Source organism: Alteromonas sp. G4i13 (assembly GCF_054960505.1).
Genome location: NZ_JBHNYX010000019.1, coordinates 1 through 86,083 on the forward strand (window position 1 = coordinate 1; position 86,083 = coordinate 86,083).

Annotated in this window: 84 protein-coding genes and 3 pseudogenes; 41 read left to right on the forward strand and 46 right to left on the reverse strand. The window is 43.1% G+C overall.

Going from position 1 to position 86,083, the window contains the following annotated elements; all coding sequences use genetic code 11:
- The first annotated feature begins 802 nt into the window (after positions 1-802).
- Genes ACFI6J_RS10935 through ACFI6J_RS10950 form a run of 4 tightly spaced genes read left to right on the forward strand, consistent with a single transcriptional unit; the run spans position 803 to position 3,332 of the window.
- Complete coding sequence (locus tag ACFI6J_RS10935; protein ID WP_015068650.1) at positions 803-1,555, forward strand: Phenylacetic acid catabolic protein; 753 nt, start codon at positions 803-805, stop codon at positions 1,553-1,555.
- A gap of 23 nt (positions 1,556-1,578) precedes the next feature.
- A complete protein-coding gene (locus ACFI6J_RS10940) occupies positions 1,579-2,712 on the forward strand; it encodes a radical SAM protein (protein WP_015068649.1) in 1,134 nt (377 codons plus the stop codon).
- Positions 2,712-3,158: a MaoC family dehydratase gene (locus ACFI6J_RS10945; protein ID WP_015068648.1), complete on the forward strand. Its 447-nt coding sequence runs from the start codon at positions 2,712-2,714 to the stop codon at positions 3,156-3,158. Before ACFI6J_RS10940 ends, ACFI6J_RS10945 begins: the two co-directional genes overlap by 1 nt.
- Positions 3,159-3,179: 21 nt before the next feature.
- Positions 3,180-3,332 carry a hypothetical protein gene (locus tag ACFI6J_RS10950; RefSeq protein WP_020742482.1) on the forward strand — a complete coding sequence of 51 codons (153 nt, stop codon included), beginning with the start codon at positions 3,180-3,182 and terminating at the stop codon, positions 3,330-3,332.
- Positions 3,333-3,418: 86 nt separating this feature from the next.
- Here ACFI6J_RS10950 and ACFI6J_RS10955 read toward each other — a convergent pair whose 3' ends face one another.
- Positions 3,419-3,688: a response regulator gene (locus ACFI6J_RS10955; RefSeq protein WP_015068647.1), complete on the reverse strand. Its 270-nt coding sequence runs from the start codon at positions 3,686-3,688 to the stop codon at positions 3,419-3,421.
- A gap of 349 nt (positions 3,689-4,037) precedes the next feature.
- Here ACFI6J_RS10955 and ACFI6J_RS10960 point away from each other — a divergent pair, with 349 nt between their 5' ends.
- Positions 4,038-4,469 (forward strand): hypothetical protein, encoded by a 432-nt coding sequence (locus ACFI6J_RS10960; RefSeq protein ID WP_458726257.1) that lies wholly within the window; start codon positions 4,038-4,040, stop codon positions 4,467-4,469.
- A gap of 58 nt (positions 4,470-4,527) precedes the next feature.
- On the opposite strand, the gene ACFI6J_RS10965 is transcribed toward ACFI6J_RS10960, so the two are convergent.
- Positions 4,528-5,481 carry a DNA replication terminus site-binding protein gene (locus ACFI6J_RS10965; RefSeq protein ID WP_156087389.1) on the reverse strand — a complete coding sequence of 318 codons (954 nt, stop codon included), beginning with the start codon at positions 5,479-5,481 and terminating at the stop codon, positions 4,528-4,530.
- A gap of 509 nt (positions 5,482-5,990) precedes the next feature.
- Here ACFI6J_RS10965 and ACFI6J_RS10970 point away from each other — a divergent pair.
- On the forward strand, positions 5,991-6,458 hold the full coding sequence (locus tag ACFI6J_RS10970; RefSeq protein WP_061487042.1) for a hypothetical protein: 468 nt from the start codon (positions 5,991-5,993) through the stop codon (positions 6,456-6,458).
- A 170-nt stretch (positions 6,459-6,628) separates the two neighbouring features.
- Here ACFI6J_RS10970 and ACFI6J_RS10975 read toward each other — a convergent pair whose 3' ends face one another.
- Entirely contained in the window at positions 6,629-6,937 is a 309-nt protein-coding gene (locus ACFI6J_RS10975; RefSeq protein ID WP_458726258.1) for a PEP-CTERM sorting domain-containing protein, read from the reverse strand.
- Between the two features lie 316 nt (positions 6,938-7,253).
- Positions 7,254-8,303 (reverse strand): DNA-binding protein, encoded by a 1,050-nt coding sequence (locus ACFI6J_RS10980; RefSeq protein ID WP_049589052.1) that lies wholly within the window; start codon positions 8,301-8,303, stop codon positions 7,254-7,256.
- Between the two features lie 207 nt (positions 8,304-8,510).
- On the opposite strand from ACFI6J_RS10980, the gene ACFI6J_RS10985 reads away from it, so the two are divergent.
- Positions 8,511-9,518, forward strand: coding sequence for a tyrosine-type recombinase/integrase (locus tag ACFI6J_RS10985; protein ID WP_049589050.1), 1,008 nt, complete (start codon positions 8,511-8,513; stop codon positions 9,516-9,518).
- A gap of 29 nt (positions 9,519-9,547) precedes the next feature.
- Here the strand turns inward: ACFI6J_RS10985 and ACFI6J_RS10990 are convergent, their stop codons facing one another.
- From ACFI6J_RS10990 to ACFI6J_RS11000, 3 genes are all read right to left on the reverse strand, one after another.
- Positions 9,548-10,390: a DUF1259 domain-containing protein gene (locus tag ACFI6J_RS10990; RefSeq protein ID WP_197044410.1), complete on the reverse strand. Its 843-nt coding sequence runs from the start codon at positions 10,388-10,390 to the stop codon at positions 9,548-9,550.
- Positions 10,391-10,508: 118 nt separating this feature from the next.
- Positions 10,509-11,966, reverse strand: coding sequence for a chromate efflux transporter (chrA, locus tag ACFI6J_RS10995; protein WP_049589048.1), 1,458 nt, complete (start codon positions 11,964-11,966; stop codon positions 10,509-10,511).
- A gap of 2 nt (positions 11,967-11,968) precedes the next feature.
- Positions 11,969-12,898 (reverse strand): chromate resistance protein ChrB domain-containing protein, encoded by a 930-nt coding sequence (locus tag ACFI6J_RS11000; RefSeq protein ID WP_049589047.1) that lies wholly within the window; start codon positions 12,896-12,898, stop codon positions 11,969-11,971.
- A gap of 169 nt (positions 12,899-13,067) precedes the next feature.
- Between ACFI6J_RS11000 and ACFI6J_RS11005 the strand changes: the two genes are divergently transcribed.
- The gene (locus tag ACFI6J_RS11005) at positions 13,068-16,001 is read left to right on the forward strand and encodes a Tn3 family transposase (RefSeq protein WP_049589046.1); all 2,934 of its coding nucleotides are present in this window, start codon (positions 13,068-13,070) and stop codon (positions 15,999-16,001) included.
- Positions 16,002-16,059: 58 nt separating this feature from the next.
- Here the strand turns inward: ACFI6J_RS11005 and ACFI6J_RS11010 are convergent, their stop codons facing one another.
- Positions 16,060-16,299: a hypothetical protein gene (locus tag ACFI6J_RS11010; RefSeq protein ID WP_458726259.1), complete on the reverse strand. Its 240-nt coding sequence runs from the start codon at positions 16,297-16,299 to the stop codon at positions 16,060-16,062.
- A 331-nt stretch (positions 16,300-16,630) separates the two neighbouring features.
- On the opposite strand from ACFI6J_RS11010, the gene ACFI6J_RS11015 reads away from it, so the two are divergent.
- The 3 genes from ACFI6J_RS11015 to ACFI6J_RS11025 all read left to right on the forward strand — a co-directional run bounded on the left by ACFI6J_RS11015 (position 16,631) and on the right by ACFI6J_RS11025 (position 19,310).
- Entirely contained in the window at positions 16,631-16,981 is a 351-nt protein-coding gene (locus ACFI6J_RS11015) for a hypothetical protein (RefSeq protein ID WP_156079156.1), read from the forward strand.
- Positions 16,982-17,090: 109 nt separating this feature from the next.
- A complete protein-coding gene (locus ACFI6J_RS11020; RefSeq protein ID WP_061487045.1) occupies positions 17,091-17,750 on the forward strand; it encodes a hypothetical protein in 660 nt (219 codons plus the stop codon).
- A gap of 843 nt (positions 17,751-18,593) precedes the next feature.
- Entirely contained in the window at positions 18,594-19,310 is a 717-nt protein-coding gene (locus tag ACFI6J_RS11025; RefSeq protein ID WP_156079155.1) for a hypothetical protein, read from the forward strand.
- 337 nt (positions 19,311-19,647) lie between these two features.
- On the opposite strand, the gene ACFI6J_RS11030 is transcribed toward ACFI6J_RS11025, so the two are convergent.
- On the reverse strand, positions 19,648-20,775 hold the full coding sequence (locus ACFI6J_RS11030; RefSeq protein ID WP_061487048.1) for a ParB/RepB/Spo0J family partition protein: 1,128 nt from the start codon (positions 20,773-20,775) through the stop codon (positions 19,648-19,650).
- On the reverse strand, positions 20,775-21,698 hold the full coding sequence (locus ACFI6J_RS11035; protein ID WP_156079154.1) for a ParA family protein: 924 nt from the start codon (positions 21,696-21,698) through the stop codon (positions 20,775-20,777). The genes ACFI6J_RS11030 and ACFI6J_RS11035 overlap by 1 nt, the downstream gene beginning before the upstream one ends.
- A 535-nt stretch (positions 21,699-22,233) precedes the next feature.
- Between ACFI6J_RS11035 and ACFI6J_RS11040 the strand changes: the two genes are divergently transcribed.
- Both ACFI6J_RS11040 and ACFI6J_RS11045 read left to right on the forward strand, forming a co-directional pair.
- On the forward strand, positions 22,234-23,700 hold the full coding sequence (locus ACFI6J_RS11040; RefSeq protein WP_156079194.1) for a helix-turn-helix domain-containing protein: 1,467 nt from the start codon (positions 22,234-22,236) through the stop codon (positions 23,698-23,700).
- A gap of 385 nt (positions 23,701-24,085) precedes the next feature.
- Entirely contained in the window at positions 24,086-24,967 is an 882-nt protein-coding gene (locus ACFI6J_RS11045; RefSeq protein WP_145912157.1) for a hypothetical protein, read from the forward strand.
- 370 nt (positions 24,968-25,337) lie between these two features.
- Here ACFI6J_RS11045 and ACFI6J_RS11050 read toward each other — a convergent pair.
- A pseudogene (locus ACFI6J_RS11050) lies at positions 25,338-25,639 on the reverse strand (integrase core domain-containing protein); the annotation flags it as partial.
- Positions 25,640-25,695: 56 nt separating this feature from the next.
- On the opposite strand from ACFI6J_RS11050, the pseudogene ACFI6J_RS11055 reads away from it, so the two are divergent.
- Positions 25,696-26,853: pseudogene (locus ACFI6J_RS11055) on the forward strand (IS3 family transposase).
- A 9-nt stretch (positions 26,854-26,862) separates the two neighbouring features.
- Positions 26,863-27,252 (forward strand): hypothetical protein, encoded by a 390-nt coding sequence (locus tag ACFI6J_RS11060; protein ID WP_061487056.1) that lies wholly within the window; start codon positions 26,863-26,865, stop codon positions 27,250-27,252.
- Positions 27,253-27,351: 99 nt separating this feature from the next.
- Here the strand turns inward: ACFI6J_RS11060 and ACFI6J_RS11065 are convergent, their stop codons facing one another.
- The 3 genes from ACFI6J_RS11065 to ACFI6J_RS11075 all read right to left on the reverse strand — a co-directional run bounded on the left by ACFI6J_RS11065 (position 27,352) and on the right by ACFI6J_RS11075 (position 28,282).
- Positions 27,352-27,603: a hypothetical protein gene (locus ACFI6J_RS11065; protein WP_061487057.1), complete on the reverse strand. Its 252-nt coding sequence runs from the start codon at positions 27,601-27,603 to the stop codon at positions 27,352-27,354.
- On the reverse strand, positions 27,578-27,880 hold the full coding sequence (locus tag ACFI6J_RS11070; protein WP_081106152.1) for a hypothetical protein: 303 nt from the start codon (positions 27,878-27,880) through the stop codon (positions 27,578-27,580). Before ACFI6J_RS11070 ends, ACFI6J_RS11065 begins: the two co-directional genes overlap by 26 nt.
- Before the next feature lie 129 nt (positions 27,881-28,009).
- Entirely contained in the window at positions 28,010-28,282 is a 273-nt protein-coding gene (locus ACFI6J_RS11075; protein ID WP_231506616.1) for a hypothetical protein, read from the reverse strand.
- An 823-nt stretch (positions 28,283-29,105) separates the two neighbouring features.
- Between ACFI6J_RS11075 and ACFI6J_RS11080 the strand changes: the two genes are divergently transcribed.
- A complete protein-coding gene (locus ACFI6J_RS11080) occupies positions 29,106-29,237 on the forward strand; it encodes a hypothetical protein (RefSeq protein ID WP_262385800.1) in 132 nt (43 codons plus the stop codon).
- A 39-nt stretch (positions 29,238-29,276) separates the two neighbouring features.
- Here ACFI6J_RS11080 and ACFI6J_RS11085 read toward each other — a convergent pair whose 3' ends face one another.
- From ACFI6J_RS11085 to ACFI6J_RS11100, 4 genes are all read right to left on the reverse strand, one after another.
- Positions 29,277-29,942, reverse strand: a complete 666-nt coding sequence (locus tag ACFI6J_RS11085) for a HipA domain-containing protein (RefSeq protein ID WP_348667281.1) — start codon at positions 29,940-29,942, stop codon at positions 29,277-29,279.
- Positions 29,943-29,951: 9 nt separating this feature from the next.
- Entirely contained in the window at positions 29,952-30,560 is a 609-nt protein-coding gene (locus ACFI6J_RS11090; RefSeq protein WP_348667234.1) for a HipA N-terminal domain-containing protein, read from the reverse strand.
- A gap of 2 nt (positions 30,561-30,562) precedes the next feature.
- On the reverse strand, positions 30,563-30,937 hold the full coding sequence (locus ACFI6J_RS11095; protein WP_081106153.1) for a helix-turn-helix domain-containing protein: 375 nt from the start codon (positions 30,935-30,937) through the stop codon (positions 30,563-30,565).
- A 253-nt stretch (positions 30,938-31,190) separates the two neighbouring features.
- Entirely contained in the window at positions 31,191-31,427 is a 237-nt protein-coding gene (locus tag ACFI6J_RS11100; RefSeq protein WP_156079192.1) for a hypothetical protein, read from the reverse strand.
- Positions 31,428-33,665: 2,238 nt separating this feature from the next.
- On the opposite strand from ACFI6J_RS11100, the gene ACFI6J_RS11105 reads away from it, so the two are divergent.
- Positions 33,666-33,794: a hypothetical protein gene (locus tag ACFI6J_RS11105; protein WP_263615099.1), complete on the forward strand. Its 129-nt coding sequence runs from the start codon at positions 33,666-33,668 to the stop codon at positions 33,792-33,794.
- Here ACFI6J_RS11105 and ACFI6J_RS11110 read toward each other — a convergent pair.
- Positions 33,737-34,499, reverse strand: a protein-coding gene (locus tag ACFI6J_RS11110) for an IS5 family transposase (protein ID WP_156079191.1) whose coding sequence is annotated in 2 segments (ribosomal slippage) — positions 33,737-33,859 and positions 33,861-34,499 — 762 coding nt in all. Because the reading frame shifts where the segments join, the coding sequence is not laid out codon by codon here. The genes ACFI6J_RS11105 and ACFI6J_RS11110 overlap by 58 nt on opposite strands.
- A 514-nt stretch (positions 34,500-35,013) precedes the next feature.
- Between ACFI6J_RS11110 and ACFI6J_RS11115 the strand changes: the two genes are divergently transcribed.
- Positions 35,014-35,751: a DNA replication terminus site-binding protein gene (locus tag ACFI6J_RS11115; RefSeq protein WP_416022954.1), complete on the forward strand. Its 738-nt coding sequence runs from the start codon at positions 35,014-35,016 to the stop codon at positions 35,749-35,751.
- Positions 35,752-36,143: 392 nt separating this feature from the next.
- Here the strand turns inward: ACFI6J_RS11115 and ACFI6J_RS11120 are convergent, their stop codons facing one another.
- Complete coding sequence (locus ACFI6J_RS11120; protein ID WP_061487076.1) at positions 36,144-37,184, reverse strand: IS630 family transposase; 1,041 nt, start codon at positions 37,182-37,184, stop codon at positions 36,144-36,146.
- A gap of 801 nt (positions 37,185-37,985) precedes the next feature.
- On the opposite strand from ACFI6J_RS11120, the gene ACFI6J_RS11125 reads away from it, so the two are divergent.
- The gene (locus ACFI6J_RS11125; RefSeq protein ID WP_156079189.1) at positions 37,986-38,900 is read left to right on the forward strand and encodes a hypothetical protein; all 915 of its coding nucleotides are present in this window, start codon (positions 37,986-37,988) and stop codon (positions 38,898-38,900) included.
- Between the two features lie 260 nt (positions 38,901-39,160).
- Here ACFI6J_RS11125 and ACFI6J_RS11130 read toward each other — a convergent pair whose 3' ends face one another.
- Entirely contained in the window at positions 39,161-39,562 is a 402-nt protein-coding gene (locus tag ACFI6J_RS11130) for a hypothetical protein (RefSeq protein WP_061487078.1), read from the reverse strand.
- Positions 39,563-40,390: 828 nt separating this feature from the next.
- Here ACFI6J_RS11130 and ACFI6J_RS11135 point away from each other — a divergent pair.
- Positions 40,391-40,813 carry a hypothetical protein gene (locus ACFI6J_RS11135; protein ID WP_061487080.1) on the forward strand — a complete coding sequence of 141 codons (423 nt, stop codon included), beginning with the start codon at positions 40,391-40,393 and terminating at the stop codon, positions 40,811-40,813.
- A gap of 184 nt (positions 40,814-40,997) precedes the next feature.
- Here the strand turns inward: ACFI6J_RS11135 and ACFI6J_RS11140 are convergent, their stop codons facing one another.
- Positions 40,998-41,891 carry a LysR family transcriptional regulator gene (locus ACFI6J_RS11140; protein ID WP_014976573.1) on the reverse strand — a complete coding sequence of 298 codons (894 nt, stop codon included), beginning with the start codon at positions 41,889-41,891 and terminating at the stop codon, positions 40,998-41,000.
- 159 nt (positions 41,892-42,050) lie between these two features.
- Between ACFI6J_RS11140 and ACFI6J_RS11145 the strand changes: the two genes are divergently transcribed.
- The 4 genes from ACFI6J_RS11145 to ACFI6J_RS11160 all read left to right on the forward strand — a co-directional run bounded on the left by ACFI6J_RS11145 (position 42,051) and on the right by ACFI6J_RS11160 (position 45,660).
- Positions 42,051-42,809, forward strand: a complete 759-nt coding sequence (locus tag ACFI6J_RS11145; protein ID WP_014976572.1) for an SDR family oxidoreductase — start codon at positions 42,051-42,053, stop codon at positions 42,807-42,809.
- 74 nt (positions 42,810-42,883) lie between these two features.
- Positions 42,884-43,891, forward strand: coding sequence for a zinc-dependent alcohol dehydrogenase family protein (locus tag ACFI6J_RS11150; RefSeq protein WP_014976571.1), 1,008 nt, complete (start codon positions 42,884-42,886; stop codon positions 43,889-43,891).
- A gap of 22 nt (positions 43,892-43,913) precedes the next feature.
- Entirely contained in the window at positions 43,914-44,921 is a 1,008-nt protein-coding gene (locus ACFI6J_RS11155; RefSeq protein WP_014976570.1) for a zinc-dependent alcohol dehydrogenase family protein, read from the forward strand.
- Between the two features lie 283 nt (positions 44,922-45,204).
- Complete coding sequence (locus ACFI6J_RS11160; protein ID WP_014976569.1) at positions 45,205-45,660, forward strand: PaaI family thioesterase; 456 nt, start codon at positions 45,205-45,207, stop codon at positions 45,658-45,660.
- Between the two features lie 398 nt (positions 45,661-46,058).
- Here ACFI6J_RS11160 and ACFI6J_RS11165 read toward each other — a convergent pair whose 3' ends face one another.
- A complete protein-coding gene (locus tag ACFI6J_RS11165; protein WP_202285656.1) occupies positions 46,059-47,225 on the reverse strand; it encodes a hypothetical protein in 1,167 nt (388 codons plus the stop codon).
- Between the two features lie 216 nt (positions 47,226-47,441).
- On the opposite strand from ACFI6J_RS11165, the gene ACFI6J_RS11170 reads away from it, so the two are divergent.
- Positions 47,442-47,600, forward strand: a complete 159-nt coding sequence (locus tag ACFI6J_RS11170) for a hypothetical protein (protein ID WP_156079180.1) — start codon at positions 47,442-47,444, stop codon at positions 47,598-47,600.
- Between the two features lie 566 nt (positions 47,601-48,166).
- Positions 48,167-48,373 carry a hypothetical protein gene (locus tag ACFI6J_RS11175; protein ID WP_262404710.1) on the forward strand — a complete coding sequence of 69 codons (207 nt, stop codon included), beginning with the start codon at positions 48,167-48,169 and terminating at the stop codon, positions 48,371-48,373.
- Between the two features lie 305 nt (positions 48,374-48,678).
- On the opposite strand, the gene ACFI6J_RS11180 is transcribed toward ACFI6J_RS11175, so the two are convergent.
- On the reverse strand, positions 48,679-49,536 hold the full coding sequence (locus ACFI6J_RS11180; protein ID WP_061487032.1) for a hypothetical protein: 858 nt from the start codon (positions 49,534-49,536) through the stop codon (positions 48,679-48,681).
- Positions 49,537-49,796: 260 nt separating this feature from the next.
- On the opposite strand from ACFI6J_RS11180, the gene ACFI6J_RS11185 reads away from it, so the two are divergent.
- Together ACFI6J_RS11185 and ACFI6J_RS11190 are read left to right on the forward strand one after the other, a co-directional pair.
- Positions 49,797-50,735: a tyrosine-type recombinase/integrase gene (locus tag ACFI6J_RS11185; protein WP_230962107.1), complete on the forward strand. Its 939-nt coding sequence runs from the start codon at positions 49,797-49,799 to the stop codon at positions 50,733-50,735.
- A gap of 442 nt (positions 50,736-51,177) precedes the next feature.
- A complete protein-coding gene (locus ACFI6J_RS11190) occupies positions 51,178-52,140 on the forward strand; it encodes a hypothetical protein (protein ID WP_462586133.1) in 963 nt (320 codons plus the stop codon).
- 329 nt (positions 52,141-52,469) lie between these two features.
- Here the strand turns inward: ACFI6J_RS11190 and ACFI6J_RS11195 are convergent, their stop codons facing one another.
- The 5 genes from ACFI6J_RS11195 to ACFI6J_RS11215 are packed head-to-tail and all read right to left on the reverse strand — an operon-like array spanning position 52,470 to position 57,648.
- Positions 52,470-54,038 carry an SAVED domain-containing protein gene (locus ACFI6J_RS11195; protein ID WP_462586135.1) on the reverse strand — a complete coding sequence of 523 codons (1,569 nt, stop codon included), beginning with the start codon at positions 54,036-54,038 and terminating at the stop codon, positions 52,470-52,472.
- Complete coding sequence (locus ACFI6J_RS11200) at positions 54,035-54,514, reverse strand: Mov34/MPN/PAD-1 family protein (RefSeq protein WP_427270015.1); 480 nt, start codon at positions 54,512-54,514, stop codon at positions 54,035-54,037. Before ACFI6J_RS11200 ends, ACFI6J_RS11195 begins: the two co-directional genes overlap by 4 nt.
- Positions 54,498-56,222, reverse strand: a complete 1,725-nt coding sequence (locus tag ACFI6J_RS11205) for a ThiF family adenylyltransferase (RefSeq protein WP_462586138.1) — start codon at positions 56,220-56,222, stop codon at positions 54,498-54,500. Before ACFI6J_RS11205 ends, ACFI6J_RS11200 begins: the two co-directional genes overlap by 17 nt.
- Positions 56,223-56,224: 2 nt before the next feature.
- Complete coding sequence (locus tag ACFI6J_RS11210) at positions 56,225-57,262, reverse strand: cyclic GMP-AMP synthase DncV-like nucleotidyltransferase (RefSeq protein WP_462586140.1); 1,038 nt, start codon at positions 57,260-57,262, stop codon at positions 56,225-56,227.
- A 20-nt stretch (positions 57,263-57,282) separates the two neighbouring features.
- Positions 57,283-57,648, reverse strand: a complete 366-nt coding sequence (locus ACFI6J_RS11215; protein WP_462586142.1) for a metal-dependent hydrolase — start codon at positions 57,646-57,648, stop codon at positions 57,283-57,285.
- A 125-nt stretch (positions 57,649-57,773) separates the two neighbouring features.
- Between ACFI6J_RS11215 and ACFI6J_RS11220 the strand changes: the two genes are divergently transcribed.
- The 4 genes from ACFI6J_RS11220 (at position 57,774) to ACFI6J_RS11235 (ending at position 61,454) form a co-directional block, all read left to right on the forward strand.
- Entirely contained in the window at positions 57,774-58,319 is a 546-nt protein-coding gene (locus ACFI6J_RS11220) for a hypothetical protein (RefSeq protein WP_462586143.1), read from the forward strand.
- The gene (locus ACFI6J_RS11225; protein ID WP_265607729.1) at positions 58,319-58,747 is read left to right on the forward strand and encodes a hypothetical protein; all 429 of its coding nucleotides are present in this window, start codon (positions 58,319-58,321) and stop codon (positions 58,745-58,747) included. The genes ACFI6J_RS11220 and ACFI6J_RS11225 overlap by 1 nt, the downstream gene beginning before the upstream one ends.
- Complete coding sequence (locus ACFI6J_RS11230) at positions 58,728-59,534, forward strand: ImmA/IrrE family metallo-endopeptidase (protein ID WP_462586145.1); 807 nt, start codon at positions 58,728-58,730, stop codon at positions 59,532-59,534. The genes ACFI6J_RS11225 and ACFI6J_RS11230 overlap by 20 nt, the downstream gene beginning before the upstream one ends.
- 543 nt (positions 59,535-60,077) lie before the next feature.
- The gene (locus ACFI6J_RS11235; RefSeq protein WP_013785790.1) at positions 60,078-61,454 is read left to right on the forward strand and encodes an MBL fold metallo-hydrolase; all 1,377 of its coding nucleotides are present in this window, start codon (positions 60,078-60,080) and stop codon (positions 61,452-61,454) included.
- 299 nt (positions 61,455-61,753) lie between these two features.
- Here the strand turns inward: ACFI6J_RS11235 and ACFI6J_RS11240 are convergent.
- The 10 genes and pseudogenes from ACFI6J_RS11240 to ACFI6J_RS11285 form a co-directional block, all read right to left on the reverse strand.
- Positions 61,754-63,254, reverse strand: a pseudogene (locus tag ACFI6J_RS11240) (transposase).
- 235 nt (positions 63,255-63,489) lie between these two features.
- A complete protein-coding gene (locus ACFI6J_RS11245; protein ID WP_462586147.1) occupies positions 63,490-64,086 on the reverse strand; it encodes a hypothetical protein in 597 nt (198 codons plus the stop codon).
- A gap of 38 nt (positions 64,087-64,124) precedes the next feature.
- Complete coding sequence (locus ACFI6J_RS11250) at positions 64,125-64,352, reverse strand: hypothetical protein (protein WP_462586149.1); 228 nt, start codon at positions 64,350-64,352, stop codon at positions 64,125-64,127.
- A 307-nt stretch (positions 64,353-64,659) separates the two neighbouring features.
- On the reverse strand, positions 64,660-65,271 hold the full coding sequence (locus tag ACFI6J_RS11255; RefSeq protein WP_044447345.1) for a hypothetical protein: 612 nt from the start codon (positions 65,269-65,271) through the stop codon (positions 64,660-64,662).
- Between the two features lie 313 nt (positions 65,272-65,584).
- Positions 65,585-67,225, reverse strand: coding sequence for a mercury(II) reductase (gene merA / locus ACFI6J_RS11260; RefSeq protein WP_020743016.1), 1,641 nt, complete (start codon positions 67,223-67,225; stop codon positions 65,585-65,587).
- Complete coding sequence (gene merC, locus ACFI6J_RS11265; RefSeq protein WP_020743017.1) at positions 67,222-67,668, reverse strand: organomercurial transporter MerC; 447 nt, start codon at positions 67,666-67,668, stop codon at positions 67,222-67,224. Before merC ends, merA begins: the two co-directional genes overlap by 4 nt.
- Before the next feature lie 4 nt (positions 67,669-67,672).
- Positions 67,673-67,948, reverse strand: a complete 276-nt coding sequence (gene merP / locus ACFI6J_RS11270; protein WP_020743018.1) for a mercury resistance system periplasmic binding protein MerP — start codon at positions 67,946-67,948, stop codon at positions 67,673-67,675.
- Positions 67,949-67,983: 35 nt separating this feature from the next.
- A complete protein-coding gene (locus ACFI6J_RS11275) occupies positions 67,984-68,328 on the reverse strand; it encodes a mercuric transporter MerT family protein (RefSeq protein ID WP_020743019.1) in 345 nt (114 codons plus the stop codon).
- Between the two features lie 74 nt (positions 68,329-68,402).
- Positions 68,403-68,801 carry an Hg(II)-responsive transcriptional regulator gene (gene merR, locus ACFI6J_RS11280; RefSeq protein ID WP_061095336.1) on the reverse strand — a complete coding sequence of 133 codons (399 nt, stop codon included), beginning with the start codon at positions 68,799-68,801 and terminating at the stop codon, positions 68,403-68,405.
- A gap of 662 nt (positions 68,802-69,463) precedes the next feature.
- A complete protein-coding gene (locus ACFI6J_RS11285) occupies positions 69,464-69,718 on the reverse strand; it encodes a hypothetical protein (protein WP_232380342.1) in 255 nt (84 codons plus the stop codon).
- Positions 69,719-69,875: 157 nt separating this feature from the next.
- Here ACFI6J_RS11285 and ACFI6J_RS11290 point away from each other — a divergent pair, with 157 nt between their 5' ends.
- From ACFI6J_RS11290 to ACFI6J_RS11300, 3 genes are all read left to right on the forward strand, one after another.
- Positions 69,876-70,634 carry an IS5 family transposase gene (locus ACFI6J_RS11290; RefSeq protein ID WP_239302198.1) on the forward strand — a complete coding sequence of 253 codons (759 nt, stop codon included), beginning with the start codon at positions 69,876-69,878 and terminating at the stop codon, positions 70,632-70,634.
- Positions 70,635-71,534: 900 nt separating this feature from the next.
- Positions 71,535-71,852: a hypothetical protein gene (locus ACFI6J_RS11295; protein ID WP_069945574.1), complete on the forward strand. Its 318-nt coding sequence runs from the start codon at positions 71,535-71,537 to the stop codon at positions 71,850-71,852.
- Positions 71,853-71,854: 2 nt separating this feature from the next.
- Positions 71,855-72,070: a hypothetical protein gene (locus ACFI6J_RS11300; RefSeq protein ID WP_061093927.1), complete on the forward strand. Its 216-nt coding sequence runs from the start codon at positions 71,855-71,857 to the stop codon at positions 72,068-72,070.
- A gap of 211 nt (positions 72,071-72,281) precedes the next feature.
- Here the strand turns inward: ACFI6J_RS11300 and ACFI6J_RS11305 are convergent, their stop codons facing one another.
- The 5 genes from ACFI6J_RS11305 to ACFI6J_RS11325 all read right to left on the reverse strand — a co-directional run bounded on the left by ACFI6J_RS11305 (position 72,282) and on the right by ACFI6J_RS11325 (position 78,794).
- On the reverse strand, positions 72,282-75,392 hold the full coding sequence (locus ACFI6J_RS11305; protein ID WP_462586153.1) for an efflux RND transporter permease subunit: 3,111 nt from the start codon (positions 75,390-75,392) through the stop codon (positions 72,282-72,284).
- Between the two features lie 60 nt (positions 75,393-75,452).
- Positions 75,453-76,388, reverse strand: a complete 936-nt coding sequence (locus tag ACFI6J_RS11310; RefSeq protein WP_044447487.1) for an efflux RND transporter periplasmic adaptor subunit — start codon at positions 76,386-76,388, stop codon at positions 75,453-75,455.
- On the reverse strand, positions 76,388-77,722 hold the full coding sequence (locus ACFI6J_RS11315; protein ID WP_123326248.1) for a TolC family protein: 1,335 nt from the start codon (positions 77,720-77,722) through the stop codon (positions 76,388-76,390). Before ACFI6J_RS11315 ends, ACFI6J_RS11310 begins: the two co-directional genes overlap by 1 nt.
- Before the next feature lie 72 nt (positions 77,723-77,794).
- Positions 77,795-78,211: a hypothetical protein gene (locus ACFI6J_RS11320; RefSeq protein WP_462586156.1), complete on the reverse strand. Its 417-nt coding sequence runs from the start codon at positions 78,209-78,211 to the stop codon at positions 77,795-77,797.
- Complete coding sequence (locus ACFI6J_RS11325) at positions 78,177-78,794, reverse strand: cation efflux transmembrane domain-containing protein (protein WP_278346604.1); 618 nt, start codon at positions 78,792-78,794, stop codon at positions 78,177-78,179. The genes ACFI6J_RS11320 and ACFI6J_RS11325 overlap by 35 nt, the downstream gene beginning before the upstream one ends.
- 79 nt (positions 78,795-78,873) lie before the next feature.
- Between ACFI6J_RS11325 and cadR the strand changes: the two genes are divergently transcribed.
- The gene (gene cadR, locus ACFI6J_RS11330) at positions 78,874-79,263 is read left to right on the forward strand and encodes a Cd(II)/Pb(II)-responsive transcriptional regulator (RefSeq protein WP_015065929.1); all 390 of its coding nucleotides are present in this window, start codon (positions 78,874-78,876) and stop codon (positions 79,261-79,263) included.
- Between the two features lie 323 nt (positions 79,264-79,586).
- Here cadR and ACFI6J_RS11335 read toward each other — a convergent pair whose 3' ends face one another.
- Together ACFI6J_RS11335 and ACFI6J_RS11340 are read right to left on the reverse strand one after the other, a co-directional pair.
- Positions 79,587-79,760 carry an S-4TM family putative pore-forming effector gene (locus tag ACFI6J_RS11335; protein WP_422389437.1) on the reverse strand — a complete coding sequence of 58 codons (174 nt, stop codon included), beginning with the start codon at positions 79,758-79,760 and terminating at the stop codon, positions 79,587-79,589.
- A 127-nt stretch (positions 79,761-79,887) separates the two neighbouring features.
- On the reverse strand, positions 79,888-80,283 hold the full coding sequence (locus ACFI6J_RS11340) for an ion channel (RefSeq protein ID WP_015066041.1): 396 nt from the start codon (positions 80,281-80,283) through the stop codon (positions 79,888-79,890).
- Positions 80,284-80,404: 121 nt separating this feature from the next.
- On the opposite strand from ACFI6J_RS11340, the gene ACFI6J_RS11345 reads away from it, so the two are divergent.
- The 5 genes from ACFI6J_RS11345 to ACFI6J_RS11365 all read left to right on the forward strand — a co-directional run.
- Entirely contained in the window at positions 80,405-80,935 is a 531-nt protein-coding gene (locus ACFI6J_RS11345; protein ID WP_012516919.1) for a DUF305 domain-containing protein, read from the forward strand.
- Positions 80,928-81,659: a MauE/DoxX family redox-associated membrane protein gene (locus tag ACFI6J_RS11350; protein WP_012516918.1), complete on the forward strand. Its 732-nt coding sequence runs from the start codon at positions 80,928-80,930 to the stop codon at positions 81,657-81,659. Before ACFI6J_RS11345 ends, ACFI6J_RS11350 begins: the two co-directional genes overlap by 8 nt.
- A 665-nt stretch (positions 81,660-82,324) precedes the next feature.
- Positions 82,325-84,139, forward strand: coding sequence for a copper resistance system multicopper oxidase (locus ACFI6J_RS11355; RefSeq protein WP_012516917.1), 1,815 nt, complete (start codon positions 82,325-82,327; stop codon positions 84,137-84,139).
- Between the two features lie 9 nt (positions 84,140-84,148).
- The gene (locus tag ACFI6J_RS11360) at positions 84,149-84,895 is read left to right on the forward strand and encodes a copper resistance protein B (RefSeq protein ID WP_012516916.1); all 747 of its coding nucleotides are present in this window, start codon (positions 84,149-84,151) and stop codon (positions 84,893-84,895) included.
- 157 nt (positions 84,896-85,052) lie between these two features.
- The coding region (locus tag ACFI6J_RS11365) for an APC family permease (RefSeq protein ID WP_462586158.1) at positions 85,053-86,083 on the forward strand (1,031 nt) is incomplete at its 3' end.

Sequence of the window (86,083 nt, forward strand, 5' to 3'; positions counted from 1 at the left end):
CCAAAACGGTCGTTTTTTAATACTTTCTTGTTTGATGAATTTATTGATTTAGTATTAATTTAATTAGTTTCTTCATTGAGATACTGACGCTATCATTAACACAGCAGTAGGTGTAAATAGAGGAAGTTCAAACGTCGGCGTTGAACTAAAAGGTATTACCATTGCATAGACTTGAGAAAGAGTTGCTCGACTTAGTTCAATCCGATACGCGCATATTCAGGTTTATTGAACACTCGTCATTGGACGGTATGTGGCATTGGGACTTGGAGAACGCTGAACACTTTTTGGTCCATATTTTTCTTGGTCGAAAGATCGGATCTTGGAACAGGCAATTAGTTCAATTTCTTAAACCGAGTTCAGGTTAGTTAGACCGTCAAGTTCCTTTAGTAATCACGCGACTATACTTTAGGTATGGTCGTAGCTCGTGATATCAATTCCCAGCGTTAAGAACTTAGTTAATAACTTTATTACTTTCTGGCAAATTTTTTAAACAACGTCTTTACAAATTTGCAGATCATTTCTATGGTTATTTTGTGGTATGGACTTTCCAATTGGAAAGCCGTATGACGTTGTGTGGAACTCGCCTTGATTTTTTTGAGTTATTTTGTAGGTTCAAGTAAAACATGTGTTTGCTTTAAAGGTCCAGTTATCTGTTAGGCATTGATGTAACTCATTTTCTGCTGTCATGAACATTAGTAGCAATTTGAATTTCTGAAAAAGGTGGGCATCCTATAGACAGGACCTTACCAAGATTAACTTCGCATTTGTTCTTGGTAACTACTTTTCCAAAAAGGACTGTGAAATGCTACAAGAATCTATTGCTGTAAAAGATGTAAGCCCATTCCATATATCAACTCCATCAGAACTACTTGAAACACCTAAAGAATATCAAGATCTCGTTAAGAGGCAATTGACTGCCCATGCTGAAGGGGAACTTTCTGGAGCTGATGACTATGTAAAATTGTTTTACTTTTTGACAAATGACCCCTACGAGAAAGCAGTGTGCTGCGAATTAGCCAAGGATGAACTTGACCACTATCAAAGAGCTGCGGACATTTTATTAGATATTGGTATAGATACGTCATTTATGCTATCGCAAAACTTGAACGATAGAGCGTTCTACGCGACCGAAGCCGTAAAAAGTTGTCGAAATTGGGCTGAAAGAGCATTGATTTCGACTCTTGTAGAAGACGCTGTAATTGATGTCCTAGAGGAAATGGCTCAAAGTTCCTACAGGCCTATTGCTGACATGTGCCCTCATGTTTTAAAGGATGAAAAACTGCACGTTGGGCATGGATTCAGGATTACGAGGAGCATGTGTAAGACGAAAAATGGATTCAAGCAAATTCAAGAAGCTCTTATAAGAATGTGGCCAGTAACACTTGATACCTTTGGCAGAAGTGATTCCCCAAGGTCAGAATTGTACGTGAAATACGGGTTGAGGCAAAAGTCATATTCCGTTGCACGCAACGAATTTGCGGAAAAGGCCAGAAGAAAATTAGAAGCTCTTGGACTTCATGTACCAGACGATACTGCAAACAGAAAGTTTCTCTAATCTTATGCTAGAAGGATTTGCTTATGAAAGATGTTACCAAAAATGCAATATTTAAAAGGCTTAACGGTGACTTTGAATATTATGCTCGTTATCAACGGATTAAACAAATTAGTTCAAGAGTTAGAGTGTCAGAGTATTTAATCACTACAGCGTGCAATATAAGGTGTAAAGGTTGTTGGTTTTTTGAATATGACTTTGACAAAAGAACAAAAGATTTGTCCAAAAAGGATGAAATTAAAAAGTTTCTTATCTCTGAGAGGAATAGAGGTATCAATACTAGTCTGATTATAGGAGGCGAGCCTACGCTCCATCCCAAAAGACTCGAATTATTTGCTGAGATTATGGAGTTTAATAGCATATCAACCAATGGTCTTAAAGCTTTGCCCAAAGAAGGCTTTAAGGATTTTTCGGTTTTAATCTCTTTGTTTGGTGGTGGCTCTCTAGACGATGACCTGCGAGCGATCAAACCTAACGGAAACTCCTTTTCGGGTCTATTTGAGACTGCTCTTAAGAACTATAAATATGATCCGAGAGCCCATTTCATTTTTGCAGTGACTGAAGATGGAATTGCTCATATCGAAGAGACAGTGAGAAAAATATCGGAAAATGGAAATACAGTCTCAGTTAATTTTTATAGTAAGTATGGTACGAGCGATCCACTCCGGACCAAGTACGAAAAAAGATTACTTGATGAAATTTTGCGAGTCAGGGAGTTGTTTCCAGAGACACTCGCTAGCCACCCTTACTACATTGAAGCTATGGTAACAGGGAAAAGTCACTGGGGAGATTTTGGATATGATGTTTGCCCCAGTGTGAGTGTAGACCATCCACAAAATGCTGAAAGAATTAAGAACGGTAATGCTGTACTTCCAGGATTTAATGCCTACGCCTCAGACTGCAAAACGGTAAACTTTTGCTGCACTTCAGGACATTGCGAGGATTGTAGAGACAGCCAAGCTGTAATGAGTTGGATAATGATAAATCAAAAGAGATTCGTCAAAGATGAAAATCTACTCAAAATATGGATTGAGATTGCAGAGAGCTATTGGCATCAATTTGTATGGGCTCATGATTTCCGCTATTCCGCGCCATCATTGCAAACTAGCGAAAATCTTAATCTGAGAAATCAGCACCATCTTCTAAAGGAGGTTGGCTAATGCAATCTATGCAAAGCGTTCAGGAGCAGAAAGAATATTTGCCAGACGTAGGCTACATCATTGAGTCCCAATTACTCTTAAGTGAGAAGGAAGTAGTAGATGGAGCCAAGTTCATTGGCGATTTAAATCCTGTACATAATGACCCAGATAACGAACAAACAATTCGTCTTGGAGGGATTATTGCAAGTGGCAGCCATATCACTGCAGTATTTTCCGCTCTTCTTCCTACTCACTTCATGAAATTTGGTCCTATGCTTGGAGCTCACATGGATGTAAAGTTCACAGCACCGATAAAACCCAATACAATCTACACTATGAATTGGGTTGTACAGTCAAAGGAGTATAAAAAGAGTCTCGGCGGTACAATTTACGCCAATGCGGGTACTATTATCGATCCAGCTGGCAATGTGACAGTTAGAGCAAACGCAAGCATCATCCTCTACTAGAACTATTTAGAGGGGTGTTGATTGCTAACCCGAAAACGCCCCTCAAGTTTACTTGTTATTATTCGTTCTGAAAATTCAGATGCCGTTGAAGCAGCGATGACAAAGCATATCTGCGGCTCAACTACTGTCCATGCTGATGAAAATGCCGCTTATGATGTATTGAGTGCATACTAAAATAGTACCGACTAAACACACCAGTCAATTGATCTACATGTATCAACTCTCGATATGTTTCTAATTGTTTTGAAGTATTCAAGTGTTTAACAAGTCATTGTTGAAGAGTTGAGAGAGATAGTGGCTTCTTTAGGAAGTCGGTAGCGCTCAATACCATTGATGTCTGGTAAGTAAACATCTAGCACAATGATATCTGGTTTATACAATTGGCAAAACTTAACTGCACTTTTACCGTTTGCAACAATACGGATTTTCTTTAATGCTGTGAGGTTGTTTGATATAAGTTCAGAAGTAATGGCGTCATCTTCAACAATCAGAAGTTGACCTGCGAGTAGCTTATTTACATCTTTAGACATGTGGACACCTCACAACTTTGTCTACTAGTAGTAATAGTCTTGGCGATGTCTACCATTAGTCAAAAGACTATTTCACTGTACGCGCAGTTATTGCTTGAACAAGCATGAGGGTCATTCTCACAGCAGAAGCTTTTATCATTTTAGTTATCTATGCCTATTTTTAATTATTTGGCAGTTTTTCGAAGAATTCACAAAAAGCGCGTTCATTTGGCCGTCATCATTCTGATGCCGATTTCGAGGGGATGGGCGCAAAACCCCAGTAAGTTATAAGCCGAACAAGTACAGCTGGGTAAAAAAGGGGGATGTCATTGCAGAAGTGTATATTAGCCGTCCAAAGACAAAGTTTCGATTGATTAATGATATCTTCTTTAACGATATCATCTCGAAAGTACCCATTAAGAGTCCTGCAAGTGGTTTGGCGCTTCATAGCGAATACAGTGATAACTTTACAGTAGAATTGAAAGATGATGTGCCTCCCATCGCTAATTTTTCATTGCTCCTTCCTAGTGATGAAGTGCGTGAAGTATCTGGTGCTTCACTTTTTAGGGCGGCGGTGAACTTGATCAAAGAGAACAGTGACCTCTTGTATAAAGAATCGAGACGCTGGACGATGAAGGGGAAAACGCCTCAGGAGTTAGAAAGCTTATTAGCACAGCAATTGGCTGCAAATTGTCGGCGATACCCGGCTACACCGTATTATGACGATTATTTAGATGAGGCCAGGACGGAATTTCCCGAACTGAGGCAGCACCTTAAACACCTCGTCAACAAAGCGGAGTGAGAAGTACAAACACAGCAGTAAGACAACAACATTCGCCCATCGCGTTACCCTAACAAGGTTAGATTTTCGCTAAATGAGCTTCACGTTTATTGTCTGCCTCGCTAATCGGCCTCGTATAGAGGTTGATGGCTTCATTCAAGCACTCCCACGCATGCCCTTGCCTATTTGCTTTACGTTTTTGCGGCACATGGGCGCTTAATGGACGAATAGTGGGCACATCCTCGTAATTACACAAAATAACGGGCTGTGCGGCGTTGATAGTATTTACCACCGGCTTACCCTGTGCTGCCCCGTAATACAGCGACAAATTCACCGACGCATTGCGAGTTTTGCGTATATAAAAGCGGTTGGTGTGCTGTGTGCCCATGATACGCGCTTTTATCTCGTTTAGTTGTGTATCATTGAGACCAGACTTGCTGTTATACAGATACAACACAGCGCGCTCAGGCGTTAGCCTTTGGTCAGCATTCTTGTAAGCCCAATAGAAATTCACACTTTTAAGCGCGGTATCCGTATCAGGGCGACAGTTAATGACATCGATATGCCGATACAGCTGATAGGAGATAATTTCGGCGCCACGGTGTTGATGTAAGAACTCGTGCTTCTGCAAATGATTGCGCCCGTGTGAGCCATCAGGCTTTCTATCCTGCACGCAATGCTTGATAGCGGTTTTGGTACTGTTAATGGCAGCGATAGTATCAATGACGTCGTCATGGTTCTCAAGCAAAAGGATGCCAGGGTACTTGCCCGCCACCCGGCCTGAAATATCATGAGAAGGACGATGGAAGCACTTTAAGGCATTAAGACAACGCATCTGCGCCTGAACATTGAACATATCGCGGTGGCCAAGCATTAGCTCACCGGCAGAGAACGCTTTAAAGTCCTCTTTAGTGATGTCATCAATATTGGCAAAATAAGCAGTAGGTGCTAACCGCATGGCACTATAAAGCGACTCATACAACTCATCCAAAGTCGTGAGCAAACCGTTAAAGCGCGCAAAATCATTCACCATCACCACATCCTCTTATCAATTAACATTACCTCTATTGTATTAGATTTACAGACCACCTTCACATAAAAACACCATTAAAACCCATCCGCGGACACCACAAAGTGGCATCTACCCTGCAACCCCGCCCTAACAAACCAGCCGAAGGCGCGCGCGAGTTGAGCAAGAGGGGCACCTCGGTGGTGGATGAGGGACGCCTTCTTTGGAATACCTGTTTGAAGGTGGTCTGTAATTAATGATTGGTATCGTTGTTTTCGGTGTTGTGCGTTTGTGTTGGTGAGCAGGCATAGCCCCAGAATTTGTTGAGATAGTAGATGTTTCTACGTGAAATTTCCGGAAGTCAGGAGTATTAATTCAGTGATTTTTTTCTAATTTATCGATTTCATAGTCGCCGGTGGTATCGTACCTTCAGCCTTATGAAATTATCTTCATCAACGATTTACACATATTGAAAATATCAAAAAATTTAAAAATAATATCACCGCTGTAACATTAAAATTGTGGTATTGGTTATGGATTACAACGAACAAAATGCGCTAGAAATCGCTAAAAATCGAGCATTTAAACTATCTTCTCTGTTATTCGCATCACTGTTCGGTGCACTTACTTTTTTACTTTATCAAATTGGGCTAGAGACCTTTTCTTCCTCAAGCGCCAAACAGTTGCGTGATGAATATGGGGATTCAAGCATCACTTATACGGGTCTCTACATCGGACACTTGTGCTACTTTTTTGCTAACCGTTTCTACAACCATCTGCTTAAAGATGTTAAAGGCTTTAAGGTTTGCCCATATGATGAATTTGTAAAATTAAAATGGATTATCGGTACCACTATTTTCATTATTGTTCGGACGTTAGTGGTCTCATTCACCGACATGGACCTCTTAGCTCGCGCAGCCATTATTGTGGCCACTTTGGTATTATTGATCTATTGGTTGAAAAACTGGGATTATCACGTCGAAAAACCTGGAACCGAATAGACGCTTTAGATTGATGTTCGCTTTTTTGCTTTTCGTATAGTGACTTGATAACTATTGAAGGCGTGCTGCATTAATTGAACCCAGATAGGCGCTCGTACGTGAAATCTGATGACGTTTGCTGGGCGTTGCCCTCATTGGTAAACAGAGAAACGCCCTAGTGAATATATTTATTAGCGGCGGCGCCGTAATAACAACAGCATTACACCCATTGCCAGGATTATACCCGTTTGTGGCTCAGGAACAGATACATCGGATTGTGATGGCGTAACGGTTCTTGAGACTAGACTGCTTTCAAAATCAACAGCCAGTTGCGAGCTTTCATTCAGATAAAATACAACGCGACTCGCTTGTTGGCTAGTACTGTCTTCTAATGAAAATGAATAATAATCCCTTTCTATTGTAAATAAATCGACACTAGGATTTGTCAATGTGTAAGCACTAGAACCGCTTAAATAATTCGTGGTCGTTATCTCCGGCATTCTAACAATCAGACCTTCCAGTAGTGAATGCACTCGAGAAATATTAAATGCTGTAAAGTCAAAATAATTATCTCCCCTTGAAGGTCCTGAACGAGACCATAAGGTATCATCTCCACCTCCGAACTGCCCTACTCTATTTTCACCATCGAGCCAATATGGACCAGCGGGGGCATTTGAACGAAAACCTACGGTTTTGAATCCTGTGGCACCCTCGAAACCGTAGGTTTCCGTCAGATAGCCGCTAACCCGGCATTTGCCCTTAAAACTTGGTCATCTTTGGAACATTACCGAATATTCAATGCTGTGACAGCCTTTTTCATAGCGAACCCTGGAGTTGTTTGAATTGTCCTAGGATCATCGCCTTTTCCTGAAGAATTACCTTGTTCTCATCGGTCAGATACGTCACTTTATCCTGGATGGTTTTCAACTCGGTTTTGGTGGCCTTCAAAGCTTGGGATAACACGGCCAATTCCTTATCGACATCTGCTTTCTGAGCAGTGAGAGCTGCTATTTTTTCTGCCAATTGCTCATTTTTATGCTGGTATTCCTGGTTCTTCGTCATGGCGTCTTCAAGGTTGCGCTTCAGGTTCTGGGTCTCATCTACCTTTCCGTTCAAATCCCTGTTTAGCGTCGCATTGGTCTGTTCAAGTTTATCGGCATTGCTTTGTAACTGCGCATTGGCATCAAATAACTCGGACGCTCTTGACTCAGCCTGGTCGAACCGGTGTTGCAGTTCCTGCATCTGGTCTTTCAACCCCTGGGTATCGATCCGGAACTGTTCGCGTTCTTGCTGACGGTCTTCGGCAGTGCGCTGCTGATAATGTTCAAAATGATCGCGGATGTCCTTATTTTCCTGCTTAAGTTCCGCAATACTTTCCTTTAATTCAGCGGTTCGCACAATGGCTTCGTCTCGTTGGGCCTCGGCTTTGACCAGGCTGATACGCACATCTTCCAGAGACTTGTCTAACGCGCTTTTTTCTTTGTTCTGCCGTTCAATCTGGCTCTCAAGATCCTGTTGTCGGGCAGTAAGTTGCGCGATGGTGTTTTTGGAATCGGCCAATTCTTTGCGGAGTTCTTTATTTGACGCCTCAAATTCCTGACGGGTCTCCTCAATACGGTGGTCGGCCATCTGCTGTACCCGCTCGTGGAGTGATTTCACTACCTCCACCAGGTCGTTCGGGAGTCCACCGATATCGGCTGCCTCTCCGTTGTCTGATCGCCAACGCTTGAGCAGCGGCGCGATGGTGCTTTTGCTGCCGGTGCCCATATGTTCCCGCACTCGATCCACCGTAGGCTCCTGGCCTTGGGTTTTGATGGCTTCGGCGGCTTTGGCGACATCGTGGAAAGTGACTCCGGCGCGTGCCATAGGGAGATTTCCTCTCAAACTATTTAGTAACGTATTATGTAACACGTAATATAACATTATATTTATGCTTATCAAAGTTTCTTGAGTTTCAATTTTTAACCTTCGATAATCAAGGTTATCGTTGGCTATGGTATTAAGCTGAAAATCTTCTGCTTGTAACGCCGGTACATAGCCGCCTTTCTGGTGACACCGATAGGAATCCAATTCATGAACACCAAACCACCCAAAATGGCCACCGACTTAGCATTACGTAATGAGGAATCGAACCAGATTGCTCATCGGGAATCCGAGTCACTGCGGCACTACCTCCAGGCGGCCACCTCCGATAACACCCGCAAGGCCTACCGATCCGCCATTCGCCAATTTGAGAAATGGGGTGGCCGGTTGCCGACTGACCGAGATACGGTGGTGCGCTATCTGCTCGCCAGGGCCGAATCGCTCAACGCCCGGACGTTAGATCTCCACCTCACCGCCATTAGCCAGTGGCACCATTACCAAGGCGTCACTGATCCGGTGCGCGATCCCCTGGTGCGGAAAACCATGGAAGGCATTCGTCGCACTCATGGCCAACCCAAACGCAAGGCCAAGGCCCTACGCCTGGAACACATCGCACAAATGGTGGATTACCTGCGGTGTTTGCCGGATAGCAAAAAGAAGCATAGGGATATCGCCCTGGTGTTGACCGGCTTTTTCGGCGCTTTTCGTCGCAGCGAACTGGTGGCCATTCAAATCAGTGATCTGAATTGGGAGCCGGAAGGCCTGATCATCCGGTTGCCGCGCTCCAAAACGGATCAACAGGCGACAGGGCTGGCCCGCGCCTTACCTTTCGGTACACCAGGTTGTTGTCCGGCTACAGCAATCAAGGCCTGGATGGATAGCGCTGAGATTGATAGCGGCCCGCTCTTTAGGCCGGTTAACCGCTGGGATCAGGTGACGCCCAGGCCTCTGAACCCAGGGGCAATTAATGACTTGCTCAAAACCCTGGGCAAGGCCTGTCAGTTCGACTTCGTGCCCGAGTTGAGCAGTCACAGTTTTCGCCGCGGCCTCTCCACTTCGGCGGCTCGAGAACGGGTAGACTTCGAGCTGATCAAGAAACAAGGCGGCTGGAAAAGCGATGCAACGGTCTGGGAGTACATCGAAGAAGGCCAGCAACTTTCGAATAATGCCTCGCTGATATTGATGGAAAAGTTGGTCACGCTGATCGACCCCGTATAACCCGTCAAATCACGAATCCCACTCTCAATTCATCTTTGCGTCTCCAGCGCTGCCCGTATCGCTTTCGCCAGATCCTCGGGCTTGCCCTTGCCCCAATAATGCAGGAAATAGTAGGAAGGCGTTTCACCGGTCATATGGTTGTGCAGCGCCACGATGTGGATGCCCGCCTGACGCAGCGTCCGCATCACCGGCTGGATCTCGTCCGCGGTCATGGCAAAATCCCCATCGACGACCGCCTGCTTCTCATTCCCGGAGAAGGCGGCCCAGGTGGACAGGCCCATGGATGCGCCAAATTCCACACCGTGCATTCTGGCGCTGCGCCCGAACGTGAATTTCAGCACCTGCCCGTTAAGGCTGCCCTCGGCATCCAGAATCTTTTCCAACGTCTTGGTGTTGTATTTGCCGGTGATATCGGGCACATCACCCGGAAATCGTTCTTGCGGTACGGGATGCTTTTTACGCACTTGTTTAATGGCATCCCACATGGCCTTGACGCCTTCGGCGAGTGACTCGGCGTTTCGTCCATGGCCGCCGATGTGCATAAAGTAAACCGGCGGACGGTCGAACACGAAATGGTTGTGCAGCGCGGTGATGTCCAGGCCGTGGGCAAAGGCGGCGTCCATGGCCGGGGTGATTTCATCCTCAAACACCACCGTATCCCCCATCACCATAACACCACCCTCCGGCAAGGCCTTGAACGCGGCCCAACTCCCGAGGCCCGCCGGCGGCGGGAACTTCATACCGTCAACGGTGACGGGCACGTCGTCGCGCTTCCAGCCGATACGCACCACGCCATCAGGTTTGGCCGTTGCCTGGGTGCCAGCCGCCTGGCCAATGGCCTTATCATCGAGGCGGCCGGAATCGTCGGCCATTGTTATGGATGCTTGAATGAATAAAGCGCACATTAGAATGAATGCTCGAAGCGGAGACATTGTCATGGCTATTCCTCTTTTTTTGTTGCTGTGAAACATTTTTGGCTGTATTGGGGGGTTACGCCGCCGGGACGCCTGCAAATAACAGATGGTACACAATACCCAGCAGTGCGCTGACTAAAATCATCGGCAACATGCCCACCTTAAAGCGCAACATAGCGATAAAGGCGCCCGCGGCCAGCGCGACGCTGACAATGTGGATGCTGCCCCAGGCGGGTATCAGCAGTAGCATACCATAGGCCCGTACAGTTTCAACCTCGTTAAAGGCGACGTGCACCGCGAACCAGATGGCGAGATTCAGCATCACGCCCACCACGGCCGCCGTGACCGCCGACAGCGCCGCGCTCACCGCCTGGTTGCCGCGCAGTGTTTCCACATACGGCGCGCCCAGGAAGATCCACAAAAAGCAGGGAACGAAGGTGACCCAGGTGGCTAAAACCGATGCCAAGATGCCTGCTGTGAAGGGGTCGAGCGTTCCCGGAGCCCGGAAGGCCCCCATAAAGCCCACGAATTGCACCACTTGGATCAGCGGGCCGGGTGTAGTTTCCGCCATACCCAGACCATCCAGCATTTCCCCCGGTGCCAGCCATCCATAGTTTTGTACCGCCTCCTGGGCCATGTAGGCCAGCACCGAATAGGCGCCACCGAAGGTGACAACCGCCAGTTTGCTGAAGAAAAGCCCAATCTGGGTGAACACATCCTCATAGCCCAAGGTCACAAGCAGGGCGACAAGTGGCGCAAACCACAGCGGCAGCCAGACGGCGAGCACCTTGAGTGCCCGCCCCCGTGACGCCCGGGTATGGCTTGCCGCGCCGCCCTCCATCATGGCATCAATCGCACGCCCGGCGTCCTCGGGGGTATCGTGCCCCTTGATGACCACAAAGCGTTCCGGATCGACATGCCGACCCAGCAGACCGATCAATCCGGCGGTAACGATTACGATCGGGAAAGGCACGGCAAAGAAGAAGATCGCCACGAAAGCGGCGACCGCCAATGCGTACATGTAGGCGTTCTTGAGGACGCGCTTGCCGATGCGGATCACCGCCTGGATCACGATCGCCAGCACGGCCGCCTTGATACCGAAAAACAGGGCCTGCACCAGTGACGCTTCCTGAAATCCAGCGTAGAGCAGACTGAGCACCAGAATGCTGAGAAAGCCCGGCAGCACGAACAGGGCGCCCGCAACCAGTCCACCCTTGATGCCATGCAGCAGCCAGCCGATATAGGTGGCCAGTTGCTGGGCTTCAGGTCCGGGCAGCACCATGCAGTAATTCAGCGCGTGCAGGAAGCGGCTCTCACTGACCCATTGCTTTTCATCCACCAGAATACGGTGCATCACCGCGATCTGGCCGGCGGGACCGCCAAAGCTCAGGATGGCGACCCGCAACCAGACACGCACGGCCTCCCCGAAGGTGATGTGATGGCCGAATGCATTGAGGTTACCAGCGGTCGCATCCCTGGTGATTTGATTGGACCCGCTGCTTGGCGGTACAGATGAAGTTGACGGTTCGTGCATGGTTATTGTTCCTTACCGTAAGTGACCAACAGGCTGTCGAAAACCTGATTGGCAGCTTGTAATAATTGATCATCATCGCTATGGGTTTCGCGCAGCCCTATCAATACACACTCGACCCCGGCGGCCTCCGGCGGCTGATGTCCCCCCACATCGAGGTAGTGCACGAGTTTTCCAAGCCGGAGTAGCGCGGGTGAATCCAGGTCGAAGCTCGCCAGCAGCGTTTCGAAAGTGACTTTTTCTTCCACGTGAGTAAAGGTCGCCCCATCGAAATCGAACCCCAGCGCCTCATCCGGGCAGTCGTCCGGCGAGGCCAGCCATAAAAAGCGTGCGGATGGATCGATGAAGCGGCCAATCAGCCAGGCACTGGCCAAACGGTCCACCCACGGCCGACGCCGCGTCGCCCAGAGCCTGCCTTGATAATCGGCTCGATCAAGACGGCGGATTGTGCGAGGTTCGGGCTGCGGCTCATCGGGAGACAAGACCCGGTTGGCATCGCTTTCCAGCTGTTTCAGAGCCGTATCGATTCGATCCCGCGCGGCACCGGGGAAAAAATCGATGGCTGACAGTCGCGTGAAGCTTTTGCGCAGTTTGCGTGTTTCCTTCATGACCTCCATGGCGGTTTCCGGCAAGAGCTTTGCCCGCAGGTCCGCCATCGCCGAGTCCAGCGACTCATAGTCTTCCGAGCGATCGAATAGCGGGGGGAACGCTTCGGTTTCAGGATCATTAGCGTGCAGTACATGGGCGGTCCCGCCACTATCACGGACATCCTGGGCAATTGCCTCTAGCTTTTCGGCATGATCAGAGATGGCTGGCAGTAGATAGACGCCATCACGCAGCGAAACGGCCCCCAGGGCTTTGATGGCGCGCCATGCCCGCATGCGCACGGTGGCGTTTTCAGTGGGGAGTGAAAGTATCAGCAGTATCCAGGACATGCGTAGATCTTAGTACATATATGTTATAAACTCTACACATTTTTAAACCGAATAACCCCTGGGCAAGAGCGATTGCCTTTAAAGGCGGTGATGCACCTTTAAATACCGCATCCATCAATAAAAACAGCGCTATAGCGCAGTTGGCGTGACCGGAGCCAAGTGAGGTCCTATGACAGCCAAAGAGCAGTTCTTAACCGATCAGCAGCGGTACCAACCGTTAATATTGCCGCAACGATTCTCCGATGAGGAAATGGTTCGCGATTGGACGCTAAGCCGTCGTGATTGCGAGGTCGTCAACAAGTATCGCAAGCAATATCGCCTGGGATTTGCCATCCAACTGTGTGCCATGCGCCTCTATGGCCGGTTTCTAAACCAGCTCCATGATCTTTCGCCACGAGTGATCAGCTACCTGAGTAGTCAACTCGATCTTCCTCCTACGCTAACGGTGGAAGTGCCCGAAAGAGAAGCCACGGTGTTGGAACACCGGAACAATATCCTCAAGTACCTGGGCTTTCATCGGTTTGACGACAAAGTGGAAGCAGATCTGGACCGCTGGATTGAAGAACATGCCCAACAGGGACTGCTTCCGGATGAACTTTTTCACCGGGCAGAACGCCACCTTCTGTTGAAACGTATTGTTTTACCTGGCCCCACGACGATCGAAAGACAGATCATCCGCATATGTAACCAGGTACACGCTCAGCTTTTTGAGCAAGTGTTTGATCAGATGTCGCCGGAATTACGCGATGCCATTGACGATTTGTTGCAAGCCACCGACGGCAATCAACGAACCTACTTCAACCAACTCAAAGAGTACCCGCCGGGTGCGAAAATATCATCACTGAAACGCTATTTGGAACGCTATGACAATCTGGTGTCCACCGGCATTAATGAGTTCGAAGAAAAGGTCATTGATACCGCTTTTCTTAACTACCTGTACCGACTGACCAAGCGTTACAGCGCTAAGGACATGAAGCGCTTCAAGGACCATAAGCGCTATGCATTGATGATTTGCTTCCTGTTGGAATCCCGCAAGATCCTGTTGGATCATCTGGTCAAAATGCATGATCAGTACATGACAGAGCTATGCCGGCAAACCAAAAACAGCCACGACAAAAAACACAAGGAGTTTCGCAAGCGCCAAAAGAAAGCCATCGATGCTGTGCTTGAAACCACGCATGTTTTGCTGGAATGGCCGGATGAACAGCCATTGTACAAGAAGGACTTGTGGCAACGCATTGACGAGAAACATCTGCTGGCATCCATTGACGACCTGCACATTTTTAAACGCCTGGAGGAACGCGGCTACTGCGATTTGTTGCTGGCCCGTTATCCCAGTTTACGAAAATATTTTGCCGACTTTATCCGGTTACCATTTGAAGTGGCTAAAGGTTCCGGGCCGCTGATAAAAGCTATTGAGTTCGTCCGGAAATTGGATGATGGCGACCTGAAAAAGCTACCCGAGAACACACCGACAGCATTCATTCCCCGCGAACTACGCCGCACCCTTAAAGATCAAGCCGGTAACATCAATCGCAACGTTTGGGAAATGGGATTGGCTCTCGCTATGAAAGACGCCTTGCGTTCCGGCGATTTGTACTTGCCGCAGAGTAAGCAGCATGTTTCGTTCTGGGATCTCACCTTAAATGAACCCAGTTGGGATGAAACCAGACAGGCTGTCTATACCGAACTTCAACAGCCTCCACCGCACGAAGTTCGAGCCGCCATTTCAACGCAGTTCCACGAATCAGTCTCTGAAGCGAAAAAGCTGTTCGGCCTGGACAACTTCGCGGAAATTCAAAACGGCCGATTGAAACTCAAACGTGATGACAAGCTCGAGGTCCCGGATAAAGTCAACCAACTGCAAAAAGTGATCGATGCACATATGCCCAGCATACGTATCGAACAGCTTCTGATGGAAGTAGATCAAATGACACATTACAGCCGTCATTTTGTCCCTATCCAGCACCATCAATCGCGCCCCAAAGCCTTTTACAAAAGCCTGATGGCCGCCATTATTTCGCAGGCCACCAACCTGGGTGTCGTATCCATGAGCAATAGCGTTAAAGGTGTGACCGTCGATATGCTCCGGCATATCCTGCAATACTATATTCGAGAGGAAACCCTGATCAACGCCAGTGCTGAAATTGTGAATCAACACCATGAGCTGCCGTTGAGTGCGGTGCACGGCACCGGTACATTGTCCTCATCGGATGCGCAACGCTTTAAAATCCGCGCCGACAGCCTGTTGGCTTCTTACTATCCCCGCTACTACGGTTATTATGAAAAAGCCATCGGGATCTACACCCACGTTTCCGATCAATATTCAGTGTTCAGCACCAAGATTATTTCCTGTAGCCCGCGTGAAGCGCTGTATGTTTTGGACGGCCTGCTGGAAAACAACACGATTCTGAAAATCCGGGAGCACACCACCGATACACATGGCTATACCGAAATCGTCTTCGCACTCTGTCATTTGCTCGGATTCTACTTTATGCCGCGCATTCGGGATCTCAAAGATCAGCAGCTTTACCGTATTGACAAAACCGTCGATTACGGCGACCTCAACCATTTACTCACCAAAACAGCCGATCTGGCCATCATTGAGGAACAGTGGGAATATATGATGCGAGTGGCGATTTCACTGAAGCAGAAAACTGCGCCAGCACACGTCATCGTCCAACGATTAACCAATAGTTCACCTTCGGATCGCCTCACCAAAGCCTTTACGAACTTGGGGCGGATTATCAAGACCGAATACATTCTGCGGTACCTGACTGACAAAGAACTCCGTCAAACCGTCCAACGGCAACTGAATAAAGGGGAATACCGACATAAACTGCCGCGCTGGATATTCTTTGCGGATCAGGGTGAATTCACCACAGGCGACTATGAAGAAATCATGAACAAGGCCAGTAGTCTCAGCTTTGTGTCCAATGCCATTCTGTACTGGAACACCATCAAGATAAGCGACATTGTGGAGCTGCTTCGGCAGCAAGGGGAGGAAATCGACGACGAGACCTTATCTCATATCTCGTTGTTGCCCTATAAGCATGTGTTACCCAACGGTACATACTTTATTGAAGATGAGGAGAAGGGATGATTCGACGGAAACCTACGGTTTCGACGTGGTCACTGGGTTCAAAACCGTAGGTTCTCGTTCAAATGCCCCCGCGGGTCCAATATGAGTAATACATGAGTGTATCATCATAGGTAAATGAGACTTCAATCGGATTGGTGTTCAGATCATCGAGTTCAGAGGCAATCTGTAACTCATCGAGATAACTTACACCGTAGTATTCATAGCCAGTATAGTTGAGTGAATACTCATATTTTATAATGTCGGCGAATGCTGCCTTACTGATTGATAGCAATAGTATGGTGGTAAGAATATGCTTCATGCTGTTTTCCTTTTCCAGAGCAGTGAAACATTAGCAAAATATGTGCCTTGCCTTATGTATTGTGAGCTACAACGAATTGGACTTAATTGATATGAAACGAATGTAAAATAAATAGACAGTATTCATGGTCGACAGCTATTTTTCTGCACATAGAGAAATCAGTGTTTCAATCTTCCATTGTGAACTTACGAAGAGAATGAGTACTGTTAAAATCCTCTTTTACGATCACGCGCTAGAGTTTCCCTGAGATTTACCAATGTACAATATTTATTCCGTACGATATGGTACTAAAACTGTTTATTATTTATACGCACAAATGAAGGCTAATCTCATGGAAGACAAGATAAAGTCAGCTAGGCAGACTGCTATTCTTCTCATATTGTTGCTTGTCTTTACGTTCAATCTAAACAGCACCTTTAAAGCAAATATAGAAAAGTACAATGTACTATGGAGTTTTTGGATTTTCGAGGCGTTAAAGGAAGATTCCAAGGTCATACCAAAAGTTGAGCCGGACGATAGTATTTATTCCTACCAAGACGTAAAAAAAAACCTCAGCAATCTTCAGCAAAACCCGACAGCATCTGAAATCCTACAAACAGTTGGATGGACTGTTGATACGCTGAAGAAAGACAGTCTGTTAGAGGTCACATTAGACTGGAGTTACATCGATTTCAGGTTGTAAACCCCTCAGATTTCGTCAAAGGTAACTCAGGTAATAACCACACTTCGCAATTCTTTTTTTTTCTGATCCCGAAATTGACAGAGTTGTTTTTATTGAATCAAAAAGTGAAGTGTTAGTAAGCTATGACACAATACCGATTGACGAAAAAGAGTTTTCTGCGTTTTTCGTTGAATTGCGTCGCACGATCAGTGATTTTCAAATCATTTCTCCCCGAGACAACTGGAAACGAGCAGAGTTTGTAGAAGGAAAAGCCAATAGTTTTCACGTCAATTATGGCTTAGACATTCAAGATTTAAGGCTAATTACTTTAGATACGGTCCGCCAGCTTTTTAAAGGCGAAGTCTCTTTACCGGTTTTCAACGTCTCCATGGAAATAGAAAAAGCGTACCTGTATATATTAGCCCTGGTCGCTATTCTTTTAACGTACTTAAACATTCAATTACGATTAATAAATGCCTCTATCCAGCGAGCGGATTTTGAACGCTTTTCGTTGACCAGTTGGAAAGTCTTTTCCCCAAATAATAGCCTCGCCAGTAAAGCCAGCCGTATGATCGAGGCGGCATGTGCTATTGTGGGCTATGTATCTGCAACATTAACTCCATTAGTCGTACTTTTTTTCTTATGGCACTTCAACAACATTGTCGGAGAATATGAGTTTCATTACATTCCAGCCACATTGTCTGTTCTATTCTTGGTGCTCATCACGTTCCTGGCCCTTACTAATGTATTGCAGTTAGTTCGAAAGCCGTTCGCCAAGGGAGAACCATGACAATTATTGTCTATTTCTCACTAATAGAAGAAGGAAACGCGCCTAAGACAAAGTTAACCACACTTTTATTTAATAGGGCCGGTTGGAGGCGGCAAATCATCTAAAGTTAAACTCTGTGATGAAATTAACCATGCTATAAAACTTCTTTAATTAACAGTCTAAAAAACACTTTGTATCAATCACATAGAACAGATTCTCTATTTTTTATTAGTGATAATTAGCGTAGTAAAGTGATTATCTCTGAAACGTAAAAATTCCTACTTCATTGTTTTTAAATGCATTTTTAGCACTTCATTGAATCCATCGATTCGCACTAAAAAAAGCAATTTGATTTCAATCTTACTTGCATTAGTCTACGCTTTTAATGACCACCTTATGATTTTTTTCGCACATATTGCGCCTGAAGATAAGGGGTTATCATGAAACTTAATTCAACTCACAAATTAACCGTGGTCGGTAAAGTTTCTGCCAAAGAAGCTGGTAAAGTAGCCCTGATAATGGTCTATACGAAACTTTTTTTGGCTATAGTGTTCGGAGTTTGCCTAATAATAACCACTCTAAATATTACCAGAAGCAGTTCATCTCTTAGTTGGTTGTCACCCTCCCCCCCTGAACAAACAAAACCGTTGTGCACCTTTGATACAACACTTTACGAACTGAGTGATAACTAATATTCCTTTTTTCAACCGGAGTTCGAGCGGTACTCGCTTTTGAACTATTGAGCATCAGTCCACCTGCTGCTCTTCAACCTTACTCATTTATCGTTAATGTACCAATTATCAAAACGTGTTTTTCATACTTAATACATTAACGATATTGTTTTCAAGCGGTGAATAAAAAGTAGTGATAAAAGCCTATACAAATGATGAAACGCTGATTGTCCGAGACGAATATTCGCTCAAGTGTCATAAACCGTTACCAGTGCCTGCAGATAACATCGACATTGATGATTTTTTCAATCGATGGGACACATTAACTGCCACGGCGTTCGAGGGACTGCCTAGCTTTATTCGAGATTCATTTGAAGTAAGAGCACTTTCTAAGCTTATTACAAATCAGCAGTTTAAAAATAGTGCGAAAAGTGCTGTCCAATTCCATAACAGCGTAAGAGAAGGCCTCCTTTCGATGATGGAGTCTGGTTTCATCAATATTATGCCCACTACTGCAAAGCAAGAGTTCTTTGCTTTTATGCAGTATGCCATTTCTCCCTATTCTCACCTTTATACCGAATGCGATGCGATCCTGATTAAAAACGGTAACCTCATGGACATGTTACTTATAGGTCATCATCAGTTTGATGTTCTTATTTTCGATAGGGGCTTAGTCGACTCTCACGCAATTAGCTTTGCGCTTAAATTAGGTCTGCCTGTGGTAGTGACAACTGAGGAATTAACGTTTTCTGCTAAAAAAAGACGAATTCGACTTACGCAAGATCACAATGCGAATGCCTCGTTAGACAAAGCTTTACCCTTTAAGGTCAACATAGATATTATTTCCCATCCGAGGCAATTGAAAATTATAGAGAAGCTTTTGGTCAGCACAAAGTTTGTGAGCGTATAGCAAGCAATATTGTTGTAATCATTAGAACTTATTATAGATAGAAGAACATAGACGCGAGAAAGGTGTTGGATAGATTTAGCGCTAATACTCGCGTATCTAGACGCCTGAATAAATCCCCTTGTAATCCACTTTTCAACCATCATTTGCTGCCATTGTTTTAATTGAATACCAAAGTTAGGTAAAAATGGAGATAAAAAGTGTCGGATCGAATCTGGGGCTCATATAAAATCTTTAATTTCTCCCCCAATTTAATTTTAAATTAAAAAATGCTGCAAGCCTCGTAAATATTAGCCTGCAGCGCCAGAAAATTACTAAAGTTCACTTGAACCGAAATGCGTCATTTTGACAGTGATACAAGTAAAGACTTTAATACCTTTTCTAATGCCGCAGCATCGTCAAAGTTAACATTTTCCCAATCAATACCTATATCGAGCTTTGTAACATCCTCTGTTAATAACCGACGAATTGCTGAAGTTTGAGTAACTTTCACTTTTGGCATTGTAATGTACTGCTTCGCCCTACCAGGTTTTTTGGATATGTTAGAAGGTATATATTTTTTAAATTTTCCGACATCTGCCAATCTATTTAGGTATCGCTCGACATCGTTATATTTTTCCGCTTTCTTAATCTCTTCATATAGCGCTATAAGACTTGTTACAACTTTGTTTTCAAGTAGTTTATAAACAATTTCAAAATGCTCATAAAGCTTATCGTATCGATAATAGGAAGGACGACTAATGCCTAAATATGACGTTACCAAAGAAGTTCGTTCGGTCTGCATCTTTGCTCCTTCTAAACTTTCAAGTTCGCGAACTGCTTTTGCATAACTGTTTAGCGCGTCAGGTGGAGTCAGATCAGAGCGGGAGAAATTCTCAATGTGACGGAGCACATTAAGGTTTCGTGGTTTTTCAGCATAGATTTTGACTTTAACCTTTATCAAACCACCATAAAGAAAACGAATTGCATAGAAACGTCTATGACCAGCTACAATAGGATAGTCAGTCATATTTTTTCTCCACACAGAAATTGGATGAACTAGTTCACTGTGCTTTAAGGTCTCAGCTAAATTTTTTATTTCTTCTATTTCTAAACTGACGGCGTCATAACGAGGGTTATCTTTTGATAATCGGTTCTCAAGCACCCCCTTTTCACAGACAACACAATTGCTCAAAGCTGCGATGGACTCATCATCTGATTTTTGTGCAAACGTAACAGGTAAGTATCGGGAATTATCTGACTGCGGTTGTATATAATCCACCAGCACTCTATCTAATTCAGAGGACGTCTTGAAGATAGGATCGTCATGTACTTCGCTTTCCTTGGATTTGTCCCTTGCTTTGAGGTCATCCAACATCTGTTGAGATTTTTTAGATACGCCTTCACCTGACTCAAATTGGCTTATTAAATCTTCTTGAGAATTAACTTTTCCGACTGTTCTACGTCTTGCCTTTTTAGGACTGTTCATTATTCATTCCCCCATAAACTGCCTTCAATCAGTTCATAAAGCTTCTGCATTTCTTTTTGCGCGTGGTGATTATGTACATAATTAAAATGTGACTCATCAACAGATGGACGTTCCATAACGCGATAGCAATTACGTTGCTGAAGCCAAAAGCGCGTCATATATTTTCCAGTAGGACCATTTTTGTCATAAAGTTTAGCAAGTGCCACTTCATCTTTCTGAGTAAGACGTGATTTGCTTGGAACTTTATTTGGAACAACACCGACAATCTTCAGTGGTGCTCTTTGTCGGTCTTCATTAATTCGGTCTACGCGATTAAGCAACATAGGTACACCATCTATAGAGTCGTATTCAGGCTCAGTTGGAATTATCACATGAGTAGCAGCACCCAACATACCAGCACTAACAGGTGACTTACTTGGCGGGTTATCAACAATAACAATGTCGTAATCTTCGGCCAATTCTGGAATTGAAAACCAATCGTGCATATGTGTCGAAATTTTTGAAACCAGTCTGTCCGCTTGCGGTGTCAGAGCTAGCACACGATCAACATTACCTTCGGATGGTAACACTTTGATGTTCTCAAAAGCTGTCGGGTATTCATATACTGGTGAGTCAAACAAAATATCAGTAGAAGTATTTCGACCACTCCATTCTGGATCATCAATCTCTTCTAATTCTGGGTGTAGGGGAGCAGCGTATTCATCATCACCTGGAATAGCATCCATTTTTAAGAATGCTTTAGACGAATCTTGCTGTGAATCATAATCCAGTACCAAAACACGACGCTTTATCCCATTTCCATCTGGGCCGCCGGTTGCTAACAGATATGCTATTGTTGATGCAAGAAACGTTTTTCCAACGCCTCCTTTTCTATGGTAACTAGAAAGCACGCGCAGCCCATTGTACATTTCGTCTGTATTCATCGTCTTTACCTTGTATCAGCACATAACTTTAGTCTGACATCCTAATCTTTTAATGTCTCGGATCGAATCTTTAAAAATCTATTTAAAAAGGATGTTTAGGTTATTTCGTTCAATAATTAATACCTAACTGAAAGCCTTTAATGGTCGGGGGTTGAGAGGTGTTTATACCTATCAGGTTCACATGAACCCAATATAAAAGATTTTAAGTAAAAAAACGTATTCGATAGATAAATAGAGGATAAAAAGTTTGTAATTATTCTTGACGCATCATCACAGAAAATCAGTATTTTAATGACAAAAAATCTACTAAATTCAGTATTTAATTTGTTAATTGAAAACTTCTTGAAAGCCTTTACTGGCAAGCTCTTGCGAGATAAAAATTCATATCAGGTTCACCTGAACCTATTGAAGATTTTACTTCCTTTGAACATACATTTGAATACAACCTTAAAAATGGACTTGATTAAGATAGTTGGGTAATCTCAGGATCGAATCAACGAAATAACTGCAATCTATAATAACGGGGAAAATTATTGTGCGAGAGCTTTTTGACTTGTCAGAAAAATATGGATTTAAAGCGCCTCTGGTTGACGCCCCTGAATCTCTCGATTTAAAACTTTACCTCCGCTTATGTGGTGCATTATCTATTTCACCAATCACAGTAGCAGTGATTTCTGACATCTTTATTGCAATACAAGATATCGAAGAACGCATTGCAAGTTTCCAATATATCGCTGAACGTATAAATCGAAAAGTATCAAATATTCGACATCATCTGGTAATCCTTGAAAAAGCAAACCTTATAAAAAGTGAGTTCATTACGACTGATCCAATACGACGTCGTAGAGGAAAAATTTTTACATTAGTGATACCTAAAGGGCAGACCGTAGCAGCGGCAGACTATTCATCAGTACCGGACGGAGATAGTTATCAGTTGGTGTCATCTAATACCGTTGAAACTATAGATATTGACCGATATGACGATAAAACGCGTTTCCTTGAGCTACAAATTGTTAGATATCTAGTCAAAGCCATGCGAACTAATCGTAAAGATAAGGCAGGTACGATCAACGTTAAACTAAAAGTAGATGGAAGAGTAAAACCAATTTCCATTACCTCACGCGCAGAAGAGGGGAGGCTTATCTATCTCCCTGATATGAGCTACTACGCAGGCGCTATTACCTGGCTTATAAATCATATTTCTGAACGAGTTGAACAGGCCGATACCATTGGAGAAACATTTACACTACCACTGGAGCCTCTTATATCAATGGCGAAGGATATTTCGCTTTCAGATGCATCAGCTGGTGGTTATATGAATAATGCTATTCAATCTTTGCAGCGAATATCAGCAACCACGTTTGATATGCGCGATTTATATGGACAAGACCACAGTACAATTAAAGACATTGAGATGTACTACAAGCTTTTCAGGCTTGAGGCCCTTGTTACCTATGAAGATGAAAAAAAGATAGAAAAGAAAGCTGCAGTTGTTCAGTTTCCGCGATCGACAGTAAAAAATATTATAGCAGCCGTGAGAGCTGAAAAATCTCTTAACGAAATGTTGTTAATAGACAGTGATATTTTCGCAACAAAAAATGAGATTGAAATTCTGTTTGGTCTATGGGCGAGGGAACATCTCATTACCGGACGTCAGGCACAGCAGATGTATACATGGAACGAGCTTCGTGAGTCAGTAGCTCCTTCGACTAGTCTTAGTGAATTTAAGCGCAAGTTTTCAAACATGGTACTCACGAATGCAGATCCCGAATATAAAGCTAAAATACACAACGTTGTCAAAAATAAAATTGTTAGAATCATTGAGACGTGCCACTTGTCTGAGCCAAGAAAAGGTGAATTGGTAGTCGAATACGGTCGGGCCACAGTTCAAGGTTACCTGATCAATATTGGTTATTCACCAGAACATGGCTCGTCAGTTATAGCTTTTAGACGAGATATGTCCGCGTTACATATTTTGAGCCACTTCAAAAGTCAGGGCTAGCTTATAATTTAATGATAAAAACTTTCCGGATCGAATCTATAGTAATGAAAATCAATAGATTAGGATTCGGATCGAATCTATAAAAGATCCAAAATAGATCACGATCCAACTTGATCTCTAAAACCATTCGTATAAAGATTACATCTGTTAAAGACATTCTCTTACTTATATTGAATCTTTAACTTGCTCACTGAAGAGCAACATAAATTATTTGGGAAGATAAGAAGCGCTGAAAAGACAAAACCCGTGAAGTGTTGGCGCACTGCACGGGTCTTAGGATGTAACTTTTTGGAACTAGTTACACATCCAATTCTAGCGGATTGATCGATCACGTCAACTGTTAGGGCGTTTTTTATCAACAATAACTCGATTTGTTGGTAAAAACATGAGAACAAACACAGAATTTGTGTTCATGAGCACGGGACTTTTTGAACACCTCAACGAAACAGAATCATATGTTTTCTCTTTTGTTACTTATTTTGCTTGTGATAAACAAAAGGGACAAGTATTTAAACGTAGCACAGCAAGTCTTTGTAACAATCTTGGATACTCCGCGAACACAATAAGGTCAACAATAGATAAGCTTGTCGAGAAGAACTTTTTAGCACGTGCTGAAAAACCTGACGACAAAAATAAGGCTCTTCGTTATAACTACTTTGACGACATATCACATTATTTAGTACTTGGTACTCATAAGTATGCTCAGGAATTCTCATCTGAATTGTCAGAAATCTTAAATTTTCTAAGAAAAAGTAGTAAACATAAAAAGCCAAATTTGAAAAATGTATTTTTCAAAGTTTATGTTAACGCGCTGCAAGCCTCTAAAAAAGGGGAAAAGTGGAAGCGCAATCAATCTCGGCACCTTCATAAAACGCTAGTTTTGCATGGGTACCTTCACAATAAGATCAAATTCAGAGACAAATTTGATAAATCGACCTTGTCACTAAGCGTACCTTACTTATCAGCAATGATGCAGTGGTCAAGGAATACCGTAAGGCGGGTAGTGAATACACTTGTCGAACTCGGGCTAGTAACACTCAAGCTTGAGGGCAAACGAATCGCTTTTTTACAAGTTAGATTAGCTGAGCGGGTCAGGGAAGGGTACAAGCAGCTAAAATCTCGACTTTTTGACGTGAGACAAAAAACTGTTGGCGTTACTCTCAATTCAATAAATAAGCCAATGGGACTAAATAGGCCGGGTAAGCATGCTACGCCAGCGGAACACGCGTCCTACCTTGCAGCAATGAAAAAAGCACAAAACCACTGACAAAAAAACAACTGTTTGGAATCCAGACACTGTTCTGGAGTTTTCTCGTGCCTAAAATTCAGATTAGTCTGCAATTTATACAATTCAACAAAGCGAACGCTCAAGTTTTTAACCATACACGATAAAATAATAAAAATAAGAGACAAGCGAAAGCTATGGAGCCCGCGCTAAACACAAGTGGTGCCATCCATACGCAGATGGATAAAACTAGCTCCATCCACAATCGAAATTCTCCATAGATATGCTTAAAATTCCAACCACGTTCGGAACGTGCCAAAAGTAACCACATTAGAATAAGATAGAAAAAGAAAGAAGAGGATAGGGGGGATTAACCCACTCACAAATTTTTTTAATCGAACTATGATTATAGTTAGATTATATCAACATGAAATTCATGTGTTTTTTCTTCGTCATAATTCAGTCGCCAGAACAAACCATTTCTCTTACCTGATTAAGATTTTCAAACAAGTAAGCATCAAGAAACTATCTGCGGAATAAACCACTAAAGCGCTCTACGAAACCATTTTACTGCGGTTTACCTAGCTGTATATATACCAGTTCAATATTATTGGATTCACACCAATCCGTCAGCGTCGCCGAAATTAGCTCTGGTCCATTATCCATTGGTAACCCTCACTCAGACTTAAGCTGTTCTAACACGCGTACGTGACGTTCTCGAATAGATTCACACAATCAGTTAAAAGATAATAATCTCAACTGGAGTGTATATGAAATCGCGAAAAAGCTACTCAAAAGAATTCAAACTGGATGCCGTAAGTCTGGTTACAGAACAAAATTACAAGATCGCTGAGGCAGCTCGTAGCCTTGGCATTAGCGCCAATATGCTAGGCCGCTGGCTTAAAGAGCAGGAGTCGGAAGGTGCTCATGCATTTCGTGGCAACGGTAAGTTGACGCCGAAACAGGAAGAAATTCGGCGGTTGCGAGAAGAAAATAAGCGCCTAAAAATGGAGAAAGAGATCCTAAAAAAGGCGACGATCTTCTTTGCCAAAGAAACCAAGTGAAATACGGTTTCGTAACCCAACATAAGAAGATCTGGCCGATTAGTCTGATGTGTCAGGTTCTGGGGGTCAGTCGCCATAACTATTACAGTGCCGTGCGACGAAATGAACAACTTGAACCCGAACCACAACATGATGAGCTAATTGAGTGGGTTGAAATAATAGCAGATTCCAGTGACTTTACCTATGGCGTAAGGCGAATGAAACGTGCACTGGATTCGCTCGGTTACCCGGTTGTAAAACAGCGTACGAGAGCCTTGATGACGGAAGCCGGCGTGAGCGTAATACGGCGTAGAAAATACAAAGTAACGACTAACAGTGACCATCAACAACCTGTCTTCAATAACGTGCTGTCACGTGACTTTGATGCGCAAAAACTAGATCAGGCATATGTCTCTGACATTACTTATATCTAGACGCAGGAAGGCTGGCTGTATCTGGCCGTTGTCATTGATCTGTTCTCACGCAAAGTCGTGGGCTGGAGTGATGAATGCTCAGCTTGTGTGTAATGCGTTAACAATGGCTGTATGGCAACGTAAACCCAAGGCAGGTCTGATACATCATTCAGATCGTGGTTCACAATACACCAGACGCCAATTTAGAAGACTTCTGACGCGGTACAAGGTAACAGGCAGCGTGAGCAGGAAAGGTGATTGTTGGGACAATGCCGTTGTGGAGAGCTTCTTCGGTACAGTAAAACAAGAGCGAGTGCAATGGCGTCACTACCAAAGCCGCCATGCTGCTCAGCAGGATATCCTGCAATACATTACTATGTTTTATAACAGTCAAAGAATGCACTCATATCTGGATTGCAAAAGTCTAAACCAATATGAGGCTGATATGGCTAATTTAGGAAAAGCGGCTTAACTGAGTTGTGTGAATTTGGTTGACCACGTCACTCTTACAAGTGTGAATAATGGTGTGATTTCGCTGCATTTTAATATAGCTAATAATGGAATTGGGCTGGCCTTTATCAGTTCATTGACGGTTCTCCATAACGGGAAGAAAGTAGATAAGGATACCGATGTCCCTCAACTAGTAGCGCGACGCTCTAAAGTGAACATTGTTCATAGTTCGACGCACTGGCTTGCTAAAGGAGCATCTTTGGTTGTAAACGAAAAGCTTACTCTATTTTCTCTGGATGTAGGGCAGGGAAGAGAATATCTCAAACAGGATATTGAGGCGACATTTGATGAATATGATTTAGTGATTGAATATTCAAACGCCTATAAAGAACGCTTTGTTTTTGATACTAGAGAAGATTAAAACAGCAGTGAAACGGGTTAAATAAGCTTTAGAAGGCTCGAAGGAGATGGCCATACTATATCCATTTTGTTCGAGGCCTTACTTCTTAATGTTACTAGCTTACTCTGACCAATACTTTTTCTTGAGGTGTAACTTAAGAAGAAAAAATATTAATTGGCGACAGGCAAAACCGGCTACTACAAATAAGGCAACGCCTATCATCGCCTTGCCTTTAAATAACAGGCCAAACAACGCTGCTCCCAAGACCCCAATAAAAATTATGTTAGCTAGCATGCCTAGAGGGTGGGCATTGCTAGCATGGCCTACGATTAACTCAAGTTCCTGCTTATTGGGTTTCATCTTGCTTTTCATACTCCCAGATTCTTTCTAAAATAACTGCTCTTAGAGCATCCGCAGCGCCAGGTGAACTCAGTACGTAGATTCTTTTAGTAGTACAGATGGTCGATACCGTTCGCAGGGTGCTTTTGTCCACGCCGTCGTGCGTGTACTGTTTATCTTGGCCAAAGGCAAAAGGTGGTACTCCAGAAAGCTCTTCAATTATCCGCTCTGGCTCTTTATCTCGACGCTTTTGTGCTTCTTTCAACATTTGCTCATTGAGCGCTCTCAGCCTATCAAGTCCTTTTTTCAAAACAACTCCTACGTTTTCCACTTTCTAATGCTGTTACTGCATAATAGACATTTCTAACTACTCTGCCAGTGATGTCTTATCGACTTTATAAAAGTGGGCATGCTGCAAAACAAAATCTCGGCTATGACTTTACGCCTCAAAAAGCGTCTCAAATGATGCTACGCCGTTCTTACGTAAAAACCTAGCCAAGTTGTCGAGTCGCCATGTTCTAGGTTCGTCTGAGCGCCCATGGCGCATTACATAAGCTATTTCTGTATTGGCATTGATGGCCACGACAAAAAACTTCTGAGGTTCGGTTGGGCTTTCTTGAGCTATAACCTTTGTGATGGATTGAGTTTCCAGCTGTCTAACAAACTCACCTTCTTTTATTCTATTGAGTTTCCAGCTGTCTAACAAACTCACCTTCTTTTATTCTATAGAACGCGTTGGGTATAACTTACATCTTGGGATATTGTTATCGACATTATGGTGTATTGTTGATTCTTGTAAAGCCCATCCACCCACTAAGCCGGTTACTTTTACACTTATGAACTCAACGTGATTTCATCAGCTTTAACACTACATGTGCTGTTTTACTTAAATTTTGAACACCATATGTCGTGTTTTTATAAAAACGCTTTTTTAAGAATAAATTTATTTTTATGTCCTAGAAATAACTATAAGTGCTTGCATTCCGGGCATTTTACGCTTGTATAACGCTAATAAGTTAGTTGTTACTAACATAAATTTCATGCCAGTTTGAGTGCTCAAAATACCACCAGGTATTGGGTTGCATTAAGACAAAAACCTCACTATCTTGTTTTTGACGCTGGAAATTCGTACAGGGTGTAAGCGCTGTGGCTTTCTAGGGTTGGGAACCGAAAGGCCAGCGGCAACTGGCCTCTCTGAATCGGGACTCATTGTTTAGTAAATGGACCCATGAAGATTATCAATCGGCATTGGACATCTTCATGCTCAAAGTATCGTAAATGGCTATAAAAAATCAAGAGAGTTAACAAGTAAATTTGTACTTCAACATTACATATTTATAGAACCTTTTGCAGGCCCTGGCGGCTTTAATAAGGATTTCAATGAGTTCCTAATTACTTTAAGTTAGGAGCTAAATAATGGCTTTATTAAGATTTAAGGACACGCCATGTCCTCATAAATATGGCAACATCTGTACACATTCTGAGTTTGAACCTTTGGTGTGTGACAAACCCACCGTTACTGGAGGGTTCGAGCTATGAGTGGTAATTACATTGAAGGTAACTACGTGTTTTGTCGCTTTAGACGCAAGAAAAACAGTACAGAGATGTTAGATGCTCATGATTATGGGTATAAAGCGTGGCGTATCCCTATAAAGCGTAAGAGCTAGTAGGATACTGCATTAGTGGGGGCCGGATAGCCCCCATTTTTATATTCTCACTTTGGACAACACGCCTTCAGCTATCAGATCCCCAGTCTTTTTGTCGAAGTCTTCAGAAGCATCAGCAAAGGTTTTACTCAAAGCAACATCAACATCCGCGTTAAGTGCTTCAATGTAACCCATAGCCAACTCATCATTTAAGAACGTCTTAGCTGCATGTGACTTCCAATGTCTCATTTGAATGTCTGCCCAGATGTAATGATTATTTTTAGACATTACCTTCATGGCCATCCGCAGTTCCTTGCGTCTGAATTGATTTCTGAATGGATGCGCTGAAATCACGTCGTAAAGCGGGGTGAGCCAATGGCCAGTATGGTCAAGGTAAACACTGAAGTTCTTTGCGTGGCCATCAATACCCATTAACAGCCAAAATACATATTGCGCAAGAAAGAACTGATACATGTCATTTTCGCTATCAGTACTAAAGCGAAGCAGATTGGCTATCTCACTCGCACCCGGACCTCCATTTGCTTCATACTTTGACTGGCCAGCCCTACCAAGCGCTTGGCACATGTCTTCTTGAGTAAGTCGGTATATTAGGCCGTCCTCACCTTGCTGCCTATCAAACCGTTCAACCACCAGCGCTTTTTGGTCACCGAAAGTGCGTATATCCGCTTGTGCAACGTTGAATCCCAAGTAACGCATAAATCTCAGGCAGAACCATTAATTATCTACACTGTTTGTTAGCTTTAGCCCGTTTTCTAAATCATGGATTGGCAGTTTGAATATATGGGTTGTTGGAGTGGTACCTAGAGGGCGATGCCATTTTCCTTCATGAAGTGTCAGCGCGGTTTTCTCTTGTGCACCTGCAAGGGATATTCTGAATACGTCATCATCATCCATACCTAGTGTTTTACGTCTTACTGTATTCCTAAGGTGCGCTTCGATATCGGCATGACTCATTGCCTCAAGCTTCAATTCGTCGATCCCATCGACGGGTTCCGCTGTTAAAGAAAGAGAGCCAACGCAATCACGGCCAATCTCACTCAACAAATCCATTGTGTCTGTAGAGTAGGCGCCAACACGGTCAACAATTAACTTACGAATCTCAATGTCGTCCGGCAGTAGGTTGTCGAAGTAAAAGCGCACCAGGTCACCGGTGTGTCTCTTTTTGGTAAGCGGCATCGATAAACTAATTGGGTGTGCGTATTCTGCGGATAGCCACTCATCGTCGTAAGTAAATGCATGCGTGGCACCAGAGCGCTCGAATGTACCTACGTGCCGGCCATTGATGGCCACTGAGAGATTGTTAGTTTTTCTCCTCTTAGCCATAACTATTCCTTAGCTTTATTCTTACTAACAACCACCGGCGTTCTCGTTGGCTTACTGACAAACTTACCTGATTTCACTCTTCTTAATGGGCTTTTAACGTCTTTTGGGGCGTTCTGGGGAATACGCTGTCCACCAGCTACTGCTGCTGTCCCATCTGTTTTATGAGTGTTTTGGTTTGTCATATCGATATCGATATTGAGAACGTTTAGAACCATCAGCACAGTACCAAATGACACGCTGGTGGGGTCATTCTCTAATCTCGATACAAAGCGCTGGTCTTTACCAATTTTAGTGGCCAAGTCTGTTTGAGACCACCCTAGCGCCTTGCGTGTAGATGCTATGTAGTGACCTACGTCTTTTGGGGTCTTAATTCTCATTGTTAACTCAATATATTCCATAAGAAGTATATTTATAAATATACCTTATATTGCATATTTTTCAATATTCTCTAAAAGGAATATTATTTTTTATTCTATATAAAGAATATTTGAGAACGCGGCAAGAAAGAAAGGGCGTTACCTCCACACCGTTATTCGGCGGTTCTGGAGGTAAACAAAGCGAAACGTTGTGATACAACTGAGAGGCAGGGGGGACTAAAGCACCTGTTATCGGAGGTGCTTAATGCCGGGTTTAGGAATTTGATGCTGCTATTAGTTCATTTCTAATCGCGATAAGCAGCTCTTCAGCCTGAATGTTGTGACCTGCGATAATACCCACCAGCGTTAACAAATCATTATTGGGTTCGCTACTGCGTACCGAATCGATTACTGCTCTAGCGGCCGCTAGTGGGATTGATGAAATATTTCGAAAAGACCAAAGCGATAAAGAGAACAGAATTTTGCTTAGTTTCCAAAATGATCGAGGCAAGTCAATACTTCGTCCTGCTGGAGATTACAAAGAGTCATTGAGTTTTAGGCTGTATATTGTTGGCCAAGGTAATCATGAGCTTAAACTTCCTTTGGACGGGAAATCTGGTAGGCCAACACTTAAAGGTGGTAAGCCTCACAACATAGCGGAAACTTACAATGTGAAGACTGGTCTTGAAGCTATTTTTATAGATGGGGAAATGTTAGTGACCTATCAATATCCGGCGGGTTCAAAAGTTTTAAGTGCGGCACTGGCGGAGCGAATAAATAGAGGGCTCTCCAAATTTCAGAAGCAGATGCTGAGATGATTGACGAAGCGGTATTTTACAATTTCACCTTAACATCTTATACAATCAGAAATCACTTTGAAAACACAAAAAGTTATCTTCTTTATACCTTTAATTGCCTTCGTTGCAATGGATAGAAATTGACATGGCCGCTGGCCAGCCAATTTCTGAACCAAGTACCCAATAATGTTTTTGCAGTTCTTATTTTATATCTCTCAGTCATTTTATGCATCCAAAAAGACCGTGAAAAATTTTCCTTAAGAACGATGAGTAAATGGATAAAGGTATAGTCGCCGACTTCTTTTAAAAAGGCTTAGGTACAAAGGCTTTTTCAGTGGTAAATATAGACAGGTCTTTGCCTCAGTTATTGTGAATAAAATTATCATTTTGCAAAGTTTAGATTCTATAGCGCGGTCGTACAAAAATTAAGCATAACTACATTTTTGGACTTTTTTAAGAGCGTTCTCTGTACCGTTCTCTGTACCCCAAAAAAAAGCGTTCCTTTTTATTTTATTTTTAAGAAGTAACGTGGGGGGTACGATCAAAAAGTATGTCTGAATGGAACAAGAAGTAACGCTCTAGACATTGTTTTAATCAGGAAGTTGCTTTCCTTATTCATCTCGGTACGAGCAAAATGTTGAAAGAGTAATATTTATTCAAAAAATGCGAAAATTTAAGTGTTTTCTGATGTATATAAGACTACGTATTATATAACGGAATTGAGTGTGAGATGTTAATCTAAAAATATCATTTTCTAACCTTTCCGTATTGCTCTCCACAGCCTTTTTTACGATATTTTTTTCAAAAAACGACGTAAAAATATTGATTTTGGCACTGTTCTCCTTGGTACAAATTTATAATTTTTTTAAGGCCGTTTAGTGATACATCGCCGATAAAACTTACGTAACAATTTGGCTTATATTTGATGCGGGAATTCGTTTCCTAGGTGCTCCGCCCGTTAAGTTAACCTGCTTTTTTGTAATTCACTGTACACTACAATGAGCTGCTTAAAGCCGAAGCACTTTCCTGTTTTATCATTAAACCTTTGACGTTTTCATTTAGTCCTCGCTCCCATGATGAGTAAAAATTCGCGAAGTAAACGCCCGTTTTGTAATTTTCTGCCACTATTTCATGATCGGAAAACTCACTACCATTATCCACTATGAATGTGTGAACATGGCTGGGGCTTTTCTATAATATGCGCTTTTCATTGGTTCTTTTATTATCAAAAACAGCTTACTTGTCCGTTCGACAAGACTGACTAATATGCTTGCTCCTTGCTTACCTAAAAGCGTACCGACTTAGCAATCGCCGAACAGTTTCTTCTTGTTCACTGTAGCGGGGCGACGCTTGATGTTAATGCGATTAGGGATAATCAGACGCTTCGTGTAGCTGCCTTAAGGGTACTTAAGAATACCGCGAGCCAGTTTTATTTTGGCCTCCATTTTTCATTCACGACAGACTTAGCGAAGGCAATGGTGAGTGCTGATATACAATATTATGCAGCATCTATTCTAAGCTTGGTCGCTTTGTAGTACGCAAACATCCGGCAGGTATTGCGTACTATAGATTTTTTTCGTCAAACCTATCGGCGAATCGTATTGTGACTATATTTCAAACGACTTCTAATTCCTCAGCAACTTAAATCCTCTCTTAAGTAGACATCTTTATTAAATCGTTGTCCCTCGTTTAAGTGCTTATATTTCTTAGTAACAACTCCTGTTTTTCGCCACTACAAAGTTCAACCAACAGGCAGTCGCTCTCTTCTACCTGTTCAATTAAGTGTTGTGTACTTATTACCTTGATTCGAGATTAATAGCCACTCGAAACTTGTGTTTAGTAAAACAATTGTTAGGCTCTTATGTGTGTTTTAAGCCAATAATCAATATGAGACACTGCGCAAAATAGCGTATTTTGCCTCGATGGTGAGAATAGAGTAGGGCAGTCCGGCGATGGCAACGACACATTTGAGCCTCGATACGGACTCTCTAGGGGCTGTTGATCTTTGCTGTACATATTTCACTCAGCAGTACATCGGTAGCCACATCATTGAAAATGCCAGTGACACCATACTGGCATAATTCCTCGCCAATTTTTCATACCTAGTTGATATTGAACGATAATGTTTAATTCGTGCGAATGCATTTTTCAACTAAGTGCCTATATTTATAAAGGCACCAATCGACACTGTTTTTGTCTATATCTTGGCCATAATTGCGTTTCGGTATGACAGAAGTGCCTCCCTTGGCTTCAATATATTCCCGCAAAGAATCACTATCGTACCCTTTGTCGCTGACGAAAATATTTATTTCTTGCAAATGGTCAACCAAACTTTGAGCACGAGTAATGTCGTTTCTTTGGCCTTCCGATAGCTCAAAATATATAGGAAGTCCGCCACTATCCACAGCCAAATGGATTTTCGTAGAATTACCACCTCGGCTCTTACCTATGCATTCATTATCTGATGTCGCAGCACCTGTACTATGCTGATGGGCTTTAACAATTGAACCGTCCGCAAAGACCCACTCATAATCAGCAAGTTTTGCTAACTCATTGAATAACATATTTAATAGACCTTTCTTTGACCACAAATTGAAGCGTCGATAAATGGCACTCCAGCCACCAAACTCTGTGGGTAAATCTCGCCAAGGGATACCAGTTCTCAGGCGGTAAAGTATTCCTTCAAAGGTCATTCTGTGTTCTGGTTTATTGTAAATGCGGCCAGTGCTCTTCATTACTTGAAGTAGCTTTTGCCACCGCTTATCAGTTAGCATTAGTCTTGGCATGGTATTGAGTTGTTAATTTATTTTTGGCGAAACGAATTATAGCGCTTTACCATGCCGGTCAAAAACTAATCACGAAAGATCAACAGGCCTTAGGGGTGATAATTATTTTGATTTAACGGCGTTTAATATCTCTCCAGCGCTTATACATTGACAACCCCTAATGTCGATTTATTTACAATAGAGAGGGATTATTACTTATTTTTATTTGAAGACAGTACTAGCCAACAAACAAGTTGCGTTATTTTTTACCTCAATGAAAGTTCGCAACTGACTGTTAATTTTGAAAGCCCCATAGTCTCTAGAACCGTCACGCCAGAACAATCCAATGTTTCAGTTCCAGAGCCCCAAAAGGGTATTATTCTGGCTGTGGGTGTAATGCTGTTACTATTACGGCGCCGGCACCAATAAGTACATTCATCAGGGCGTTTATCTGTATACCAAAGAGGATTTTAGAGCCTTCCCTGCCGGTGAATTGATGTTAGGTCACCGCGATATGTTCAACGTCTAAGCGCAACTGCGTTGCCTTAATGCCTTAAAGTGCTTCCATCGTCCTTCTCATAATATTTCAGGCCGGGTGGCGGGCAAGTACCCTGGCATTTTGTTGCTTGAGAACCATAACGACGTCATTAATACCATTATCGCCGTTAACAGTACGAAGACGGCTATCAAACACCGCGTGCAGGATAGAAAGCCGGATGGTTCACACGGACGCAATCATTTGCAGAAGCACGAGTTCTTACATCAACACCGTTACGCCGAAATTATCTCCTATCAGCTGTATCGTCATATCGATGTCATTAACTGTCGCCCTGATACGGACACCGCGCTTAAAAGCGTGAACTTTTATTGGGCTTACAAGAACGCTGACCAACGTTTTTTGCCTGATAGAGCCAAACACTACCTTTACAACTGTAACTCTAGCCTCAACCTTAAGCAGCTTAAGGCGCTCTCAACGCGCATCGATGAGACGCAACATAGTCACCGGTTTTATGTCCGTAAAACTCGCAATGCATCGGTGAATTTGTCGCTGTATTACGAGGCAGCACGGGGTAAGCCGCTGGTAAATACCATCAATGCCGCACAGCCCGTTATTTTGTGTAATTACGAGGATGTCCCCACAATGTTAAGCGAGCATGTGCCGCAAAAACGCAAAGCAAATAGACAAGGGCATGCGTGGGAGTGTTTGAGTGAGACTATAAACCTCTACATGAGATCTATAACAGAAGAAGATAAACAACGGGAGAATAGCTAGTCAAATCCTCACTACTAACCCAAGCATACAAGCTCAACGACTTAGTTGACCGCTTCAATTTTAAATTTTTCTATTCTTCTATACTGCTATCAAGCTAGCATTTTTTATGAAGAGATAGCTTTTTGCTTTGCCCTTACGTGACGGCCCCAGTTTTCGGTAGGATATGTGAGCAGAAACTTTCACGCAGGCGACAACAAACAATTATATGAAGGTAATAATGTAAAGAGTTTCCATACAGCCTTAACTTCAGTACTTATAACTATCTATTATTTTTTTTCGAAGGTTTGCTATGGCCAGAGACCCATGAAAAACCTATGTATATAATTAACAATGCCACAGCTGTACCTGCAAGAACAAATAATTGTATTACGTCCATACCTAAATAACTGATCCTAAGTCTGCTTCATCTTTGCGATCCCATGCTGGTTGCCTGGAAATGGCGATGCAGCTTCCATAAAGCGCCGTACTCGTTGTAGCAATTCCCACATTTCAGTGCACCTGTGATTGCGGGTTACAGTTTCATGCAACGCATGCCACAACTTTTCAATTTTATTGACCCAAGGGCTGTAGACTGGCTGGAACAGCAAGGTAAATTTGGGATTCTGCTTCAGCCATGCCTGCGTCTTTTTGCTTTTACGAATAATGTAATTGTCCACAATCAGCGTGATGGTTTTTGCTTTCCGGTACGTTTTTCTTAAATGCTCCATTAGCCGGATAAATATCTCAGAGCATTTTGAGTGTCGCCCCACGTAAAGCACTTTGCCTGTGCCGGCATTTAACGCGCCGGCCAGATAGTATTTTTCATTTTGTCCTGGCGTTGGAACTAACCGCTGCTTTCCTCTGAACCCCCAATCCGCACCTATTTTGGGATTCAGATGAATATCCACCTCATCCTCGTAAAACACCGGATGTTCGGCACAACACTTCTCAAGCGCGGCTTTAATCGCTGCCAGTTTCTCTTCCTTGTGTGGATCTCTTATCCGCAAAGTAGGGGCTGCTCTACGCCAAACAATACCGAGTTCTGGCATCCACCGCCGTAAAGTCGAGCTGTGTACACGGATCCCAGTATTCTCCTGAATGACCTTCGCCAGTAATTCCGAACTCCATCGGCTACGCTGATAACCGAGATCTTGTGGTGTCCATGGAATCAGCAAGAAGAGTAACTGCACTATGATGTCACCCGGCAAATAAGCCGGTTTGCCATGCTCAGCATCTTTTAAACCGTCTATTCCTGATTCTTCATACCACTTGCACCAGCGACTGACCGATGAACGTGCTGCACTCAGCAATAACGCAACGTGCTTACGGGACTGGCCCTTGTGAACCAAAAGCACAGCATTTGCCCGACGACTAAAGCGTTTATCCTTACTGCGTTGAACGATTTTTTCTAAACGGCGTCGCTCAGCCCGGTCAATCAATGCTATTCTGTTCATGCTCAGTGTGGTTCTCGGTAATTTCTTTTTGGCGATTGATCTGATCGCAGAAATCACACTGACTTCCCTCTATGGGGTGATCTACACTTAGGAACAGCTATTTAGCCTCTTTTACTAACTCTCATTTTTCTTATTCCAACTGCTTTAAAAAACTTCGTTGCAATAGTAATTGCACTACCTTTTTGAAAGACGAAGCGTTGAAGCTGTTTTGTATATTGAAAATGGTCAAAAGCTACTAGAACGATTCTGTGTGAGAAAACTGACCTGACGTTAAACAGAACTTTCCGATATAGCCTGTTGCTCTTTTCTTAAGGTTTAATACTGGAAGTCAGCTGCTGGAGAAGACTAGGTTACCAGAAGAGTTAACATTTCACTCCCCCTAGGGCTAATGATTTTGGGTTGCTAGTATATAAAGCGAAAGAAGTAAGCTCTGACTTTTGTTTCAATTGTGCGCTTATGCTCCTTGCAGCTCTCAACAGCCATGTTGAAATTAATACTCCCCCTAATTTCAAAGTCGATTCTAATAGTTTTTTATTATCTGGCGCCTTAAGACAATTACAGGGTCTACGGAAAATGGGAAACATAGAGGGGGCGAATGCGAACACATAATAGAAACAGTAGTATGTAGGTAAAAGTAAGTGTCTATGCAAGTAAACTATTACTGTGGCGCTATAAAGAATATAAAGCAGGAGTTTGATTTGTAGGCTATTACAACTACACATGTCTGTATATACTTAAACTTTTTTATTAGGCTAAGTGCACACTAAGTTTGCTTGCTAATTGTAAATTTAAATAGGGTTTATGATGACTAGAACCGACTGGATTTTTAGTGATGAGGGCTATAGCTTACATCAAGAGTTTCCTAGTGGAGACAGTGTCTCTAATCCAAGTGACAATACAAACCCAGCAGAGCTAGTAGTCGACTTCCCTGTTTCATTCAATGTAACCCAAGGACATACCGGTGATGACGCCTTTTCTCAATTGTCTGTTGATATTCCGGCAGACATAATGGATAGGATGGCCATCGCTTGGTGCAAAAAAAGAAGACTGCACGGAACGCTCGGAGGTTCAGTTGGCCGTGAGTTTGGGTCCGTAGATTGTGATTACGACGAGCAAGCTTCCGAAAGCCTTGAAGAAGATGCTGAGTTGCAAGAACTGGTAAAAGACAGCGAAGAACAGCCTGAAATACAAGCAAAACTCGAGTTTGATAATATTTTTGAAGTTGTTGCAAGGACCAAAGAGGAAGCTAAGCGGCTAAAAGAAGAGTCTGATGATTTGATTCAAAATAGGAACATCAAAGAATCAAGAACAGAGCGCTCGATGTTACCTAAGAGACACAAGCGAGTGGCTTCAGGCATTATCGACCATATCAAATCAAATCAAAATGCTAATGACGAACCACTACTACTTTCGGCAATTGAAAAAGCGCTATTAGCCGACCACATAATCTCTTCAGACGAGCATTTTTTAGACTCAATCTGGCAGTTTGAAGATAAATTAGCGACTGGGGTATATGCACCGGGATTAGACGTCAATGGTCGATGGGTACTCGTTGGGAAAGATAGCCGCAATGACACACTGGTTGCTGCACTCGAGCCTCTTAGCGTTAAAGTTGTTGAGCGATTAATCCAACAAAAAAAGCTGACTTCAGAATTATCTCCGCGATGGATTACACCAAAATTACAATTAACGATGTATCATTGGGAATTAACTTAAAGGTTAGTTCCACTTATCTATCAAACAATTGCAGGCGGAAAGGGGCAAGAAACGGTTATTACTTTTACTTTAAAGCGAAAGTAAACTCACGAGAATCACCTATAAACTTTGAGAAATTTTTTTCGCATTTTAAACTATGGTAGCGATAAAAGTAGATGGCTATATTTATTCTTTATGGGTCGACAACGCTCTACTCTCAAAGCAAGCAGGTTACCTACTAACAGACAAAGCGTCTACAATATCCGAGCGTTGTTTAGGCATTAAAGACCGGCGCTAAGACTATCTATTCGGTTGAAAACCTGGCGCAGCGCAGTAGTTTTACAGGAGGCGCCCAAGATAATATCGAGTGGCGTTCGTCCACTGAAGTATTCGTTATTATTAACCATTCGCATAAATCCGTTTGTGTTTTGTCGATTGGAGAATATTGCCAGTAAGGTTTGATGAATATTAAAAATATAGCTAGCACACTCTAATTGCCTAGCATTAAGCGCTATATCTTCCCAACCTTGTTTAAAAGCTAGATATGTGTTCACTGATATACCGAGAATAGTGGCCTTTTCAGAGTCAGTACATCCCCAGCTGTCAAGAATCGTACTAGCTATATTGAGCGCTTCGTAAGTATTGGCTTCTAATTGTTTTAAAATGTTAGCTTTACTGTTCATACTGAATACCTAATGAATTTTTGTTCGATCAATTCGGTGTTTTAATGCGATTTTTAACAGGCCGCTCTCATCGCATTACATTAAAAGCATAACCGGACAATTACTAATAGTGAAGTTTGTTATATTTTTTTTTATATTTAAATTCATTTAAGTGATAAAGATTTTCAAATTAAGGTTTTTAGTCGTTTTGAACAATCGCAAGAACGACAACACTTTCGAAGCATAGTTGAAATATAACAACTTTGTGGTCGTTGTTATATTTCAATAATTTCTTTTTAAATCAGAGTGTTGAAACTAAACAATTGTTGTCATTAGTAGTAGATTCATTACACTCAAGCAATCACCTCATGCAATATGATTTAAGACTTGAATGGATACAAAACTTTTCGAAATTGCACGCCCCTTTGTCTATAAACGTTCGCTAGCCAAATTATTAAGTAGCCGCCAGTATTTTCTTGTTTGGGCATGGAAGTAATATGCAAAAAATTCTTTCAACACCAAAAACAGTAAAGCGCTTCAATCAATGGAAAAAGGACATCGCAAATATTGATAACTACCGAGCGTTCTTGACTGTTCGACAAGTTAATAAAGTAGGAAGAAGGCATTGGCTCTTTTGTAAGCGGCAAAGACGCGAGGTTCACCTATTAAGCGATGCAGAACTATACACTTATCATAAACTGCTCTGGAGACCAGGCACAATTCGAGTGATGGAGCAATTTGAAGCTACCTCGAGCTTCCATAGTCACAAACTCAATTCGTTAAAAAGGATTTATAACCGATTGTTTTATAGATAGTCCAAGTCATAAACTTAATTTCGGATTGACAAAAATGAATAGAACAGCTTCAAAAAATTTAGAAGAAGCAATTAAACTACTAAAAGAGTTTCACGATATTTTTATGGATAACGGCAAACCTCGTAGTAAACTCTTAAAAACCTCAAAAATTGAGATTTACGCAAGATGTAATACAGTTAGAGGACAGAATCATTTTTGCTTAAGTACGATCGCTATTGACCCGATGATCCAAAATCAACAAGTTTTTACTACTCTTTTGTTATTCATAGAATACGAGTTAACCTATGACTCAATGTCAGTGGAGTCGGTACTATCGCCGCGATTGGCTGATTTTTTAAAGAGAAAAGGATTCAAAGTTACGCTAGGTGACAAATCGTCATCTGATTTTAAGGTTCACTGCAAAAACTTAACGAAAAATTTCAATCAAACTAAGGTGGTTAACAAAAAAGAACCTTAGCTATCATAACTTCCGTTTCACGCATGATAACAAGCATTATCATGCGTGAATGTTGACCTTCATCGCTGAGTTACGTAACCCATAACCGACTCGTTGGACTGGAGTTTCCACCATAACTCGACAAGCATTTAAATATTATGCGCTGAAGTACAGATTATTGACTACCTACTTCTGCTTTGTGCCATTAGCGGACACTCAATCTTGACACCAAGTGATCAAAAACCAATCGAATACGTTGTGGTACTGGACCACGTTGAGGGCGATAAATATATAAATCCCAAGGCACCGGCTCGACCTCTTCTAACACTCTTATAAGTTTCTCTTGGCGTAATAAGTCTTGGACCAAAAAGTCAGGAATTTGAGCAAAACCTAGTCCATTTTGTATAGCCATTAATTCAGCTTCGGTGTCGGCACTTCGAAAACGTGTTATGGATGGCGTCCACTGTCTTTCCATGGAAAAAACCCATGGCCAAAGCTTTCCCGTATTGCGATCTACTAACCCTGTAGCGGGCAAGTGGTTTAGTTCTTCAATAGACGCAGGCCTTCCTACTCTATTTATTAACTCAGGCGAAGCCACGACATACATATTAATTTTGGTGAGCTGGCGGGCAATAAATCGACTATCTCTCATGAAGCCGATACGAATCCCAATATCTATTTTTTCGTCAACTACATCCACGCGCTCGTCACTGAGTGTCAGGTCTATATCCAGTTGAGGATGTATTGTTGAAAGTTCCAGTAATACTGGCATTAAGCATTTATGACCAAAACCAACAGGCGCTGCGATACGAACCCGCCCTTGTAATTCATTACCCGAATTAGGGGTGCTTGTTTGAAACAATTCATCTACAGCACGCAGGCGTTCTTTTGCTATCACAGCAAATTTTTCTCCAACTAGGGTCACTTGTATGTGTCGAGTATTTCGATGAAATAAAAGCTCCCCTTGCAATCGCTCTAACTCCTTCACTGCTCGTGTGACTGCCTGAGGAGAAATTCCCAGACGGTTAGCCGCTTCTTTAAAGCTGCGAGACTCAGCAGCAGTACAAAATATCCGGAGCATTTCCAATCTGTTAAGCATCACAGTCACATTCAGGTTTGAAATGAATACATAAATATTATTCCAAATTATGGAATTGTGAAATTAAAACGTTTCCATTTATTGATTTTTGACGGTAAGGGATAATTTGCTCGTTATTTAGACAGAGTCATTTATTCAACTGATTTGAGGATATTAACTATGAGCAGTGTTTTAGCAAACAACATCAACGGTAAGGTCGTTGTTATCACTGGTGGTAGCAGCGGTTTAGGCGAGACCACGGCAAGACATTTAGCCAGCCTTGGCGCATCTGTTGTTTTGGGTGCCCGACGCATCGACAAGCTTGAAGCTATTGCTGCTGACATACGCACAGCGGGTGGAAAAGTTGCGGTTCAAGCGACAGATGTGACTAGCCAGGACGAAGTGAAGGCCCTTGTAAATCTTGCACAAGAGCGCTTCGGTAAAATTGATGTGGTTATCAATAATGCAGGGTTAATGGCGATTGCACCGTTAGCTGAGACTCGAGTTGACGAATGGGATCGCATGATTGACATCAACGTTAAAGGTCTGCTGTATGGAGTAGCCGCAGCGCTTCCGATCTTTCAGGCTCAGGGAACAGGCCACTTTATCAATATTTCGTCCGTAGCGGGTATCAAAGTATTCAGTCCCGGCGGCACGGTTTATAGCGGAACCAAATTCGCTGTTCGCGCTATTGCCGAAGGCTTGCGCCATGAAGTTGGAGGTAACATTCGTTCAACAATCATTTCACCAGGTGCAGTCGAATCTGAATTAAAACATGGAAGTTCAGATACTCAGGGGGCAGCCTTTGTAAAAGATTTTTATCAGCAAAATGAAATTCCATCTGAATCTGTTGCTCGTGCTATCGCATACGCAATTGAGCAGCCTGCGGATGTGGATATCAACGAGATTGTTCTGCGCCCAACTGTTCAAGAGTTTTAATTCGTTTAATAAAAAACCTATTAACCAGCGGGTGATTTAACCACCCGCTGAATATTCAGTTTGTGAGGTTATTGATGACAGCGTTAAAAAGACAAATGCGTGCTTTGGCATTAGATAGCTATGAAGAGGGTACAGTATTCCGGGATGCCCTGATTAACTTACCCTCTCCATCAGCAGGTCAGGTGCAAGTAAAAATATTTGCAAGTGGAGTCAATCCTATTGATTACAAGATCCGCCAAGGTATCGCTCCTTATGCCATGCCGGAATTACCCGCAGTACTTGGCACCGATTTAGCTGGAGAAATTGTTGCTATCGGCGACGGCGTCGCCGACTTTGCAGTAGGCGATGCCGTTTATGGTCTGACTGGCGGAGTGCGAGGATTGCAAGGAACATTGGCTGAATATGCCAACGTAGATGCTGAGTTACTTGCTCTCAAACCGAAAAATTTGTCCATGCGTGAAGCTGCGGCTTTACCTCTGGTTGCACTTACCGCTTGGGAAGGTTTGGTTGACAAGGCGAATGTTAAAGCGGGCCAGAAAGTTCTTATCCAAGGTGGAGCTGGCGGAGTTGGACATGTAGCTGTGCAAATTGCTAAGGCCTTAGGAGCCGACGTTTATGCCACTGCATCGACTGGAAAACAACAACGGCTCAAGGCGCTTGGTGCCACGCCAATTGATTATCACACTGCAAGCCCTGCTGAGTACGTGGACGCATACACCCAAGGCAAAGGATTCGATATCATTTACGACACTGTCGGTGGCTCTGTACTCGATGCCTCATTAGGTATCATTGCACATTATGGACATATTTTAAGCTGTGCTGCATTCGGCTCACATAACCTGGCACCGTCGTCATTGCGCTCTGCAACATTATCAGCGATTTTTGTATTACACCCACAGCTCAGCGGAGAGGGGCGCAAACATCATGGTGACATTCTGCGGCAAATTACGGCTCTCGTTGAAGCTGGACAAATTAAGCCACTACTCGATCCGTTACGCTTCTCCCTTGACACGGCAATGGATGCACATAATGCTGTAGAGTTGGGGTCCATGGGTAAAGTCGTTATTGATGTAATTGCTTAAAAAGATATTGTGGAGGATGCATATGAGCCCAAGAAAACTAATTCGAACTGTTCGTTTCCATGAATTAGGTGGCCCCGAGGTATTAACTATTGACTCGCTGGCGAGTCCAAGTTTGCAGGCCACTGATGTACGTATTGCGGTCAAAGCTGTTGGGCTCAATCGTGCTGATGCCATGTTTAGGCGAGGCAGCTATATAGAAAAGGCTGACTTCCCTTCGCGAATCGGCTATGAAGCATCCGGGATAGTCATTGAAGTCGGGGAAGAGGTAAATCATTTACGCCTTGGGGACGAGGTTTGTATTGTCCCTCAGATGGGGCTTTCTCAGAACGGCTGCTACGCAGAAGAGGTTGTCGTACCAAATGAATATGTGGCACTCAAACCAGCAGGGCTAACCTTTGCCGAAGGCGCAGCTGCTTGGATGCAGTACCTGACACCTTATGGCGCTTTGGTCGAAATTGCTAACGTGCAAAAAGGCGATGCAGTACTGATAACCGCCGCATCGAGCAGTGTTGGATTGGCTGCGATTCAAATTGTGAATTCTCTGGGGGGTACCGCTATCGCTACAACTCTAACAGGAGCTAAAAAGGCTGCTGTGCTCAAGGCTGGCGCGGCCCATGTGATTGCAACCCAAGAAGAACCGCTACTGGATAGCTTGAGAAGCATCTTGGGAGCAAACAATTTAAAAATCGCATTTGATGCTGTCGGTGGGCCGCAGATAGCTGAAATTGCTGAAGCAATAAGCCCTGAAGGAACAATAATAGTGCACGGAGCATTAAGTCCCGAAGTAACTCCTCTTCCCTTAAAAATAGCACTTCGTAAAAGTCTGACAGTTAGGGGGTATGTGTTTACTGAAGTTATAAAAGACATCGAGCGTTTTCGCAGAGCAAAGCAATTTATCCTCTCGGGTTTATCCGAGGGAACACTCAAGCCTGTCATTGATCGAAGCTTTAAATTTGAAGAGATAGTAGCAGCGCATCACTATCTGGAGTCAAATCAGCAGATTGGTAAAATAGTGGTCGAACTTGATTAGCAGTTCGTGGCTTCCACTTGTCTCTCAACTCAGTCAGTGGCTGATTTTGGTCGGGAATTTGCGTGTTCAGTGGCGAGTAGCATGGCGGAATTTATTGGAAGGCTATATAACCCAAGCAATGAGATTTGGACGATCAAACGGGGCGATAAAATTCTAGCTTCTGTATGAAAGTCAGGGCTTTGCATTGGTGGAAGAGAAACTAGGCTTACAATGGGGTATAGAAGTCTTGGAGCAACGCTTCACCAGGTGCCTATAAACGTGAATAAATATTTGAGGAGTCTCAATGACAGCTACAAAAGAAGAAGTTATCGCTTTCATGAAATCGGAGTTTCCACAAAGCAAATGCGTTGTGGAAGCAGTGAGCAACGGTGGAGCGACTGTATCGCATCATGTGGGTCAGGATGAATTACGTCCTGGCGGAACGGTTTCGGGGCCTGTCTTAATGAGTGTGGCTGATGTGGCACTTTATGTGGCGATACTTGGTAAAATTGGCATCGTGCCATTGGCAGTAACAACTAGCCTTAACATCAACTTCTTACGTAAGCCATCGGCAAATGAGCGAATCATTGCGGAATGTTCTCTGATAAAAGTCGGCCGTACTCTCGTGGTTGGGGAGGTTTCTCTGTACTCTGAGGGGGTGAGTGATTTGGTAGCACATGCTGTGGGTACATACTCTATACCGCCCTATACATCGGAACGAAGTGAAAATATTAAAACAATTAACTCTCTGAAAGCTTGACTTCGTTTAAAAGAAAAAAGGCAGTTATTTGAGGGGAAGATTAAGTGGTTATCAATTGTAATCTTATATAAACGCCTACTTCAGGCCTGAAGCGGAGGCATTGGAGCAATTCGAGGCTAACAAATAGAGTCAGTCGGACAGCTAACGCTGTCGCTGCTTTGGGCGTAGAACGTTCGCCCCATGTCTACAACGGACAAGCGCGTTAGTAACCGTCAAGGTCCGCTTCACGCTCATAGCTGCCTGTCAGATGGAGTCAAAACCGACTCATCGAAACTGTGAGATCAGATATGAGCTACTACAAATTATGGTGCTACAAATTATGTTACCCTGTCAGCGCCCCTTAATCGCTTCATATCTAATTAGGCGCTTACAAGGAAAATGCAGCTGATTAGGTAGCATTATTCAGGGCAACTCATGGCTGCAAACCTCTGACCTTGGGTTAGGGTATTACGTCTTGCTCTAGAGGCGGGGCGTTGCGGATCCATCAAGTTTAAAGGGTACGCCCGGCTCTTTGCCTGTTTGTCAGTTTGTGTATAAACATCGTACCAGCATTGGCAGTGCGCCATGGATTTACTATTTGCTAGACACGTAGAGAAAAAGACGCTTTCGGTAAGCTTTTCATCGAGAGCTTCGGTCATCCCAAACAAAAATGGCAATGTGATTTTCGCGTCACAGGCTTGCGCTTTGGCCCAGTTGGTACCATTCCCTTCAACGACTTTTAATAAAATTTGTGAAATTTCAAAGTTTTTGAATAGTTTGTCGTGTTGTACCTTAAGTACTGCTTGCGCGTTATCTAATGCGTCACCGCTAATGGACTTGCATGAGCTTATCAGGTAGTTACTTGCCTGAATGACCTGATAAACTTCCTGAGGCGTGTATTTTCTGCGTTTACCTTTGGATATGTCCTCAATAAGTTGTCTGGGTACACTGTTAATTAATTGAGAAAGCGTGCGCCAATCTTCAATTTGAAGTGCTGTGGCCGCTTGTGGGCAAGCTTTCTTACTAGGATCCTGTTTACAAGCTAAGGCGAGCCCCCTCAAAAGTGCATACTTAGGGCCTCCAGGGCACGTGTTTTCATTTTTACACATGTCCTTGCAACTTCCCCCTAATATTGTTGTGGTATAGCAAGCCCTGTCATTTTGAGACATCGCCTGTATTAGTAGTGCATTTAACTGTCGCCCTTGCTCCTCGATGCCCTCCTCTAAGGCAGACTTGGGTTTTAACTTGTAGTTTCTCCAATATTGTTCAGCTGATGTGGGCATACCAACACAAAATAAATTGGTGTGATCGTTGATGACTCCGGCCTGTTCAAACGGGATGGAGATTGAGATTTCATCTTCGTTGAGTATTTTCCTGATTTCAGTCGGATGTTCAGAAAAATGCTTCAGTTGTTCTGGGGTGGCGACTTCCGCAGTTCTCACCGCAATACATTTACAGTAGCCATCCAGGTTATCCCTTCCCCCTTTGCATTTTGAGTAGAGTGCGAGGGTATCCTCATTTACACCTGCTGCGCAAAAAAGGGGAAATGTGAGCGTTACCACAAAAAATAAAAAGAGTCTGTTCATCTGATGTCCTTTTCAAGATTTACTCAGGTGACAGGGTAACTTATTGTGGATTTTTTGTACAATTAGTGAGTTTTAACGCCCGCTGTTGTGTTGGCTCTGTAAATCTCTCCTAATTAGTTACATTCATAATTAGAGGTTTCGGCTTAAACAATCGCTCATCCACATCAAATAATAATACGTTATCCAGTATACATTTGGTTACCGTAAGTTCCTGCAATGATTGGTCAACGCTTTTTTGCCCCTATAAACGCACTTGATTACGTTGAAGGCATTGTTACGCACTACAACGAAGATAGTGGCTTTGTAACATTAATTACTGATGAGGGTGATTGTTTCAAAGGCTATGAATACCAATTAGAGCCCATAATCGATTAGAGTTTTATCAACGTTATGCAATGACAATATGCTTTTTATTTTATTTACGTTCCAATGTATTCAACCCTTACAGCTCGCATTGTCAGTTTCGAGTTGCCTATAAAACATACTCTTTAACAATGACTTATGAAAGATTTTGCTTATATTTTTCTTGACTGATTTAATAGCGTTGATAGTATTTATTAGAACTCAATTGTACTAAAGGGACTTAATACTTAATGTTTTATCAATCAATGTACATCTTAGCAATAACATCCGTAATTGCTTTCGTGGCTTGGTATAACTTTGTTGGCTGGAAACGTAAATTCCCTCTTAATTTGCAGGAATATTTAGCCAAGAACCCTACAGCGAAGACAAAAAATGGGATAGCTTGCGCTTTTTGTGGTTCAAAATCCCTTCGAAATTTAGGTGCACATAATGCAACAGATAGCCGCCGTCGTGTTAGTTGCAACAGCTGCTCCTCTCCGCTTTATCACGCTAAGCAATAATCTGTGTTGGTTCTTTGCTACCTATAAGCACATTCCTCAATAAAACTGCTACACAGAATTATCAAATAAGGAGAAATAATGGGACTTTTCACAAGTGGGTCCAAAGCTTCACCTAAACTTTATTGGGAACCACTTAAAAACGAAGGTACTTCGGGTGTCCTTAGGCACACATATCGAACTAAGGTACCTGGAGGGTGGTTGCTTAGCGCTAGTGATGCTGATGGTATGGGATTGACTTTTCTGCCCGATCCTAACCATGAGTGGGATGGGAATTCGCTGGAATAAATTATCGGAAACAAACGTTGATACTTACCCGTAAGCTGCTCGCAATGCTCACCCGCTTAATGACGTTGTCACCTCATCACACATTGATAAGGCCATGTGTAAGGAGTGAAGGCTCAACAAATCATGGTTTGTTTTCTATGCCCTGGTATTCGCTGGGGCGATTCCCCGCCTTGTAACACTCTTTGTTACTGGTGCACAACTTCCATTCTCCATAATAATAAAAGGTTCGGTCTAATCGAAACGTATCGCCTTTTCTTTAGCTTCGTTAAACCTGGCTTACAATACCGGCCATTTTCCAAGGTGTCTTAGTCACTACTTTCATCAGTCGAGAAGTTCGCAGCAGTTGTGAAAATACTGCAATCTACTAACGCTTCTGCGCGTGGGTCCCCTTTTCGCTTTCTACATGCCTTTGCCCTATCCCAGCCTTCATTGAAAGCATTCTCGATGAGTAACTTGACTCTATTTCTGTCATTTGGGTTTAATCTAAGCATGAATTCTTCCAAAAACAGGTTTTTGGAGGCAGGTAATGCATTGGAAATCTGTTCTTTTACCGCTCTAACTTCACTGTCGGCACTGACGTTGTAATGCTTTGAGAATAGGAGTTCAAATACCTCATCATAGTTACTGGCATGCAATTCAGCTTTTGCCATATCAATGTTTGCTTTGGTTTGGGGGCTCACATCTATGGTGTCAGTGCGTTTGATACCGCGGTGCTTATAAGCCCGATAGCGATTTTGAAATTGCTTAATTGAGGCCTGGGGTAACCACGCTCGCATAGCCGAATATAGGGCTTTTGGGGCCAGTGTTTGCCATTCTTTTATTGTTACACTGTCAGCATTTACTAGGGCTTCTTTGTCTTTCAGATACGTTGATTCGGGGATGGAAGATAAAAATTTTAATAGGTGATTAGCTAGATAGTCAGACCACAACTCTTGCTCTTTTTGTGCTTTGAACAAGGTGAAAGATTGTTCAAATTCACCTAGCTTTTGAGGCTTAATATGTTTTCTCAACGCGATGAAGCCCATGCTTTTTCCTAACGCTAAAACATCACGCTCGAGCTTGTCTATATTTACGTTGGTAACCTTATCCTTTTCCTGTAAGGTTGATAAGAACGTGTTTAATTGCGCATGTAGAAATTGTTGCCAAAGGCTTTGGTCAGACATTGTTCACCCCTTCTTCTTCTTCTTGTCTCTCATATTACCTTAAAAACAAAAAAGAATGAAAGCGTTACTAGTAACGCTATTTGTATTACGTATCGTTGTACTAAGAATAAGATATAAATAAAGCGTTACTAGTAACGCAAAAGAGATTTCTTGATCTGCCCTCTCCTCTGCTCTATTATTCAATATAAGTCGAATTATCTTAAATTATAAAAAAGCACCTATTTATGAGCGCAATGTTAATTCATGTAGAAAATGTACCGATGGCGATCGCTGAATCAGATCGAGATCGCGTAATTGGAAACTTACGTGAGTTAAAGGACGATGTATGGGAATTGAAGTCAGAAAATACGAAACGCGCTTATCAGTATGACTTTAATCAGTACCTAGGGTTTTGCAAAGATAATGCATTACCGGCGATGGCCAGTGATGTCAATGTGACTAAAACAACATGTCGTGCCTATCTGGACTACTTGATGTCGACCAAACTGAAGCATCATTCAATACGTCGAAAAATTGCGTCAGTGCGCTATTTCATTGGTGTAAGCGAATTGCCGGACCCGTGGAAACAGTCAAAACTCTTTGCCGAATACACCAACCATAAGATAAATCAAAAGCCCAGTCGTCAGTCTCAAGCCGCGCCTATGCGCCTTGAAATTATTGACGCCATCAATGCAAAACTCGATACGGATCCGCTGATTGGGTTACGTGACGCCGTCATCTTTAATACGGCGATAGACACGATATTCCGAGCATCCAATTTGTTAGCTATTGAGATCCATCACATCGATTTTGCTAAACAACGGATCTTTGCGCCTCGCTCCAAGACCGATAAATCAGGTAAAGGCCAGTACGGCTATATCTCAACAACCACTATCAATCTTATCGACAAATGGCTCACAAGAACGGGCATTGCGGATGGCCCCTTATTGAGAAAATTATCACCCAAGCAAACGGTACAAGATAACGCGATGCAATACCATGCACTCTTGGCCAGATATAAGAATTTAGCGGCAACACTCAATTTAGAATTCAAACCAAGCTGCCATAGTACCCGGGTCGGTGGGGTGGTAACCATGTTTGAACGAGGTATCTCATTAGATCAAATTCAAAAGGCCGGCGGGTGGACAAGTTCAGCTATGCCGATGCATTACGGTGAAGAGTTTGATGTCACAAAGACTGGGATGGCCAATGTACGATAAGACAACAGACTGATTGAAAAATGCTGTCCTAACAACTCACTGGTGACACAAACGGCTGCGCTTTCAAGCGCGGTTATTGCGCTGTTTCAAAATCGTGCTAATTTGGTTATTAATGCATGATAGCGCTAGTAAAATTCCCCTTAAGGAAAAATAGAAAAAAATCTGTTTTTTCACGAAAAAACCAGTGCTGACAGAGGTTTATATTTTATATTCGTTAATCTTACAAAACACTTGTTCAATCGGTGTTCACGTTATTAAGCAAGGGTATACAAAGATGTTTGTAACGTACTGACGGGTATAAAAAAATCATTTACGAAGGTAAAACTAGTGTTTTCTTTACAACAGTGAAAAACACAAACCTATTAGTAATTTACGGGCTGTGTTCATATTTCGCTTTCAGTCATTTATACAATCGTCATTAACTAACTCTGTGAGACCGACAATGAATGCTAAACCGAATCAGGCGCTAGACAATGACGATGACGTTGCACTTCATGGGGTGACCCTCGAACATGTTATCGTCGAAATTGATTCACTGAAATCAGAATTCGCTGACATTGAAGCCAGGCTTTACGAACAACTGCAGCTTGATGGCCAGTTAAAACCGATTGATGCGCCTTCTTTGCATAGGGCTACGGTGTGTGTTGAGATGGCGTCAAACCACTTAAATAGCTATGCCGTTACCTCCGATGTAAAAGTGGCAGTGGTGGCCATGCTGTTGCTAGACATTGAGCTTCAATATCGCCATTTCTCATCGATATGTCCTCGCTTATTGGGGAAAAAAGCCTCAGACATTGGCTATCGCGATATCTTTGTTAAATTCTTTGACCTCATTGCGCGAGAATTGGCGCGCTATGACAAGCAATCAGGTCGGGGCTCAGATGCTTCCTTCTCTGAACTCAGTGTTCTGGAGAAACATATACAAGAAGAAGTCGTAAAAGCCATTGCCCCGGTGAACAGCATAATTCAGTTAATTCTAAATGATTACGCGCTTTTATCGTCAATCTCCGGCGTTACGAAGCGGGCGCATAATAAAGACAGGCAACGCTACTTCAAAGTAGCTAAAAAAACCCGTGACGGTTACATCAGTCGTTTTAAAGCGAGCATCGCTGCTGCGTGTGAACAAGTGTCTGCGTTAAGTGAAGAGCTTATCGAACTCAAAGCAGCAAAGAAGACTCAGATCATGGCGCTCAACAAAGAGCTTAAAAAAACGCGCGAGAAAGCTCTTCAATTTCGAAGTGTGCCTAACCCGATGAGTGAGCTTTTAGGGATAGACATTGAAGTGAATAAAGACGAAGAAATCGCGTCATTGTCAAAAAAAGTAGACAGCTTAGAGGCCGTCAATACAGAGCTCCAACGGGAAAATGTCCGATTAAATAAATTGTTGTCTACTTCAGGGTTGTGAACATGGCTAATAAAATCTGTACTACAATTCATGGCATCAGTCTTGAGGAGCAAGGAGATCGATAGCGTTAATTTCATCGTTATTTTTTGTGAGCGGTTGCGTTCATTTTTTATCTAACGCGATTATACTGGGCGAGCTGAGTTGGTAGGCAGCAAATGGCGCACAACGGCCATTTAAGTAATATCCACTTAAACGTACTGCTCTCCGTATGCAGCAGGCTCTCTGGTTTTATTCAATTTGCTTAAATACATAATCTACATCGTAATTAGCTCACCTAAGCTTTAGAATTTACAAATATTTAAATCGTCTTCGTGAGAGCTCGGTTGGGTTTAGTTTGGTAAAGTTAAGGACAGTTTTCGTTCCTGATAGTGGATTTGCAAACAAGGCTTCATAACCTCGCTATCGAAGTCATAGACAAGCAGATATGGCTGGTAAAGATCGAAAGCTTGGCCAACGAACACACTAACTGCATTGGATGCACAGATAAGTAAATTTACTTTCCTGATAGAAAATTGATCGTAAAGCTTTAGCAGTAAAGCGTGTAAATCGTTCCGAAGTTGTTTCCCGTTGTCAGGATGAGGAATAGCAGCGTTCCCATATGCTAGCGCTTGTATTTCAATAGTTGGCATCCCGATCTTTTCCGCAGTCCGTTTCATGGCCTCCGGGTATTGCGTCATCGCGATACACACAGTGACTTCGTCTTTACCTTCAAGTTCGACCTCGTCAAAAGCAATGTTATAGGGTTTAGGCACTTCTGAATCTTGTGGCCACATCCAATATCCACCGTCTCGAAACCTTAACATTGGAGTAATCTCACACTTATTACCCAAGCATGCGCCTAATCCGACCAAGGCGGGCATAGGGCCAAATGCGAACAAAGCTGCTTTGTATGACTCGTTCTGCGTCTGCTGAATGATTTCGTCAGCCTCTGCTCTGACGATGTCGGCCATACTACTTTCAAACACCTCAACCTTTTTTCTGTAAAGGCGCTCATTATGGCTGAGTCGATTTAACCTCCCTAATGATCGTGCTCTAATTCTAGACATACTATTAGCGATATCGCGATCATCAGGCTCTGAAACGATATGTCCCCCTACAGGCCATAAAACAGAGAAAGCAGGGATTGGCTGAAAGCTAAGTCCTTCTAAGAGAGATTCCACTGTGTGAGTGAAGCTTGAGCGCATATGGGATAAGCGAGCTGCATCAAAATCGACAGCGGCAACCTTATCTATGAGTCGATGATGCTTGTCACACAAAACTAAAACATTCTCTGGATCATCAGATTGGTAGTCAGACAAGTACGGAACGCCTCGAGGCCCTGACTCTGAAGAGGCAATAATGTGGGCATTGTATGCAAAGTTTCCGGTATACCCAGTGAGCTTCTCTACATTGAGATTTTCTCCACACCCCTCGAACATACAATATCCGTGGCTATCTCGCGCAAGTTGCTCAAGCGTTCCTTTACTAAAGGATTTACCTCTACCTTTTGTTTGCCTCTTTTCCCAAATAGCCCGCAGAAAATCAGGAAGGTCCTTTATTTTGATGTCCATAGACTGGGCCTGAGACTCATTCCAGATGGCAATCACAGACTCCATCGAAGCAAGATGTTTTCTCTCAAGATGCTTGCCTTGCATATGACGCACGTGGACTTCGTCTGCTATGCCAAGTTTATTAAAAGCGGCTTCAATTTCACCAAAAACGAGATTCAGCCGCACACTGACATTTAGGGTCTCACTCAATAAAACTATCAGCTGGTTTTGTGCCGATTTATCGGTCAGCACGCCACCCTCGCTCCATTTGGGTAGCGTACCAATAGCGTTTATGAACTCGCCTAATTTCTCAAGTGATCCTATCGGATCGTGTTGTGCTTGATGAATAACTACGGTCTCAGTACTCATAATAGGTCCTTGTATATGCGTTTAAATTCTGTTCCTGTGCGGTGATAAATGCAGAAATGACTAATGCCAACGATCACAAAGATAAGATTTCTATCTGAATTGCGTGCACAACATGAATGCCAGTCCTTCAGGTCAACATGCGAAGGGCTAGGAATTTGCTCTGGATGGGAGTGCCATGTCCCAAGATAGCCCGAAGTTCCTTTGGATTCTTCGAAATGTTTATCAACAGACTGCTGATGACGCGGGTCTTGCATAACAAAAGAGGTGCGTGTCGAGTCATCTTTGGCTAATGGTTGGGTACAGTCCTCAATCCAAAATTGAGAAGCACTTTGATTTTGCCCGCCTATCAGCACACCAAAGGCTTCAGTGCTTTGCTTTTTATCTTGTTTTAACGTCCGCCATGTATCTAATACCGCCCTGCTTACGCAAACGATGTGCTTCTTAGATTCGCTTATACATTCAACGGCTACATACATCACAATCCTCATCGAGCAGCGGGAGTCTTTTTAATGACTCTTTGAATTGGTAGTACCGGTGAGTGAGTTTGATGTTTTCAGCTTGTGCATCATCGTCATCCCCTTTCCAACTGACTCTACAAGAATCAGCTTGTTTGCCTTCCAAATACCGGATCGCGAGACTACTCGCCATGACAGCTGTTTGCGCGGAGCTGGCAGCGCCGTAACTGATAAACTGGTTCCCACATCCAGCTATGCTTTTCATCACATCCTGATTGGCTTCAATGAAATTCAAATTTGAATGTAATCCGCGACAACCATCAGTATGATCGACATACGCACATAACAAACATCCGTCCGTGCCGCTGATATCAAGTACGGCGTGACCGCCTACCCCAAAACCCTCTAGCCAGCAATTCAGCGTCGTTACATCGATATTATTATCTAACAAATGCTGCTTGAAGAAGCGCTCGAGAGAAGGATTACCGATGGCAATAACAATGAGGTCAAAGAAGTCACAAGGATATTTTTCGACGAATGTCAGTAAGCTTTCACAAGAATAATGAGCATCAGACCAAGGAAACTGTGCATGACACTGATAAACCATTCCCATCGACTTCGGCAGATCAATGTATGCTTGAGGAAGCATGTGGCGATGGAGATTATCAATCTGGTAAAAATCAGGATCTATGAAGTGCAAATGCCTGACACCTGCTGCGGCTAATTTATGCCCGACTTCGCTTCCTACCGACCCGACACCAACAACAGCAACCTTCTTGTCTGCTAGAGAGGTAGAGCCGCCTCCACGTTGCACCACATTTTCCTGATTAAACACACGCACACTGATAGGAGTCAGACGCCACCCATCAATTTTATTTGATGATAAGGGCAATGCTTTTTTGTTGTCATTGTCGAGCTTTAACGCGAACCATGTTCGGTTGTTATCGACGGTAATTGCAGTGAAGACGATCCAGTAGTGCTTATCTCTCCACTGGCCTAATTGATCACGCAACTGATTCAGTCTTTCATCTGGCAACCTATTAATTGTTTTGAGGTACCAATCTTCAACAGACTCATTTGAGTTTGGCGCTGGTATCAATTGGTCAAGTGGAATAACTACCGCTTTACCGGCTACTTTCCTATCACGTTCCTTAATCGAAAAGTGCATTTCACTAAGCTTAGAAATCTCTGAATCAGAAGGATGTGCAACATAGTAGCTATGCAGACCATATTTCGCCTTTTCGATTGGCTCATAAACATCCACACGTTGCAAAATGGGCTGGCTAAAATTGATCAACAACGGCTTCTGTCCGCTCTTGCAGAGAAAGAGCCAATTGCTGTAAAACTCTCTCAGAAGCTCTCTGTCATTCCAGTCAGGATCCGACATTACCGATTCCAGCAAGGATATGTGTCGCTTAAGTGAATCTCTGACTAACAACAGAGGTTGATCAAAATTAACAGATACGGCATCAGGCGCATTTACACAAACCAATCCCACTTCAACATCGTCAATACGCTCAATGTTAACGTGAGCAAGCTTGCCATACTTAGAGGGTTCTAATAAGAGAAACTCTGGCAACGAGAGAAACCGGTCTTCTATTCTAAGCATCAACTCCGCTGCATAGCCGGAAATGGTAGTTGACACCTTGACGACTCCTTGACCGAAGAAATCGCCCGGTTCACAGTCAAACCCATATTCTGAAAGATACTGAGAGATCTGATTTTTCAAAATCACGCTCCCTGCGACGTACCAACTGATCCAGCAGTGCTAAAAGCAACTTTTGCACCTTCGTTTCTGTTGGCGTCTTCAGCAGTCTCAAAATCGTCACCAAACAGTTCACGTAAAATATCACATTGCTTTTTCAGCGATTCTTCCGCCAGCGCTTTATCCAATTTCCGCAACACCGTATTCAACTTATTCCAAAATTGGGTTCCAGTCGCCGCACTACTGCCGTCAAAGATATCTCTAGAAGGCGTGACAGGCAGATCTACTTTAACCCGGTAATTTCCATCAACCTGCGGTTTAAAATACCCCCCAGTCAGGATAGCGGCCACTGTGTCTCGAAGTGCCTGAAGGTCGTCTGGCTTCCCTTCTTCGTTAAGTACAGGCTTAAACTGTTCTTTCAACATGACGGTGATCCCGATCGAATAAACCTTCTTTCGTACAGAATCTTCGAACTTTTCATCACGCCAACGCTTCATGTAACGAACCAGACGTTTATACTGGCACAGTTTATCCTCGGTAGAGCCAATATAAACGTAGGACGACTTATCATTGATGTTATCGATAAGGCCTTTGGGATCTGATGGCGACCATTCTTTCACAGCGTCTCCTGAGTTACGCTTCCCTACCGCCAGCTCATAGTTGTCGCCACTTTTCCTATACACAACAATATCAATATGAAGATTTAAGCTGGCGTAATCTGCGGTCACGCAGGGCATCTTTATTTTCGCATCTTTAAAACCGCGCTTTTCAAGAACGCTACATACTACCTTTTTCACCTCTACCGGGTCTTCTGGAGCATTTGCAGAGTCAATGACAAGTGCTCTGTCGATGTCAAAATCGTTTTTCGGATGTTTGATCGTGGTAGCAGTCCTCAATGAACCTTGTATAAAGGTTTCTATGACTGGGTAACCCGCCTCTTTAAATGCTGCCTTTAGCGCCGCTAGAATGCTCTCATCTTTCTCTCTGGCATCCCGGTATTTGTCATCTTTACGACTCAGCTTGATTGCGTTATGAAAATTGATGAATTTTCGTTGAATAGACATAATTATTACCTCTTGCTTCGTTACAGCTTGCCAACAAGAGGCAAACCTTTTGGTGTTGTTGAATCACAGATTAAGTGACTGAGATACCCGACCCCACCGAGTAAAACAAAACCCCTAATAAATTTTTCTAATGGCTCTTCTGGTTTCCATTGGTAGCATTTGATAAGACCGACGGTTATTAAACCGGCAAATGTTATGCTATGAAAAAATTGTAGATGATTAGGGTGTAAAGCAGGCTCTATATAGTCTGGGAGTTTGCCGGAAAAGCTTCCTAATAGCGGCGCAAGCAGTAAGCTGTGAGTGATTGGATGAGGGTGATCATCAACCATTGCGGCAAGACCAGCCGCTCCTGATTCGACGAACATATGTGTAGTTCCACTGGACATTTATTTTTCCTCTTATTAATTTCTTTCCTGTCATAGAAAATATGTGCTCATTAACTAAGGCGGAAAAATGAGCAAAACTGGACAATGTCCAGAAAATAATTTTTTTGCGCCTAATGGAGTGGTAGATGCAAGGATACGAATATTTCGATAGCGACGATGCTATATCGCAAGTTCAAAGCATGAGTGAGGAAGACATGCTCAGATGCCTCAGAGCTGCTTATTACTTCATTGATAAGTACGATTTGCCGATAGAAGGCGAGGACTTATTAAATGAAGCGATAGTTAGGATACTAGAGGGTAAACGGCACTTACCGAAAGGCGTGAAGGTATATACTGCGATTAATCAGATAATGAAGAGCGTTAGTTACGAGATGCTTACCAAGCGCAGTGATGAGGCCATGAGAAATACGTCACCTTTGGACGATGAGTCTATTGCGGGTAGTTTACTGGATGGCTATTCGGAAAAATCAGACCAACGGTGGTCAATGCTCACTTCACTTTTCAAAGAAGATGAAGATGAAGATGCTAGCGCTTTTTTAGCAGCAACAGAACAAGGCATCAAAAAATCACAGATTGTTGAAGACTTTTTCAACGGGAATGAAACTGCATATGACAGCATGCGTAGGAAAATCATAAGAAAGGCATCATCGCAGATGAAGGGGTCTATGTAATGGTAAACAAGGAAGCAAATGAGCTGTTGGATGATATTATGCTCGATAAGATTGCACAAATGTCTGACAAACAGCTAAATAAAGAATTAAATCACTATGTGTCTGATTTAGACGTTGTGAAAGCTCGCGTTGTATCGAGACTGACATCACATCAAAAGCCTACTCCACTCAGTGTGTTGCAGGCTGCGCGTCAAGGGCTTGAAAGACAACGTGAGCTATACAAAAAGTCTACTATCCGTGAAACGCTAGTAAGGAAAGGAACTGATGCGAAAGGAATGCTTATTAAGCTTATGGCTCAAGGAAAACTTCCAGAAAACCTCACGCTGGCATTTCGTGATGGCGAGGAGTTCACCGATCATGATGCTGAAAAAATACTCGAAGACCTAGTCAACATGGGAGTAGTCGAGATTGACGATAGCAAGGATTAAGCAGCACGTCGAAAGCCTTTATATTGATCGCTATGGTATAACTTCTCCCACAGAAATCGACATTGAAGCTATTGCTTTTGATCGTTCCGCTACTGTGCTTCAGGGACAGCTTACAGGCTGTGAAGCCATGATCATTGGTGCAGGTGACAAAGCCACAATCACAGTAAACGAAAAAAGCAGCCCACAACGTCAACGTTTTTCAATCGGTCATGAATTAGGACATTGGTTTAAAGACAGAGGGAAAGTCGGAAACCTCTGTTCAAAGCATGATATGGACTCGCCGTCTGGAGCTGGAAAATCGCGAGAAGTAATAGCAAATGAATATGCATCAGAGCTACTGCTACCCACCTATCTACTAAAACCTGTTCTGCAAGACAGACCTCTCGATCAGTCTTTGCTCAGTGAAGTAGTTAGCGCGTTCGATGTAAGTTTCATGGCCGCACTTCGACGCGTGATCGGAAGTCAGCATCACATGGGCTTTTTCGCAATGTATGATTCAAAAGGAAGACGACGATTGTTCAAAGCAAACGAATCTTTACCCTACGAATTCCTTCCACCTCAACTCGCACCTGAACATTCACGCACTTATGAATTGATTCACAACGGTAAAAAGTCAGGATATGGCTTAACGGATGGGGAAGTATGGTGTAGACGAGACCTAACAGACTTGGGTGTTGTCCATGAGAACGCCTTCCACTATCACGATGATATCTTTATAACACTTGTCTGGTGGGAGAATGATGAACCTATCTGGCAATTTATACAAAAAGGTGAGATTGGCGAATAATTCCTTAACAATTGAAAAATGTGAGCAATCAAAAATATGTAACATGAATCAGTCTCGACTTAACCTGACAGATTGGTACTTGCGCATTACGGCCAACCGACACCTATAAAGTGAAGGTCGGCAAAAGACAAGTTGCGGACGCAACAGATTATTGACCAGCTACTTCTGCTTTGCGCCAATCGCTGGCAATCCCTGCATAACACCATTTACCTGGTTGTTTTACTGGCCCTGTTACACTTTAGCTGGTCTCGCAAAACCGGCCTGCAGGAACCGTTAATTTACTGGGCAATAGCCTTGCTGATTTTGCTTCCCAGACTGCAATACCTCAAACAGCGTCTGCAACGGGCACGCTTATCCCGCAATAGCATGTAAATTTTATATAGGATTAAGTGAATATTTCTTCATTTACTGGGAAGCCTTGTGGGTAGAAAATGTAATTACTTGTTTTATATAAACTTTTTATTCGGCATGACATTTGAAAGCTTAGGGTGAAGTGAATACATTCACGTTGTGCGCGGCACAACCCCAAAGTGGAGCTAACCTATGTTTGTAGAATCTGTTAAAACACCGGGCATTGCGCACCTTTCCTACCTGATTGGCAGCGATGGTGAAGCCTGTGTGATTGATCCTCAGTTAGATACGCAGCATTATCTCACCCTTGCCGGAAAGCATGAATGCCGGATCACCACCATCATCGAAACCCACCGCAATGAAGACTTTATCTCTGGCGCGGTAGCGCTGGCCAACCAGACCGGTGCTGATATTTACCATGGTAAATACGCTGACGAGCCTATCGAATATGCCCGCAAGGCCGGTAATGGCGATAAATTTGAGATTGGCAAATGGACACTCGAAGTTATTGCAACGCCCGGCCATACTAAAGACAGTATTTGTGTGTTGGCTATCGACAACGAACAGGACGGTCAGCCTATCGGCGTATTTACCGGCGATACCTTATTTGTCAGTGAAGTCGGTCGCACAGACTTCTACCCCGAGGAAATGGAAAAAATGGCTGGCCAGCTTTATGACAGCCTACAAACGCTGGCCAACCTGGGTGATGACATTATTGTGTACCCGGCTCATGGCGCAGGGTCGGTGTGTGGCTCAGGCATGGCAGAACGTGAGTTTACCACCATAGGCATTGAGAAACGGCAAAACCCGGGCTATCAATGTACCTCTAAAAAAGCCTTTATAGAGCGTAAGTTAAAAGAGAATCATTATATTGCTCCCTACTTTAGCAAAATGGAGCAGTCTAACGTTACCGGGATGGATACGCCTTTACCGCCAGTGGCGTGCCAGAAGCTGGCACAGGATGCTCAGTCAGCCTGGCAGAAAAGCGCAGAACGTCCCGGCGTGCTCATTGATGTAAGAAGTCATGCCCAGTTTCGAGACTGTCACTATCCCGGCAGTCTTAATTTGCCGGGCGGCTTACTCAGCGCTTATGGTGGTTGGTTTCTGGACTACTCCACACCTATCGCACTGGTGGCAGATTCCCATCAACAGGCAACCGAAAGCTCCGAACAGCTGTGGCGAATGGGCTACCAGCAGATTAGTGGTTATCTGACCATGGTACCAAAGCCAGATACCATTGAGGCTTACCATCGTCAGCATGTGAACGCCGTTACTGCAGATAAGGTTGATGAGCGCATTAGAGCACCACGTGCTAACTGGCAACTGCTGGATGTTCGCAAACAGGAAGAGGTTGAAAACAACGAATTTGACCAGGCAAAGCATATCTACTTAGGCTATCTGCCGGAAATGTGCCACCAACTGGATAAATCTCGCCATTATACACTGGCCTGTGGCAGCGGTAAGCGCGCCACCGTAGCAGCCAGTTATCTGCTGGCACAGGGTTTTGAAAACGTGGATGTTTTTATTGGTTCAATGCAAGCCTGGCAGAGCTACCAACAAGGCGCCTAACAGATTTACATCTGCATCGCAGAGCGCATCCTCACGGCAAGGAAGCCGGATGTGTTAGCCTGAATGGTCAGGACAGCTTGTGTGTATAAGAAATATTAACGCTATGTACTACCCACCGTGTCAGATGTATTTAAGGCTAGTTGAACGTGTGTCAAACGGGTACTTTTCAGAAATCAGTGGAGTAGTTGCCATCAAGACAGGCAAGTTAACTGGTCTTTGGTACTGAAATCTGCAATAAGATATGTGAAAGCCCTCACCCCAACAATTTGCGTGTTTAAGTAATGGTAGGTTTTTGTGGTTCATGCACCAAAGTCGAAGTCACGTTGAATGGTATAGTCGCAGAATGCGTCAATGCTTGGTGGCGCACGAAGTGGCGGCGTACGGGGATTATTGCTCGCTTCCGGTAAATTGTGCTTGTCCAAATATGACAAGATTTTATTGATAATGATCGCGTCAGTTATGCAAGCAATGACCTTTACGTTAAATTTTTCGCAAACCTCGCATTGGGTAATGTCGATGTTGAATACGCGTTTCAGTCTTTGCGCCGGTGACCGGATTACCAAGACATATTGCGGGAATGATACGGCTTTTCTGAATCTTTCAGGTGTTCTGCTAAACGAGGACTATTCTTACTACGTTGTGAAGCAGTCACCTCGGCACGAACTATAGCATTGGGAGCAAATACCCCATAAAACCTCGTGAGGTTAAGTCGAGGTGGTGGTATCAAAGCAACGAGTTTGCCGAGAAAATCCCGTGGAGAGAATAACACGAGGGTCGTTCCGTCATTGTAAGGGGTCTTTAGTTTATACCTCACCTTACCTGAATCTGTAAGATTCAATCGTTGTTCACTTATGGCTGGTCTTGAGATGTATCTGCACAGGCGTTCCAATTTATCGGTTTGGTGACCGTCTGCGAATACGCCAGCATGTAAACTGAAACCGCCTATCTGGGCTAATTGTCCGTAGTGTTGTTTGTCTTTGGCGGGCAAGGTTTGTAAGGTAAATACTTTTTTGCCCATATCTGGCCCCAAGCAATACGATAACTAACCGAGGCCGCTTGCAAGGGCAATAAGCTATTTTCATCATCCATGGGAAAATCGAGAAAAGCATTGTCCATATCACGCTGAATGAGCCCGGCCTTCTCTAAATAGGCCGCAATGCGGTGGCTGATGTTGTCAACTATCTGTTCCATATCGCTATGGCTCGGCGCTTTGACGAGCTTGAATTTGGTTTGCCCTCGCTCTTCTGTAATAACGCCCTCGAGGAAGAGCATATGGAAGTGTATATTCAAGTTTAGCGCACTTCCAAAACGCTGAATGTACGTTACTGCACCCGTCTTGTCTTGCTTTTTCAAGTAACCTGTTCGATGGATGATGTCAGTTGAAATCGTGCGATGGATGATTTGCATGACTTTGCTGAGCTCTTTGGGATATCTGGCAAGTAGCAGCCTCAATGGGATAGGTAGACTCAACACCCACTGACGTATGGGATAGCCGTTAAGAACGTCGTCAACCAGTAACTTCGCACTCTCTGCCATCCGTCTTGCCCCGCAAATAGGGCAGAAGCCCCTACGTTTGCAACTGAACGCGACCAGCTTCTCATGTTTGCAGTCGTCACACACGACTCTGAGAAATCCATGCTCAAACCGACCACACTTTAGAAATTCTGCAAACTCTTTATCTACATGAAGTGGTAATGTCTTTCCTTGATGGGAAAGGTACTCCAGAAAATCTGGATAATATTGCTCAACCAATTGGTATAGCAATGTTTGCTCTGGCCGATGTCGTTTATAGGTATGCATGTTAATGGCTAACAATGGCGTCCTTGCCAGGGATTGGTAGCCCAGATTGCAGATAGTTTTGTTGTTAGTCTACTGGTCTTTGAGATGGAAAGTTCATTGCTCCAAGGTCCGCTTCACGTACAGAAGAGACCGTGAGGGTTGGTTGATTTCTATCACAGAAAGTGTAAGGTTATGGTATAGTCAATCCAAGTAATCGTTTCTTTTGCTTAAATGTTAGTTTCTAGCAATTTTCACCTTAGTACTTTACTTCCCACACCTCACCCATCAGTAGTTTATCGTTTGTACGTCCCTTTCGGGTGCTGAGCATTCCCTCTTCAAGTAAAATCGGTGTACAGATTAATGAAATTTTATCGTTGAATTGATTTTTGATAAGTTCGCTTATTCGCTGCCAACGTGCATCTGATGCACTTTCTGAAGCGGCGGCCATCATAACCATAAAGTTTCGTTCTAACGGATGTCCTGTGGGAGCAGCGAGTGCGAACTCTGCTAATCTTACTATGTCAGCAATGTGGCCTTCTACGTTATAGCTCCGCTTCAGCTCGATAATATGCCTAATGTTTCCTGTTCGCTGTGAGCGCACCACGATATCCACTTTACCGGGTCGAGATATTAGTGCCTCATCTATTTCTTCTGATGCACAGATTGCCTTTACTGTATCTTCCATAGAAAAGGTAAACGTCTTGAAGTGCTGATGGACATGTCGGGCAATAAATACCGACAAAAAGTATTCAGGCAAATCGTTTATTGATTTTCCTGTTATTTCCTGCGCTTCTATGGCTGCATGGGCTCCTGCTTCAGCAAGAACCAGTCTTAGTGCTCTTTTTCTACTCAAAGATTTATCCTTTTCATTACTGCGATATGTAAACTATTTTAGTCACCATATTTTAAGAAGTAGTCGCATTTACTTTCAGATACACCTTCATCTCTGCAGTATTTTAATCCTCTGGCTTTATCATACGCTTCATATCCAATGCTAAGCAGAATTACTGTCAATATTGGGACAACTACCCACTTGAGAATGCCCTTTCCCATTGTTACTAAATCAGTATCTAATAGCAGGCTTGATATTTTTTTTGATAGGTCTCTTATTGTTGCCACGTTAAAATCCCTTTTATTAGTTATTTTAATAGTATCGATGTTCAGTGAGGTTTTTTATAAAGCGAAGTACTACTATTTCATCGCATCGGTACTTTGTCCTTGTAACCTAGGCTCTGATGGGCATCTGAGCTTTTAGGCGGTGCTATAGTTGCCTATATAATTCTGCGCTTCATGCTTTTCCACAATAGGCAGTGTTCTATCAGCGACGTTATACACTAAAGTAGCATAATGAGGAAATTTTAGGGGGTAACAGTCATATAATGAATAATCTTATGGCTTGTTAACGTCGTGTCTAAAAACCTTATTACTATGTTCTACATCGCCACTCGGTGTAGTAATCAATGCTTATCAACCGCCCTATTAGCGCATTAAAATCAAACTTTGAACCATAATTTTCGACGAGAGACTCGAACTCGAAAACCTGACAGTTCTTTGATAATCGAGGTGGGCCCGAGATCTTCCATCTATCGATAATGGCTTTTCTAGTGATAAGCGCCCATGAGTGCGATACCATGAACTCACGTCCGTCCCATGATACTGTAAGCTCCTTGCTGGTGGTCTCTGAGGGAAGTTTACGCTCTAGAATTGAGATCATACTGCCTTTAATCCGTGTATTTCTATGGGATGTTCCACACTTACTAAGAAACCTTTTCTCGAATTCGTTTTTCCCCAAACGATCGAATCCCAACTTAGCTTCAATGGGATAGCAAATACCGGTTTCGTGGTTAAGTACCGCTACATCGATCTTATGGACTCCATCAAAACCATAGTTGCCGCATTTATTTAGGCGTAATTCAGGGATGAAAGAACTGTGCCCTTTAAAGGATACGTAATCGCCGCAAACTGTTTTCTGAACCTTCTTAGATTCTTCAAGCATCTTAGCAAGTAGCCCTTCGCCTATGTGAGAGAGTTGAATCATTTATTCACCCTAACAGATATTTAGTGACTTCATATTAGCATTCGAAAAGGCTGTAAAAAAAGTATCGAAACTGCTAGCTTTATATGCCTTTATATTTAAAATATATAATTATAAGTTAAAGGTGAAAAAGGTTATAAAGCAATGGACAGATGGCACTACCCTCGGCACAAACTGTGTGACTATATTCTGCAAGGTACGTAAAGCGGAAGTTGGCCTTTACATATTTTTCATGTATATGAGCGTTCAAAAAAACATCAATTGTTTTGTAAAGGTGGAGCTAGCATAAGCGCTAGCTCTAACATATTAGGTTCGATTAAGCTGCGCAACAGGATAATTCAGATACGTCTTTATTGAAGGTTTGAGCGCATAGTTTTAACCCCTCTACCATTGTCAGGTAAGGAAATAGTTGTCCTGCTAATTCTTCAACTGTCATATTGTTGATAATGGCAATTGCTACGCTTTGAACAAGCTCACCACCTTCATGAGCCAATATTTGTGCGCCTATCAGCTTACCTGTGGATTCCTCTGCAACTAATTTAATAAACCCGTCAGTTTCAAAATTAGCTAATGCTCTAGGCACATTTTCCATTGGTAACACCCGACTTATCGTACTAATGCCTTGCTGGTTCGCTTGAGTTTCAGTTAATCCTACCGTAGCTACTTGGGGATCGGTAAAAATAACGGCAGGCATAGTCGTTAGATCTAAATTCACATCACCACCAGTCATATTCGTTCCTGCTCGGCTGCCTGCGGCTGCCGCTACGTAAACAAATTGTGGCATGTTCGAGCAGTCACCTGCTGCATATATACCTTCGACATTTGTTTGCATCTTTTCATCGACCATTACTTCGCCTCGCTCGGTAACTTGTACACCCACCGCTTTTAAGTTGAGTTTTTCTGTATTGGCATGACGTCCCGTTGATACAAGTAGTCTGTCAGAGGTGATTTGACCGTTGTTTGAGTCGATAATAAATTGTTTACCATCGTGGGCAATGTTTTTGGCACTCGTATAAGTAAGAACATTGATGCCTTCTTTTTTGAAACATTTCTCCAGTTCTTCACCTAATAATGGATCTTCACGATATAGTAAGGTATGCCTTGCAAGCACCGTCACTTCAGAACCCAACCGACGATACGCTTGAGCGATTTCCAGTGCCACTACTGATGAGCCTATAACAACCAAATGCTCTGGTAAATCAGTTGCAAATAGTGCTTCTGTTGAAGTCCAATAAGGCGTACCGCTCAACCCATTGATTGCTGGAATGGTGGGAGTAGATCCCGTAGCAATTAAAATTTTATCCGCACTGATTTCTTGTTGATCACCGTCTGGTTTATCAATAATCAGAGTGTTGGCGTTTTTAAAGCGTGCATAACCTTTGATAAGACTCAAAGAAGGGTTTGTATCTAAGATGTTCTGATATTTAGCATGTCTCAACTCCTCAACACGTGCCGATTGTTGCTGCGACAATAATGCTCGATTTAATTGCGGCTGGTGATTTTCAAGACCTGCAAATGGATTGTTACGTTGTTGCTCCGCGAGTTGTGCGGCTCTGATCAATATTTTTGATGGCACACAGCCTACATTTACGCAGCAGCCACCTATAACGTCTGCTCCCTCAATGATGGTAACTTTTGCGCCACCTTCAGCAGCCTTGGTTGCACAAGCGAATGCGCCAGAACCACTGCCAATAATGGCAACATGCAGATGTTTTTTATTTGATACAAACTGATCAGATGCACAACAAGAATCCTCCTGCGCATGAGATTGGTAGCCCTCTGACTCTAAGGCGTCAATTGCACTCTGGACGTTGAAATCTTCTGACGGAGTGATTGAGACTAAACTCTCTTCATAAGAGACTGAAACGTCAAGTACGCCTTCTAGTTTGATTATTTTATTGTGAACCTTAGGTGCACAACTGGGGCATGTCATGCCTTGAATACTTAACTTAATCATTTTAACTCCTTAGCGCCAATATTGTCAGTTGTGTCACATGTGCCATCATAGCGATGGTAAGCAGGTGAAAATATATCCCATAGCGATACCAAGACCATTAACCCTAGTGCTGAATAGGTTACGTATGTACTCCACCCATATTTAAACCAAGGGTACAAAGACAATAGTAAAAGGACGGGAGCTATCATACCGATGGCGCTTCGTCGCCATTGTTTATGACTCAGCCACCCTAAACCATTTAGTACGAGTACAACCCAAGCAAAAAAGGGCAATAAGGTATTGATAAACAGTCCTTCCCACTGACTCAGGAATCCCATTCCAATTGCAGCGCCTAAGCTGGCAATTGCAGGGAAACACATCGCACACCCCATCGCGGAAACGAGCGCTCCAATAGCACCTGCTTTTTCTCCAAAACGTGTGGTTATATTCAGTAGTTTCTTCATAAGACTACTTAACTTTCTTGGATGGGTAGCCCGCATTCGTTGTGGCATCAGTGAGTGCTTTGATGGTGGCCTTTTCGTCATCAAATGTTACCAACGCTAATTTAGTGTCATACGATACTTTGGCGAGTTTCACACCATCAACGTTTTCTAAGGCTTTTTTAACGGTAATCGGACAGGTCACACAGTTCATGGTAGGAACTTCCAGCGTAACCGTTTGTTCTTTTGCCACAACAGACGCCGCCGACACGCTAAGTAATAAACAAGTTATTAATTTTTTCATAATGATATTCTCCGTTTTAAAGATTTTTCGAAAACTTACGCAAACCAAATGATCCAGTAATTACTCGTCACAAGGACAAGTGCGACTAGTGCTGATACCCAAAAAGTGACTTGTCTGCGTTTTCTTGTTTTTGGAATTGCACATGCAGTGCCTTGCTCACATTTTTCGATAGGTCGATGAACTTTCCAGCCTGCGAACCCAAATGCAGCAATAACCAAAACTATAAAGATTGGTCTGTATGGCTCTAATAGCGTTAGGTTACTTATCCAAGAACCGCTAATGCCGAGTAAAAGCAAAACCAACGGTCCAGCACAGCATAATCCTGCACCAATGGCTGCAATTACCCCACTAATCAAAGGTAAGTTTGAATCTTGGTTCAATTTTTCATACTCCAGTTTATGAACTTAACTAGAGTATGAATGCCGTATCTAGGTACGGAGTCAAGCGTTTTTTGTTATTTTGAATTCGGTTGAAGTGAGTCAATGACTGGGCAGGTGTTTTTATCGGCATTAGAATGACATAAACCAACCAACTCGGTTAACGCCTTTTGTAATTTTTTTAAATCACTGATCTTATCGGCTACAGATTCTAGCTTGGCTTCAGCCAAATCTTGAACTTGGCTACACGGGGAGTCGTTTAATTTGAGTAGATTCTCGATCTCCTTTAGAGAAAAACCTAGTTCTTGGGTTCTTTTGATAAATCTGACTCTGTTAACTATTTCATCAGAGTAGTGTCGGTAGCCTGTTTCTGGCTTTGTGGGCTGTTCAATTAAACTTTTGCGCTCGTAAAAGCGGATAGTTTCGACATTCACCCCAACTTCTTTTGCCAGTTTGCTAATAGTTCTGTTTGGCATAATGTGGCCTACTTTTGATAAATTCTCATTTCATTTTACATATATGCTGCTTATATCGACACGGTAAAATTAGTAACAGTAACCCTATCGATTATCTACTATTCATTCAAAATGGTTGTGGAGAAGGGTTCGCCGATTTAAAGCTTTATACTTTTGTAAAGCAGAATAAAATGTACATCGACAACCGACGAATATCGCTTGCTTTTTAGCTCTAATGGCTGCGGTGCACAGCGTATGTCTGTAAAGTTTTCTCCTGTACATAACCAAGACAATTAGCAAATCACACAAACCAAAGGTTCAATTAGAGTGAAACGCGCTAACAGACACTATCCGGCACACTCCAGAGATGCATTCTTGTAGGTGGGGATGAAAGCAATATTGCTTAAACCGGAAGTCCAAATGATGACCTGAATGTCCGCTGTTTGTCTTTAGGCGACCTTGACTATCAAACCAGTTTCTACCAAGTTTTGCACAAATCGGAAATGTCGCTATCTGGATGAAATTTCAATATCCAACCTTAGAATGCAAATAGCCCAAATAACATTGATGAAATGAGTTTATTCCGAGTGGTAGGCGGCGCAGAACATAATTCTGTTAGTGGCCAGATACGCTCCAGTTGCTCTCTTGCTTTAAAAATACATTCCATGCCCAACTGACCTTTATTAATCTTGTATTTTCGCGTATTGCACTTCAAAAGCGTCTACAGCGTGCAATTTTAAAAACCTTGCTAGATTGTCCAGGCGCCATGTCCGCAGCGCATCAGAACGGCCATGGCGCATAACGTATGCTGTTTTAGTATCAGCGTTAATTGCAAAAACAAAAAACTTAAGTTCATCATCTTTACTTTCCTGAGCGATGACTTTGGTGATCGCTTTATCGGTGAGTCGCTCAGCAAATGCACCTTCTTTTAAATGCAATAAACTATTCATAATAAACAATATGCCGTAATGTTTGATACATAATGGCATATTGTCTTGATTGAACGCTAGAGGTTGTTGATCTTTGTATGAAAAGCAGCCGGCATAGCAACGAGGTATAATTGTTTCGCCAAAAATAATTAACCGTAATGTTGCTATGCCAAGAACGATGTTAACAGATGATGCGTGGGAAATCCTAAAAGTACTGCTAAAGGAGAGTGGCAGAGTCTATAACAAATATGAGCACCGAAATACCCTGGAGGGCATACTTTACCGAATGCGTACCGGCATTCAGTGGCGGGATTTGCCATCTGAATTTGGTCTCTGGAATACGGTCTACCGACGATTTAATTTATGGTCGAAGAAAGGCATATTGCAAAAGTTATTTGAAAGCTTAGCCTCCGAGGGTGACCCAGAATGGTTGTTTCTTGATGGTAGTATAGTTAAAGCGCATCAGGATAGTAGCGGTGCAGCGGGTAAACAAGATGAGGCCATCGGAAAAAGTCGAAGTGGTAACTCAACGAAAATTCACCTTGCGGTAGATAGCGGTGGCCTGCCCGTTTATTTTGAACTATCCGGTGGTCAAGTGAACGACATCGTACATGCACAAAGTCTGATAATAAACTCCCCACAAGCCGATATTGTATGTGCTGATAAAGGCCATGACAGTGAAGCTTTTAGAGCTTACGTAGAAGAAAGTGGAGCAGATGCCAATATTCCACGCAAACGAAATAACAAATTAGGTAATGACGATATGGACTGGTGCCTGTATCGATATAGGCATCTTGTTGAAAACGCGTTTTTGAGGATAAAAAGGTACCGGGCAATATCAACAAGATACGACAAGCTAGCTCGAAACTATAGCAGTACAGTCGCATTGGCATTCATGATGATGTGGCTACCAATGTACTGCTGAACAAATAATGTTCAAAGATCAACAGCCTCTAGTGTCATCGTTTCCATTTAAATGCTCGTCTTTATGGCTACGAGGTTATCGCCATGGATGATAAGGTTGTCATCAAATGAAGGTGGTTTACCTTCCAACGGTAACGATTTATCCTCAACCGCTCTTAGCTCACTAAACGGTACTCCCACGGCAGAAGTATAATATTTTAATGTTGTTAAATCTACCTGATGGAAAATTTAGATCTGTGAGTTATTTGAGCAATCCCAATTAATGCAGGCTCCGACCTGTGAGTTGTTTTAGCTGTAGTGGAACAGTGACTTTGGCCATGTAATTAGAGTTGCTGGACTGGCCATGTCATATTGACCGCTACATCTACATCAACCACAACAGGCCGTTCGAGTAGGTGATTACACGAAAAAGCATTGAGGAAAAATAACAGTTTTATACTTATTAATCAGAATTTTAGTGTTAAAAACAACTTTTACAGCAAAATACAACTTGCGCGGAGATCTGAAAAGAGTAAGGAGTTTTATACTGTTACCAGAGGTTTACCTATGAACTTTATTGATGATGGCTTGATTTTGAAGTCAGTGGTCACTCAAGCAACCCTCTTACTGAAACCGAGAATTCCGGCGTAGGCAGGTGCATCAAGGAGCCTTCCCTTTGCAAGGTAACTGCTATTTTCACGGCTTCTGGGCCACCGACCTTGGGCAGTATTCGGCTTAACAAAGGTACGGTAGTAACGCTTATAAAACAGGCGCTGGAGTATGTAAGAGAGTGCATTGCTTTCGCTATGATGGCTTGCTCAAGCTTGGCGCAGTGAAAAAAGATTACTGACAAAAAGATCGATATTCAAAGTCAGTTCTTAGCTATGCTTGATAGATAACAACGCAACCAAAGCCGATGTTCATGCCTTATTGCCAAACTCACTTTCTCGCTGTAGCGCCTAAGCAAGTTGAAGACATCTTATCGTCATTTGCTAAGGAGAACTTTGTCGCTGGTCAGAAAGCTTACTGGCTAAATGATGGAGGCATTAACATCGACGCTGGTGAAAACGATATTCGGGCTTACTATTACGAGAATGAAGCAACTATAAAGTTCTTCTGTCGCGATGAGCGTAATATGACTATATACGATAGAAAGCTCAGAGCCTTTGCCGCCAAACATAGTGTCTCGCTTAATGAAGAAAGTTCTGGGTACTTATTTGATAAGCTTACCGGAAAATAATTATGATCAACTCACTTGATGTGCTGAAGTTAGCTAAACAGATCTCACGAGATAGTCTTTCTGATGCTCTCAGTCATGAACTGTTAACTCACGGGAATACGCTTTACGGTAAGCACACCGATTTCCCAAACTACATTGAACGCATCACGCCCAGAGGAAAAAAATCACTTGGGTTCTGGCGAAATGGTGAGTTCGAGGAAGTGATTTGCCTGCTATAAAAAACAAAGCCCCCGCTTAGAACACCGAGGGCGAATGGGTTGGGCTCACAAAGGTTAGATACAGATATTAAAATAAGCGAAACCATATCTATCCTTATCGTACATGACGTTAAGAATATGATTGTAAAGTCTATACTTAATAAAGAGTCAATAGGTACCTAAAAATCGTTCAGGTAAAACTTGGGCATTTACGAATAAATGCCCAAGAACACTACTGATCCCCTTTACTATGCACGAGTCGATAGAGTACAGGCAGCACTACCAGTGTTAGCAAGGTTGACGATACTATCCCGCCGATGACCACCGTGGCCAAAGGCCGTTGCACCTCTGCACCTATGCCCGTATTGAGCGCCATGGGCACAAATCCAAGGCTTGCCACTAGTGCTGTCATTAATACCGGACGCAAACGAATAAGTGCCCCTTCAACAATGCTATTCACTAATTCTCCGGTTTCTAGCAAACGTTGCTTGATGAAGGACAGCATTACCAATCCGTTTAATACGGCAATCCCAGACAACGCGATAAATCCTACCGACGCGGATATGGATAAAGGCATATCCCTTAACCAAAGAGACATTACACCGCCTGTTAATGCCAAAGGGATACCTGTGAAGATAATCAACGCATCGCGTATAGAACCAAACGCAATTACCAGCATTGTCAAAATCACAAACAACGTAACCGGTACCACAATCGTCAATCGTTGACTCGCACTTTCGAGCTGCTCAAAGGTTCCACCATAGTCGAGCCAATAACCAGCAGGTAAATCTACTTCATCATTAATTCTCGCCTGAGCTTCTTCAACAAAAGTGCCAATATCTCTGTCACGCACATTTGCTGTGACAACAATACTACGTTTGCCATTCTCCCGGCTTATTTGGCTAGGTACTTCTTTAAATGCAAGTGTGGCTAATTCGCTTATTGGTACATGCTCACCAGAGGGCGTGACTATGGGAACGCTCTCAAGCTGAGTGAGTTCATTTCGAATGTCGTCGGCATATCGCACGACAATTTCAAAGCGTCTGTCGCCTTCAAAAATCATTCCAGCGGTTTTTCCACCTGTCGCAGCATTGAGCCATAACTGCAAGTCGGCTATATCCAAACCAAAGCGTGCCAATTGATTAGGCTTTGGTGTGACGGTGAAGATTGGAATGCCTTCTACCTGCTCAAGCCTCGCGTCATCAGCCCCTTCAATCGTTGAAATAACGGACAAAATGTCAGAAGCAGATGCAAAGAGGGTATCTAAGTCATCCCCAAATAGCCTTATCCCCAAATCTGCCCTTACGCCACTAATCAATTCGTTAAAACGCATTTGTATAGGTTGCGTAAATTCATAATTATTGCCGGGCAAAGTAAACAAGTCCTCTTCAAACGTTTTCACTAACTCAGCTTTTGTCATTGATGGATCGGGCCATTGCTCCCTAGGCTTTAAAATAACAAACGTATCAGTAATGTTTGGTGGCATAGGGTCGGTGGCGACCTCACCCGTACCCGTGCGACCGAATACCGTCTGTACTTGCTCATACTGCATAAGTTTCGCTTCAAGAGTTTTTTGCATTTCAACTGCTTGTTCTACCCCTGTCCCAGGGATCCTAATGGCTTGTACTAAGATATCACCTTCATTGAGCTGGGGAATAAACTCGGAGCCTAATTTACTGCCCATCCATAAACTGCCGACAACCAAAGCACTCGCTGCTACTACCACTAGCCATCTAAAACGCAGCGCTCCGGTTAAAACAGGACGATAGACTGCCTTTGCACCTTTAATAATTGGGCTTTCTTTTTCGCTAATTTTACCTCTCATGAAAATTGCTATCGCCGCAGGCACTACGGTAAAACAAAATACCATTGCGGCAAGCAAAGCCATTATCACGGTCGCTGCCATGGGGTGGAACATTTTACCTTCGACGCCAGTGAGCGTGAACAAGGGGATATAAACAATGGTAATGATCAATACACCAAACAAACTGGGACGTATGACTTCATTAGTGGCTTCATAAACAACATTCAGCCTTTCTTTGAGCGGTAGAGTAGCGCCGTTTTGTTTCTGGGATTCGGATAATCGTCTGATACAGTTTTCAACAATGATAACTGCGCCATCGACAATCAAGCCAAAATCCAGTGCGCCTAAACTCATTAAGTTAGCAGACACATCGGTTTTGACCATACCCGATATCGTGGCAAGCATTGCCATGGGTATTACAGCGGCTGTAATAAGTGCAGCTCGCACATTCCCAAGCAAAACGAATAGCACAACGATGACAAGTAAAGCGCCCTCGACGAGGTTTTTCTGTACTGTGTCGATGGTTTTGTCAACGAGGCTTGTTCTATCGTAAACCGCTTCAAGGATAACGCCCTCGGGTAAGCTTGTTTTAATGGTTTCGAGCTTACTGTCCACAGCTTTGGCGACCGTACGAGAGTTTTCTCCCACTAACATCATTGTCGTGCCAATCACTGTTTCTTGGCCATTTAACGTGCCGGCTCCAGAGCGCAGCTCTTTACCGAGGTTGATTTGGGCGATGTCTTGAATTTTTACCGGTACGCCATCAATGATCTTAACAACCACTTGGCCGATATCGTCGATGCCCTTCAGTTGGGCTTCCGATCTGATCAGTACTTGTTGCCCATTTTGTTCTACAAAACCAGCGCCTTGATTCGCATTGTTGCGTTCTAGCGCACTGAGAAGGTCACCTGTACTTATCCCAAAGTTTATCATTGCGACTGGATTAGGATTCACATGATATTGCTTTTCAAATCCGCCTATCGCATAAACCTCGGTCACCCCCTCAACAAGCGACAATTGGGGCTTAACTACCCAATCATGGATCTCCCTTAATGCCATAGCATCATAGGGTTGACCGTTGTCCTGTCGCGCCTGAGGCTCAGCACTTAACGAGTACATGTAAATTTCACCCAAGCCTGTGGCGATAGGGCCCATTTCAGGGGTTAACCCTGTTGGCAATTGCGCCGCGATGGCGGTGAGACGCTCGTTGACGAGATTTCGTGCGAAATATAAATCGGTGCCCTCTTTAAACACGACTGTGACTTGCGACAAGCCATAGCGTGATATCGAGCGGGTATACGATAAATTAGGCAAACCGGCCAGCGAGGTTTCAACTATAAACGTTATGCGTTGCTCAGTCTCCAAAGGCGAGTAACCTGGGGTTGCGGTATTTATCTGCACTTGCACGTTGGTGATATCAGGCACAGCATCAATCGGCAGTTGTTTGTAACTGTACATACCAAAAAAGGCGACAAACAAGGCGAACAACATCATGACACCACGGCGCTCAATGGATAGACGGAGTATTGGTGCAATCATGCTCTCACCTCACCGTTTTTATGGACTTGGCTTTGCTTTTGACAATAAATGCGCAGGTAATTAGTCATCATCGCCCGCCTCCATTTTTAATAAATCAGCTTTTAGTAGATAGCTATTTTCTACAACGACTTGCTGGCCTATTTGAACGCCCTTCACAATCTCTACTAAACGGTTGTCCGTGTTCCCAAGTTTTACTTGGCGGGGGTAAAATCGTTCCCCTTCTTTGACAAAAACAATGGTTTGCCCATCTAACTCTTGTATTGAACTTTTGGGGAGAGCCAGATTGACTTCTTGGAACCCAATCTGAATATAACCCTCTACCATAGCGCCTAAAGGCCAATAACCACTGCCATTATCAACGTTCACAAACGCGATAGAATAAGGTTTGTCATCAGGTGAGGACGTAATGTGGCTTATACTTGATTGTTGCTGCAATTCCTCAAGCCTTAAAGTGACTTCCATATCAGCGGCAATACGAGTACGTTGTTTGGGGAAAATAGCTAATTGAGCAATTGCGCGAGAGTAATTAGCAACAGAAAGCAGTACTTGACCGTTGGTGAGCTCACCATCATTGGCGTGTCTAGCAATGATTTTTCCAGACATTGGTGAGGTGATTGAGTATTGATTTAAACTCTCGTTTGACTCAATGATTGCCAGTGTGTCACCTTTTTCTACTTTATCTCCAATATTCACCATGATACGTTTTACAACACCGTCGAAGCGGGCACGAATATGACTCAGTGATGCAGGATCATGAACTATCCGCCCAAACGTTCTGGTTGTGAGCGATAATGATCCTGACGCGGCTGAAGCAGTCACGATATCGTTTTCAAGCATCCGTTCTTGAGATAACACTACGTACTCGGGTCTTTCTTCGGCTTCCTCATCGTCATCATCAGCCAGGGCGACAGTAGCAAACAGTAAAGTCAGTAGCATGGCTAACACGCCAAGCAAGTCACGTGCGCTAGTGAGTAATGTAAATTGTGATGTATTCATTATTTTTTCTCTAGTAATTCTGATGATTGAGCAGACGTCGAGGGAGAGTCAGAAAACACGGGAATTCCCGTAAGTGCCTCTAGATCTGCGCTTCGAAGGTGGACTAAGCCTGCGGCTTTTATCAGTGCTCGTTGCATATCGATGAGTTGTTGCTGCGTTGTCACCCACTCTATGTAGTTGTAGCGACCACTTTCATAGCCTTCCCGCGCCAAGTTCAGTGCAGATTCCAATGTGGGAACGACATTGTCTTGAAGGGTCGTAACAGTGAGCAAGGCTTGGTCTTTTGCGCTAATGACTTGATTTATTTGGCGAGTGAGTTCACGAATTTTCGCTTGTTTTTGATAGTCGATACTGTCAAGCAATGCGCGCTGTTGTTCGTATTCTCCTAGATTCCGCTGCTTGGTATTTAACGGCACCGAAATACTGGCGACTAACGCTGTGTCATTAATTCCCTGCATTCTTCGGATACCGGCTTCCCACGCAATGTCGAACTGCTGACTGGCCTGAACCACTCTCAATCTGGCCTCTTGTACCCGATAGTTATCAGCATAAAGCAGAACGTGTGGATTGCTTTGAAGCTGTGAAAGCATATGTTCAAGTGATAGTGAATTTGGAAACGATAACAGTGTCCCTTCAACTTCCGCAAACGCAGCGTTAGTGTCACCCCACATGATGGCCAGGTCGCGTTTATACTCATTGAGTTTTTGTTCACTTATCAATAACGACAAACGCGCCTGCGACAACGCTGACTCTGCACGTTTTTTCTCAAGTGGTGAAGAAGCCCCCGCTTCAACCCGTGTAGAGACTGTCTGAAGCATTGTGCGAGCCAGCATTTCAGCTCGTTGCTCAGTCTTGTGCAACGCTTGTTGGACAATGACATTGATATATCGTCGAGTTGTTTCACCCAAGATGTCCAGCGTACGAATGCGCCGTTGTGTAAGCAGTTGTGCTTTTTTTGAACTCACCACATTCATTCGGCCGCTGACTTTATCTCCAAGCTCGATGACCGACGATAAGGTCAGTGTCAATTCGGCATCTTTGATACCAGACACTTCGCCTGTTCCCAACACATTTTCAACTTCAACCCCAACAGACATTTCAGGTCGTAAGCTGGCCATTTTTGATTCACCATCCAAAGCCGAAGATTTAAATTCGAACACAACTAAATCTGGGTTGTTTGATAATGTGCGTTTGAGCGCATTTTCAAGCGTGATTGAAGACTTTTGCGCATTGGCAGATTGAACAGATATGCTCATGGTTACCAGTGCAGCAGATATCAATTTCAGATACGCTGAGCTAGCTTTTTTTATGCCCAATGGGCGTGAAGAACTCATAAAAGAACCTTTTGTTCATAAGATAACGACATACATGGAAAGCACCCATGCAAACATATAGGAGGGAATGGATTAATGTTGAGGTGGGCGCAAAAGGCCTTCGACTAGGCCGTCAATGACGTTGCGGGAATAACTGTATTGATTGGTATATAACGGTTTAGATACGTCATTTATTGGGTGTTGTGCCAGAAACTTAATCTGTCCACATTGACATAGCACACAATGGAAACACTTAGACTCTTCACTCGACGTATTATCACCAGCATTTACATTTTTTTCGGGAACATCATAAGTGCCTATCGACTTTGATTGTTCAGGGACTGACGATACCTCCGCAGGGTAGTCATCGCATTGAGCGGCGAACGAAAAGCCCGATTGACACATGAGCAAAGTAATAAGTAGCCATGCCAACCTACGCAGTTTTGATGTGCAATTAAAAATTGGCATTTTCTTATCAACTTTGCGCATTAAGCGCTCGCTGTCTTTCATTTCCAGCCTCTTCGAGGATCATTTTTGCCCCGCGCAACACAACGCACGAAACTATCACACCGATAACCAGATCAGGCCATCGAGAATCGAGCCAAAACACCAAAACGCCAGCAAAAATAACGCCTAAGTTGGCAATCACATCGTTGGCTGAAAATATCCAGCTTGCCCGCATATGCACTTCTTCATTTCTTTGTTTGCGTATGATCACAAGACAAATGACATTAGCAACCAGTGCAACTGCCCCCATAGCCATCATTAATCCTGATACAGGTTCGCTACCGTAAATTGACCGTCTTACAATATCAATGATAATCAACAGACCCAATGCCATCTGAAAAAAGCCGCTAATTCTAGCCGCATTCGCTTTGTGCAATAGCGATTTACCAATAGCATAAAGGGCAACACCATAGACAACTGCGTCGGCGAGCATATCAAGTGAATCGGCTATTAATGCGGTTGAATCAGCAAGCAACCCGATCCCCATTTCTATAACAAACATTGTCGCGTTTATTCCCAAAAGCCAATACAAAACCTGTCGTTGAGACTGGTCTTTTATTTCAACTTCGCACCCACATCCGCTCATTGGAAACACACTCTTTACTGATGAATAAAATGAGTATAAAGTCTATACTTGGTATAGAGTCAACGGTTAGGAGAAAAAAATGAAAATTGGTGATGTCGCAAAGACGACAGGTTGTAGTATTCAGACCATTCGTTTTTATGAAAAGAAGGGGCTCTTGCCTGAGCTTAAGCGCTCAAGTGGAAATTATCGTGTCTACGACAAGGGGACTATTGAACAACTCCTGTTTATCAAACAGTGTCGTTCATTAGATATGTCTATCATGGAAGTAAAAACGCTAATGGACAGTCGTTCGAGGCCAGATCAGAGCTGTTCAAATATCAATACGTTAATAGCTAAGCATTTATCAGACGTCATTATTCGCATTGAAGAGCTAAACGCATTAAAGTCATCACTCGAAAATATGGCGTCATCGTGTGACCAAGACAAAACCATTAGGGACTGTGGTATTTTAAATTATTTACACACTTAAAATTGTAAGAAGAACACAATTTCACTGTGCGCGCTCACCTTAACTTGTATCTATCGGCTAACATTCGTCATTTGTGTAGATTTATAAGGCAAAAATCAATAGCCTGATATTCAGCGTTTGTAGTCTACCGTGTACGATTTTCTGCCATTGACCCGTAGAGATTTTTACAATTCGCACCGTTCTTTACCAACAAGTTTTATCTCTGAATCGAAAACGCTGAGCATTTATTTTACAGTCTCAGCGTACTAGAGACGTAGATATTGGCCACAAACTTCACTGGCAGCTCTCAAGTCTCGAGCTTTTTGGGTTTTCATTGGTCATCCTCAGGCCATTGCGGTTTGTGGCTCTAGCTCTGCGATCATTTCTTCAATGCTGTATTGTGCATCGCCTTCGAATTCATCTTTTTGCTTCCAATAAAATCGGTCTGATATAGGCCGGTTTGTTTTCCTGTGTTGATAGATTTCATTCTGTACTTCTCGAAGTTTCGCAATTGTAATACCTTGGCCTGTTGCTCTATTGTTCGCTTTTTAGTATCTAAAAAGACAATAATTTGCGAAACATTGTTTCATTAAAAACTAGTCCTGACGGGTGAGGTTTACATCTTCTCAGGTTACAGTTTTTACATTACATATGCTTGAACACTTTCGATGCTGAACAGCTTATTAGTAGAAACCCTGTAGCCGATTCAACTCCTGCTATCATTCGTAGATGTCCGTCCGGCTCGATACTTCCAAGACCCAATGTAGTAATCGTAGTTAGTGAAAAGTAAAAAATATCCATGGAAGTGGCAGGTTGCTTAAAATCGCCGAGCTCGAAATAAAGTCCAATTTCATACGCCAGAGTAAAAATGACTGCTAGTAAAAGTTGGCTCGAAATGGCAATAACGACTACCGACAGTGTTTTTATCCAAGCTCCCTTCAATCTCTCGCTGATATTGTCCGCGACTACTGAAATATTAAAAAGATGCAGCCCTACGCAGATCAACAGTGCAGTTAAAACTATTAATATAGACAAAAACATAATATTTCCTTGTTGGTACAAAACTTGACTAGTTAAGATTGATTGGTTTGTAACCTCTCTCAAGCTTTCTTTTGTTAGAAAGATTTACAAATATTAACTATTTCTTAAGTAAGGATTACATATGAAATACTCTAAGTTCGCTGCAATGATAATAACTTCAACTGTAGCGATGTTTTTAATGATGTACTTAAATACCTACGCTATCTCGCATGTCTGGTTCAGTGAGACAAGGACTTATATGGCACTCTATATGGGGGCAGGCATGGCGATTATAATGTTAGCTTTCATGTTAGGTATGTATAGCAACAAGAAACTCAATACAGCCATTTTTATAATAGCGGCACTTACTTTCGCCTTGTGTATCTATCTTGTTCGTTCACAAAGTACCATTTCAGATACCGCTTACACGAAAGCAATGATTCCTCATCACTCTATAGCTATTTTGACTAGTGAGCGTTCTAACCTTGAAGACGTTCGCGTACGAGAATTAGCAAACGGCATTATTAAAGCTCAGCGAAAGGAAATAAAGGAGATGGAGTGGTTGATAGAGGATATAAATAAGAATGGCAAGGTAACAACTCAGGAACAGGCCGAACAGCGTCCAATTCCTCAATTTGAAGGTAAATTGAATAAAGGAAAGGAAAATGAGTAAGAAAGCTATCCTATATAGAATGGTTACTAAAGAGCACATTTGCCCTTACGGTTTAAGGTCAAAAGACTTACTAGAGCGAGAAGGCTATTCAGTAGAAGACAATCATCTTACTTCACGTAATGACACCGATGATTTCAAGCAAAAGCATGGTGTAGAAACGACGCCTCAAACCTTCATCGAAGAAAAGCGAGTTGGTGGATATGATGAGCTTCGTAAATACTTCGGGAAAGGAGAAGCGGGGCAGAACGGAACTACTTATGCACCTGTTATTGCGATTTTTTCTGTGGCAGCTCTGCTATCGTTAGCATTCCAGTTTTTTGTTTCTGAAGACTTCATCTCTATAAGAACACTGGTTCTCTTTATTGCTTTCTCAATGACACTACTTGCAGTTCAAAAATTGAAGGATTTGTATAGTTTTACAAATTCGTTCATAACCTACGATTTGTTGGCAATGAGGTGGCTTCGATATGGTTACATCTACCCATTTCTTGAAGCCTACGCGGGGATAGGAATGGTAGCTCAACTGCCTGCCATAGCTGTTGCGCCATTTTCACTATTTATAGGAACCGTTGGGGCAATTTCTGTCTTTAAAGCAGTATATGTGGATAAACGGGAGCTCAAATGTGCTTGTGTCGGTGGGGACAGTAACGTGCCGTTAGGTTTTGTTTCACTATCAGAAAACATTTTTATGATAGCAGGCGCATTACTCATGTTATCTTTTTAGTTACAAGAGTTGCTTATCGACTAAACTTAATAAAAGTAACTCTATCAGCTTTTAAGATTGAAAAGACTGCTTGTTTAACTACATAGGAAGTTGTTTATCTTAGTTACAAGCAAATGTCATTGATTAAAGTGTCCTTAAGACTTATCTTTTCTAAGGGAATAACGTCGCGTAAAGGTTGAGAGCAAATACAAAGTTATGAGATCTATTATTTTCACACTATGCATTGGATATTTATTGGTACTGTTTACCGTGCCAGTTGATGCGTGTGAAATGAAAATGGATGAACATAGCTCATTAACTAAGGTTTCTCACAAATTCGCAGACGCTCATGAGGAGAAACGTAGCAGTTCACCTAGTTCTAAGCATCAAAGCGCTCACACTGATGGACACCCCTCGCATTCGGGTAAATCAGGTTGCTGCAATGATGGATGTATGTGTATAGCTACCAATTGCTACCACTTTGCAAGTCTTTTTTACGTTCCCATTCGTCAATTTGAAACAACTTTTGCTGAGCAGTATGACATTATCGCTCTAGCTGTTCCCCCCAAAATTTTCACTCCACCTTTTCGTCCCCCGATAGCCTAAGGTACTGACTTAGTTAGTAATACTTTTTAAATGGATGAAATTCCTTCGTCCAGTTAGTATCAATTCAAAGGCTAAAAACTATGAAAAATTCTATCGACAACGGTCGCAGAAGATTTGTGCTCGCTGCCCTGACCTCAAGCGCTGCGGCTGCGTTAACCAACGTTAGTCCTCTATGGGCAGCACCTGTTGGTCGCCATTTTAAAGATCAAGTTTTGACAGGTGATATTAAAAATCTCAATGTGTCAAAAGCGCAATTGCCAATAGGCTCAAATATGGGCTCACCTATAACGATCAATGGTCAAATGCCGGGCCCGTTGATTAGATTGAAAGAAGGACAGAGAGCGCACCTCAATGTAACTAACCACCTAAACCAAGATACTTCAATACACTGGCACGGGATTATTTTACCACCAGATATGGATGGCGTTCCGGGAGTTTCCTTTGCCGGAATAAAACCTGGCGAAACATTTAAATATGCATTCGATGTCGAGCAAAACGGCACCTACTGGTACCACAGTCATTCAGGCCTCCAGGAACAGTTGGGCCATTTAGGACCTCTTGTGATCGACCCCGCAGATGGGGACATTGGGGCTGATAGGGAACATACAATTATTTTAAGCGATTGGACGTTTTCAGACCCCCATGACGTTATGCGAAAACTGAAGGTAGCGGAAGGTTATTACAATTATCAAAAGCGAACTATTTTCGACACGTTAGAAGACGTAAAGAAAAAAGGGCTTGCCGATACATGGGAAGAGCGTGCTATGTGGGGTGCAATGCGTATGAGCCCTCGCGATATAGCTGACGTTACAGGCAGTACATATACATACTTAATGAATGGCCGGACACCACAAGATAATTGGCAAGCCCTGTTTAAAGTAGGCGAGAAAATCCGGTTGAGGATCATAAATGGTTCTGCGATGACTTATTTCGACTTTCGCATCCCAGGGCTTGAAATGACAGTTGTAGCTGCAGATGGTCAGCCTGTTAAACCAGTAAATGTGGATGAGTTTCGAATTGCAGTAGCGGAAACTTATGACGTAATCGTTCAGCCAAAAGAGCGAAAAGCTTATACCTTTTTTGCGGAAAGTTTTGATAGAAGTGGATATGCGCGTGGCACCCTAACCCCGTCAATTGGCCTTACTGCAGAGGTTCCCCCACAGCGAGTTATCACAGAGCGTGGTATGGCGGCGATGGGGATGGACATGTCTGGTATGAAAGGCATGAATATGGATAAGTCCAAGGTCGACAGCTCGGGCATGGCTGCTCCAAAAGGTGAAATGAAAGGAATGGGGCAGCATAGCGCCCATACAATGCATGGCACCCAAATGGAAGGAGAAATGACCCCCTCCAAAAAGCTCCCAGTAGAAAGCATAGACATTGTCCACAGCGAAGACGGGCACGGCGCTGGTGCAGCGATGATTGCTAAAAATCCAAGTTCTAGGTTGGATGAACCTGGGATCGGTTTGGAAGACAGCCCACATCGTGTCCTTGTTTATACAGATTTAGTCGGTGAAAGTCCTTGGCCTGACGAAAGAGAGCCGGAACGTCAAATTGAGCTTCACTTAACGGGCAATATGGAAAGGTACATGTGGTCGTTCGATGGCAAAAAGTTTAGTGAAGTAGACGGATATGTACGTTTCAATTATGGCGAGAGACTACGTCTGATCTTGGTTAATGACACTATGATGGATCACCCTATTCATTTACATGGTATGTGGATGGAACTTGAAAACGGCCAATATCCAAGACCTCGTAAACACACGATCAGCCTCAAGCCTGGAGAGAAGGTCTCGTTACAAATCAGCGCAGATGCCCCCGGTGAGTGGGCGTTTCATTGTCACCTGCTATACCACATGGAAGCAGGTATGTTTCGTGTTGTACAGGTCGCATAGGAGATTAAAATGAAACAGATATTAATAGCAGGCCTAATAACATTAACTTTGAGCGTTGACAATGCTTTGGCTCAATCAAGAGATGACTGGCCATCTCCTATTCCTAATGAATATTTTGGCCAAGTTCTATTTGACCGACTTGAATATACTCGCACTGATGAGCAGCAAAATATAGGGGTCTGGGACATGCAAGCGTGGTATGGCGGAGATTACCATCGTCTTGTTTTTAAAAGCGAAGGCGAAAATACACAAAACGATGGAATGCCTACTGATCTGGAACGAGCAGAACTGTTGTACGGTTATCTAGTTTCTTCTTTTTGGTCTATACAATTTGGTGTGGGCACAAAGGGAGAGCTGTCATCAGATGCGGATATGGAGAACTATGCGGTGGTCAGTTATCAAGGTCTAGCTCCTTACTGGTTTGAAATGGAAAATTCACTGCGTATTAACGAAGACGGTGACATGCAGTTCATCAATGAAACCGAATATGACTGGCAACTAAGTCAAGTTTCCTATCTGCAACCGCGACTGGAAGTTGTTGCCAACCTCACCGATTCTGAAAAGTATGACCGTCAAAGCGGGTTGAGTAATATTCGTATTGGTTTGCGATATCGGCATGAAATAGTGAGGGAGGTAGCACCTTATGTCGGTGTTTATTACAGCAAAGCTTTGGGAAATACAGCTGATGCATTAAAGGCTGAAGGCAAGTCAACCAGTGAAACTGGTGTAGTGTTAGGTGCAAGGATTTGGTTTTAAACGCCCTACGCTAAAAATGAAATAACTGGTATGCCATTGCCAGTTATTTCTTTCTACACGTCTTCGAATTTGTTTTGTAATGGGCCTGTGTCCTTATATTTGCTGCAGGTTGCTTTTGTTGTTACTCAGGCTCACATGACATAAAGGAGTAACCAATATGAATGAACACGAGCATTCAAACAGGAAAGATTCGTTAAGCCTCTGGGGCGCGGTATCGATGGGAACTGGTGTAATGATAGGTGCTGGTATATTTGCTTTAACCGGGCAAATAGCAGAGCTGGCAGGCACATGGTTTCCTTTTGCGTTTTTAGTTGCAGCGATAATTGCAGGGTTTAGCTCATACAGTTACATCAAAATGGCACAGAAATACCCCTCTGCAGGTGGTATCGCCATGTTTCTGAAAAAAGCCTATGGTAGAGGTCTGCTGACTGGTGCCTGTGCATTGCTAATGTTTTTTTCCATGGTTATCAATGAAAGTTTGGTAGCCCGCACTTTTGGCACTTATGTCCTACAATTGTTTGACTCTCAGGGCGCTGAGTGGCTTATACCAGCGCTTGGCGTGAGTCTTCTTATTGTGGCATTCATTGTTAATATTTTGAGTAATCAATTCATACAGACCCTCTCATTTATTATGGCTTTTATCAAAATAGCAGGACTTGCAGTTTTGGCAATTGGTGGGCTGTGGGCAACCGGTTTGTCGTTTGAGAGCGTTTCAGCTCAACCGCAAGATACCAGCGCAACCGGTTTTCTCGGAGCCGTGGCACTTGGTATTTTGGGATACAAAGGATTCACTACAATCACAAACAGCGGAGGCGAGCTCAAACAACCAGAAAAAAATGTAGGAAGGGCCATAGTCATTTCTATATCCATTTGTGTGGTACTTTATGTTTTTGTCGCAGTTGCAGTTGGAGCAAATTTATCAATTGGCGAAATAATACAGGCAAAAGATTATTCGCTTGCTGAAGCATCTCGACCCGCATTCGGCCAGTATGGTGCTTGGTTTACTATAGCTTTCGCGATTATTGCCACGTCTTCCGGTGTCGTTGCCAGCATCTTCGCTGTTTCAAGAATGCTATCGATGCTTACATCAATGCAACTTGTGCCTCACCGTCATTTTTCATTACCGGGAGATATAAGAAGACATTCCTTAATTTATACGTTAGTCATCGCAATATTTCTTACCATATT

Bases quoted from the DNA above. Each gene is read 5' to 3' on its own strand.
- ACFI6J_RS10935 (WP_015068650.1), top strand. From the start codon at position 803: ATGCTACAAGAATCTATTGCTGTAAAAGATGTAAGCCCATTCCATATA.
- ACFI6J_RS10940 (WP_015068649.1), top strand. From the start codon at position 1,579: ATGAAAGATGTTACCAAAAATGCAATATTTAAAAGGCTTAACGGTGAC.
- ACFI6J_RS10945 (WP_015068648.1), top strand. From the start codon at position 2,712: ATGCAATCTATGCAAAGCGTTCAGGAGCAGAAAGAATATTTGCCAGAC.
- ACFI6J_RS10955 (WP_015068647.1), bottom strand. From the start codon at position 3,688: ATGTCTAAAGATGTAAATAAGCTACTCGCAGGTCAACTTCTGATTGTT.
- ACFI6J_RS10965 (WP_156087389.1), bottom strand. From the start codon at position 5,481: ATGGTGAATGATTTTGCGCGCTTTAACGGTTTGCTCACGACTTTGGAT.
- ACFI6J_RS10970 (WP_061487042.1), top strand. From the start codon at position 5,991: ATGGATTACAACGAACAAAATGCGCTAGAAATCGCTAAAAATCGAGCA.
- ACFI6J_RS10975 (WP_458726258.1), bottom strand. From the start codon at position 6,937: ATGCCGGAGATAACGACCACGAATTATTTAAGCGGTTCTAGTGCTTAC.
- ACFI6J_RS10980 (WP_049589052.1), bottom strand. From the start codon at position 8,303: ATGGCACGCGCCGGAGTCACTTTCCACGATGTCGCCAAAGCCGCCGAA.
- ACFI6J_RS10985 (WP_049589050.1), top strand. From the start codon at position 8,511: ATGAACACCAAACCACCCAAAATGGCCACCGACTTAGCATTACGTAAT.
- ACFI6J_RS10990 (WP_197044410.1), bottom strand. From the start codon at position 10,390: ATGGCCGACGATTCCGGCCGCCTCGATGATAAGGCCATTGGCCAGGCG.
- chrA (WP_049589048.1), bottom strand. From the start codon at position 11,966: ATGCACGAACCGTCAACTTCATCTGTACCGCCAAGCAGCGGGTCCAAT.
- ACFI6J_RS11000 (WP_049589047.1), bottom strand. From the start codon at position 12,898: ATGTCCTGGATACTGCTGATACTTTCACTCCCCACTGAAAACGCCACC.
- ACFI6J_RS11005 (WP_049589046.1), top strand. From the start codon at position 13,068: ATGACAGCCAAAGAGCAGTTCTTAACCGATCAGCAGCGGTACCAACCG.
- ACFI6J_RS11010 (WP_458726259.1), bottom strand. From the start codon at position 16,299: ATGAAGCATATTCTTACCACCATACTATTGCTATCAATCAGTAAGGCA.
- ACFI6J_RS11015 (WP_156079156.1), top strand. From the start codon at position 16,631: ATGGAAGACAAGATAAAGTCAGCTAGGCAGACTGCTATTCTTCTCATA.
- ACFI6J_RS11030 (WP_061487048.1), bottom strand. From the start codon at position 20,775: ATGAACAGTCCTAAAAAGGCAAGACGTAGAACAGTCGGAAAAGTTAAT.
- ACFI6J_RS11035 (WP_156079154.1), bottom strand. From the start codon at position 21,698: ATGAATACAGACGAAATGTACAATGGGCTGCGCGTGCTTTCTAGTTAC.
- ACFI6J_RS11045 (WP_145912157.1), top strand. From the start codon at position 24,086: ATGAGAACAAACACAGAATTTGTGTTCATGAGCACGGGACTTTTTGAA.
- ACFI6J_RS11065 (WP_061487057.1), bottom strand. From the start codon at position 27,603: ATGAAAAGCAAGATGAAACCCAATAAGCAGGAACTTGAGTTAATCGTA.
- ACFI6J_RS11080 (WP_262385800.1), top strand. From the start codon at position 29,106: ATGAGTGGTAATTACATTGAAGGTAACTACGTGTTTTGTCGCTTTAGA.
- ACFI6J_RS11090 (WP_348667234.1), bottom strand. From the start codon at position 30,560: ATGGCTAAGAGGAGAAAAACTAACAATCTCTCAGTGGCCATCAATGGC.
- ACFI6J_RS11095 (WP_081106153.1), bottom strand. From the start codon at position 30,937: ATGAGAATTAAGACCCCAAAAGACGTAGGTCACTACATAGCATCTACA.
- ACFI6J_RS11105 (WP_263615099.1), top strand. From the start codon at position 33,666: ATGGCAACGACACATTTGAGCCTCGATACGGACTCTCTAGGGGCTGTT.
- ACFI6J_RS11120 (WP_061487076.1), bottom strand. From the start codon at position 37,184: ATGAACAGAATAGCATTGATTGACCGGGCTGAGCGACGCCGTTTAGAA.
- ACFI6J_RS11125 (WP_156079189.1), top strand. From the start codon at position 37,986: ATGATGACTAGAACCGACTGGATTTTTAGTGATGAGGGCTATAGCTTA.
- ACFI6J_RS11130 (WP_061487078.1), bottom strand. From the start codon at position 39,562: ATGAACAGTAAAGCTAACATTTTAAAACAATTAGAAGCCAATACTTAC.
- ACFI6J_RS11135 (WP_061487080.1), top strand. From the start codon at position 40,391: ATGAATAGAACAGCTTCAAAAAATTTAGAAGAAGCAATTAAACTACTA.
- ACFI6J_RS11140 (WP_014976573.1), bottom strand. From the start codon at position 41,891: ATGCTTAACAGATTGGAAATGCTCCGGATATTTTGTACTGCTGCTGAG.
- ACFI6J_RS11145 (WP_014976572.1), top strand. From the start codon at position 42,051: ATGAGCAGTGTTTTAGCAAACAACATCAACGGTAAGGTCGTTGTTATC.
- ACFI6J_RS11150 (WP_014976571.1), top strand. From the start codon at position 42,884: ATGACAGCGTTAAAAAGACAAATGCGTGCTTTGGCATTAGATAGCTAT.
- ACFI6J_RS11155 (WP_014976570.1), top strand. From the start codon at position 43,914: ATGAGCCCAAGAAAACTAATTCGAACTGTTCGTTTCCATGAATTAGGT.
- ACFI6J_RS11160 (WP_014976569.1), top strand. From the start codon at position 45,205: ATGACAGCTACAAAAGAAGAAGTTATCGCTTTCATGAAATCGGAGTTT.
- ACFI6J_RS11165 (WP_202285656.1), bottom strand. From the start codon at position 47,225: ATGAACAGACTCTTTTTATTTTTTGTGGTAACGCTCACATTTCCCCTT.
- ACFI6J_RS11170 (WP_156079180.1), top strand. From the start codon at position 47,442: ATGATTGGTCAACGCTTTTTTGCCCCTATAAACGCACTTGATTACGTT.
- ACFI6J_RS11175 (WP_262404710.1), top strand. From the start codon at position 48,167: ATGGGACTTTTCACAAGTGGGTCCAAAGCTTCACCTAAACTTTATTGG.
- ACFI6J_RS11180 (WP_061487032.1), bottom strand. From the start codon at position 49,536: ATGTCTGACCAAAGCCTTTGGCAACAATTTCTACATGCGCAATTAAAC.
- ACFI6J_RS11185 (WP_230962107.1), top strand. From the start codon at position 49,797: ATGGCGATCGCTGAATCAGATCGAGATCGCGTAATTGGAAACTTACGT.
- ACFI6J_RS11190 (WP_462586133.1), top strand. From the start codon at position 51,178: ATGAATGCTAAACCGAATCAGGCGCTAGACAATGACGATGACGTTGCA.
- ACFI6J_RS11195 (WP_462586135.1), bottom strand. From the start codon at position 54,038: ATGAGTACTGAGACCGTAGTTATTCATCAAGCACAACACGATCCGATA.
- ACFI6J_RS11200 (WP_427270015.1), bottom strand. From the start codon at position 54,514: ATGTATGTAGCCGTTGAATGTATAAGCGAATCTAAGAAGCACATCGTT.
- ACFI6J_RS11210 (WP_462586140.1), bottom strand. From the start codon at position 57,262: ATGTCTATTCAACGAAAATTCATCAATTTTCATAACGCAATCAAGCTG.
- ACFI6J_RS11215 (WP_462586142.1), bottom strand. From the start codon at position 57,648: ATGTCCAGTGGAACTACACATATGTTCGTCGAATCAGGAGCGGCTGGT.
- ACFI6J_RS11220 (WP_462586143.1), top strand. From the start codon at position 57,774: ATGCAAGGATACGAATATTTCGATAGCGACGATGCTATATCGCAAGTT.
- ACFI6J_RS11225 (WP_265607729.1), top strand. From the start codon at position 58,319: ATGGTAAACAAGGAAGCAAATGAGCTGTTGGATGATATTATGCTCGAT.
- ACFI6J_RS11235 (WP_013785790.1), top strand. From the start codon at position 60,078: ATGTTTGTAGAATCTGTTAAAACACCGGGCATTGCGCACCTTTCCTAC.
- ACFI6J_RS11255 (WP_044447345.1), bottom strand. From the start codon at position 65,271: ATGATTCAACTCTCTCACATAGGCGAAGGGCTACTTGCTAAGATGCTT.
- merA (WP_020743016.1), bottom strand. From the start codon at position 67,225: ATGATTAAGTTAAGTATTCAAGGCATGACATGCCCCAGTTGTGCACCT.
- merC (WP_020743017.1), bottom strand. From the start codon at position 67,668: ATGAAGAAACTACTGAATATAACCACACGTTTTGGAGAAAAAGCAGGT.
- merP (WP_020743018.1), bottom strand. From the start codon at position 67,948: ATGAAAAAATTAATAACTTGTTTATTACTTAGCGTGTCGGCGGCGTCT.
- merR (WP_061095336.1), bottom strand. From the start codon at position 68,801: ATGCCAAACAGAACTATTAGCAAACTGGCAAAAGAAGTTGGGGTGAAT.
- ACFI6J_RS11290 (WP_239302198.1), top strand. From the start codon at position 69,876: ATGCCAAGAACGATGTTAACAGATGATGCGTGGGAAATCCTAAAAGTA.
- ACFI6J_RS11295 (WP_069945574.1), top strand. From the start codon at position 71,535: ATGCCTTATTGCCAAACTCACTTTCTCGCTGTAGCGCCTAAGCAAGTT.
- ACFI6J_RS11300 (WP_061093927.1), top strand. From the start codon at position 71,855: ATGATCAACTCACTTGATGTGCTGAAGTTAGCTAAACAGATCTCACGA.
- ACFI6J_RS11305 (WP_462586153.1), bottom strand. From the start codon at position 75,392: ATGATTGCACCAATACTCCGTCTATCCATTGAGCGCCGTGGTGTCATG.
- ACFI6J_RS11310 (WP_044447487.1), bottom strand. From the start codon at position 76,388: ATGAATACATCACAATTTACATTACTCACTAGCGCACGTGACTTGCTT.
- ACFI6J_RS11315 (WP_123326248.1), bottom strand. From the start codon at position 77,722: ATGAGTTCTTCACGCCCATTGGGCATAAAAAAAGCTAGCTCAGCGTAT.
- ACFI6J_RS11320 (WP_462586156.1), bottom strand. From the start codon at position 78,211: ATGAAAGACAGCGAGCGCTTAATGCGCAAAGTTGATAAGAAAATGCCA.
- ACFI6J_RS11325 (WP_278346604.1), bottom strand. From the start codon at position 78,794: ATGAGCGGATGTGGGTGCGAAGTTGAAATAAAAGACCAGTCTCAACGA.
- cadR (WP_015065929.1), top strand. From the start codon at position 78,874: ATGAAAATTGGTGATGTCGCAAAGACGACAGGTTGTAGTATTCAGACC.
- ACFI6J_RS11340 (WP_015066041.1), bottom strand. From the start codon at position 80,283: ATGTTTTTGTCTATATTAATAGTTTTAACTGCACTGTTGATCTGCGTA.
- ACFI6J_RS11345 (WP_012516919.1), top strand. From the start codon at position 80,405: ATGAAATACTCTAAGTTCGCTGCAATGATAATAACTTCAACTGTAGCG.
- ACFI6J_RS11350 (WP_012516918.1), top strand. From the start codon at position 80,928: ATGAGTAAGAAAGCTATCCTATATAGAATGGTTACTAAAGAGCACATT.
- ACFI6J_RS11355 (WP_012516917.1), top strand. From the start codon at position 82,325: ATGAAAAATTCTATCGACAACGGTCGCAGAAGATTTGTGCTCGCTGCC.
- ACFI6J_RS11360 (WP_012516916.1), top strand. From the start codon at position 84,149: ATGAAACAGATATTAATAGCAGGCCTAATAACATTAACTTTGAGCGTT.